This is a genomic window from Flavobacterium panici, from assembly GCF_903819335.1.
In the GTDB taxonomy this organism is placed as follows: domain Bacteria; phylum Bacteroidota; class Bacteroidia; order Flavobacteriales; family Flavobacteriaceae; genus Flavobacterium; species Flavobacterium panici.
Map to the genome: position 1 here is coordinate 1 of NZ_CAIJDE010000038.1, position 115343 is coordinate 115343.

A 115343-nucleotide genomic window follows, 5' to 3' on the forward strand; every position below is an offset into this window, starting at 1 on the left:
TTCTTCTACACAACGAAGTTTAAATTCACAATTGTACTTGACTTTTCTTTCCATAAAAATGCCCCCAAATAGTGTCTAACTTTTTGGGGGCAGTTCATTTCGAAGCACTTTTTCTACTAACTAAACTCAAACTTTATTCTCAATTTAAATCAAGACGTAATCCTAAAGAAACATTATTTTCTTTGGTTAAATTATCCTGAAATATGGGATTTAAATCGTATTTAAAATATAAGCTCAATTCTCTGTAACCAATGTAAGAACTCAAACCGTAAATAAAGTTGTTTACATTATAATCGCCTTTAATTGTGGTTTTATATTTTAAATCGTCTTCTTCAAATTTTAAAATTTGTTTTGATTTTACATTGATTCCAGCGTAACCTCCCACTCCAAAACGGAAACTTTTGTGGGTTTTAAAATATTTTTTTCCGTTGTTTTCTCCTGCTTTTGTAAAATCAAATTCTAAGTGAACCGGCGCTACTAAATACACATTTCTAAAACGAGATTCTGTCAAATGAACCGGGTTTTCCACCAAATTGGTTTGATCGCCGTTTACCACAAAACTTCTGTTATCTGTTGGGCGAATATTATTATACATTAAGGAAAGCCCGTATTTTGCATGAAGCAGATTATCATTTTTCATTAATCTTGAGTTATACGTAAAACCCCATTCGTAAAAATGCGAACCCATAAAACGGTAATTAGAATCCTGAAGTTTTCCGTCGATCATGGTGTTGTTTAATCCCATTGCAAATACAAACTGTGATGTTGTTCTTTTTTCGCCATGAATTGAATCTTTGTCATGTCTGTTAGATTTCCATCGAATCATGTAGACTTTAGAAGAATCTTCTTTGATTTTTCCGTCGACTTTTTGCTGAACCAAATCGTTAAGTTCGTTTTGTGCCAAAGTCACTTTTTCTTCTATAATTACGGCACGGGCTTCTGCTAATTCTCTTTTGCGTTTATCAGCTTGTTCCTGTGTAATTTTCCCTTCAGATAATTGCACATTTACTGCTTCAATTTCTTGTTTTAGGGTTTCTTTTTCTTCTTTGGTAATCTTTTCGATTTTATTAGCAATTTGCTTTGCTCTTGATTCAAAGGTTTCCTGTCCCAGTACTTTGCTTACGAATAAGAAAACCAGGATTACGAGGTAAATGGTAAAATTTTTCATGATTGATTGATTGATGATGATTATTAATTGTTGATTGTTAATGATTAATGATTTGATTTTTATTCTCCATCGGGTTGAAACCCGACGCTACAATATGAATCGTTCCTCCGGAACTGAAAATCTTTATTCTTGCTTCTTTATTCTATACTCTTTATTCTTTCTCCTGCTGATTTCTATTTGCTAAAGCCACTTTTACGGTTTGGTAGTTTTTATTGACTTTTGTAATTACTTTTTCTCTAAACGAAAGCTCTAATTCGCCATCGACTTGATTCAGTAAATCAGAAGCATTGATTTTTACTTTTGATTTTTTTACTGAACTTTGAGCCAAAACTTTTTTTTCGGCCGTTTCTAGTAATTGATCTGTATTCTCTTTTTTAGGGTTTTCGGTAACTACGACTGGATTTGTATTTGATTGTTTTTCTTGATTATTTTTGATGATGACTGAAGACTCCGCTATTTGATTTGATTCATTTTTAATGGTTTTATTTGGTGTTTGATTAAAGTTATTTTCTTGTTTATTTGCTTTTTGTGTTAGAGTTTCTGTTGGAGATTTTTCGGCAATTACAGTTTTTGTTTGAACTGATTCAACTTCATTTATAGTTGGTTTAGCAACAGAATCTTTTTTAATATTCTCTTCGATTACAACAGTTTTAGGGGTTTCAATTGTGTCTTTCTTTTGATTGAAAAAGAAAGTCCCAACCAGCAAAAACCCAACAATACTGGCAGCGATATACAACCATTTTCTATATTTCTTTGGTTTTTTAGTTTCTTCTGCAACACTCAACATGGCATCTAATCGGTCCCAGGCTTTTTCGCTTGGCTCAATTTTGCGTTGATTTAGTTTTTCACGGAAATCCTTTTCAAAATTATTCGGTTCCATTATCTTGTTTTTTTAGAATAGTAATTTGTGTTTGCAGCATTTTTCTAGCGTGCGATAATTGCGATTTTGATGTTCCTTCATTAATTCCTAACATCTTAGCAATCTCATTATGTTTATATCCTTCGATGGCATATAAATTGAAAATCATTTTATAACCATCCGGCAGTGCATCAATTAAAAACTGAATTTGATCAACTGTAAACTGACTGTCGATTTCGTTGAAACTTTCTTCGACAAAAAATTCATCTTCGGCAAATTTTACTTTTTTCTGAACTCTTAAATAAGAAATACATTCGTTAACCATAATTCGGCGAATCCAGCCTTCAAAACTTCCTTTATGTTCAAAGTTTTTTAGATTCGTAAATACTTTCATGAAAGCTGTTATCATTACATCTTCTGCCAGCTGAATATCTTTTATATATTGTCGGCAGACACTTAACATTTTCGAAGAAAACTTACTGTAAATCTGCTGCTGTGCTTGTCGATTATTTTCGACAGCAAGCTTTATGATTTTAGTTTCTTCTTGATGTAAATGAATAATTTTCATTAATAAGCTTTCGGTTTTTGGTTTTAGAAACAGACTTCTATTAGCATAGACGATTAACAATTTAAAATGGTTGCATGGGAGGTAAAAAAAAAATCAAAATTTAAATTCCAAATTCCAAATTCCAAAACTATATCAGATTCTTGGTTTAAGAAGCATCTTGACTGAAAATAAAAATATATAAATTATATTTGATCAATAGTTTTATAGAAATGGGAAGAACAACAGAGTTTTTTAAATTGAATGCTGAAAAAGCAAAAAACAATTTAATTTTAGATTTACATTCTAAAACTAAATTTAAAAAGTCTTTTGAAGATTTTATTAGTGAAAGAAAAGCTGAATTTGGAGATCGTTATGTTGTAACATTTAACAATGTAATTCAAAAAGTTAGTTCTAATATTAATACTATTCTTCCAAAGGAATTATGGGAACTAACTTACTGGCTTGGCGAAATTGAGTATGAGAGAATATATCAACAAGGGGAAAATTATGAGAAAGTACATAACGAATTATACATTAATAATGGCATAGAATCTCTTTATGAAGTACAAAGCACAAACGCATATGGCTTTATGTTTCAATATGGAAATTTTACTGATTATTTTGAAACAGACGAAACAGATGAACCATATGATGGAGGTAGAAATATAGATACCATAAAATTTATACGTTTTTTAGATTACATGATTCTTTTAATGAAAAAGATTTTAGACGCTGATTTAACTTGGTACAAATATGACTTTTCTAAGGAAGAAATTGAAGAAACATCAAAAATTGAAAATCTAAACCAGGAGAATAAATTATTATTTGAAGTTATAGAATCCGAATCTATTTCACTAAAAGAAAACTTCTTCGTTGAAAAAGAAAAAGAAAATCTGGAAGAAAACTACAGATCCAGAAATGGTGATTATTATACTGTTTTTTGTGCTGATAACTTTTTTGAAAATTGTCTTAGAATGAAAAAAGAAATCGAAGAAATTAATACAAATATTATAATCGTAGATTCAATCTAAAAATTATTTCTTTCTCTCAATAACGTAGTTTACCATTAAGGTAAGTGCCGCTTTGAATTCAGAATCCGGGTAATTGTCTAAAAGGGAAAGTGCTTCCTGCTGAAATTGCACCATTTTGTTTTCGGCGTAAGCCAAACCATTATTATCTTTCACGAAGGCAATAACTTCTTTTACGCGTTTTTTGTCTTTGTTATGGTTTTTGATGGAGTTTATCAACCACTTTTTTTCTTGCGGAGTACAAGTATTTAAAACATGAATTAAAGGCAAAGTCATTTTTTGCTCTTTAATATCGATTCCGGTTGGTTTTCCGATGGCTTCTTCGCTGTAATCAAATAAGTCGTCTTTAATTTGAAATGCCATTCCGATCAATTCGCCAAACTTTCGCATATTCTCCACCTGAATATCATCTTCAATTACCGATTTCGCACCAAGTGCACAACAAGCTGCAATAAGTGTTGCAGTCTTTTTTCGGATAATTTCGTAATAAACATCTTCGGTAATATCGAGTCTTCGTGCTTTTTCTATTTGAAGTAATTCACCTTCGCTCATTTCGCGAACGGCTACAGAAATGATTCGGAGTAAATCAAAGTCACCGTTATCGATAGAAAGTAGTAAGCCTTTTGAAAGTAAATAATCTCCAACTAAAACCGCAATCTTATTTTTCCAAAGTGCATTTATAGAGAAAAATCCGCGGCGACGATTACTGTCGTCCACCACATCATCATGAACCAAAGTTGCCGTATGAATTAATTCAATAACCGAAGCGCCTCGATACGTTCTTTCGTTTACGATTCCGCCGGAAACCATTTTTGCTGTTAAGAAAACAAACATCGGACGCATTTGTTTTCCTTTTCGGTTTACAATATAATAGGTGATTCTGTTTAGCAACGCAACCTTTGAAGTCATCGATTCGTGAAACTTTTTTTCAAAAAGTTCCATCTCAGTAATAATAGGCTGTTTTATTTGTGAAGTAATATTCATTTCGATTTCAAATATACTATTTTAAATAAAAAAACGTTGTCTATTTTATGTTAGTATATCTATAAATATGCACTAATTTAAAAAAAACAATCCAAAAACACCTCAATCTAATAACTAATTTGAATTCATTGATTAAAAGTAAAACCAAAAAACTATTTATTATGAAAACAAAATTTTTATTAATTGGAACCTGTATCGCTTTATCATTATTTACAAGTTGTAATTCTGATGAAAACACAAATGACGGAACTAGCAAGGCTATTACTAACGACGAGATAATTGCAAATTCTAAAATAGACGCCTCTATTGAAGATGTTACGAATATTGCTGAAGATCAGTTTATTTCCCAGGTAAACATCAATAGCAAACCTTCTGGAAACATAAAACATTTTTTACCTGAATGCGCTGTTATTACAACAGTTTTAACGAATAATACTTTTACAAAAACAATAGATTTTGGAGTTGACGGCTGTACGCTTGATAACGGAAATACGGTAAAAGGAAAAATGGTGGTTTCATTTTCTAATGATTTTTCGGCTTCTACTCAAACAATCAGTTATACGTTTGAAGGATTTTATCACAATGGTAAACTACTTCAGGGAAGTAAAAGCATTATTAGAACCGTAAAATCGACTGATTTACTGGCAGAAGCGCATCCGGTTTTAACAGCCGCAATTGATTTAACTATTACTTTTGATGACGGAAAGGTTTATATCAGAAAAGGTTCGTTAGTAAAAGAAATGACTGCCGGTTATAACACTTGGTTCAATTGGGAAGATAATGTTTTTGTCGTGACCGGAAGCGGTACCACAACTTTACCAAACGGAGATACTTTCTCTGCAGAAATTACGACTCCTCTGGAATTTAAAGCTTCATGCAGAAAATCATTTGCAGTAAAAGGAGTTGTTGAAATAACTAAAAATGGAGCTTCGGCTACTATTGATTATGGCAATGGAGATTGCGATACTCTGGCTTCTGTAACCAAAGACGGCGTTACAGAAGAAATTGATTTGAAAAAATAAGATCCTTTTTGCCCACAAAAAAAGCATTAAAAACAAGATTCACCCTCGTTTTTAATGCTTTTTTTATTACCTATCAAATGTTCCTCTGGAACATCATTATATTGTCATTATTTTTTTTCTACCGATGAGATATTCCTAACGGAATATTAATCTTGGAGTGATATATTGTCAGCTACCGATCTGTAACTCCTAACGGAGTATATGTTTACCTGTCTATTGTAATATCTCGGAGAGATTATATATCGGTAGGCATCATTTACGCGATATCGCTTTTGTCCCGTAGGGACTATACCGCATCTGCTTCTTTATTTGCTAATTGTCCGCAGGCTGCATCAATATCTTTTCCGCGGCTGCGACGCACTTTTACAACAACTCCAATATTCTCTAATGCTTTTATATACGCTAAAATAGACTCTTCTGAAGCTTGTTGAAATTCTCCGTCGTCAATTGGATTGTATTCAATTAAATTGACTTTACACGGTACATATTTACAGAATTTTACCAAGGCATCAATCGAAGCTTTGTCATCATTGATTCCTTTCCAAACTACATATTCGTATGAAATCTTGCTTTTGGTTTTTCTGTACCAATATTCTAATGCTTCTCGTAAATCTTTCAAAGGAAAGTTTTTGCTGAAAGGCATAATCTTCGCACGTATTTCATCAATTGCCGAATGCAGGGAAACTGCCAGTTTGAATTTCACATCATCATCGGCCATTTTCTTGATCATCTTCGGAATTCCTGATGTCGAAAGCATAATACGCTTTGGCGACATTCCTAATCCTTCTGGCGATGTAACCATATCGATCGCTTTAATGACATTATTATAATTCATTAAAGGTTCGCCCATTCCCATAAAAACAATATTCGAAAGCGGATGATTGTGATACAAACGGCTTTCTTTATCAATTGCTAAAATCTGATCGTAGATTTCTCCCGGCTCCAGATTTCGCATTCTTTTTAAACGTGCAGTTGCGCAGAAATTACAATCTAAACTACACCCAACCTGACTTGAAACACAAGCTGTTGTTCTGGTTTCTGTAGGAATTAAAACAGATTCTACTACTAATCCGTCGTGAAGGCGGACCGCATTTTTTACTGTTCCGTCGCTGCTTCTCTGCATGGTATCAACCTTAATATGATTGATAACAAAATTTTCTTCGAGCATAGAACGTGTTGTTTTGGCAACATTCGTCATATCCTCAAAACTGTGTGCTCCTTTGCTCCAAAGCCATTCATACACTTGATTTCCACGGAAAGCTTTGTCATTATTTGCGACAAAAAAATCTCGTAACTGATCTTTTGATAAGGCTCTTATGTCTTTTTTCTCGATTTGCATGCTGCAAAGTTAATCACTTTTGTTCTTTTTTTCGATTTTTAGATGCATTCTTCGTTTATCCTTTCTTGAATTTTATGCAAAATCCCAACTCAATTTAGCTGTTAAACCCTTACTATAATGATTTAATTAAAGTTTGGGCATGATTTTTATCATTTAATTTCGATTGTCTGCTTGATAATTTTGATCTAAGAAATAAGGTCAGTTCACAACCACTTACAGAAACTTTCCTGATTAAAATTAACAAATACCTATCAAGATGAAAACAATTAAATCAATCCTATTAACAGCCATTTTCACAACAATATCAATACAACTAAACGCGCAAAGAACTTATACGGTTATAGATACTAAATCAACTTTTGAAGTTGCCGGAACTTCTACAGTTCACGATTGGACCATGAGATCTACACAAGGAACTGGTATTGCCAACTTAACGGTAAAAGATTCTAAACTTACAGCGATAAACAGCCTAACTATTACCTTATTAGCAGAAAGTTTAAAAAGCAGTAAAACAAGCATGGATCAGGTGGCTTATGAAGCCTTAGATACTGAAACACATAAAACTATTGAATACGCTTTAAAATCTGCTGAAAAAATAAATGAATCAACCTGGATTCTAACCGGGACTTATACTATTGCCGGTGTCAGCAAAGAATACAAAACTCAGGTAAAAATAACGGCTGGTAATGAAACTTTTATTCTACAGGGTTCTAACCAAGTTACTTTTGGAGATTTTGAAATGACGCCTCCAAAAGCGGCTCTTGGTGTTGTTAAAGCAGGTAAAGATTTAACTGTAATTTTCAATATCATGTTAAATCAGATAAATCAGATTTCTGACCTGTAAACGACAATTACATTCTTGAAATTTAATTTTTGATAAAACCCCGAATCACATTTTTGGGTTATAAATATGCTTTGCAAAAAAATGAAAACGTTGTAGTTTTTAAATACCATTTTAATAAAATTTTAACAATGATTTTTATCATGTATCTCGGTAAAATATAGGCAGATCTTTGATACAAGTTAAAACAGCATTCTTAGTACTAAAAGAAAATCGGACGATTTGTTAACTTATTTTTCACAATAAAAACATGACAAAAATGAAAACCAATAAAATAAAATTATTCGCATTTGTAATTGCTCTTTTCGGAATTACTTCAATTGCTACAGCACAAAAATCATATTCTTTAGATGACAAAGCTGCATTTTCAGTTGCAGGAACTTCAACATTGCACGATTGGGAAATGAAGTCGGCTTCAGGAACTGGAACAGCAAACTTTTCAATAGCAAATTCAAAACTTACTGAAATAGAATCCCTATCGGTTACTCTATTGGCAGAAAGTGTGAAAAGCGAGAAAAAAAGCATGGATAAAGTGGCTTACGAAGCTTTAAAAACAGATAAAAACAAAAACATCAAATATGTTTTAAAATCTGCCGAAAAAGTAAATGAAACCACTTGGGAATTGACAGGAACTTACACCATAGCAGGAGTCAGTAAAGTTTATAAAACGACTGTAAAAACAACTGTTACAAAAGATGGTTTAAATATGCAGGGGTCTAACAAAATCACTTTTGCGGAGTTTGGAATGAAAGCGCCAACTGCCATGCTTGGAACTATTAGAACAGGACAGGATTTAACCATAAAATTCAATTTAAACTTTAATTTATAAACGCCATGAAAAAAATTTATATCCTATGTATAACATTAGTCAGCACGTTTGCTGTTAATGCTCAGGTAAGTTTTGGCCACATTCAAAACCAGATTCCACGAAGCCAAAAAGGTATTAATCAATTTGATGTAAAAAAAGATACTGTTGCTTATAAAGGATTAAGTGTCGATATGGGAGCCGCTTTTGCACTTCAATTTCAAGCTTTAAACTCGTTTAACGATCAAAAAAACTTAGCCACGGCGCCAGGTTACAGATTAAATAATTTAGAGAATAATTTCAATTTACCAAATGCAAATTTCACGATTGGAGCTCAATTATATGATGGTGTACGTGTAAACTTAGATGTATATCTGGCTTCCAGACACCACAACGAGACTTGGGTAAAAGGTGGTTATTTACAAATTGACAAACTTGATTTCATTAAAAAAGATTTCCTTGCCGATTTCATGCAGTATACAACGATCAAAATTGGTCAAATGGAGAACAACTATGGTGATGCCCACTTTAGAAGATCTGATAACGGAAATGCGTTTATGAATCCGTTTGTTGGGAATAATATAATGGATGCATTCATTACAGAAATGGGAGCTGAAGTTTATTATAACAGATCAGGCTTTGTAAGCATGATTGGAATAACAAATTCTAAATTAAATCAAAATGTTCAGGAAGTTGTAGCGGCAAATCCTACTGCAGCAAAACCAGATAATAATACAACCATAAGCCCTTCTATTCTTGCAAAATTAGGCTGGGATAAACAAATCAACAACGATTTGAGAATTAGATTAACAGGTTCTTATTATCATACAGCAAATTCTAGCGGAAATTTATATTCTTCTGATAGAGCAGGAAGCCGTTTTTATGGCGTAATGAGTCATTCTGAATATAATATTATCGATCCGGCTACCGGAACACCAATTAGTACTGTAGCAAACAATTTCGATCCAACTGCTAATAAAGACACTGGAAGGTTTAATCCGGGATACGGAAACTGGGCAACATCATATATGATAAACCCATTTATCAAATATAGAGGTCTTGAATTTTTTGGAACGTTAGAATTTACTTCTGGAGGAGATTACAAAGGAACAGATGACACTCGTAAAGTAAATCAATATGTTGGTGATTTAATTTATCGTTTCGGAGAAAATGAAAGATTTTATGTGGGTGGAAAATACAATTTAGTTGACGGAAAATTAGCTAACGCAAATGCTAAAGCAATTCAAATAAACAGGTTTGAGGCTGCCGCAGGATGGTTTATGACTAGAAACGTTTTGGCAAAATTAGAATATGTAGATCAAAATTATAAAAACTTCGCTCAATTTAACGGAGCAACTCCAAACGATCTTTTCGGCGGAAGCTTTAAAGGACTTATGTTCGAAGCAGTAATTTCATTTTGATAAAATGTACAAAAGATTTATTTTTTTAATTATGGGTTTAGCGGCTTTCTTTTTATCAGGAAGTGCTAAACCCACTTTTTTAACAGAAGAGACAACCTTAGTAATAAACAAAATTAAAATAGAAATTACAGGAGCATCAACTGTTGGTAAATACAATTGTTCTAATACTTTTTCAATAAAAGATACGGTTTATATAAATTCAGCTAAAAAAGAAGCTTTTAATACCGAAATCAAAATGTCAAACTTTGACTGCGGTAATAAAATAATGACGAAAGATTTACAGGGAACTGTAAAAGTAAAACAATTTCCAAATAGTACGGTTTGTATTACAGATGTAAAACCAAATGGTAAAAATTACAAATGCAGATTAACCTTTTACATCACCGATAAAACTTTAAAATACAAAGATTTTATTCTGTATAATTCTGATGATAAAATTCAGGGAACACTAAATTTAAAATTTTCTGATATTGACTTAGAACCGCCCGTAAAAATGGCCGGATTAATAAAAGTAAAAGATGATATTGTGATAAATTTCAGCCTTTACAAAAACTAAAACTTACTTTTAAAAAGCTTCAGCAAAAAAATTTCTTCAACTTTTCAAAACTGCAAAAATTTGGCACAAGAATTGTCTTGCACTCAAAAGAAAAGTAATCTTACAAAGCGCGCCATAATTTTAAAATTTGTATTTTTATTATTCCACTTTATAACCTTTTAAATTTTATAACCTAAAAAGACAATTTATTATGAAAAAACATTTTTTAAGTTTAGCTGTTGTTGCATTATTAGCTTTGGGATTACAATCTTGCGAAAAGAAAGAACCTAAACCTGCAGATGAAGAATTAACTCTTGGAAACAAAGTTGACTCCTTAACAACAGATATTGAAGAAGTGAAAGACAGCGCTGTAAGCAAAACAGAAGAGGCTGCTGCAAAAGCTAAAGATGCTACTGAAAATGCTGTACAAGATGTAAAAGATGGAGCTAAAAAAGCAGCATCTGATGTTGAAAGTGCAGCTAAGAAAACAGCAACTGATGTAAAAGACGCTACGAAAAAAGGAGCTGAAAAAGTTGAAAATGCTGCAAAAGCTGCAAAAGACGGAACTGTGAAAACAGCTAAAGATGTAAATGAAGCTTTGAAAAAATAATTTTCAAATTAAAACTAAAAACAGAAAGCCATTCGCCTAAACGAATGGTTTTTTTTATGCAAAATAGTCAGCGGATATTTTTTGTATTTTTGCATTCAATTACAACAACTACAAGATGCATTTTATATCACAAGAATTAGAAGATTATATCGAGCAGCATTCTGAAAACGAACCAGAATTATTAGCGAAACTTAATAAAGAAACCTACCAAAAAATACTTTTACCGAGAATGTTAAGCGGTCATTTTCAAGGCCGTGTTTTAAGTATGCTTTCTAAATTAATTCGTCCCGTAAATATTCTTGAAATTGGGACTTATACGGGTTATGCTGCGCTTTGTTTATGCGAAGGAATGCAGGAAAACGGACAATTGCATACTATTGATATTAAAGAAGAATTAGTCGATTTTCAGAGAAAGTATTTTGATGCCTCACCTTGGGGAAATCAAATTTTTCAGCATTTAGGCGAAGCCATAGATATTATCCCAACTCTAGACGTAAAATTTGATTTGGTATTTATTGATGCTGATAAGGAAAATTACCTCAATTATTGGGAAATGATTGTTCCAAAGATGAATAAAGGAGGTATTATTTTATCTGATAATGTTTTGTGGAGCGGAAAAATCCTAGAACCGGTTCACCCAAATGACGTAAGCACAAAAGTACTTTTAGAATATAATCTACATTTAAAAAATGATCCAAGAGTGGAAACGGTTTTATTGCCAATTCGCGATGGATTGACCGTTTCAAGAGTATTATAAAAAATCAATAGCCTCCAGCTTTAGCTGGAGAAACCTATTTAAGAAAAGTCAAGGGCTTTAGCCAAATTAAACACTAGTAGATAATTTGGCTAAAGCCCTTTCTTCAATTCTATTTTACCTCCAGCTAAAGCTGGAGGCAATTCAACAAGCATTTAATCATGAATTACAGCACCGAAATAAACTCTGAAGGTTTTACAATTATAAAGAATGTTTATACTGAAAATGAAATTGAAAAACTGATTTCATTAATCGAAAATGTAACCGAAAATGATTCTGAAAATGCTACTTTTAGAAAATCTCAGGATTTATTTGCGATCAGGCAATTTCATAAAGAAGTACCTGAAACCTTAGATTTTATTTTCAATCAAAATTTAAAAGATATTATCGAATCTAATTTTGGAAAAGGATATTTCATTACCAAATCAATTTACTTTGATAAACCTGAAAAATCAAATTGGTTTGTAGCTTATCATCAGGATTTAACTATTTCTGTAGATAAAAAAATTGAAGCCGAAAATTTTGAAAACTGGACTGTAAAACAAAATCAGTTTGCGGTTCAGCCGCCAAAAGAAATTTTAGAAGATAATTTTACGATTAGAATTCATATCGACAAAACCACAAAAGACAACGGTGCTTTAAAAGTTATCAATAATTCCCATTCAAAAGGAATTTTAAGAATCGAAAATCTGGATTTTGAAAACGAAACAGAAACAATCTGCGAAGTTGAAAAAGGCGGAATCATGATTATGAAACCTTTATTATTTCACGCTTCAAACAAAACCACAAATAACGAAAGAAGAAGAGTTATTCATATCGAATTCAGCAAACAAGAACTTCCTGACGGATTAGATTGGAGTGAAAGAAAAATTCTTGAAAATAATTAAAACGATTTCATAAGTATTGTAAAATAAAAAATTCAATAGCCTCCAGCTTTAGCTGGAGATAATAAAACCTAAAAAAGAAAAAGGCTTTAGCCAATACCTAGTGTATTTTGGCTAAAGCCTTCTTAATTTTATCTATAGAATCTCCAGCTAAAGCTGGAGGCAATTTATTTAATTTTTATACAAACTTAGTATCTTAGAAACTCAGAACCTTAGATTATCCTGGAAAATATTGCGGTTTCAACCTTCTGTAAGCTAAAAAGATTAAAAATCCGAAAAGAGCTCCAAAGAAATATCCTGTTAGAATATCACCCGGATAATGTAATCCCAAATAAATTCGGCTATAAGCAAAAATTAAAGGCCATAAGAATAACAAACCAAAATATTTGAAATGGCGTTTTAAAACCAAATATAAAAAGGTTGCAACAGCCATTGTGTTTGCAGCGTGTCCTGAGAAAAAGCTGAAAGATTTTCTAACCTGAACCACTCTGATAATTGTATTAATATCAGGATCATTACAAGGACGCAAACGCTGAAAAGTATGTTTAAACAGATTACAGGTCTGATCTGTAAAAGCGATTAAAATTGCTACAAAAAGTAATATATACAAGGTTTGCTTTCCTCCTACTTTTTTATAAATAAGATAAAACAACAGCAAAAAGAATGGTGTCCAATTCAACTGTTCAGTAATAATCAGCCAGAATTTATCATATTTTTCAGAACCTAAACCGTTTAGATATACCAATAAATTGACATCTAATTCTTTTATTTTTTCAAGCATATTATCTTTGGCGTTTTATAGGTCCTGAAAGTGATTCAATATCTTCTTTTACCTGGTCAATTTCTGTGGCAGTTTCACCTAACAGATTACTGGATAAATTAGTAGTATCGCCTAACAAATTAGATTTTGCATCATTAATCTGTGCGTTAATATTAGCTGTAATATCAGTCAAAGATTTCGTGTCAAGACCATTGGCCTCTGCACCTTTTTGAATTTCACTTTTTATATCGTTGGTTGCATTTTTTAGTTGCGCCATCGCTTTACCCATTGTACGGGCAATTTCCGGCACCTTATCAGAACCAAAAAGCATTAGTACTATAAACAGTATGAAAACTAATTCTCCTCCTCCTATACCAAACATATCTTTTATTTTTGTTGTGCCACAAAGATATTAAATTTTGAAGCGCACAGTTTTAAAATTTACTTAAAAAAAAAGACTCTTTTCAGAGTCTTTTTCGTTTGTTCTTAGTCAAATTTTGATTTTTGCTCAACCTTTGGCCATGAATTATTTGTTACATCGATATCTGCCGTAAGCAATTTTGGATCTATCTGAATGCTTTTTACAGGTTTTGTAGTCGCATAAACTTTTTTAGCGGTATCATTACTTTTTCTCCAGATTTGTGCCGGATATTGGTAATTATCTTTTGTACCATCTTCATAAGTAATTTCAACAAGAATTGGCATAATCATTCCGCCTGGTTTATTGAATTCAACTTCATAAAAATATTTAGGCGATTTGATACTTGCTTTTTCCTCTGCACTAAAAGTCTGGTTTACATAATCAGCCAATGGTTTTACATCTTCTAATTTCAAAGCTTTTTTGCTTGAAGCACTAACTTCTGGATTATCTCCCGAAACTAAGTAAACAAAAGGGCCTTTTTCAAATCCAAAACGACCTTTTCTCACTTTTACATCTTTGATATCAGCAGTTGGAGTTTCAGAAACATAATATTGTTTTACCTCTTTAATTCCGATATCTACAAAATCAGTTGAATAAAACCAGCCTCTAAAAAACCAATCTAAATCTACTGCAGATGCATCTTCGATTGTTCTAAAGAAATCCTCTGGAGTTGGATGTTTAAATTTCCATCTGTTTGCGTATGTTTTAAATGCATAATCAAACAATTCTTTCCCCATCACTACTTCTCTTAAAATGTTAAGACCTGTAGCCGGTTTTCCGTAAGCGTTATTTCCAAATTGGTGAATCGTTTCAGAATTAGACATAATTGGTTCTAAAAATTTCTGATCACCGCTCATATAAGGAACAATATTTTTTGCAGGTCCGCGTCGTGAAGGGAAAGTTGGATCTAATTCCTGTTCAGCTAAATATTCTAAAAATGAATTCAAACCTTCATCCATCCAAGTCCATTGACGTTCATCAGAGTTTACAATCATTGGGAAGAACGTGTGCCCAACTTCGTGAATAATAACCCCAATCATTCCGTTTTTAACCTCTTTAGTCGTAACACCGTTTTCATCAGGGCGACCAAAATTCCAGCAAATCATTGGATATTCCATTCCCTGATCTTCTGCAGAAACAGAAACCGCTTTAGGATAAGGATAATCAAAAGTATGAGATGAATAACTTTTTAAAGTATGTGCAACTGTAAGTGTTGAAGTTTCTCCCCAAAGCGGGTTTGCTTCTTTTGGATAAACAGATTCTGCCATAACAGTTTTGTTTCCAATTTTTACAGCCATTGCATCGTAAATGAATTTTCTTGAAGAAGCAATTCCGAAATCACGCACATTTTTAGCGCTGAATTTCCAGGTTTTTTTCTTATCAGAAAAACCTTTTTCAGCCGCTTCAGCTTCTGCCTGAGTTACAATAACAACAGGTTTATCAAATGATTTTTGAGCCTGTTCGTAACGTTTAACTTGTTCTGCTGTAAAAACTTCACTTCTGTTTGTTAATTCTCCTGTTGCATCAATAACGTGATCTGCAGGAACTGTAATATTTACATCAAAGTTTCCGAAAGGAAGAGCAAACTCTCCGCTTCCCCAGAACTGCATATTCTGCCATCCTTCAACATCGTTGTAAACTGCCATTCTAGGATAGAATTGTGCAATTACATATAATTTATTACCATCTTTTTCAAAAAATTCATAACCAGAACGTCCGCCTTCTTTTCTGTAATTGTTGATGTTATACCACCATTTTATAGAAAACGAAATTTTTTCTCCCGGTTTTAAAGGCGCAGCCAAATTGATACGCATCATTGTCTCGTTAATTGTATAAGACATTGGAGTTCCTTTTGCGTCTTTTACCTGCTCGATATTAAAACCGCGCTCTAAATCTTTTTTTAAATATTTAGATGAAAAACCATCAAGAGCTAAAACCTGATTGATTTTTTCTCCTTCTGCTAAAGAAGTCTGTCCATTTGCTCTCGCTTGATTTTGATCTAACTGAACCCATAAATACTCTAAAGTATCTGGTGAATTGTTAGAATATGTGATTGTTTCTGCACCGGTTAATTTTGAATTTTTATCATCTAATTCAACATCAATTTTATAATCTGCCTGCTGTTGGTAATAAGCAGGGCCTGGCGCTCCAGAAGCTGTACGAAACATGTTTGGTGTTGCCAGCAAATCATACATCTGGCTGAATTTATTTGTGTCGTAACTGCCTTGCTGCTTAGGTGTCGCAGCTTTTTCCTGAGCAACTAACATTGCAGGAAAAATTAATAATAATGAAAGCTTTTTCATAAAAGTCTAATGGTAATTTTTGTCAGGGTGTGAAAATAACAATTAAAATATTAATTTAACATATTAATTAATACTTTAACAATTCTTTCCTTGAAGATTCTGTAAAGAGGACACTTCTTTTAGTACCAAATGCTGAAATATGTGTAATATTCTGCTGTTCAGAACTCCAGTCTACAAGTAGAGTATTTGAAATTTCGATCGATTTAAATTTATCGATATCTTTTATTCGCGAATAACAAATTAAAACATCACCGCTTTCTACTTCTTTTGACAAAAAAGTAATTGGCTTTGATTGTCCGTTTATCTTAATAGTGAAATTTTCAGCAAGATATTTTTTAAATAAATCAAGATCTGCAGGAGTTTCCTTTTCTGTTCCTACGAAAGTTTTTTTATGGTACTTTTTCTCCAGTGCATTATTCAAATCATCCACAAAAATGCGGGATGTAATTTGAATCATTTTTTTCTCTGCCGCATATTCAACCTGAAAAACACCAACATAAAATTTATGAAATGCAAAGGAAGAAAGCGACAGAAACAATATCCCGATAAAAGGATAAATCAATATTCTTTTCATTATTGAGAGGCATTCACTTTTTTAAATTCAGCATTTTTGTTGATTAAAAAATCAATCAACTCAAATTTTTGATCTTCATTAAGATGTCTTTTTGATTCCGGATCATTAGAACAAAACATCAAAAACAAATCAACTTCGTCTTTTTTCAAACCTAAAGTTTTAGTAAAGAAATCAGGTTTAAAATTAGCTTTAGAATATTCTACAAAGGCAATATCAGTGATTTCTTCTTCTTTTACATCATTTTTAGAAAGAAGTTTTTTAACATCTTTAAAAATTCGAACAAAGTCCATTCCGTATTTAATCGTTTGATCAGAATACATTACCGTATTTTTTGCAGTCGACAGTTTATCGTCTTCAAACTGCATATCAACATATTTCTGCGAGTTCTTATCTAACGATTGTACTTTTAAATCTTTACGAACCACTACTTCTTTTAATTCATTGCTCACCAAATCTAAAGGCACAGAAAAAAGTATTTGCGCACAGTCTTTTTCAGTCAAAACAATTTTTTTAGACTGAAAAGCCAAACCGGTAAAAACTAAAGTGTCTTTTGGCTGGGCCAAAATATCAAACAATCCGCCCGGACCAATAAAAGTTCTGGATTTTGCATTAATATTCATAACATACCCACTTTCTATAGCAAGTGATTTGTTTGTAACCTGACCGTGCAGCGACCTTCTTAAGCCATTTTGCCCAAGCATTATTTGACAAAATAAGCAAACAACGAATACTCCTAGTTTATTTTTCATTTTCAAGAATTATTAGATATTTTCGAGCTAACTCTGTTATTAAAAACATACTCATTGTTTTATTCTTTGTATTCAAAGATACGGCAAATTCGGCATCATCCACACAATATAATTGAAATCCTTTGATATCATCGACCGGAATTTTTAATCTTTCGGTATAATAATTTTCATCAAAAAGATACTCAATTTTTCTGAAAAGCATCTCTTTTTTTTCCACATTTACCTCTTTTTTTAACATTGCGGTACGTCCGGAAATTTTATTAAGGATTTTATCTATAGAAGTTGAAGTTGCGGTATAGACTTTTCGCTCTGCAGGCGTATATGTTTTTTGACCGTGCGGAACAATTCCTAAATTTTCAGTCGTAATTCCATGATTGTCATTTACCTTGACTTCTTTCAACTCAATTTCTTTCGCTGTCATTTTAATCACGAGCAGACTTAAAGTTAAATCTTCAGCAGAAATTCGGCGTTTATAAGGTTCTAAATTTACTGCCGAAAAAACCAAAACATCGCCTTCTTTAACCGCAATAGAAAATCTCCCGTCGGCATCAGAAATAGTCGAAACTTGTGTCGTGTTATTAATAATATTTACTCCGTCAACCGAAGTAGTTTTTTCGAAAATTTGTCCTAAAATTTCTTTAGAAGCTGCATTTTGCCCAAAACCAATTTGAACAAAAAATAGAATTAAAATTATATGTAGGGTATTATTTAACTTCACTCGCAATTATTTCTTTATACTTTACCGCTAATTCGCCTAGCAAAAATTCGGTTGAAGTTTTATTTTTAGAGTTCAAAATATTTGTAAACTGTTTATTATCGACAGCGTAATATTCAAAACCTTTTACATATTCTGCCGGAATTTTTAAACGATCCACAAAATGCTCCAGCGTAAACATTTTCTCTAAAAGTCTCATAAAAAATTCTTTCTGCTCCACTTCCACTTCTTTTTTCAGCATTGCTGTTCGGCCTGAAAAAAAGTTAAAAAGAGGATCTGCAGAAATTGATCCGCCTACCATTCCTGTAGCACTTGCTGTAGCATCTAAAGCTGTCGCTGTATGTAATTTTCTTTCGGCTTCTGTATATGATTTTTGTCCCGCCAGAACAATTCCCAGAGAAACAGCGTTTATATTATCGTATCTTTTTACAATAACTTCCTGTAATTGATGCACTACTAAATTCATTCTTACGGTAAAATTCAAATCGGTAAAATTTTCGCATGCAAGAGAAACCCTGTTTTCTTTAAACTGAATTGAAGAAAAAATAAGCACATCATCTGGTTTTGCCAAAATAGAAAAGGCTCCGGATGCATCAGTAGTGGTCATAACCTCAGTTTGAGAATTGACAACATAAACCCCTTCCAAATCATTTGTATTTGCCGTAATTTTCCCGTTTATAATCGTACGTTCCTGATTTTGAGACCAGGAATTCTGACTTATAACGGCAACTAAAAAAAATACAATATTCTTTGTCAAAATGAAAATATTAGGGAATTATTAAAAAGGTAAAAATATCCTAATGTCTTCCAAATTTAGTATTAATGAGTTGGTAAAAATATGTTAATTAAACTCCAATATCTCAATTATATTAGACAGACTTTTTTTAATATCTTTATCAAATAGAATTTGAGTTTAGAATTATGAAAAGCATTATCATCGCCAGCACATCTACCCTGCACGGCGGCAGTTATTTAGATTATTTACTACCTGCGTTACAATTACATTTTAAAAACTGTACCACTATTTTATTTATCCCGTACGCACGCCCTGGCGGAATATCTCACGACGAATACACCAAAAAAGCAGCAGAAGTTTTTGCTTCTATAAATATTAAACTTCAGGGAATTCATGAATTTGAAAGTCCTGAAAAAGCCATCCAAAATGCTGAAGGCTTTTTTACGGGCGGCGGAAACACTTTTTTGCTTGTTTCACAGCTATATAAAAACAACATTATGCAATTGCTTGCCGAAAAAGTTAAAAGCGGAACTCCTTATTTAGGAACCAGTGCCGGAAGTAATATTTGTGGGTTGTCAATGCAGACAACGAATGATATGCCGATTATTTATCCGCCGAGTTTTCAAACTTTAGGATTGATCCCGTTTAATTTAAATCCGCATTATTTAGATCCTGATACAAACTCACAGCATATGGGCGAAACTCGCGAAACCAGAATTAAAGAATTTCATGCTTTTAATGCAATTCCGGTTTTAGGTTTAAGAGAAGGAAGCTGGCTGGAAGTAAAAGGAGATAAAATAACTTTGAAAGGTTCTTTAAAAGCAAGACTCTTCAAACAAAACCAAACTCCGGAAGAACTAGAACCAGAAAGCGATTTAAGCAGTTTAAAATAAAGTTTTTCACCATATAAGTGATATAAGTTCATTTAAAAAAAGCTTGACAAAAAACTTATAATAACTTATATCACTTATATGGTTTAAAAAAATAACAGAAACAAAAAAGCCTCAAACAATGTTTGAGGCTTTTGAAGAGCGAAAGACGAGGCTCGAACTCGCGACAACCAGCTTGGAAGGCTGGAGCTCTACCAACTGAGCTACTTTCGCATTGCTGGTGCAAATATAAAAATAAAGTTAAGTTCAAAACAAGCTTTTTGGCAAAAAAAATTAATTAAAATCAACATTTTCTTATAACCTATTTAAAATTAAAAAGTTATAAAATCAATTATTTTTAAAAAATCATGAATATTATTAAAGAAATCCCATCAAAAGAAACTTATATCGTTCGTCAGCCAGTACTAAGACAAGGCAAACCTATCGAAAGCTGCATCTTTGAGGGTGACGATTTAGACACTACACATCATTTCGGATTGTTTAATAATGAAGATTTAATAGGAATTATTTCGTTATTCAATAAAATCAATCCTATATTTGCCGAAAAAAGTCAAGCACAAATTCGAGGGATGGCAGTTTTAGAAACGCATCAGAAAAAAGGATTTGGAGAAGCCTTAGTTAAGCATTGTGAAACCTACTGCAATGACAACAAAGTGGATTTGATTTGGTTTAATGCTAGAACCGCCGCAGTTGGCTTTTACAGAAAAATGGGATACCAACCCCTAGGTAAACCATTTGATATTAAAGATGTTGGCGAACATTATTTAATGTTTAAAAATTTATAAAATGAGGAAACTTTACTTTCTTTTATTGGTATTAAGTTTAATTAGCTGTAAAAAAGAGGCTCCTAAACCAGCTCCGGTTACAGTAAAAAAAGCACCACCAATTATACTTACTGATGAACGAAAAGTAGAAGTTGATACGGCACTTTTAAGTACTTTTAAGAGTGAAACGCTGAAACAATTTTATACTTCATCTGAAAATAAAACCGTTTGGGGAAACCTAAAAAAGAGGCAATACGTATTATCTCAGTTAGAAAAATCAGAAGAATTAGGGCTTAATCCAGAAGATTATAAAGCTGCGCAGCTGGAAAAATTTGAAAAAAGAATCAGCAGTCTAAACGATGCCGACCTCGCAACGTATGATATTTTACTGACTTATAACTTTGAGAAGTATTTAGAACATTTATATAAAGGAAAACTTGATCCTAAAAAATTGTATACCGATTGGGATTTAGACGAAAAAACATTTGATATTAACAGTGTTTTAATTAATGCTTTTAATAAAAACAAATTAGACAGCATTGTTGAAAATGTTCAGCCTAAATCTATCGTATACAAACAATTACTAAAGTCACTTGAAATTATTAATTCGTTTCCTGATGAAGATATTGCTACTATTGAATCTTTAAAGAAAATTACTTTAAATGATACCAATAATGAGGTAATCAACATTAAAAAGAAACTTTTATTCTGGAAAGACATGACTGGAAAAGACAGTCTTACGGATAAATACGATCAAAAGACTTTCGAATCAATCAAAAAATTTCAGGCAAGACATGGTTTAGCCGATGATGGCGTTATTGGACCGGGAACTATCAGTGCTTTAAATTATTCTAAAGAAAAAAGAAAACAGCAGATTATTGCGAATCTAGAACGCTGGAGATGGTATCCGAATGAATTTGCCGAAAATTATTTTCTGATCAATATTCCGGATTACAGCTTAAATGTTGTCGAAAATCAGGACACGACTTTGGTGCGAAATATTGTAGTAGGAACCAGTAAAAGAAAAACACCTATTATTACATCTGTTTTAAAAACGGTTGTTTTTAACCCAACATGGACCGTTCCGCCAACTATTTTAAAAGAAGATGTTGTTCCGGCAATGAAACGCAACCGAAATTATTTAGCAAAGAAAAACATAACGATTTACGACACATCAGGAAATGTTGTCGATCCGCATGCGTGGAACGAAAACAAACCTAATAATTACAGATATGTTCAAAGTCCGGGTTACAACAACTCATTGGGATTAATGAAGATTTTGTTTCCAAATCACCACAGTGTTTATTTACATGATACTAATCACAGAAATTATTTTGAACGCAGTAACCGTTCATTAAGTTCTGGCTGCGTTCGTGTTGAAAATCCGCTGGAATTGGCTGAACATATTTTAGATGATCCTGAAAGGTTTTCAAAAGTAAAGATTGATACTATAATTGCATCTAAAAAAACCATGAGTTTTAAAATCACCAAAAAATATGCTTTATATCAATGGTATTGGACGGCTTGGAGCAAAAAAAATCAGCTCATTTTCAGAGCTGATATTTATAATCTTGATTCAGATTTGTATACTAAGTTAAGAAATTAACTTCTCTTCCATCGTAAAGCTTCTTGACGGATGGTAGATATACAAACATGATTTGTCTTTAATAGTTTGGATTATTTCGTCTGTCAATTCAACCGGAAGGGCTGGACAGCCTTGGCTTCTGCCTAATCTTTTGTGATCTCTGATGAAAGATTCAGAAACATAATCAGCTCCATGCATTACAACTCCTCTTTCGCGGGCGTTGTCGTTTAAACCTCTTTCAAGACCGTCTAAACGTAATGAAGCTCCGTGTTTTCCCTGGTAGATTTCACCTGTTGCATAAAAACCTAAACTACTTTTAAATGAAGAGTTTAAGTTAGAAAATGCCGAAGCAAATTCTTCTCCTGTATTTCTTCCGTGAGCCACTAAAGAGTTAAACAACACCGTATTTGTAGTCATATCAATTACCCAAAGACGTTTGGTGTTTGATGAAAGACTAAAATCAATTAAGGTTAGAATGTTTTTTTGAACAATTCCTCTTTCTTTCAATAGATAAAAACCTTTCACTGCTTCAGTAAAAGTTCTAAGTTCAGGAAGTTTACAATTGTTTGGATTTAATGTATTATAAACATTTTCAATTCTTGCTTCAACAGAAAGGTTTGTTTCAACTTTTGCAATACCTTTTGTTCTTACAGATTTCAATTCGGGAGTGTTTTTTGAATCTTTACCAAAAGATAATAGAAAAAACACCATCAGCGGATAAATTTTGTAAATCATTGAATTTCTTTAGGTTAATAATAAATTTGGGTAAGGCAAAAGTAGAAATTTTTGAAAATACACAAAATAAAACACTGTAAATCAGGCTTTTTTTGTTGAAAATTTAACATTATTAACATAAAAAGTATCTTTCTGTAAGATTTTTTCTCACGCAAAAAATCATAATATTTTGGGTGCTTTTCTTAAAAAAAGGTAAAAAAAGTGGAAATTTTGAAACTAAAACTGTAACAAGTGAAACAAAATGAAGTCTATTATTCTTAAATTAAAGTACTTTTACAATCATTTTTCGCTTAAAATTCCATGAACAAACTTGTTTTTCTAACGTTACTTTTATCTACTTTTTTGTGTTTCAGTCAAAAAAAGGCATTGCAGGCGAAGTCTATTTCGCAAAACATTTCTATTGACGGAAAACTAGAGGAAAGCGCATGGGAAAATGCCGGAATTGCTTCAGACTTTATAACATTAGAACCTGATAACGGAAAAGCTGCTCCGGAGAATAAAAAATCTACTGTCAAAGTTTTATATGATAATGACGCCATTTATATTGGCGCTATGATGTATGATGATGAACCTGATAAAATTTTAAAAGAGATTTCGCAGCGTGATAATTTTGGAACTGCAGATATTTTTGGTGTCTTTATAAATGGTTTTAATGACGGCCAACAGGATTTTATGTTTTACGTCTCGGCAGCTGATGTTCAGGCAGATTGTATTATGACCGATGCAAATGGTGAAGATTATTCCTGGGATGCTGTTTGGATCAGCAAAGCTTCGATTACCGAAAACGGATGGGTTGTTGAAATAAAAATCCCATATTCTGCCTTGCGTTTTTCGCAAGAAAACAAACAAACCTGGGGAATTAATTTTTTCAGGGAAGTTAAACGTACACGATACAAATACACATGGAACTTTGTCGATAAAAAAATCGGGACATTTACGCAGCAAGCCGGAACTTTAGAAGGAATTGAAAATATAAAACCTCCTACCCGATTGTTTTTTATGCCTTATGCATCTTATTATTTGAATGCCGGAGAAGGACAAAAAACATACGGAACTGTAAAAGGAGGAATGGACATAAAATACGGAATCACCGATGCTTTTACTGTTGATGCTATTTTAATTCCGGATTTTGGACAGACTAAATACGACGATCAGATTTTGAATTTAGGTCCGTTTGAACAGCAGTTCAATGAAAACCGAGCTTTTTTTACCGAAGGAACAGATTTATTCAATAAAGGAAATATGTTTTATTCGAGAAGAATTGGCGGTAAACCTTCTGTTGAACCAGATTTAAAAGACAATGAAGAAGTTATTGAAACCGTACAAAATGTCAATCTTATTAATGCTTTAAAACTTTCAGGACGAACTAAAAACGGTTTGGGAGTGGGAATTTTAAATGCGGTTACCGAAAAAACTTTTGCGACAATAAAAGATACAATTTCCGGCGAAACCAGACGTGAGGTTGTAGAACCGCTTACAAACTATAATGTTTTGGTTTTGGATCAGCGTTTTAGAAAAAATTCATCGGTTACTTTTATCAATACAAATGTGACCAGAAATGGTCATTATAAAGATGCCAATGTAACGGGTTTAGCATGGGATTTAAATACTAAAGCAAACACGTACAGTTTATTTGGAAATGTAAAATACAGTTCTATAAATGATAAAGAAGATACAAACGGTATTTTCTCAACTGTAGGATTTGCAGAAACAAGCGGTAAATATCGCTATAGTTTAGGTACTGATTTTGTTTCTAAAGATTTTGACCCAAATGATTTGGGAATTAATTTCTATACCAATTATTACAATTTTTACGGAAATGCGAATTACAGGATTCTAAACCCAACGAAGCTTTTTAATAGTTTTAGAATTGACTATGAAATGTATTCTGAATTCAATAAAGATTCAGGAAAAGTTCAGGCAAACCGAATTGAAGCGGAAGTCAATTTAAGTACCGTAAAAAACAATTATTATGGAGCTGGACTTTCTGTTTCACCATTAGAATCTCATGATTATTACGAACCAAGAGCAGACAACAGGTATGTTATAATTCCGAGAAAATTTGATTTTTGGGGAAGCATTTCGACAAATTACAATCACAAATTTGCTATCGATATTAATCCGTCATTATCTGTTGCTGATGAACCCGGAAGAGCCGCTTATGGCACCGACATTAGTCCGAGATATCGTTTTAATGATAAACTTTTACTGGTTTATACTTTTAGTTTTCTTAAAAGAAATAATAACAAAGGTTATATCGACGGTTATGATGACGACGATAATGAAAGCACTCCCGAAACTGTTGTTTTTGCTAATCGTGACGTTATCACATACGCCAATACCATATCAGGAAAATACGCCATTAACAGCACTATGACACTTAATTTAGCCGTTCGTCAATATTGGTCTTCGGCAGAAAATAAAGATATTTTAAAGCTTGAAGCAGATGGAACTCTGGATCCGTATCCGCAATATACCGAAAATAAAAACTCAAGTTTTTATTCCTGGAATGCCGATTTATCGTATTCATGGTGGTTTGCACCCGGAAGTCAGCTTTCGGCTTTATATAGAAATAATGCTTCTAATTTTGAACGTATTATCGATAAGGATTTCAAACACAACGTAACGAGCTTATTGACTAACGACGCCTTAAAACATATTTTTTCTGTTAGTGTAAAATATTTTATAGACTATAACGCTGTCAAAAATAAGGTTAGAAAAAGAGCTTAGCGTGAATTAATTTTAAAAAATAAAGAGTTCTATAATTAATTTAGTATTTTTTGTTACACTTCATTTTATTAAACATAAATGTCATTAAGCTTTCTCTCCAAATTTTAGAAATGGCTTATCTTTGTAAAAAACAAAAATGTAATGAACAAAAAAGTTATCCTTATGATTTTAGATGGTTGGGGAAAATCTCCTGACCCTAAAGTATCTGCAATAGACAATGCAAATGTTCCATTTATAAATAGTCTTTACAAAAATTACCCAAGCGCTCAATTGCGTACTGACGGATTAAACGTAGGTTTACCTGAAGGTCAAATGGGAAATAGTGAAGTTGGGCACATGAACCTTGGTGCCGGAAGGATTGTATATCAGGATTTAGCAAAAATTAATTTAGCCGTAGCGCACAAAACACTTGCCAAAGAACAAGTGTTAATCGATGCTTTTACTTACGCTAAAAACAACAATAAAAAAGTACACTTTTTAGGATTAGTTTCTGATGGAGGTGTTCACTCTCATACTTCTCACTTACGTGGATTAATCGACGCTTCGCAAGAGTATGGTTTAGATCAGGTCTATATTCACGCTTTTACAGACGGACGTGACGTTGACCCGAAATCCGGAGCAAAGTACATTCATGATTTAGATGAATATATTAAAGATACTCCGGTAAAAATTGCTTCTATCGTTGGTCGTTATTATGCAATGGACCGTGATAAACGTTGGGAACGTGTAAAACTAGCTTACGATTTAGTAGTAAACGGAGTTGGAATTCCATCTACAAACGCTGTAGCAAGTGTTCTTGACAGTTATGCACACGATGTTACTGACGAATTTATCGAGCCGGTTGTAATTGTAAATGAAGAACAAAAACCTTTGGCAACTATTATTGAAGGCGATGTTGTCATCTTCTTTAACTTTAGAACAGACAGAGGACGTGAACTTACTGAAGCACTTTCTCAACATGATTTCCACGAGCAAAACATGCACAAGTTAAACTTGTATTATGTAACGCTTACGAACTACGACGAAACGTATCAAAACGTAAAAGTCGTTTACAATAAAGATAATATCACGGAAACGCTTGGTGAAGTTTTAGAAAAAGCGGGCAAAAAACAAATTCGTATTGCTGAAACGGAGAAATATCCACACGTAACTTTCTTCTTTTCAGGCGGAAGAGAAACTCCTTTTGAAGGTGAATCAAGAATTTTGAGAAATTCTCCAAAAGTTGCAACTTACGATTTACAGCCAGAAATGAGTGCTTACGAACTTGCTGATGCTCTTGTTCCTGAATTGAACAAAGGCGAAGTTGATTTCGTTTGTTTAAACTTTGCAAACGGAGACATGGTTGGACACACAGGAATTATGAGTGCTGCAATTAAAGCTTGTGAAGCAGTTGACGCTTGCGCGAAAAAAGTAATCGATGCTGCTCTTGCAAACGACTACACGACAATCGTAATTGCTGATCACGGAAACTGCGAAACAATGATCAATCCTGACGGAAGCCCAAATACTGCACACACAACAAACCCAGTACCGATTATTTTAGTTGACAAACAATTGAAAAATATTCAGGATGGTGTTCTTGGCGACATCGCTCCTACTATTTTAGAATTAATGGGAGTCCAGCAGCCAAACGCAATGACTTGTCATTCGTTATTATAAAAACTAATTTTTTATATAAAAAAGGGACTAATTTTAAAATTAGTCCCTTTTGTTTTTAAGCATTTTTGTCATTTCGAGGAACGAGAAATCTCCGTAAGTAGCTCTACAAAGATTGACGACATTAGGAACGGAGCTTCTTGCGGAGATTTCTCGTTCCTCGAAATGACAAGATTGTGTATATTACATTATAAAATAATGATACAATTGTTCAACACCATAAATCACAAGTCCGATAATCCCTCCTACCAAAGTTCCGTTGATTCTGATGTATTGAAGATCTTTTCCTATTTCTAGTTCTAATTTTTCCGAAACTTCTTTTCCGTCCCAGCTTTTTACGGTTGATGAAATTAAATCTCCAATTACCTTTTTATTGTTTAGAAGAACAGATAGCAAATCATTTTTGATAAAATTATTGATTTTGTCAATCATAATGGTGTCTTCTTTAATACCATTTCCAAAAGTTTGAATTAAACCCGAAACACTATTTTTAATAGACGATTCATCGCCTTTATTTAAATCATTAGTTATTGAGAGTTTTATTTCGTCCCAAATTCCGTTGATATAATCCTGAACTTCTTTTTTTCCTGCAAAACTCAAAATCATATCGTTGATTTTAACTCGCATTTCTTCGGAATTTTTGACTTTCTCCAAAAAATTAAAAATATACTCATCAATCTTTTGGCGCACTGCGCTGTCCGGTTTTTTAGCTTCATTTAAAAAATCCTGTAAACCATTAAAAACACCTTCGGTAATACTTTTATCAGCCAGTCCGAAGCTTAAAAACGGAGTCGATGCTTTTACTTTTTGTCTGATTAAATCTTTATTATTAGTCAATTCGCTGCTCATTACTTCCAGAAGATTTGTCAGCATTTGATTTTTTAAATCCCCTTTTTGCAAAGGTTCTAAAGCAACTGCAACCCAGTCACCGAAGTTTATTCCTTCCAGTTTTTCTTTAAATTGAACCTGAATAAATCTTTTCACATCTTCATCTTTTATGGTTCTCAAAATTCCGGGAATAAGATTTACCGCAACAACATTCGCAATTTTATCTGCATTTTCTTCCTCTGAAAGCCATTCTGAAGCTTTTGTAGCAAAGTTGAATTCATCGAGTTTAATTTCCAGTTTTTCTCGATTTAGAAATTCTTCTGAAACAAAATTCCCGAGATTTTCTCCAATTTCATTTTTCTTCGTCGGAATAATAGCCGTATGCCAAATCGGAATCCCAAGCGGATGGCGAAATAAAGCTACAACCGCAAACCAATCGGCAATTCCACCAACCATTGCCGCTTCGCTAAAAGCCTGCAGTATTGGAATTTTAAAATAAATAGCAATTATAAAAAGAAGCACCGCAAAACCCAAAAGCGCCAAAGCACTTGCCTGCATTTTCCTTAAAGCTTTTATTTTAACTATATCTTGATCTGTAGCAGTTTCCATGATTATCACATTTTACTACTAATTTATGGCTTTTTTCTGAGATATTAAATTAAAAACCCAACTCATCGCAATGAAAGAGTTTGCCACGAATTACACAAATTTTCACGAATTACTTTGTCTTTAAAAATTATTCCAAATTTAGAATTCGTGCTAATTCGTGAAATTCGTGGCGAAAAAACCTAATTCGTGGCAAAAAAAATTACTCAAAAAATAATATTAAAAATTGTACTTTTGCGAACTGAAAATCTGAAAAATATGATTATCCAAAAAACGAGAGAGGAAATCGAATTAATGCGCGAAAGTGCTTTGATCGTATCGAAAACATTAGGAATGATTGCTTCTGAAATTAAAGAAGGAGTTACTACATTATATCTGGACAAATTAGCCGAAGAATTCATTCGTGATCACGGTGCAGTTCCTAGCTTTTTAGGATTGTACGGTTTCCCGAATTCACTTTGTATGAGTCCGAATTCTCAGGTTGTACACGGGATTCCGAATAATACACCTTTACAAAGTGGTGATGTAATTTCTGTAGACTGCGGTGCGTTCAAAAACGGATATCATGGAGATCACGCTTATAGTTTCGAAATTGGAGAAGTTGCGCCAGAAGTTAAAAAACTTTTGCAGATAACTAAAGAATCTCTTTACGTTGGGATTAGAGAATTTAAAGCCGGAAATCGCGTAGAAGATGTTGGGAATGCGATTCAAAAATATACAGAATCTCACGGTTACGGAGTTGTTCGTGAATTGGTTGGACATGGTTTAGGACAAAAAATGCACGAAGAACCTGAAATGCCAAACTACGGAAAACGCGGTCGCGGAAAACTTTTTGTTGAAGGAATGGTGGTTGCCATTGAACCTATGATTAACATGGGAACAAGAAACATCAAACAACATAAAGACGGCTGGACAATTACAACTGCAGACGGAAAAGCAAGCGCGCATTTCGAACATGATGTAGCGTTAATAGATGGTAAACCAGAATTATTATCGACTTTCCAATACATCTACAAAGCATTAGGAATCGAAAGCAACGAAGAAGACGAATTTAGAAAAGTGCCGTTAGTATTATAACACGGATTTCACGAATTTGCACGGATTAATACTGTGGTGAAATTTCACGGATTGAAAGATTGAATGAAGAATGAATGATGAGTGAATTATATTTAAGAGATGAATCCTATAAAATTATTGGGATTTGTATGGAGGTCCATAAAATTTTAGGAAAAGGACATAGTGAAAAGGTTTATGGAGATGCTTTAGAATATGAATTTCAACGAAATGAGATTCCTTATAATCGTGAATTAAGATATAATATCGCTTACAAAGACATTGTATTACCAAGTTACTATTTTGCAGACTTCGTTATTTTCGATGAAATTATTTTAGAGCTTAAAGCGATTGCAACATTAACAACAAGTGAAATCAAGCAGACATTAAATTATTTGGCTGCATCAAAAAATAAATTAGGCCTATTAGTCAATTTTGGAGAAGACAGCCTTAAATACAAAAGAATAATACTATAACCCAAATCAAAAGTTCGTGAAATTTCACCACAGTATTAATCCGTGTTAATTTGTGAAATTCGTGTTCAAACTTATTTAACTGTGAAAAAACTATTCAAACTAGTACTTAATACAATCCCGCGTCCTTTATTAATTCGTTTGAGTTATGTAGCGCGTCCTATTTTAGCTTTATCATTAAAAGGAAGTAAATTTACTGACCCTATTGATGGCAGAAGCTTTAAATCGTTTTTACCTTACGGGTACGGAAAACAGCGTAACAATGTGCTTTCGCCAAGTACACTTTCTTTAGAAAGACACCGTTTGCTTTGGTTATATTTAAACGATCAGACTGATTTTTTTACAGCACCAAAAAAAGTACTTCATTTTGCTCCGGAACAAGCTTTTTATAAAAGATTCCGCAAGCAGAAAAACCTGAATTACACGACAACCGATTTGTTTTCGCCTTTGGCAGATGTAAAAGCAGATATCTGTAATTTACCATTTAAAGACAACGAATATGATGTGATTTTATGTAATCACGTTTTAGAACATATTCCGGATGATACAAAAGCAATGCAGGAATTATTCCGCGTTTTAAAACCGGGCGGAATGGCGATTTTACAAATTCCACAGGATTTAAACCGTGAAGTTACTTTCGCAGACGATTCAATTACAGATCAAAAAGAGCGTGCTAAAATATTCGGACAATACGATCACGTTCGTATTTACGGACGCGATTATTTCGATAAATTAAGAAGCATTGGTTTTATTGTAATTGAAGAAGATTATACCAATAAAATTTCACCAGAATTAGTAGAAAAATACTGTTTGGCAAAAGGCGAGATTATTCCGCTTTGCTTTAAACAGGAAAACTAATTTTTTCACGATATAAGTGATATAAGTTCATTTTAAAAGAGTTTTCAAATTATTGATATTTTGAAAACTCTTTATTTTTTTGCCCAATAACTAATTTACAAGCCAACCAAATCCCTAAACCTTGGAACCTACAAAATCATTTCAGTTCTGTTTTGACATCAGTTTTGAAAAAAATCTGAATGTTTATATTCCAACATCCTACATCGTTGAGAATACCGATGAAATCAAATATCTGGACAAAAAAGCAACCGCCGGAATAATTCAAAGTTTCGGAATTGTTTTTGACGATTTAGATTCGAATACAAAAAAAATACTGACTGCCTGCGAGTCTTTAAAACCTGAATTCATATTCAAAAAATTCAGTGCCAAAATAAAATCGGCAAAAACCATTGCTGATTTACAAAAAGATTCAAAAATTGAGTTTGCAATCCGTCAGCATTTAAAATTAAATCTGTCTTCTTTTTACAGTTTAATTGTTGAAGGACAATTTCCGTTGTCGATAAACATTGGCCCTGAAAAAGATTTTTACCGTTCGAGAGTTGATATTAGTCCGCTTTATTTTGAACCTCAAATTCAATTTGACAAACACGCCGAAGGAATTACGTATACCCTTTCTTTAAAAGAAAATGAAACAGCTTTTTTACCAATGGAAAGCAATGTTGATATCCTTTTAGATGAACCGGGCTGGTTGATTATCAATAAAAAATTAGGTCAGTTAACAGCCCTTAATGCTAAAAAACTGATGCCTTTTTTAAAGAAAAAATCAATCGAAATACCTTCAAAATTAGTTGATGATTATTTTAAAAATTTTATTCCTGAAATAGCTAAAAAAATTGATATCGAAGCAACAGGTTTTGAAATTGAACAGCGTGATGAAATCACTTCCTGCACGATTCAGCCGATTTACGATTTCTTTAAAAACTGTTATTACCTCAACCTTTATTTTGATTATAACGGCTATTCATTTGACGGAAGTAAAACAAAGAAAACACATTCGTTTGTAGATTTCAGTGTTGCAAATGAACCTAAAATCATTCAGTTTAAACGAAATGCTGATGAAAATTTGTATGTCGATAAATTAACCGAAATTGGTTTAATAAAAATCAAAAACGAGTTATTTGGATTAAATTCTGAGGCTGAAACTTCAGATCCTTATATCAACATTCAATTGATAATTGACAATAAAGAAAAGCTGGAAAGTTTAGGTTTTAACATTCAAAATTTAAAGCTGGAAAGCAAAGAAATTGTTACTTCAAATCATACCGTTTCTGCGTCAAAAGATACAAATGGAGATTGGTTTGACATCAAAATTATCATTACAATTGGGTCGTATACAATTAATTTCAGCGAAATTATTCCGAATATAAAAAGCAAAGAAAGACTCTTTCCTCTTCCTGATGGAAACTATTTTTTGATTCCATTAGAATGGTTCAGCAAATACAGTTCGCTGGCAAAACTCGGAAAAATAGAAAGCGGAACTTTACTTTTACGCAAAAGTAATTTCACTGCCCTTGATGCTATTGCCGAAATCAAAGACGATGTAACTTATAAAGCTGAATATGTGGCTTCTGATTTATTAAAAGCAACTTTAAGACCGTATCAAATTGACGGTGTAAAATGGCTTTTAGGGCATTTTAATTCCAATTTGGGCGCTTGTCTGGCAGATGATATGGGACTTGGGAAGACGTTACAGACTTTAGCCGTTCTGGTTGCCGTTCAGGAACAATTAGGATTTACGACTAAAACTACCAATTTTGATTTATTTGCAAACGAAACTACTGTAGAAAGAGAACCGCTTAAAACTTTGATTGTTTTACCTTCTTCATTGGTTTTTAACTGGTACAACGAATCTGCAAAGTTCACTCCGCATTTTTCGAAAATGCAATATGTGGGGAATGACCGAAAACAATTAGTCGCAAGACTAGCAACAACTGATTTAATTTTTACCAGTTACAGCATCGTTCATCGTGATATTTCAATTTTAGAAAAATATGATTTTCGTTATTTGATTTTGGACGAAAGTCAATACATTAAAAATAAAAATTCTAAGATTTTTAAAGCCATAAACAAAATAAGTACGGGTCATAAAATTGCTTTAAGTGGTACGCCAATCGAAAATTCGCTTGACGATTTATGGTCGCAAATGCAGTTTATAAATCCGGATATTTTGGGAACTTATAATTTCTTTGCAGAAAATTTTAAAATTCCGATTGAGAAAAAGCAGAATGAAGATGTTTTATCTGAATTAAAAAATCTGGTTCAGCCTTATATTTTGCGACGAACCAAGGAACAGGTTTTAAAGGATTTACCTGAATTATCAGAGCAGATTTATTATTGTGAAATGGACCCTGAACAGGAAAAATTATATGAACAGGAAAAATCAAAAGCGCGTAACTTTTTATTAAAAATGGATGGCTCAAGTCCTGACAAAATCAGCATTATTAATACGCTGATGAAGTTAAGACAACTGAGTAACCACCCAAAAATGGTAGATCAGGAATCTGAAATTGATTCGGGAAAATATATTGCGGTTACTAATTATCTCGAAAATTTAGTCAAAGCAAAACAGAAAGTAATCATTTTCAGTTCGTTTGTTACCAACCTGCATTTCTATACAGATTGGTGCAAGGAAAACAAAATAACCTATTGTGAAATTACAGGCGAAACGCCAGCCAGCAAAAGAGAACAGCAGGTAAAACTGTTTCAGGAAAAAGAAGAACCTTTATTGTTTTTTATTTCGCTAAAAGCCGGAGGAGTTGGTTTGAATATTACCAAAGCTTCTTATGTTTTATTTTTAGATCCTTGGTGGAATCCTTTCGCAGAAAAACAAGGAGTTGGAAGGGCACACCGAATTGGGCAGCTGAATAAAGTAAACGTTGTTCGTTTTATTTCGAAAAATACAGTAGAAGAAAAAATCATCAAACTGCAGGAAAATAAAAAGCTTTTATCTGATTCACTTTTAGAAGAAAGCTACATAAATGATGAGATCGAAGCTAATTTAGAATACATTTTAAATTCTTAATAAATCGCTTCATCCAATAAATGGCATCTTATTACGTTTAATAAAATTCTTATATTTACAATCTTACAACGTAATAAGATGCCAAAATTTTTATATCAAAGTTTGCTTTTGTTTTTTGTTTTTACTTTCGCGAAAGCTCAGGAAATACAAACTGAAGTAGTTCCTCCATACAATATCAAAACCGTTACTTTTGTTCAGAATGGCAATAATGTTGTTCCCATATTTGAATTGAATTCTACATTTGAATTTCAGTTTGATGATTTATTTGGTAACGAAGCCAATTATTATTTTGAAATCACACATTGCGATTATAACTGGAAACCAACTGATATTCCGAAAACAGATTATTTAAGAGGTTTTGACGGTCAGAGAATTACAGATTATTCGAACTCATTTAATACGCTTCAGGTTTATTCACATTACCGACTGGCGTTTCCAAATCAATTTACAACGCAGTTAAGATTGTCCGGAAATTACATCCTGAAAATTTTAAATGAAGATAAAGAAGTTGTTTTCTCCCGAAAATTCATTTTATACGAAGATCATTGTACGGTGGCGGCACAGGTAAAAAGAACCCGAAACCTCAGCAATATTGACTACAAACAGAATTTGGATTTTTCGATTGTTTCAAATGATATTACATTTCAAACTCCAATTCAAAATGTAAAAGTTCTTTTATTACAAAACGGAAATTTCAACACTGCCATTAAAAATATTCCACCGCAATACACGATTGGGAATCAACTGGTTTATAAATACGATGGGGAAACGCAATTTTGGGGCGGCAATGAATTTTTATATTTTGAAAATAAAGACATTCGTGCTGCAAATAATAATGTTGGTAAAGTGGGCGCTAACAACGATATTTACAATGCTTATTTGTATACCAATGCTGCAAGAGGAAATCAAATTTATACCAATTATCAGGATGTAAACGGTAATTTTGTTGTGAAAAACATAAATGGTTCAGACAACAGTATTGAAGCTGATTATGCCTGGGTTTATTTCACGCTTTCGGCTCCGGCTTTCAGGCTTAACAAAGATATTTATGTTACAGGAATGTTCAATAATTACAGCTTATCACCAGAATATAAACTGGATTATAATACTGATAAAGCCGTTTTTGAAAAAGCAATAATGATCAAACAAGGTTTTACTAATTTTCAATACACTGTTGCAGATAAAAAAGGTAATATAGATAATGAAAATGCCGTTGATGGTAATTTTTATCAAACAGAAAATGAGTATACTATATTAGTTTATTACAAAGAAAGTACAGATCGTTATCAAAGAGTTATTGGAAAAGGCAATGCAAACTCCATAAACATAGTTAATTAAAACATTGTTAAGGTTTTAGGTTTCCTAGTTTTTTTTCGTAGCTTTGTGCCTATAACTCACACAGATTTACTAGGTTAATATGGTTTCTCAAATTACACGAGGCATAAAAATATCGGTTCTAACTAGTTTTGAAGGCACTTACTTCAAGAACTACAAGATTCACTTTGCTTTTAGTTACGTAGTTACAATCGAAAATCATAGTAAAGATTCTGTTCAGCTAACTTCTCGCCACTGGGAAATCCACGACTCATTAAATGATTTAGATATTGTTGATGGTGAAGGCGTTATAGGCAAAAAACCTGTTTTAAAACCAGGTGAAAATCACACTTACAGCTCTGGTTGTTTATTATCATCTCCTTACGGTGCTATGAAAGGTCATTTTAATATGATCAATTTCACTACAACTAAAACTTTCAAAGTTATTGTGCCTACTTTTAGAATGTGCGCTCCTTTTGCATTGAATTAATTCAGCGTTTTATTTCAATTACTTCTTCTTTTGTGATGGCATAAACTTGGTCATTTTCTTCGGGAATCAAATAAAAATTGCCTGTGAATTCTCCAAAAGAAGGAAAAATCAATTGATGCGGTTTTCTAAAAAAACAGGACAAACTTAAAAATTGTCTCCCTAATCCTTTTAGTTTTATTCCCGGATGAATGTGTCCGCAAAAATTAAAAAAGTTTTCTCTTGTTGTGGGATGGTGCGTTAATAGAAAATCATCGATTATCAATTCTTCGTAAATTTCGATATTTAAATCAGCGTAGTTTTTTTTTGAAATAATATCATGATTTCCTTCCACTAGAATAATCTGCTGAGAAACAGTTTTAGTCCAATCTGCAAAAAAATCCCATTCGTTATTGATTTTACTGTGGAATAAATCTCCAAGAAAAATAATCGTTTCAGAATCAAATAGATTCAACACTTCATTTAATCTTGCAAAATTTTCCAAAACCGCTTTCTCCGGAATTGCCATTCCGTGTTTTCTAAAATGTGCAATTTTTCCCAAATGCAAATCAGAGATTAAGAGCATCTTCTTTTCTTCCCAAAAAGCAGCTCCGGATTGATGCAAAACGAAATTTTGATTGTTGATACTGATCTTCATATTGTAATTATTTCATGTAACTCGCTGTCATTTTTTTAATTCTTTCCTGTAATGTTTCGCTGGATATTTTTTCACGTAAACGATCTGTAATTATAGGAAAACTAAATGGCGTTGGCTTTTTGCATTGTTTCCAGACAATATTCTGGTTATTTATTCTTTCCATAGCCTGAATTAAACGTCCTTCTTCTAACTGATGTTCAAAGGTTTCAATATAAGCCTGCTGTAATAATAAATTATCGGGTTCATAATCCCTAAAAACTTCAAAAAGCAATTGTGAACCACTTTGCAAATGTTTTGTTTTAACTGGTTTTCCGGGCATTCCGGTAAAAACTAAACCCGCGATTACGGCAATATCACGAAATTTTCGACGCGCCATTTCGGTTGCGTTTAAGCTTTTCTGCAAGTCATGATGAACATATTCTGTAGTAAACAAATTATTATCAAAAACAGACTGCATATCAATTTCCTGATCAGAAAGAAGTTCAAATCCGTAATCATTATACGCCAGCGAAAAAGTAATTGGCGACAATAAACTTATTCTATAGGAAATTAAACTAGCCATTGCTTCGTGAACATAACGTCCTTCAAAAGGATAAAAAATCGCATGAAAACCTTCGCGTGTTTTAAAAGTTTCTATTAAAAATTCGTCATTATTAGGTACAATACTTTCTTTTCTTTGTCTGTTGAAAATAGGTTTCAAAGCTTTTAATTCGGGCGTTAAATTTTCTGTATTTGCCGCATACAATTCTTCCCGAAGCAATTCACTCATTTGTGCCGATAAAGTCATTCTTCCTCCCATCCAGCTTACAACCCGCGCTGTTTTTTTAGGATCTGCTTTTCGAACTAAAACCTGCATATTTTTAATTTGAAATAATTCGAGTCGTCTTCCGGCAAAAGTAAAAACATCACCTCGCTGTAATTTTGAGGCAAACCATTCTTCGACAGTTCCAATAAATCCTCCGCTTAAAAATTTCACATTTAAAACTGCATCGCCCACAATTGTTCCCATTTGCATTCTGTGATGCATGGCAATAAAACGGCTGTTAATTTTATAACGTCCGTCTTCTTCAATTTCTACTTTTTTAAATTCGTCGTAAGCTTGTAAACTCTGGCTTCCGTTTGTGATGAAATTTAAAATCCAGTTCCAGTTTTCTTTCGTTATGTTTTGATAACAGAAAGTTGTTTTGACTTCTTCATAAATTTCATCTGGAAAAAATCCGTCAGAAACGGCGAGAGTATTAAGATATTGAACCAAAACATCCCAGCTGTTTAAATACGGCATCCGGTCTTCGACAACCGTTTTGGCAACTGCTTTTTTTAATGCCGAAGCTTCAATTAATTCCATCGCATGTGTGGCGAGAAAGTAAATCACACTTTCCTTTCCCGGCTGATGTCCGCTTCTTCCTGCTCTTTGCAGAAATCTGGCAACTCCTTTTGGTCCGCCAACCTGAATTATGGTTTCAACAGGTGCAAAATCGACACCAAGATCTAAACTCGAAGTACAAACCACGACTTTTAATTCTTCGTTTCTAATTGCGTCTTCAACCCACAAACGAGTTTCTCTGCTGATACTGCCGTGATGCATCGCCATTTCACCTGCAAACTCCGGATATCTTTCTAAAATAGCCTGAAACCAAATTTCGCAGGCAGAACGTACGTTGGTAAAAATTAAAGTTGTTTTACTCTTTCGGATGATTTTTGCAACCTCATCAATTAAATGCAAACCCATGTGCCCACGCCACGGATAGGTTTCCATTTTTTCAGGCAGAATCGATTCTATCTTTATTTTTTTATTGATATGTGCTTTTATCAAAACGGAGTTTTTATAGGCTTCCGTATCATGACCTAACAAAACTTCTTGCGCTAATTCGAGATTTCCAATTGTTGCCGAAATTCCCCAAATTCGCATTTTTGGCGCAATTGTTTTTAATCTCGAAAGCGCTAATTCCATTTGCACGCCTCGTTTGGTTCCCATTAATTCGTGCCATTCATCAACCACGATTGCACCGCAATTGGCAAACGTTTTTTCATATTGTTTTGATGCTAAAAGAAGCTGCAAACTTTCAGGCGTTGTAATTAAAAGATCGGGCATTTTGTTTTTCTGCTTTGCTCTTTCGCTTTGCGAAGTATCTCCAGACCGAATCCCCACAGTTAACGGCAGATCTAAATCGGTAATAATTCGTTCTGCAGCTTGTTTTATTTCTACAGAAAGTGCTCGTAAAGGTGTAATCCAGATTGCTTTTAATCCGGCTTTGTGTTTAGTTTTATAATCGGGATTTTTTTTGATGTAATCGAGAACTACAGGAAACCATAAGGCATAGGTTTTCCCGCTTCCCGTAGGTGCGTTTAATAAACCGTTTTTTCCCTGCAAAAAAGCAGTCCAGGTTTGCGTCTGGAATGGAAAAGATTTCCAACCCTGACTTTTAAACCAGTTTTCGGCTAATACATATAATTCGTCCCTATTCATTTATTATATTTTGAATATTAGAATAATGCCACAGATTTTAATGATTAAAAATGATTTTTTTGCCACGAATTTCACGAATTTTCACAAATCATTGTGTGAAAATTAATTCGTGGAAATCCGTGAAATTCGTGGCGACAAAACTGTTGTAAATTTTAACACATAGAAACATAGTTTCTGAAACCACATAAAGACGTTTCACTTGCATTAACAAACATAGCTATGTGTGAAAATCTAGATTTTTTTTAAACTCTTTTTTTAGCATTAAAATCTATGTTTCTATGTGTTTAAAAATTGTCAACGTATTACGAAATCATATTTTTTAAATCTTCAACAGAATTGGCTTCTTCTATTTTTTTGTCTTGTCGCCATCTCAAAATTCTTGGAAATCTTGTTGCGATACCGCTTTTATGTCTTTTGGAAAGAGAAATTCCTTCGAAACCAATTTCAAAAACCAACTTTGGTGTTACGCTTCTAACGGGGCCAAAACGTTCTAAAGTATTCTTTTTTATAAAATCATCCACTTTTCTGAATTCGGCATCGGTTAAACCGGAATATGCTTTTGCGAAAGTGACGAGTTCTTTTTCTCCGTTTTCATTGTTTTGCCAAAGCGCAAAAGTATAATCGGTAAATAAATTAGATCTTCGTCCGTGTCCCCGCATGGCGTAAGTTAGAACGGCATCAATTACTAAAGGCTCTATTTTCCATTTCCACCAATCACCTTTTTTTCTTCCAACTTGGTACGGCGAAGTATTTCGTTTTAACATTAAACCTTCGCTTTTCATTTCGCGTGCGCGTTCTCTTTCTTTTGCTACATCTTCCCAGGAAGTTAACGAAACCCTTTCTGAAAGCCGAAAAGAACGGGTTTGGTCTTTTATGTCATCATATAAATCTTCCAGTAATTTTCTTCTTTCTATATATGGTAAATTTCGAATATCTTTTCCTTCCCATTCTAAAATATCATACGCTTTAAGAATTACGGGCACTTTTTCCAGCAGATTTGCCGATATGGTTTTACGCCCGATTCTGGCTTGTAAATCATTAAAAGTTCCGATTTCATTTTCGGGAAAAGCCAAGATTTCAGCATCAATTACAGTTCCGTTTGGAATAATGCCTACAAAAGATTTAAACTCCGGATATTTATCTGTAACCAGCTCCTCACCTCTTGACCAAACATAAATTTCATCATCACGAATAATGGTTTGCGAACGTATTCCGTCCCATTTATGTTCGATGGACCAATCTTCAGGATTTCCTAAATCTTCGACATCACCTTCAATTGGATACGCCAGATAAAACGGATAAGGTTTTGATAAATAATCGGAGCTCTTTTCATCCAGAATCAATTCCTGAAACGTAATTGTATTTGGGCTCCAGTTTCCCATTAATTTATAAGCCAGTGCATCTTCATCTACTTCTTCTGCTTTTGATAAAGCACGTGTCATTAATTTTTGGCTTACGCCGATTCTGAAGCTTCCGGTAATTAATTTGGTAAAAACGAAACGTTCATAATAATTTAAAGCCATCCAGTTTTCGTGCAGATATTCTTTTTTCTCTGAATCAGTTTTCTTTTTTAAGGCGATGATTTCCTGTAGAAACTCGGTTAAACTTTTATCGGAATGTTCTTTTGTAGTTGGAATTATCAAAGCAATAGTTTCGGCCAAATCTCCAACAATATGGTAACTTTCTTCAAAAAGCCATAGCGGAATATTCGCCAGTTCATTTGCCCAAAGTCGCAATAAAGTCGTATTAACCGGTCTTGCCGGACGACGATGCGAAAGAATCGCAATAGTCCATACTTTATCTTCCGGCGATGCATTTTTAAAATACGTCGTCAGGGCATCTACTTTTACGTTCGTCTTGTTTGAACTGTCCAGCGTTTTTATAAGTTGGGCGAAATTTTTCATTTTTCGTTATACTATTTTAAACTCGTTGCGTATAATTTTTAAACACATAGAAACATAGGTTTAAAATTGAAAAAGAAGATGGTTTTAAAAAATCTAGATTTTCACACATAGCTATGTTTGTTTGAACAAATGAAATGCCTTTAATCACAAAGAAAAACTATGTTACTATGTGTTAAGTTTTTTCCATAATTAATTTTCAGAAATAACCGGAGTTTCATTTTGATCTATTTCGGTTTCTTTTTCTTCTTTTTCCATTTCTGCTGCTTCACCTTCATATTGTGTTTTTTCGGTTCTGGCATCGTAACCTAATTCCCTTAAATATTTGGCAAAAATATCAGTATAACCATGCGTACAAATTACTCTTTCTGCACCCGTTGCTTTGACGCTTTCTAATAAAGAATGCCAGTCGCAGTGATCGCTTAAAACGAAACCCTTATCAATCGCACGTCTGCGTCTTGCACCTCTAAATGCCATCCATCCGCTTGCTGAACCGGTTACAAAAGGTGTCATTTTTCTAATCCAGATACTTCCGTGTGCGCTTGGCGGAGCAAGAACAATGTTTCCTAAAAGGGCTTCTCTTTTGGTTTCTCTGGTTATTAATTCAGTTGGTGGAAAATAAACCATCGGGCGTAAAACATTTGTCATGTTTTCGATGGCGCCGTGCGTATATATTTTTCCAATATCAGTATCTAAATATTTTAAAAGGCGTTGTGCTTTCCCTAAAGAATATCCAAACAGAATTGAAGTTCTGCCTTCTGCTTTATTTTCTGCCCACCAATTATTGATTTCTGTAATAACTTCGGCTTGCGGCGTCCAATTGAAAGCTGGAAGTCCGAAAGTACATTCGGTTATAAAAGTGTCGCATTTTACAACTTCATACGGAGTTGAAATTCCGTCATCTTCCGTTTTATAATCTCCGGTAAAAACCCAGACTTCACCTTTGTGTTCCACTCGAATCTGAGAACTTCCAATAATATGTCCGGCAGGATGAAGGGAAAATTTTACATTATTGATTACAAAGGTTTCTCCCCATTCTTTTCCGGTAACATTTATTTCTCCCAAACGATGTCGGATTATGGGAATATTGGTATGATGTGTAATATAATTTTGATGTCCCCAGCGTGAGTGATCGGCATGTCCATGTGTGATTATGGCGTTTTTTACAGGACGCCACGGATCAAGGTAAACATCTGCCTGCTGGCAGTAAATACCTTTGTCATTAAAAGCTAAAAGGGGGATTTTCATAGTAATATATTTAAAAACATCTTTTCAGAAGTATCTCAAATTTAAACGTTTATAGAAAACTTCGTTTTACAACTTCACCTGATTAGTTTATTAAATTACAACTTTTTAATATTGTATTGTGATATAATCAAATTATCATTTGTACTTTTGTATAAAATTAAACAATTCGTAAATTTTAAAACAATTTATCCCATGTTAAAAGGATTCTTTCATGTACCAAAAGCGGTAAACGAACCTGTAAAAGGTTACGCACCGAACTCACCAGAAAAAGCAGCTGTTCAGGCAGCTTACACTACAATGTGGAACTCTCAAATTGATGTTCCTTTATATATTGGAAGTGAAGAAATCAAAACTGGAAACACAAGAAATATTACAGCTCCTCATGATCACAAACACGTAGTTGGAAAATATCATTTAGCTGAAAAACAACATATCGAAAAAGCGATTGCAAATGCTCTTGAATCAAGAAAAGCGTGGGCAAACATGGCATGGGAACAACGTGCTGCTATTTTCTTAAAAGCTGCTGAATTAATCGCTGGTCCTTACAGAGCGCGTATTAATGCTGCAACTATGATTGGTCAATCTAAAAATATTCATCAGGCAGAAATTGATGCTTCTTGTGAGTTAATTGACTTTTTACGTTACAATGTTGAGTTTATGACTCAAATCTACAACGATCAGCCAAAATCTGATTCTACTGTTTGGAACCGTTTAGAATACAGACCTCTTGAAGGTTTTGTTTACGCTATTACTCCTTTTAACTTTACTGCTATTGCTGCAAACTTGCCTGCAAGTGCTGCAATGATGGGTAACGTTGTGGTTTGGAAACCAAGTGACAGCCAGGTATTTTCTGCAAAAGTTATTATTGATGTTTTCAAAGAAGCTGGAGTTCCAGACGGTGTTATCAACGTTGTTTTTGGAGATGCTTTAATGATTACAGATACAGTTTTAGCTAGCCGCGATTTTGCTGGTGTTCACTTTACTGGTTCAACTCATGTATTTAAAGATATCTGGGCTAAAATTGGAGCAAACATTCACCATTATAAAACATACCCAAGAATCGTTGGTGAAACTGGTGGTAAAGATTTTATCATTGCACACCCAAGCGCAAACGTAAAACAAGTTGTTACGGGTATTACTCGTGGAGCTTTTGAATTTCAAGGTCAAAAATGTTCTGCAGCTTCAAGAGCTTATATTCCGCAAAGTTTATGGCCAGCTGTAAAAGAACAATTAATTACTGATGTAAAATCTATGAAAATGGGTTCTCCAGAAGATTTTGGAAACTTTATTACTGCGGTTATTCACGAAGGTTCTTTTGACAAATTAGCTAGTTATATTGACCAAGCTAAAAAAGATGCTGATGCTGAAATCATCATTGGTGGAAATTACGATAAATCAGTTGGATACTTTATTGAGCCAACAGTTATTGTAACTACAAACCCAAAATATACTACAATGGAAACCGAATTATTCGGACCAGTAATCACTATTTATGTTTACGAAGATGCTAAATGGGAAGAAGCTTTAGAATTAGTTGATACTACTTCTGAATATGCTTTAACCGGAGCAGTTTTCAGCCAGGATCGTTATGCTATTGAAGTAGCTACAACGAAATTGCAAAATGCTGCCGGTAACTTCTACATTAATGATAAACCAACCGGAGCAGTTGTTGGAATGCAGCCATTTGGTGGTGCAAGAGCTTCTGGAACTAACGATAAAGCAGGTTCTGCATTGAACTTATTACGTTGGGCTTCTCCAAGAACTATTAAAGAAACTTTTGTAACTCCGGAAGATTACAGATATCCTTTCTTAGGTTAATTTTTTGTTTCAAGTTTCAGGTTTCAAGTTTGAGACCTATTCATATAAAAAGCCGAATCTTGAAAGATTCGGCTTTTGCTGTTTTAGATACTTCTGATAATAATAAAGTATTATTAAACGTGTATGAGTCTTATATACAAGACAATTTTAAAAATTGTAGTACTTTTCTTATATATCTAATTATCAACAACATACGCTGTGAAAAAAACATATTTTGATATTTTAAAAACTTCTTGTTCCATTCTAAAAAGACACATCACTCTAAATTTGTCCCTGTAAAAAATTACAAGTTATACAAGATAAACAACTAAAAAATATGAGAAATTTAAACAATGTTCCACAGGTAATTTCAGAAGCAAAAAGTATTGGACATCCTATTAATTTTAAATGGACAAAAAAGAAAATAGATCAGCTATTAGATCCTATTGAAGGCAATGATGCATTAGAGTGTGTATTAATGCAAATTAACCATAAAGCGTCTGTAGGTTTAACAGCTGCTTTATTAGAATGGGTTTATTGGCGTTTTACAGGTTATACACAATTTACGCAAGACACACAAAAACGTATTGAAGCACTTTGGTGCTCCATTAACGATCGTGAGCAAACAAATCCTTTATTATTTGACTGCGATCTTGATATACCTGCTAATGGTTTAGTAAACGGGGCTTTATGGATCGCTCTAATGAATGTGAGAATGGTCGATGTAAAATACAGAAAAGGTTCTTACCTGCTTCAAAGCGAACTTGTAGGTCTGACCTTATTAGCCCGACACGTAACTCCAAAAAAGAAAACATTTGATAAATGGTTCGAGAAAACAATTGCCGAACTAATTCGTTTATATCCTTGTCAATACAGCTATGATAATCTTGATGAATCAGATGAAGCGATTTACGATTCTTCAAACGAACCGGTTTTATGCAGAGAATTGTTCTTTGATACTGAGTTTAAATACTCTGTAGAAGCATCAGAAAATGCCATTCATAACTTTATTGATAATTTAGACATAAAAGCAAATCCTTTTCTGGATTTTTCCAGGAAAGCATCTTAGTAGTAGAAACTATTAATTCAAAAAATAACCCGAAAAGAAATTCTTTACGGGTTATTTACTTTAAGTATAACTTAAGGCTTAAACTTTAAAGGAAGATGAACCACTTTTTTAGTTTCAAAAAATTCATCATCAAATATTGCTGCTAAATCATACAAAGTTGCACTTGGAAAATCTTTTAATTCTTCGGCCAGGTCACCGCCCTTTAAATATAAAATTCCATTTTTTAAAGTATGCTTATGCTGTTTTTTAATTTTATCATGAATCCATGAAACAAAATCCGGCATATTGGTTACGGCACGGCTTACGATAAAATCGAAATCGCCTTTTACCAATTCAGCACGTTTTTGTTCTGCTTTTACGTTCTTTAATTCTAATGCATCAACAACACCCTGAACTACTTTTATTTTTTTTGCAATAACATCAATTAAATAAAAACGGGTTTCCGGAAAAAGAATCGCTAACGGAATTCCGGGAAAACCGCCGCCGGTTCCAACATCCAGAACTGTAGCTCCGGGTTCGAACTTCATGATTTTAGCAATTCCTAAAGAATGTAAAATGTGTTTTGTATATAAGGAATCAATGTCTTTACGCGAAATCACATTGATTTTTTCATTCCAATCGTGGTATAAAAAGTCTAATTTTTGAAATTGTTCTATTTGAAGATCGGTCAAATCAGGAAAATATTTCAATATCTCATCCATTGCAGTAAATTTTTAACAAAAGTACTACTTTACGATTGAAATATTTAACTCAATTTTGCAAATTGAGAATTTATAATAATTACCTTTGAAAACTATTTAAAACAATTATGAATAACACTGCTCCAACTTTTGCTAGGCAAGACAATCTGAAGTTTTTCAGAACACTTAACTCACGGGTAAACAATTACTTTAAGGAGAATAACATTCAGAAAACAGGAAACTGGAAGTTACACTTAAAAGCCGTTATTCTATTCGCCGTTTTTTTAACTCCTTATTTTTTAATTCTTACCTTAAATATGCCTTTTTGGGTAATGCTGCTTTTATCAATCGTCATTGGCGTAGGGATGGCAGGCGTTGGAATGAACGTAATGCACGATGGCAATCACGGTTCATACTCTAACAAAAGCTGGATTAATAAATTCATGGGCGGAACTATTTATGTTCTTGCCGGAAACGTTTACAACTGGCAGGTTCAGCACAATGTGCTTCACCATACTTATACTAATATTCCCGGACACGATGAAGATCTGGATGCGGGAAGAATTATCCGTTTTACAGAACATGCAGAATGGCATAGTTTTCACCGTTTTCAACATTATTACTCTGTTTTCTTGTATGGTTTGTTGACTTTCAATTGGGCTATTACTACCGATTTTAAGCAAATGAGAAATTATCTTAAAAGAAAATTATCTTATGGTGAACCAAAAAGCCCAAAAATTCTTTGGACAACTTTAATTATTACAAAAGTAATCTACATCTCAATCTGGATTGTTTTGCCAATACTTATTGGAATTACATGGTGGAAAGTGCTTCTAGGATTTTTCGTAATGCACTACACAGCCGGATTAATCTTAAGTGTTGTATTTCAATTAGCACACGTTGTTGATCACACCACAAATCCATCTCCAAATGAATTGGGAGAAATGGACAATACATGGGCAGTTCACCAATTGTATACCACAACTAATTTTGCGCCAAAAAATGCAATTGTAAACTGGTACACTGGCGGATTAAACCACCAAATCGAACATCATATTTTTCCAAATATCAGTCACATTCACTATGGCAAAATTGCAAAAATCGTAAAGGAAACTGCAAAAGAATGTAATTTACCATATTACGAATACAAAACAATGAGAAGTGCTATTGCAGCTCACTTCAAACATTTGCGTGACTTAGGAATGAAACCTGAATTATCTGTTTAAACTAAAAAAATCTATTAATAATTAACCATCCTTAAATAGCGCAACAATTAAGGACATTCAAAATTTTTATAATGAACCATATTCTTTCGGACAGAATCAACAATCTTGCGACTTCGCAGACATTGGCAATGGCAGCTTTAGCTCGCGAATTAAAAGCACAAGGAAAAGACATTATCAGTTTAAGTTTAGGTGAACCAGATTTCAATACACCAGACTTTATTAAAGAAGCTGCAAAAAAAGCAATCGATGATAATTACAGTACATATTCTCCTGTTGATGGATATCAGGATTTAAAAGAAGCTATCTGCAGAAAATTTAAAAGAGACAATGATTTAGAGTATAAACCATCTCAAATCGTAGTTTCTACAGGAGCAAAACAATCTTTATACAACATTGCACAAGTAATGTTAAACGATGGTGACGAAGTTATTTTACCAGCACCATACTGGGTTTCTTATTTCGAAATCGTAAAACTTTCTGGCGGAGTTCCGGTTGAAGTTCCTACTTCTGTAGAAACAGATTTCAAAATTACTCCAGAGCAATTAGAAGCTGCAATCACGCCAAAAACAAAAATGATGTGGTTCTCTTCTCCATGTAATCCTTCTGGATCTGTTTACAGCAGAGAAGAATTAACAGCGCTTGCAAAAGTTTTAGAAAAACACCCAAATATTTACGTAGTTGCCGATGAGATTTATGAGCACATCAATTTCTCAGGAACTTTCTGCAGTATCGGTTCAATTCCGGGAATGTTAGAAAAAACAATTACTGTAAACGGAGTTGCAAAAGCATTTGCAATGACAGGATACAGAATTGGATATATTGGAGCTCCGGAATTTATCGCAAAAGCGTGTACAAAAATTCAGGGACAAGTAACATCTGGAGCAAACTCTGTGGCACAACGCGCTACAATTACAGCTGTAGATGCTGACCCAAGCGTATTAAACGAAATGGTTCAGGCTTTCCACGGTCGTAGAGATTTAGTTGTTGGATTATTAAAAGAAATCCCGGGAGTAAAAATCAACGTTCCAGAAGGTGCATTTTATGTATTCCCAGACGTTTCTTCTTTCTTCGGCAAAACATTAAAAGGAACTGAAATCAAAGATGCAAACGACGTTTCAATGTATCTTTTGGCAGAAGCAAACGTTGCAACAGTAACTGGAGACGCTTTCGGAAATCCAAACTGTATTCGTTTCTCTTATGCAACAAGCAACGATATTTTAAAAGAAGCATTACGCAGAATCAAAGAAGCTTTGACTGTATAATTAGCTATAATATAAAGTAAAAAGGGTGTTTTAAAAACACCCTTTTTTTGTTTAATCAATTAAAAGGGCAGCAATATCTTTTGTAATTGAAGTTGGAGAATTACATTCGCAATTACTCAAACCAACCACATAAACCTGTTCTGTTGGCTCATAAACTCCCATAGATTTAAAACCGAAAATACTTCCGCCATGTTCACGGATTATTTTGTTTTTCACCTTTTCTAAATGCCAGCCGTATCCATAATCTATATTCGTCCCGTTATTTAGTTTATAATTCGTAAAAGCTTTTTCTGTATAAACTGGATTTAATAATATATTGGTATTTATTGCATTTTGCCATTTCAGCAAATCATCAACATTGGACATTATCGATCCCGAAGCATACGGAATAGAAAAACTAATATAATTTGCATTTATATAACCATTCTTGTCACGATAACCAGATACCCTGTTTTTAATAATTTTATCATGACTTGCATAATAACTGTTTTCCATTCCTGCTTTCTTAAAAATATTTTGAGTTATGAATTCCTCATAAGTCTTTCCTGATACGATTTCAATTATATAACCCAAAAGCACATATCCAGAATTGCAATATTTATATTGTTCGCCGGGTTTAAAATCAATAGGTTCATTCTTAAAAAAATCTACTAATTCTTTAGGCGACAAATCCTGTCTGGCAATATCTTTAATCGATTTCATACTCGTAAAATCTTTAATTTCTGAAGTATGTGTAAGCAAATGATGCAGTGTAATCACATTTCCATTCGTTGGATAATCTGGAATAAACTTCGTAATTTCATCATCAAGCTTCAGTTTTCCCTGTTCAGCAAGCATTAAAACAGAAACAGCCGTAAATTGTTTGGTCATCGAACCAATTTCAAAAACAAATTCAGGTTTCATTTTAATATTCATTTCTAAATCAGCCATTCCAAAAGCTTTTCTGTACACTACTTTTCCTTTCTTAACTGCCAGAAAAACAGCTCCCGGATTTTCAGGTTTAAACTTTGAAGTAATTAAGCTATCAATTTTAGTTTCTAAATTCTGAGCCGACAAACCCGAACAAGTCATTATAAACAGAACAATAAACGATTTTAAGATTGATTTCATTTTATGATTATTTAGTTTGATTGATAAAGCTTTGACGGCATCAATCGCCTAAAGGTTACAAAAAGTAAGTTTATACATTTTATGGGCGTGTCCCTCCGGGTCGGGCTATCCGTTACAAGTCCTCGTCTCGTCAAAAGACGAGACTGCGGGCTTCCCACTTCTATCCCTCACGCAAAACGGAAACGACACAATTCATTTTCAAAAGAAAAAATCAGCTGAATCTGCTAAATCTGCGAGAACAAAAAAATAAACTTTCAAAATTCCCATTCCACAATATTGTAAAACACCACATATAATCCTGTAAAACATAACACTTTATAAATCGCCAACTTTGTAATGTATTAATTTAAAAACTATTAGTCATGATACATACAGATGAAACCACAAAAGAAACAGTGAAAACTTTAGAAGGATTAATTTCAATTCTTGAAGATGGAAAACTAGGATATACAAACGCAGCAGAACATGTAGAGAATTTAGCCATCAAAGCTGATTTTTTGGAATATGCCCGTGAAAGAGCTTTATTTATTGTAGAATTACAAGACGAAATCAATAAACTTGGAAAATCAACAGATACATCAGGCGGCGGACCACTAGGAGCTTTACACAGAACTTGGATTGATATCAAATCATCTTTCACAGGTGGTGATACCGAAGCTATTATAAACGCTTGTATTACCGGAGAAGAAGCTGCTATCGAAAAATATAAAAAAGCGCTCGAAGAAAATGAATTAGAACACAGTCAGGTTTTTATTGTTTCAAAACAATTAAACAGTATTCAAAATACTTTATCGCAAATTAAAATGAAAGCAAGCTAATCGATTGGTTCATGCTTTTTTTGAAAACTACTTGGTTTTAGGACTGGGTAGTTTTTTTGTTTTGTCAAAATTGATAAAAAATCTTACTTTCGTCGCAGCCAAAATAATAAATCAAAAAACATGACCTTAACTTTACGCAGCATATTTATTTGTTTCATTTTTATTTCCTTTTTCCCTTATGCGACCAAGGCACAAAACACAGGTAAATTTATCTACGCCTCAATTGGCCTTGGATTGACTACGTCATATTACAAAGAAAAAAATCCAGAAATAATTGATGGTTCGGGTTTTTATGCTCAGGGAGAATATGTAGTTGGTTTAACTTCATGGTTTAGCTTGCGACCTTATGCAGGAATTATAATTACATCAACTAATGAAAATTTAGAAAAAAACCCAGAAAATTATAAAGTGACAACTAAAGCTTTTTCTTTGGGAGGAAAAGTTCGTATTTGTGCACCAATTCCTTGGGTTGCACCTTTTGTTGAGGGTGGAATTGGTACTTCAATAGGTTCTTTTGAAACTTATATTCCAGATGTTAATATCAAAAAAAACGGGATGGTATTTGACATTCCTTTCTCTTTTGGTTTGGCACTCGGTCCTAAAAACAATATAGATGTTGCATTTACTTATCTATTTCATCCAGCTGCTGATCAATTCTCTGGAGCAGTAGCCGCAGGATTTTCTTTTCCATTAGATTAAAAATCCATTTATCATCATTCCATATTAAGTTAACAATTTCAAAAAAATCCCTTCATCATTAGCAAACTCAAATAATTTATAAGACCTTTGCACACTTTTTTTCGGGAATACCACAAAAGTCTAAAGTTTTAGAAATGAAGAAGAAAATCGAAATATTAGCTCCTGCTAAAGATTTAATTGGAGGAATGGCAGCCATAAACAGTGGTGCTGATGCAGTATATATTGGTGCGCCTCAATTTGGTGCACGATCTAACGCTAACAACTCTATTGAAGATGTTGCTGCTTTAGTACAATATGCGCATTTATTTAATGCTCAGGTTTTTGTCGTTATGAATACCATTTTATACGACAACGAATTAGAGACTTGCCGCCAAATGATTTGGGAATTATACGAGATTGGTGTCGACGCCCTGATTATTCAGGATATGGCGATTATGGAAATGGAGCTTCCTCCTATCGTACTTCACGCAAGTACACAAGCCAATAATCGTGATGCCGATAAAATTAAATTCCTTAAAGATGCCGGGATTAAACGTGTGGTTTTAGCACGTGAATTAAACCTGCATCAAATTAAAACGATTTACGATCACGCTGATGTTGAATTAGAATTTTTCGTAACCGGAGCTTTATGCGTTTCTTTTAGCGGAAACTGTTATATGAGTGTAGCAAACGGAGAACGCAGCGCCAATCGTGGTTCTTGTGCACAAAACTGCCGTTTACCTTATAACTTAATCGACGGAAACGGAGAAACTTTAATCAAAAACAGCCACTTACTTTCTATAAAAGATTTAGATATTTCAGATCAAATTCCGAATTTAATTGAAGCCGGAATCGTTTCTTTTAAAATTGAAGGACGATTGAAAGATGTGGTTTACGTAAAAAACAACGTGTCTTATTTACGTCAAAAATTAGACAGCTTTTTAGAAGGCGAAGGAAGCGAAAAATATAGAAAAGCTTCTTCCGGAACTTGTACTTATACTTTTGACTCTTCTTTAAGCAGAACCTTTAATCGTGGTTATACAGACTATTTCGTAAACGAAAGACACAGCTCTATTGGTTCTTGGGAAAGCCCAAAATCAAAAGGACAATATATTGGTAAATTAATCAGAACGGTTGGAAACGCTTACGAAATCGAAAACGGTGAATTATTAAATAACGGTGACGGACTTTGCTTCATCAACGAAAATAACGAAGCCGACGGAATCTACGTAAACAAAGCCGAAAACGGTAAAATTTACCCGAACGTTCTAAAAGAAGTAAAAGACGGAACTTTCATCTATAGAAATAACGACGCTGCTTTCATCAAAATTGTTGAAAGAGAAGATAGTGCTGTTCGTAAATTAAGCACAACTTTATTACTGACTGAAACTGAAAATGGTTTCGAATTAATCGCAACCGACGAAGACGGAAACGTAAGTATCGTTAATTTAGAACATGCAAAAGAGCAGACAAAAACTGGCGAATCAATAGAAGAAAACATTAAAATACAATTGGCAAAAACAGGTTTCACACCTTATACTGCTGATGAAATCAACATTATGTTTTCTCAAAACTGGTTCCTTCCTATTTCAAAAATCAACGAAATGCGAAGAACTGTATACGATCAGTTAACCGAAATTCGTTTGGCAAATTACAAACGTGAGGAACACCAAATGGTAAAAACGTCACATCCGTATCCTGAAACTAAATTGGATTTCATGTACAATGTTTCGAACAAAACAGCTCGTAAATTCTACGAACGTCACGGTGTAACCGAAATCGAAAAAGCATTTGAATTACAATGGGATCCAGGAAAATCTCGTGTAATGACAACGAAATATTGCATCAAATACGAATTAAAAAAATGTCCGATACACCAAAAAGATATAGTTGGTGTCAAGGTAAAAGAACCATTGGTATTGAAACAAGGTGAACTTGAATACAAACTGAAATTCAACTGCAAGCCCTGCGAAATGGAAATCTGGGAAAAAGATGCTGAATTCGAAATTGAAGAAGATCATTTTCATTGATTTTACCGCAAAGATTCACAAAGAAATACACAAAGGTTCGCAAAGATTAATCTAAAATCTTTGCGAACCTTTTTCTTTTTTTATCCTGCTATTTGCCTCAATCTTGTCATTTCGAGGAACGAGAAATCTTCGCAAGTAGCTCCGTTCCAATAAGTCAATCTTTGTCGAGCTTCTCACGAAGATTTCTCCTTCGTCGAAATGACAAACTGTATGGTTACTTAATTTAAAAATTAAATTCCAGTCAAATTAAATCTTCCGAATCTCCAAAATCTGCGTGAGAATAAATTCCATTTTATTTATCTTTACTCTCCAAACTAAATTTAAATGGAATCAAAAAATAATATTCAAAAACACGCAATTATTGCTGGGATTTTTGTGACCGCTTTTTTTCCATTATTAATATTTTCGGATAGTTATTTTATCGATTTATGTATTCAAATATGTGATTTCGGTATTTTTTGGAATCCAATTTTCTGGGGAATTTTATTTCCAATATTTATCATTTTTCTTTTTTGGAATACAGCTAAAAAAATAAGTTATTCATTAAATCAAATCACTTATTTTCAAGCTTGTTCTCAATTTTCTTTTGGAGTAAGTTCAAAATTAATATTAGCTCTTTTCACACTTTATATAGTCGGATTATTTTTTAACGGAATATCTGTTGCATTGAGAGTACAACTTTATGACAAAATTCTATTTTCAATACTAATGATTTTATTCCTATCATTTATATTAATGATTTTAATTTTTATAAGCAGTTTAATTATTGTAAAAGCAAGCCAAAATACCCAAACTTTAAATCAAATAAAATGAAAATACTACTCCTAGGTTCAGGCGAATTAGGCAAAGAATTTGTCATTGCCGCCCAACGAATCGGACAAACCATAATCGCAGTTGATAGTTACGAAAATGCACCGGCAATGCAAGTCGCCCACAGTTTTGAAGTCATTAATATGTTAGACGGCGAAGCTCTAGACAGAATCGTAGCTAAACACAAACCCGATTTTATAGTTCCAGAAATAGAAGCCATTCGAACCGAACGTTTTTACGATTACGAAAAACAAGGCATCACTGTTGTTCCTTCAGCGAAAGCGGCAAACTTTACTATGAACCGTAAAGCAATTCGTGATTTAGCAGCAAAAGAATTAGGATTAAAAACAGCAAAATATCAATACGCCACTTCAGCAGAAGAACTGCAAAAAGCGGTTCAGGAAGTTGGAATTCCGTGCGTAGTAAAACCTTTAATGTCTTCATCAGGAAAAGGACAATCAACAATCAAAACAGAAAGCGATATCGAAAAAGCTTGGCAATATGCCGTTGCAGGTTCGCGTGGTGATGTTATCGAAGTTATTGTAGAAGCCTTTGTCAATTTTGATTCGGAAATTACGCTTTTGACAATTACACAAAATAATAACCCAACTTTGTTTTGCGCTCCAATTGGCCACAGACAAGAACGCGGTGATTATCAGGAAAGCTGGCAGCCGGCACAGGTTTCTGAAGCTGATTTATACGAAGCTCAGGATATGGCCGAAAAAATTACGGAAGCACTTGGAGGAGCCGGACTTTTTGGTGTTGAATTTTTCTTAACTAAAGAAGGCGTTTATTTCTCTGAACTTTCTCCTCGTCCGCACGATACCGGAATGGTAACTTTGGCAGGAACGCAGAATTTTAACGAATTTGAATTGCACTTAAGAGCGATTTTAAGTCTTCCTATTTTCGAAATTACATTAGAAAAAGCCGGAGCAAGTGCCGTAATTTTAGCATCCAAAGATTCTACCAATCCCACTTTTGCCGGAATCGAAAAAGTAGCTGCTTTACCAAAAACTGATTTCAGGATTTTCGGAAAACCAACTTCAAGACCGTATCGCCGAATGGGAGTTGTTTTAGCTCAGGATTCTTTATCAACTCCAATCGAAAAAGTAACCGAACGCGCCAAAGAAACGGCAAAATTAATAACTGTAAATTCTTAAAAAATGAAAAAACTTATATTCGTACTTTTCCTGTTTGTTGGAATTGCAACTCAGGCTCAATCTAAAAAAGTAATCGATAAACCAACCATTGTAGAAGCTTCTTGTGGAGAATGTCAATTTGGGATGAAAGGTAAAAGCTGTGATTTAGCGGTCCGTATTGACGGAAAAACCTATTTCGTTGACGGAACTACTATTCACGATCACGGCGATGCACATTCAGAAAAAGGTTTTTGCAATGCAATCAGCAAAGCTTTAGTTACTGGAGAAATCGTAAACAATCGTTTTAAAGCGACTTCATTCACTTTAGTAAACGAAAAATAATGGCATTAATTCTTGAAAATATTGCCAAACATGTTTCTTTGACACCAGAGGAACAAACACTTTTTTTATCTAAACTAGAAACGAATACTTATAAAGCCAAAACGATTTTATTAAACGCCGGCGAAGTCTGCAAACATTCTTATTTTGTAAACTCAGGAATTTTAAGAAGTTTCAATATCAACGATAATATTGTAGAGCATGTTTTATCATTTGCCTGCGAAGGCTGGTGGATGAGCGATATGTACAGTTATTTTTCGCAAAAACCGGGACAGCTTTTTATTGAAGTTCTGGAAGAAGCCGAAGTAGTTTCTTTATCGAAACAAAATCAGGATCAATTGTTTATTGAGATTCCAAAACTGGAACGCTTTTTCCGAATTTTAATTGAAAACTCATTAGTCGCCAATCAACAGCGATTAATGGACAATTTAAGTTTACCTGCCGAAGAACGTTTTGAAAAATTCACTAAAAAATACGGAACATTGGTTCACAAAGTCCCTCAAAAACAAATCGCTTCTTTCATTGGAGTAACACCAGAATTCTTCAGCAAAATGAAAGCAAGGCTTTTAAAGAAATAGTTTTTTTGCCACAGATTAAAAGGATTAGAATGATTTAAAAAAAGTAGCCACGAATTACACGAATTTCCACGAATTAATTGATTTAAAAATTAAAATAAAATTCGTGGAAATTCGTGTAATTCGTGGCTAAAAAAAATCACTTTAATCTGTGAAATCTGTGGCAAAAAAAATAAAGCCAGTTCATTGAACTGGCTTTTCTTTTGAACTAAAATTGCTCAACCTCAGTAGAATGTTTCATTGCTGTTATTGAGGATCTTCCTATCATAACCGTATTTTGAACTGCGTCGAAATAAGAAGTCCCTACAAAAGCCTGATGTTTTACGGCTCTGAATCCGTTTTTCTGTAACGCAAATTCACGTTCCTGTAATTCAGAATATCCTGCCATTCCGCGTTCTTTATACGCTTTCGATAATTCAAACATACTCGTGTTTAAAGCATGGAATCCTGCCAAAGTAATGAACTGGAATTTATATCCCATTGCAGCTAAATCTTCTCTAAATGTTTCCATTTCGGCAACCGTTAATTTCGCAGCCCAATTAAAAGACGGAGAACAATTGTATGCCAGCATTTTATCCGGGAATCCTTTTTTCATAGCCGTTGCAAACTTTCTCGCAAACTCTAAATCCGGATTACTGGTTTCCATCCAGATTAAATCAGCATAAGGTGCGTAGCTCAAACCTCTTGCAATTCCCTGCTCGATTCCGTTATTTACGTAGAAGAAACCTTCGGCAGTTTTTTCACCAGTTAAAAATTTTCTGTCTCGCGGATCTGCATCACTCGTTAATAAATTTGCAGCATCGGCATCTGTTCTGGCAACAATTAAAGTCGAAACCCCCATAACATCTGCAGCCAAGCGCGCCGCAATTAATTTATTGATTGCTTCCTGAGTTGGAACCAAAACTTTTCCACCCAAATGGCCACACTTTTTAGCAGAACTTAATTGATCTTCAAAATGAACTCCAGAAGCTCCTGCTTCAATCATTGATTTCATTAATTCGAAAGCATTTAAGTTTCCTCCAAAGCCCGCTTCAGCATCAGCTACAATAGGAACTAAATAATCTTTTTTATCTTCAATTTTATTTACAGTCTGAATCTGATCAGCACGCAATAAAGCATTGTTAATCTTTTTTACCACCATCGGAACGCTGTTTACCGGATAAAGCGATTGGTCAGGGTACATTTCTCCCGCCAGGTTTGCATCAGCAGCAACTTGCCATCCACTTAAATAAATTGCTTCTAAACCCGCATCGACTTCCTGAATCGCCTGATTTCCAGTCAACGCTCCCAAACCAGCTACATAATCCTGACTTTTTAACTTTTTCCATAATTTTTGCGCTCCCATTTTCGCAATAGAATGCTCAATATGATATGAACCTTGAAGTTCAACCACTTCACTAGCAGTGTAAGGGCGTTCAACACCTTTCCATCTTGGGTTCGTTATCCAATCGTTAATCAATTCCTGAATTCTGTCTTCTGTTGTTTTCATAAGTATAGTTTAAGTGGTTAGTAAAGTTTTCAGTCTCAGTTATCAGTAATCAGTTTTAACTGGACTTATTTTTTTAACACATAGAAACATAGTTATACTTTGTGGTTAAAGGCGTTTCACTTGTTTCAATACATCCCGATAGCTATCGGGACTATGTGTGAAAAACTAGTTTTTTCTTTTCCCTTTTTAAAGAAAAATTAAAATCTATGTTTCTATGTGTTTAAATAATTTAATACTGAATTTTATCTGCCTGATCCGCTAAATCTGCGTGAAAAAATTATTCGCTCGCAGATTTGGCAGATTGAGCTGATTTTATTTATATATTCTGTGTCTAAAAAATCACAAGTATTTGTAACATGGAATCGTCAAGAAGTCAACAAAATCAGTATTTACTACTAATCTTTCCAATACTTTTTCAGCCAATGGAAATTGTTGTTTTTCATGATTTTCTTCTCCTAATTCCTCTTTGATTTTCCTGAATTCATCTAAAGCTAGTTCATGATAATAAGCCAAATCTAATTTTCGTCCATTATCTAAAACCACTTTATTCTGAAGCCATTGCCACAATTGCGATCTCGAAATTTCGGCTGTTGCAGCGTCTTCCATCAAATTATGCAATGCCGCGGCACCTTGTCCGTTCAGCCATGAAGCCAGATACAAAACTCCAACATTGATATTTTTTCGAACGCCATTTTCAGTAATGATCCCAATTGGTGGTTCAATTAAATCAGCTTCTGTAATTTTTCGGTGCTCTCTTTTTATATGAATTTGATTTGGAGTCGGCATTCCTTTATCAAAAATTTCTTTTGCCAGCGCAACCAAATCCGGATGCGCCACCCAGGTTCCGTCATGTCCATTTTTAACTTCACGCTCTTTATCGGTTTTTACTTTTGCGAAAGCAATCGCATTGGCTTCTTCATTATTTCTAATTGGAATCTGCGCTGCCATTCCGCCAATCGCATGAATTCCGCGTTTATGACATCTTTGAATAACCAAATTTGAATACGCATTCATAAAAGGCGTAGTCATATTAACCTGATCGCGATCCGGAACGATGAATTTTGGATTTTTTCTAAACTTTTTGATGTAGGAGAAAATATAATCCCAGCGCCCGCAGTTCAAGCCAACAATATGTTCTTTTAATTCGTAAATGATTTCATCTAACTGAAAACTTGCCGTTATCGTTTCAATTAAAACCGTCACTTTTATCGTTCCTCTTTTCAGTTTCAAATAATCCTCGGTAAAATCAATTACATTATTCCACCAGCGAGCTTCCAGATAATGTTCCAATTTCGGAATGTAGAAATACGGCCCTGAATTGTTTTCTAAAAGTCGTTTATGATTATGAAAAACATACAATCCAAAATCTACCAAAGAACCCGAAACCTCATTTCCTTCAATTAAAAGATGCTTTTCCGGCAAATGCAAACCTCTTGGACGAACAATTAGTGTTGCAATTTTTTCATTTAAATGATAGGACTTTTGCTTTACCAAATCGGTATAGGTAATTGTTTTGTTGACTGCATCGATCAGATTCACTTGCCCGTCCATCAAATTTTGCCAGGTTGGCGAAGTGCTGTCTTCAAAATCGGCCATAAAAGTTTTCGCTCCAGAGTTCAATGCATTGATAATCATTTTACGATCAACCGGACCTGTAATCTCTACTCTTCTGTCTAATAAATCTTTTGGAGTTTCGGCAGCTGTCCAATTACCTTCTCTGATATTCTTCGTTTCCGGAATAAAAGTCGGGATGATTCCCTGATCAAAAGTGACTTGTTTTTGCTCGCGCTGTAAAAGCAATAGTTTTCGCTGTGATTCGAATTTTCTATGCAATTCAATTATAAAAAAAATCGCTTCTTCTGTCCAGATTTTTGGGTAACGAACCTTCTTTTCGGCTAAAAATTCCATTGCCGTTTCGGTAATTTCAATTTGGTTTTTCATAGCTGTGGTTTTAATTTTCATTAGTAACAATTGAATCGTTTATATGTTTTTTCAAAACACAAAACCATAACAAACTGATAACTAATAATTTCTACACCACAATATTAGAAAAAAGTTTTTTACAAAACAAGCGAACGTTCGCTAAATATTAAAAATAATTTTTTGGCGATTATTTTTAAAACAACTATATTTGATTCATGGATATCGAAAAAGACTATATAAAGCTGATCTTCGGACTAAAATTGAAGCAAGTTCGGACGCAAAAAAATCTGTCACTTTTTGGCTTGGCTAAACTGACAAATCTTTCAAAATCGTATTTAAACGAGATTGAAAAGGGAAAAAAATATCCAAAAACAGATAAAATTTTACTTTTATGCGAACATTTGGATGTGACTTACGACCAAATGGTATCTTTAAAACTCGATAATAACCTCGCTCCGATTGGCGAAATCTTAAAATCAGGTATTTTAAAAGAGATTCCGCTAGAGCTTTTCGGAATTCAGGAAGCTGATTTAATTGATATTATTGCCAACGCTCCTGCAAAAGTCAATGCGTTTATTAGTACGATTATCGAAATTGCACAACATTACAATTTAAGCCGCGAAAGTTTCTTTTTGGCCGCTTTGCGTTCGTATCAGGAAGCACACAGTAATTATTTTGAAGATTTAGAAGAAAAAGTAATTGCGTTTTCGAAGTCATTTCAAATTAATCTTGATTCTAAAATCAGCACTGAAGAATTAGAAGATATTCTAAAAGAAGAATACGAATACAATATAAAAGAAATTGCTTTTACAGATCAGGAAGCTTTAGACGATTTACGTTCCATTTATGTTCCAAAAAGTAAAACATTATTACTTTCTACAGAACTCGATGCTCCGCAGAAAGCTTTTATTTTAGCCAAAGAAATTGCTTATAATTATTTAAAGATTTCAGATCGATTATTAACTTTTAGCTGGATTAAGTTTGAAAATTTCGATCAGGTTTTACATAACTTTTATGCTTCTTATTTTGCCGGTGCTTTATTATTACCGAGAAAATTAGTGGTTGACAAAATCAATTCTTTTTTGGAAAATGAAAATCCAAAACCAGAAGAATTTGTTCAATTAATTGAAAGTTTTGAAGTTTCGCCAGAATCTTTTTACCAGCGATTAACCAATTTATTACCGAAAGATTTTCAGTTGAAAAACTTATTCTTTTTAAGATTATCTCACCGAATTGGTTCGGATGTTTACCAAATCAATAAGGAATTACATATTACACATCAACAGGAACCACACGCCAACGAAACCAACGAGCATTATTGCAGAAGATGGGTTTCGGTTAAAACAATAGATGAAGCCATCAAACAAAATAAATCTCATTTTTTTGATGCACAAATATCCAGTTACGCCAATAGCGGAAACGAATATTTAGTTTTTTCATCGGCGACAAAAGATCCTTTTGCAGAAAATTATATTCGAAGTATTTCTGTCGGCATCTTAATTAATCCAACGATGAAAAAGAAATTCAAATTCATTGAAGGAAAACCTTTAGTGAAACGAATTGTTGGTGTAACTTGTGAAACTTGTGCTGTAAAAGATTGCCTGGAAAGAGCTGCGCCGCCAATTGTTTTAGAAAGAAAAAAACGCCATGAGAATACAGATGCTGTTGTACAGCAGTTTATTAATCAATTTAGTTAGAATCCTATGAAATATTTCGCTTTAATAATAATATTCCTTTCTATTAACTTCAATCAGAAAACAGATAAACTTAACGGTCGCTATAATTATTTAATTGAAGAAAACGATTCGTATATTCAAAAAGATAAAATTACTTTTAATGATAGTGTTTTCAAATTTGACAACAAGTATTTACCGAAAGGAACAATTTCTTATGGCAACAAAATACTATTGGATAATTTTATTAATACGGATTTAATTATAAGTATCTCAAAAGATCAAATTACAAAAGACACTATTCTATTTAGTATGCATGATAAGCAAAGTTCGTCTGCAAATTATCTTGATGAAGTGGTTGGAAAAGGAAAATTGATTAGGATTAGAGAATAAAACTTTTGTAATAATCTCGAAAAGACGCTAAGTCGCAAAGTTTTATTTTCCATCACAATATTCAGTTTAAGCATAATCTTATCAAAAAGATAAAAATCTTCATAAAATATTTCTAATTTGATTTCGTTTTAAAAAGAAAGAAAATATTTACAATAAAAAACAGTGCCATGTTAAATGAACGTGAAAAATATCTAGCTTCACTCACTCCACTAATGTCCGCAGTTCTAAACAGCGATATAAAAAAAGTTAAAGAATTATTAGAATTGGGTGCTGACGTTTTAGCTGTAAATGATTATTATTTTGGGACTGGCATATTATACTATGCTGCACGACAAAATAATTTAGAAATAATAAAAATGCTTTTAGACACAGGTGTTGATATAAATCAAAAAGATAAGGACTCATATAAACAAAGTCCTATTTTTACAGCGCTCACACAATCAGGAATACCAGTACTTCGGACATTTCTTGAACGAGGAGCAAATCCAGACATACAGGATAAATACAAAATGACCACTTTACATTGGGCGGTGACACGTGAAGGACAAATGGAGGCAATAAAAACCCTTTTGAAGTTTGGAGCTAATGTAAATACTAAAAATCATAAAGGAATTACACCATTAATATCAGCAGCTATAACAGGAATTATGGAATATGTTCAAATACTTATCAAATCTGGAGCAGAAATTAATGTTCCCGCAAAAGATGGTTTCACAGAACTTATGTATGCTGCGTATTATGGTCATGAAGAAATTGTAAAATATCTTTTATCAATTGGGGCAGATAAAAATGCAATAGCAAAAAAAGGAGAAACGGCGCTTTCTATTGCTAAAAAGAAAAACTTCAATACTATTGTTGATATTCTCGAATCAAACTAACACTTTACACTCTATAATCTTGTCATCTCGACGAAGGAGAGATCTTCATAAGAAACTCTACAAAGATTGGCGATATGCTGTGCGAAGAATGGATTAAAATCCATCCCTACAATATTTATTGTTCCTTCGGAACTTTACCCATCTTTACAACTAACCAACTTCTGAAAATTAAATTTCTAGTATAGCCCTGATAGAAGCGGCATCCTTTTGTGGTCTCGTTTTTTTCTAACGAGACTACAAAAGATATAGCGAATAGCAGGACTAAAGGTCTTTTGAAAACCAAAATTTCTGCTCCAGAAAAAACCTTTGAACCTCTGCAACTCTGAACCTTTGAACCTCTCAGAAAAACTTCTTAATCTAGGTTAAGTGCGTTTCCTTGACCTTGGTGGTATCTTTGTACTATAAAATTACAAAACATACAAGATCATGGAAAATATAATATTACATAAAGCAGAAACAAGAGGAAACGCAAATCACGGATGGCTAAATGCATATCACAGTTTTAGTTTTGCAAGCTGGTACAACCCGGACAGAATTCAGTTTGGAGCGCTTCGTGTTTTAAACGATGATACAATTGCTGCTGGAATGGGATTTGGAACGCATCCTCATGATAATATGGAAATTATTACAATTCCTTTAGAAGGAGATTTGGCTCACAAAGATAGTATGGGAAATACTGAAATTATCAAAAATGGTGATATTCAGGTAATGAGTGCAGGAACCGGAGTGCAGCATAGTGAGTTTAACCCGAATGCAGATCAACAGACTAAATTGTTACAAATCTGGTTGTTTCCAAATAAAAGAAACGTTACGCCACGTTACCAGCAAATTACTTTAGATGTTGCGGACAGACATAATAAATTATCTCAGATTTTATCTCCAAATGCTGATGACGAGGGAGTTTGGATTCACCAAGACGCTTGGTTTAATATGGGAAATTTTGACTCAGGCGTAACTACTGAATATAAAATTAAAAAAGAAGGAAACGGAGTTTATGCTTTCGTTTTAAAAGGAAACGTAACCATCAACGGTCAGGAATTAAATACTCGTGATGCAGTTGGAATTTCAGGAACTGATATCTTAAATATAAAAGCAAATACAGATGCTGAATTTTTATTAATGGACGTTCCGATGAACTATTAATTCAACAGCAATTTTCAAACAATAAAAACAAAACAAACTGGGAATCAAATATTTATTTCGTCTTCATTTCTTAATCTAGGTTAAGTGCCAAACGAAGACAACCGAAGTAACTTTGTCCTATCAAAATGAAATAAATTAATATTTAAAAAATAAAATTATGGCAACTACAAAATGGTCAATTGACCCAACACATTCAGAAATTGGTTTTAAAGTTAAACACATGATGTTTACAAATGTTTCAGGCAAATTTGGAACTTACGACGCTACAATTACTACAGACGGAGACAACTTCGAAAATGCTCAAATTGAATTTTCTGCTGATATTGCTTCTGTTGATACTGCAAATGCAGACAGAGACGGACATTTAAGAAGCGGAGATTTCTTTGATGCTGAAAATCATCCAAAATTAACTTTCAAAGCTTCTTCTTTCAAAAAAATCAATGAAGGAAGCTATGAAATTACTGGAGATTTAAACATTAAAGGTGTTTCTAAAAGCGTAACTTTTCCTGTAGAATATAGCGGAATCCTAACTGATCCTTGGGGAAATACAAAAGTAGGTTTAAGCATTGAAGGAAAAATCAATCGTAAAGATTGGGGTTTAAACTGGAACTCAGCTCTTGAAACTGGAGGTGTTTTAGTTGGTGAAGAAGTAAAATTAAACATTGAGTTACAATTTGTAAAACAAGCTTAATACTTTATAATAGGTTTTAATTTGGTTGGTTACGAAGCCTGCACTTTTTCTCGGGAGTACAGGTTTTTTTTTGGTTGGTTACGAAGCCTGCACTTTTTCTCGGGAGTGCAGGTTTTTTTTTGGTTTGCCACGAATTACACTAATTTCCACGAATTTTTTTTTTCTCAAATGCTGATTTTTTTTTGCCACAGATTAAAAAGATTAAAAAAGATTTTTTTCTGTATTGTGAAAATAAATAATCTGTGAAAATCCTTTTAATCTGTGGCAAAAAAATAATTCGTGAAAATTAGTGTAATTCGTGGCAACAAAAATCAACGCACAGTGTTTCGAAATTCTGTTGGCGATAATCCTGTTTGTTTTTTGAAGAAGCGGGAGAAATAGGAATAATCTTCGTAGCCGACTTTAAAGGCAACTTCGTTTACGGCTAATTGTTTATCGATCAACATTCTTTTTATTTCTAGGATTACACGATCTGTGATAACTTCTGTGGCTGTTTTTTGCAGAATTTCATTGCAGATTCTGTTTAAATGCTTTAATGTAATATTTAATTTTTCTGCGTAGAAAGACGGCAATTTTTCAGTTCTGAAATATTCCTCTAAAAGCGATTCAAACTTATTGATTTTAATATTGTACGAATGGGTTTGATGCGAATACGTTTCGCCATATTTGCGTGCAATTTCGATATGAATTGAATCTAATAAATTCAGCATTTTATCCAGCTGATATTTATTATTTTGATTGTTTTCCTGAATCAGCAAATCAAAATAAGGCTGAATTTTCGGAATTTCTTTTTCTTCGAAAACCAACTCCGGTCGGTTATGAATGGAATGATAGAAATTATAATCGTTGATGTTTTTTTGTCCGAAATATAAATTATACAATTCCTGCGAAAAAATAATTACAAAGCCTTCAACATCTTTTGATAAACTCCAATGATGCATTTGCCCTGGCTGCAGTACAAATAAACTTCCTCTTTTTATTTCGAATTGGTCAAAATCAACTTCGTGCTGCCCGGAACCTTTTGTAAAAAATACCATTAAATAGGAATCATGGCGATGTGGTTCTTCTACAAAACTGTGGTTTTTTAAATGTTCTGTAAAAGTATTGACGTAAAAATCGCGATGAATATCATTGCAGCTAAAATTCTGAACGCTGTAAATGGGATATTTTTTCATAACAAATGTCTTTATTGTGCTAGAATAAGCGAAGATACTAAAAAGGCTTTTATCCTGCTCTGAATTACCTTTGTATAAATAAAAAACATCAAAGTCATGTCAAATTCATTAACTCATATTTTAAGCAACGAATGTCCTGTTTGTCATAAAGGAAAAGTATTTACAGACAGAAATATTTTTTTATCTTTCGGTCTTCCAAAAATGAACGAATACTGCAGTCATTGTAATTACAAGTTCCAAAAAGAGCCTGGTTATTTCTTTGGCGCTATGTATGTAAACTACGGATTAACAGTCGCTCAGGGAATTGCAACGTATTGTGTTGCTCAGTTTTTCTTTGAGACAAATTTCGATTTAAGAATTATTCCAATCATCGCTGTTGTCATTACTTTACTTACTTCTTTCAATCTTAGATTTTCAAGATTAGCATGGATTTACATGTTTAAGGATTATACGAAATAAAAAAATAGTACTTTTGCCTTCCAATTGAAACTAATTTTCAATTTTAAAAAAAGTAAAAATTAAATTAGACAAATGAAAGCATACGTATTTCCAGGTCAGGGCGCACAGTTTACAGGAATGGGCAAAGACCTATATGAAAACTCGGCTTTAGCCAAAGAATTATTCGAAAAAGCCAATGAAATTTTAGGTTTTAGAATTACAGATATCATGTTCGAAGGTACAGCCGAAGAACTAAAAGAAACTAAAGTTACACAGCCGGCAGTATTTTTACATTCTGTTATTTTAGCGAAAACTTTAGGCGAAGATTTTAAACCAGAAATGGTTGCAGGACATTCTTTAGGAGAATTCTCTGCATTGGTTGCTAACGGAACTTTATCTTTTGAAGATGGTCTTAAATTAGTTTCTCAACGTGCACTTGCTATGCAAAAAGCCTGCGAAATCACTCCATCTACAATGGCTGCCGTTTTAGGTTTAGCTGATAATATTGTTGAAGAAGTATGTGCGTCTATCGACGGTGTTGTAGTTGCAGCAAATTATAACTGCCCGGGACAATTAGTAATTTCAGGAGAAACTTCAGCAGTTGAAAAAGCTTGTGAAGCGATGAAAGCTGCGGGAGCAAAACGCGCTTTAATTTTACCTGTTGGTGGTGCATTCCACTCACCAATGATGGAACCAGCAAGAGAAGAATTAGCGGCAGCAATTGAAGCAACTACATTCTCTACTCCTATTTGTCCGGTTTACCAAAACGTAACTGCCAATGCGGTTTCTGACGCAAACGAAATTAAAAAGAACTTAATCATTCAATTGACTGCTCCTGTAAAATGGACACAATCTGTACAGCAAATGATCGCTGACGGTGCTACTTTATTTACTGAAGTTGGCCCAGGAAAAGTGTTAGCTGGTTTGATTAATAAAATTGATAAAGAAGCGGTTACTGCGAATGCATAATTAGTGTTCAGTCTCAGTGACAGTTTTCAGTTTTTAACTGTATAAAAAATCCTCATAGACTTATGTTTATGAGGATTTTGTTTTTATAACTCTTTTGCTTCTTCACTGTAATTATTTAGAATTCCAGTAATTAAATAATTTTGATTTCTTTTTTCAAAGAAAATATACCAAGTTGTTCTTGCATTTGATTTATAAAAAATATAATTCGAACCTAAATATTGAAGTGATTTTGGAGTTTTCTTGGGAGGAAAAGTAGAAGTACTCGAAATAATAAAATCAACTATTTTATCGATATAATTCTGAGCCGTTTCAAAGAAACCAAAATATTCCTCTTCAAAAAGTGCAAAAACTAAATTATCAAAATATTCAAGAACTGCTTTTTCAAAAATTATTTTTTCCAAGGATAAGCCTTTATTCTTTTAGACATTTCAGCTTTAAACTCCTCCGGTGTTAACCCTCTTGCAAACTCGGCATCAAAATCAAAAGTGTCAGGGTCTATGCCTTTAAATTTCGGTTTCTGAATCTCGTATTCAGTTGCAGGTTCTTCAACCTTATTCTTCTTTTTATTTTCTTCTTCCGAATTCATAATTCCTACATTTTTTATTCTTACAAATTTACAAAATAAACTGAATCAAAACTTATAAAGCTTTCTTTTCCTTCTTCTTATAATTGACAATAAAAACGCCAAGAATAATCAGCGCAGTAGCAATAATAAAATCAATTGTAATAACTTCGTCTAAAAGCAACCAACCCAGAAAAACTGCAATTATCGTATTTATATAAGCTAAAATAGAAACTTGAACTGCTGTAACATGTTTTAAAGCATAACTATAACTAAAAAAAGCAATTACTGATCCGAAAATCGACAAATACAAAGCCGCGAAAATACTTCTGGAATTCCACGAACTAAAATCAGGATTTGGCGAAAAAATTGAAGCCAAAACCAACTGAATACAAGACGCAGATGTAAATTGATAAAACAAATTAAGTACAATATTGTTTGATTTATTGGCGTGTGTTTTGGTGTAAATTGTTCCAATGGCCCAAGCTAAAATCGCAAATCCCATAAACATCATTCCAGTTCTATAATCAGCATCTAAAAACGACCCAAGTCCGTCTTTGAATATAAAAACAATTCCCGAAAACCCAATTAATACTCCAACAAAACCTTTAAAGCTCATTTTTTGCAAACCCACTAAAATGCTTCCAAGAAATATCAATATTGGAGATAACGCACTTATTACAGATGCCAATCCGCTTGGTAATGTCTTTTCTGCAATTGTGGTAAAACCATTTGCAATTACAATCATCAAAACCGAAGGAATAAGTTGTTGTTTAAAACTCTGCCAACCAATCCATTTTAATTCTTTTTTGAATAATAAAATAGTCATCATAATCAATCCAGCCAATCCTTGACGAATTGAAGTAACAAACCAAGGCGGAATAGTCTCAACCGCAACCCTGATTCCTAAAAATGTAGTACCCCAGATAATTCCAACAGCTGCCAGAGCAAAAATCAATTTATAATCTAAACTTTGTTTCATAATAATCAGCATCTAAAAAAAAATCCCAAACTATATTGCTATAATTTGGGATCTTAAAATTTTATAATTTTAATGTGGAGAATTATTTATTCCTCACTTTTTGTTCCCATTTCCAGGCGCTTGCCATAGCTTCGTCTAAACTTAATTCAGCTTTCCAACCCAAGACATTATTAGCCTTATCTGTGTTTGCATATGCTTCTGTAATATCACCTTCGCGACGTGGCTTAATTACGTATGGCAATTTTTTATCGCTTACTTTTTCAAAACTGTGAATCACTTCAAGCACAGAACTTCCTTTTCCAGTTCCTAAATTAAAAGTTTCAACTTTCGCTAAATTCTTTTTATTCAATAAACGCTGTAATGCAATTACGTGCGCTTTTGCTAAATCGACAACGTGAATATAATCGCGAACCGCAGTTCCGTCTGGTGTTGGATAATCATTTCCGAAAACAGATAATTCCTGACGCAAACCTACTCCTGTCTGTGTAATAAACGGAACTAAATTTTGAGGAACTCCTAATGGTAATTCTCCTATTTCAGTAGAAGAATGCGCACCAACCGGATTAAAATAACGCAATAAAATCGCGCTAATGTTAGTTACTTTTGCTGTATCTGCAATTATTTCTTCTCCAATTTGTTTCGTGTTTCCGTAAGGAGACATTGCTGTTTGAACCGGAGCATCTTCTGTAATTGGCATTTTTTCGGCTTGACCGTAAACCGTACAAGACGAACTAAAAATAAAACTTGCTTCAGGTTTTTGCTGTAATTCCTGCAAAAGATAAACTAAACTGCTAATGTTGTTTTCGTAATACAACAAAGGCTGCTCAACACTTTCACCAACTGCTTTTGAAGCGGCAAAATGAATTACCCCAGTAACATCATTATGTTTTTTAAAGAAATCCCGAACGGCACTTTTTTCTCTTAAATCAATTTTTTCGAATAAAGGCATTTTTCCCGTAATGGCTGTAATTCCTTTTAAAACATCTTCTGAAGAATTTGAAAGGTTATCAATTATCACAACTTCAAAGCCTTCATTTTGCAATTCGACTACCGTGTGAGAACCTATAAATCCTAATCCTCCTGTTACTAATACTTTCATTATTTGGTTGTTTATGTGGTTATTTTGGCTGTTAATTATTTATTCAAAAATTCTAAAACAGAATCTGTAATAAATTTGATTTGTTCGTCGTCAAGTTCTGTATGCATTGGTAAAGCAATTACTTCCTGTACTAATTGATTTGTAACCGGAAATTGCTCTTCTTTATAGCGAGGATCTAAATATGCTTTTTGAGAGTGTAACGGAATTGGGTAATAAATTGCACATGGAATTCCTTTATCTAATAAATGCTGCATTAAAGCATTTCTGTCGGCATCTAAGATTCTTAAAACATATTGATGAAAAACGTGATCGTTTTCATTTGCATCAAATTCTGGTGTAACAATATGCTTATTTCCAGCGAATGCCGCATTGTATTTTGTTGCCGCTAAACGACGTGCTTTATTATATTCATCTAACAAAGGAAGCTTTGCATTTAAAACTCCTGCCTGAATACTGTCTAAACGTGAATTTACTCCCACAACATCATGGTGGTAACGCTCGTACATTCCATGATTTACAATTCCTCGGATAACGTGTGCCAATTTATCATCATTTGTAAAAATTGCTCCACCATCTCCGTAGCAGCCTAAGTTTTTAGAAGGAAAAAATGAAGTTGCTGCAACGTGACCAATAACTCCAACTTTGCTTTTTGTTCCAGATTTTGAAATATAATCAGCTCCAATTGCTTGTGCATTATCTTCGATTACATATAAATTATGTTCTGCTGCAATTTCCATAATGGCGTCCATATTAGCAGCGCGTCCAAATAAATGTACCGGAACAATTGCTTTAGTTTTTGGCGTAATTGCTTTTTTTACCGCATCAATATCGATGTTCATATTATGCAAATCAACATCAACTAAAACCGGAGTTAATTGTAACAATGCAATAACCTCAACTGTTGCTGCAAAAGTAAAATCGGCAGTAATAACTTCGTCACCTGGTTTTAAATCCAGACCCATCATTGCAATTTGCAAAGCATCTGTTCCATTTGCACACGGAATTACGTGTTTTGCTCCTAAATAGTCTTCAAGATTTTTTTGAAACTGATGAACTAAAGGTCCGTTAATATAAGTATTTGTATCTAAAACCTCTTGAATTGAAGCGTCTACAGTTGTTTTTATTTTTTCATATTGACTTTTTAAGTCAACCATTTGTATTTTTTTCATTTTTGATATTTTATTTAAAAAAGCCTTTCTATTAAACCAGAATGTCAGAAAGAAGGAACAAAAATAGTTATTAATACCTTCAAACCAATGAAAATAAACGAAAGAAATGTAATTTAGCTGCAAAAATTACTACATGCTTTTTTTATACAATTTAGCTGTTTCTTTAGCAGCGTTTTTTCTTAAAATAGTCGCACTTTTTAGTCCGAAAATTAAGCTTTTTGTTGAAGGTCGGAAAAATGTATTCTCCATTTTAGAAGAAAAAATAAAGCCCGAAGACAAGACAATTTGGTTTCACGCTGCTTCGCTTGGCGAATATGAGCAAGGACTTCCTGTAATTGAAAAAATCAAAGAAAAATATCCTACGCATAAAATTATTTTAACTTTTTTTTCCCCTTCGGGATACGAAGTGCGTAAAAACAACACGGTTGCCGATGTCACCATTTACCTGCCTTTGGACACCAAAAGGAACGCTAAAAGATTTTTAAAATTAGTTCATCCTGAATTTGCTTTTTTCATCAAATATGAATTTTGGTTAAATTATTTAAAGGAATTAGAAAAAAGCAAAACACCAACTTATTTGATTTCCGGAATTTTCAGGGACAGTCAAATGTTTTTTAAATGGTATGGCGGTTTTTACAGAAAAGCATTAAAAGCCTTCAATTATTTCTTTGTGCAAAATGAAAGTTCTAAACAAAAAATTGAAGCTATAGGTTTTAAAAATGTAATTGTATCCGGCGATACGCGTTTTGACAGAGTTGCTGCGATTTTAGAAAGAGACAATACGCTTGATTACATCGAAAATTTCAAAAATAACCAGCAAACCATAGTTATTGGAAGTTCATGGCCAAAAGACGAAGTTTTAATTGCCGAATATATCAATCAGGCACCAGAAAATGTAAAATTTATTATTGCGCCACATAATATAAAAGCAGATCAAATTTCAAATCTTAAATCGCAAATTACAAAATCGACAGTTTTATTTTCTGAAAAAGACAATAAAGATTTATCCAATTATAATGTGTTTATAATTGACACCATCGGGATTTTAACAAAAATATATAGCTACGGAACGATCGCTTATGTTGGCGGCGGATTTGGGAACCCAGGAATTCATAATATTCTGGAACCGGCAACATTTGGAATTCCAATTGTAATTGGTCCTAATTATTCTAATTTTGCCGAGGCGGTTTCTTTAGTTGAGCTTGGCGGATGTATGCCAATTTCTAATATCTCTGAACTAAAAGAAATTTTAGACCGTCTTCTGACTGATCAAACATTTCTTAAAGAAAAAAGTCAAATTTGCGAATCTTTTATTCAGAATAACAAGGGAGCCACAAATGCAATTATGAGAGTTGTTTCGAAGTAAGTCACGATTCAAATTAAATTTTCTGAGCGATTATTTCAGAGAAACGAATTAAAAGCTGGTAATTTTCATTGTGTACACGAAAGCAATATTCCTTAAAAAGCAAGATAAAGTGCAATTAAGAGAAATGAAATAGCCAATTCGACCGTAGAATTTTCAACAAAAAATTATTTATACAAAATATTAAATAATTTAAGATAATTTTATATTTTTGGCATATTCTTTGATAAATAAGATAAACGTGAGCTAGGAAAATATTTTAAAAAAAAAGTGAAAAAATATTTTACATATTAAAAAATTTATATCTTTGCCACGAATTAATAATTAACCTTTTATAATAAAGTAAGATGAAAAAAGTATTTTTAAGTTTAGCTGTTGTTGCTGTTTTAACTGTTGTATCTTGTAAAAAAGCTGACGCTGCAGCTACTGAAACTGTAGATTCTACTGCTGTTGCTGTTGATTCTGCTGCTGCTGTAGTTGATTCTGCTGCTGCAACTGTTGACTCAGCTGCTACTAAAGTTGATTCTGCTGCTGCTAAAGTAGAAGAAGCTGCTAAAGAAGTAAAAAAATAATTAGAACCTAAATTCTAAAGATTTTAAAACCATCCTTGTGATGGTTTTTTTTTGCTCAAAAATCAACAAAACAAAATTCCAATATTTTAAAATTCCAAATTCCAATACACATAATGTATTGTTGGGATTTGGAATTTTAAAATATTGGAATTTCTTTTTATTTAATCTTCTACTTCCTCTTCAACAGAAACCTCTTCATCTCCAAAAATCGATTCACTCGACGAGAAATCCAAAATCTCTGCTTTTGAAGCATAAGTCACAATTTCTTTTATTCCTTTTTGCAAAAGCAATTCTGTGGTATATTTTCGGCTTGTTGCAAAGTGAACACCATCTAGCATCAATTTAAAAAAATACTTTCCTCCAGAGCCTTTAAATTTTAAAAATTTAGAAAGTTCAATTGTTCTTTTAAATCTTTCAATATCTTCTTCACATTCAAACCTCAATTCATAGCTTAAACTTGTAAAAATCACTTTCCCTTTTCGAGAAGTAAACACAAACTTGTATTCATCATTAAATCGCCTGCTAATTACAAAAGCACCCATATATTGAATTGTTGATTTTAGATTGTTGATTTTAGATTATTGATTGTTAATTCCCTCAGAATCTTAGAACCTCAGCACCTTAGCGCCTTTTAAAGAATTTACACAATAAAAAAAGCCTCTTCAAAAGAAGAGGCTTTAGTACTCAGAGCGGGACTTGAACCCGCACGAACATTGCTGTTCACTGGATTTTAAGTCCAGCGTGTCTACCAATTTCACCATCCGAGCATTATATGGTTTTGAGCGAAAAACGGGGCTCGAACCCGCGACCTCGACCTTGGCAAGGTCGCGCTCTACCAACTGAGCTATTTTCGCGTTTCAAATTCTAGTAAGAACTACAATACTTGACTTGTTTCGTATTGCGAGTGCAAATTTAGGACATTTATTCAATTACACAAGCCTTTTTTCAAAAAAATATTTACTTATTTTATAACTTTCTGATAACCTAAACTTTAAACTTGAAAATTTTTTTCGATTTATTTCTTAACCAGCATTCTTTTTATTTCATTCAGCTTCATCAATGCTTCAACGGGTGTAATCGCATTAATATCGAGGCTTAAGATCTCTTCTTTGATTTCTTCCAGTAAAGGATCATCAAGATTAAAGAAACTCATCTGCATTTCATCATTCGCAGATTTTACGCCGTTTAATGCATCGCTCGAATGATTTTTTTCTAATTTCTTTAAAAGTTTTTGTGCTTTCAAAATTACAATCTGAGGCATTCCGGCCATTTTTGCCACGTGAATTCCAAAACTATGCTCACTTCCGCCTTTTACAAGCTTTCTCACAAAAAGAACGGTATCTTTTAATTCCTTTACCGCAACATTATAATTTTGAATTCTGGAAAGTGATTCTGTCATTTCATTCAACTCATGATAATGCGTCGCAAATAATGTTTTTGGTTTTGAAGGATGCTCGTGTAAAAACTCGGCAATAGCCCACGCAATCGAAATTCCATCATATGTACTTGTTCCTCTTCCAATTTCATCCAGAAGTACTAAACTGCGATCTGAAATATTATTCAAAATCGAAGCCGTTTCATTCATCTCAACCATAAAAGTCGATTCTCCCATCGAGATGTTATCAGATGCACCTACCCTTGTAAAGATTTTATCTACAACCCCCATTCTTACACTGTCAGCCGGAACAAAACTTCCCATTTGTGCCAAAAGCACAATTAAAGCAGTTTGTCTTAAAATAGCCGACTTACCCGACATGTTAGGTCCGGTAATCATTATAATTTGCTGCGTTTCTCTATCCAGAAAAACATCGTTTGCTATATACGGAGTTCCAACCGGCAATTGTTTTTCAATTACAGGATGCCTTCCGTTTTTAATGTCTAATTCAAAAGTTTCATCAATTTCAGGACACACATATTGATTCTCAACTGCCATTTGCGTAAACGAACATAAACAGTCTAATTGTGCTACCAAATAAGCATTCATTTGAACGGGTTTGATATAAGTCGCAATCCATGCAACCAACTGCTCAAAAAGTTCTGATTCAATTTTATGAATTTTTTCTTCGGCGCCTAATATTTTGGTTTCGTATTCTTTTAATTCTTCCGTAATATAACGTTCTGCATTTACTAAAGTCTGTTTACGAATCCATTCTTCCGGAACTTTATCTTTATGTGTGTTTCGAACTTCAATATAATATCCAAAAACATTGTTGAATGAAATTTTTAAGGATGAAATTCCTGTACGCTCTGATTCTCTTTTTTCTATTCCTTCCAGGAATTCTTTTCCAGATGTCGAAATAGCTCTTAACTCATCTAATTCTTCATTAATTCCAGTTGCAATTGCATTTCCTTTTGAAATAGCAACCGGCGCATCCTGATTTAAAGTAGTTTTGATTTTTTCACGTAACAAATCACACGAATGCAAACTGTCTCCTATAACTTTTACCGCTTCCTGTGGACTTTCGAGCGCTAAGGTTTTTATTGGAATAATAGCATCCAGAGATTCTTTCAAATAAACAATTTCACGCGGAGAAACTTTTCCTGCTGCAATTTTAGAAATCAAACGCTCCAAATCTGAAATTTGTTTAATTTGATATTGAATATTTTGTAAAACATCCTGATTTGATTTCAAATACGCAACCACATCATGACGTCCTTTTATTTTATTACCGTCTTTTAGCGGAAGCGCCAGCCAGCGTTTTAACAAACGTCCGCCCATTGGCGAAAGCGTTTTATCGATTACATCTAAAAGTGTTACAGCATTTGGATTGTAGCTGTGATACAATTCTAAATTTCTAATCGTAAAACGATCCATCCACACATAAGCATCTTCAGCAATTCGCTGAATCGCTGTAATATGCTGCACTCTGTTATGCTGGGTTTCTGATAAATAATAAAGGATTGCTCCCGCAGAAATAATTCCTTCTTTTAATTCTTCAACACCAAAACCTTTTAAAGAGTTGGTTTGAAAATGTTTGGTCAGCTTTTCTAGAGCATAATCTTCTTTATAAATCCAGTCTTCCAGATAAAAACTATGAAAATCTTCTCCAAAAGCGGTTTTAAAATCACTTTTGCAATTCTTAGGAACAAGAACTTCACTTGGATTAAAATTCTGCAGTAATTTATCTATATATTCGGCATTTCCCTGAGCGGTAAGAAATTCTCCTGTCGAAACATCTAAAAATGAAATTCCGATATTTTTGTTAGCAAAATAAACAGATGCTAAAAAGTTGTTTGTTTTTGATTGTAAAACTTCATCGTTTAAAGAAACTCCCGGAGTTACCAATTCTGTAACACCTCGCTTTACAATCGTTTTTGTCATTTTAGGATCTTCAAGCTGATCGCAGATTGCAACACGAAGTCCGGCTTTTACTAATTTTGGTAAATATGTATTGATTGAATGGTGTGGAAAGCCTGCCAGAGCCGTCTCTGTATCAGACCCTGCGCCTCTTTTTGTTAAAGTAATCCCAAGAATCTTAGAAGCTCTGATGGCATCTTCTCCAAAAGTTTCATAAAAATCCCCTACTCTGAAAAGCAGACAGGCATCAGGATATTTTCTCTTGATCTCGTTATACTGTTTCATTAAAGGTGTTTCCTTCACCACTTTCTCTTTAGCTGCCAAAATTGATATGTTTTTAAATGAAAATTAAGACAGCGAATTTATAATTTTTTAGCGGCATAACAGTCACTTCAAAAATTAAAATATTTTAAGATTTTTTTATGTTCAGATATAAGAATTTTATATAGCTTTGTTCATCATTAAAAAAGACCCTTAAAAATGAAAAAAATAATTTTATTCGCTATGTTAGCTGTAGCTGGTATTACGGCTACTAACGCACAAACAACTAAAAAAGCTAAAGCTGCTAAAGTTGCTAAAGTTGAAGGAGCAGGAATGCTTTTTGAAACAGAAACTATCGATTACGGAACTATCGCTCACAATGCTGACGGTAAACGTGAATTCGTTTTTGTTAACAACGGAACAAAACCGTTAATCATTACTAACACTCAAGGTTCTTGTGGTTGTACAGTTCCTACAACACCAAAAGAGCCAATCGCTCCAGGTGCTAAAGGTATTATTGGTGTAAAATATGCTACTGACAGAGTTGGTGCTTTTACAAAAACTGTAACTGTTACTTCAAATGCTGAAGGACAACCAACAAAAGTACTTACAATTAAAGGTACAGTTTTACCAGATCCAGTAAAAAGCTAATCTGAGAAACAACAAAATAATTGAAAAAGCTTCCTTATCTTTGGAAGCTTTTTTTATGACCTGAATTTAAACCAATGAGAAAACTCGAAAATAGCGAACTAGACAGAAAATCAATCGAAGATTTTAAAAAATCAGACAAAACTCCTTTAATATTGGTTTTGGACGATATTCGAAGTTTGCACAATATTGGATCTGTTTTTAGAACTGCCGATGCTTTTTTAATCGAAAAAATAATTCTTTGCGGTATTACGGCAACTCCACCAAACAAGGAAATTCATAAAACTGCTCTTGGCGCTACTGAAACTGTTGCGTGGGAACATCACGAAAATGTATTGGAAGTTATTGAAAACCTAAAAAAAGAAAATGTCCTTACTCTTGCTATTGAACAAGTTGAAAGTGCCATTTTTCTTCAGGATTTTAAAGTGGAGAAAAACCAAAAATATGCTTTAGTTTTTGGAAATGAAGTTTATGGTGTATCTCAGGAAGCGGTTGCTATTTGCGATGGCTGTATTGAGATTCCGCAATTAGGAACAAAACATTCCTTAAACATTTCTGTAAGCGCCGGAATTGTAGTTTGGGATTTATTCCAGAAATTAAACTGGCCAAACTAAGAATTAAAGAATATTTTTACCAAAAAAATGTGATTTTTAAATTAGTTTCAGACTTTAAATGTTAGAAATATAAATATATTTTTTTATTATTAAGAAATTGATACTTTTATAAAATGAAAACTATCTATTTCCTTAAACCACAACATTTATTTTTCTTACTGCTTTTCCCTTTAACCGGATTTGCTCAATATACATCTATTCCTGATCCAAATTTTGAACAGGCTTTAATTGATTTAGGCATTGACAGCGGCGTTATTGATAGCCAGGTTCTGACTGCAAATGTTAAAGACGTAACGATATTATTCATTCAAGGTAGAAACATTGCCGATTTAACTGGTATTGAATCTTTTGTAAAACTGGAAAGATTAGCCTTGGGAATAGCGAATGATAATATATATCAAAGAAACGCTCTTACCACTTTAAACCTTACAAACAACATTTTCCTGAAGTCTTTATCGTGCGAGTATAATGAATTATCTACTATAGATCTTTCAAAAAACACGGCATTGGAAGTTTTATCTATAGACAATAATAAATTAAGCAGTCTGGATGTTTCAAAAAACACCTCCTTAAACACTCTTTTTTTTTCCAACAATAACCTAACAAGTATAGATATTACTAAAAATACTTCTTTAACAAGCTTATCTTGCTTCTTTAATAAGTTAACAGCTTTAGATCTTTCAAAAAACATTAATTTAATTGCTTTAAGGTGCGATAATAACAATTTATCAAATCTTGACCTTTCTAAAAACGCAGCATTGCAATTTTTAATCGCAAATAATAATCAAATAACTTCTCTAAATGTTTCCAATAATCCAGATTTAGGATTTTTCGATTGCGGTAAAAATCAAATAACTTCTCTGGATATTTCTAATAATTCAATTTTAGGACACTTAGATTGCAATAATAATCAATTATCTAGTTTAGATTTATCTAAAAATATTAATCTAACTACTCTTTTGTGTAATGATAATCTGTTAACAAATTTGAATTTAAAAAACGGGCAGAACGCAAAAATAAGCCATGGAAATTTCAAATCGAATTCAAGTCTAACCTGCATACAAGTTGATAATGAGATTTATTCAAATACAAACTGGACGGCCTACAAAGAAAGTACAGCAAAATACTCAAACGACTGTAGTAAACCTGCAACAACTGCCCCTATTGTTAAAGCAACCGGAGATCAGTTATACTGCCCACAAAATACTATAAAGATTGTAACTGATTTTACTATTACGCACGATCCAGCGGAAACAGCAACTGAAGGTGTTTATATTCAAATTTCGTCTGGTTATTCAAGTGGTTTAGATTTGCTTGCGCTTTCAAATGCGGCAGCACACCCTAACGTAATAACAAGCTGGGACGCAACAGCAGGAAAATTAAGCATAACAAGCCCAACAGGTGGCAATGTTTTATATTCTGACTTAGTTGATGCTGTAAAAGATGTGGTTTTCTCAAATTCTTCGGCTACAGCTTCCGGAACAAGAACTTTCTCTATAACAATTGGGAATGCCAATTATTTACCTTCAACACAGCACTTTTATTTATTTGTTCCGAGTATTGGTATTACCTGGACAAGTGCCAAAGCAGCTGCAGAAGCCAGTACTTATTACGGGCTTACAGGATATTTAGCTACCGTTTTATCTGCAGATGAAGCTCAATTAATAGGTGAACAAGCCTCAGGAACGGGATGGATTGGCGGAAGCGATGCTGAAACTGAAGGTCTATGGAAATGGGTTACAGGGCCCGAAGCCGGAACTATAATGAATTATACTTTCTGGAATTCCGGAGAACCAAATAATTTAGGTGAAGAAGATTATGCACATATTACACAACCGGGAATAGGAATTAGAGGTTCATGGAACGATCTTTCTAATACCGGTTCGTTAACGTCTGGCGACCCATATCAGCCAAAAGGTTATGTGGTGGAATATGGCGGAATGCCGGGAGAATCTCCGCTTGAAATTGCGGCAAGTACAAAAATTACAATTCCGGTTGCAACACCAGGAGCAAATCCAAATCCGGTTTGCGATTCTGGAACTTTTACTTTTACTGCAACAGCAACTTCGGGAGCAACAATTAGCTGGTATGATGCCGCTGTGGGGGGAAATTTATTAGGAACAGGAAACACGTATACTACTCCAACAATAAATACTACAACAACTTATTATGTAGATGCAGGCTGCGAATCAAACAGAAAATCGGTTACGGCTACGGTAAACATGACCCCAACAACTCCGGTTGCGGGTAAGCCTTCTTATTCAAATTGCGGGCCGGGATCTGTAACTATTAGTGCAAGTTCAAACATTGGAACTATTAACTGGTTTACAACTCAAACTGGAGGAACAAGTGTTTTTAACGGAAACAGTTTTACAACGCCAACAATTTCATCAAATACAACTTATTATGCTGAGGCTTCAAATTCTGGCTGTATCAACCCAACTCGTACGCCTGTAGAAATTCAAATATATACGCCGCCAGTTGTTCATGATGAAACCTTACCTCTGTGTCAATCTCAAACTATAATACTAGATGCGGGAGTTTCGGGAATGACTTATGCATGGTCAAATGGGGATACAACACAAACAACACCCGTTTCAAAAGGTGGGACTTATACTGTAATTGTAACAAGTCCTGCTCCTGAAAGCTGTTCAAGTACAAAAACAATAATAGTTGAAGAGCGTCCGGTTCCAGAAATAGACCGAATTGACGTAAGCGGAACAAGAGTGGTAATTTACATTAAAAAGCAAGCTCCGTATTTTGAGTTTTCTGTAGATGGAGTTAATTTTCAGGATTCGAATGTTTTTTATGATGTTCCGGGCGGACTACAAACGGCATATGTTCGCGAAAAAAGCGGCTGCGGCGGAGATACGCAAAACTTTGTTGTTCTTGTTTTTCCAGCATTTTTCACTCCAAATAACGATACTCATAATGATTTATGGGAAGTAACCGGAATGGAAAATTATCCACAGGCAGAAGTCACTATTTTTGACCGTTATGGCAAACTCATCGCGCAGTTAAACGCTTCTAATATGACTTGGGACGGAACTTTTGAGAGAACACCGCTTCCGGCTTCAGATTATTGGTATGCCTTAAAAATAGACAATACAAAACCTATTTTACGAGGACACTTTTCATTACTAAGATAGTTCTGAATTAGAGAATGTGTCAATTAGAAAATGAGATAATTAAAAAATATCTTAAATAAAATTATCTAATTGACACATTTTCTAATTATCTAATTAACCTAATTTCTTCTGGATTTCGCTTAAAACAAAAAGATAATCTTCCTGTTTTTTCACAAAATCACGATCAGACACATCGATAATTAAAACATTCAAATCGGTTTGGGATTTTATGTATTCCAAATAACCGTTGTTGATTTTATCCAAATAATCAGCCTGAATATTTTGCTCGTAGCTTCGGCCGCGTTTTTTTATGTTTTGAAGAAGACGTTCTGTATTTTGATACAAATAAATATACAAATCCGGTTTTGGCATTTCTTTGTAAATGATATCGAATAGATTTCGGTACAAACGATATTCATCTTCCTGCAAAGTAATTTTAGCAAAAATCAGCGATTTAAAAATATGATAATCGGCTACGATAAAATCTTTAAATAAATCAAACTGTGCCAAATCATCAGATAATTGCTGATAACGATCGGCCAAAAAAGACATTTCAAGGGGAAAAGCATATCGGTTTTGATCTTTATAAAACTTAGGCAGAAACGGATTATCTGCAAAACGTTCTAAAACGGTTTTCGCATTAAAATCATCTGCAAATTTGTGAACCAAAGTAGTTTTTCCGGCACCAATATTTCCTTCAAAAGCAATATAATTATATTTTTCTAACGGAATTTCACTCAGCGGGCATTTCAAATCCTGAACAACCTTACAAACACTGTCGTCTGGAGAAAGGGTAATTAATTCTGAAATAGATTTCTGAAAAACAGGATGTTTCCACTCTAACTTTAAATCCTGCATCGGTAATAAAACAAAATTTCGGTTCTGCATCAAAGGATGCGGAATATTAAGTTTTTCTGTTTCAATAATTTCATCATCAAAAACAATTACATCAACATCAATAATTCGGGATTGATAACCTTCCTGATTCAATCTGATTCTTCCTAACTGTTTTTCGACTTTTAAAACCTGATTTAATATTTTTTGTGCCGATGAAGTAGTGTGCAAAAGTAACGCGCAATTATAAAATGCATCGCTCTCAAAACCCCAGGCAGGCGTTTCATAAAGCTTAGAAACCTTAATTACAGTTCCCACTTCCTGATGTATCAAAGCGATACAACTTTCAATGTTTTCTAACCTGTTTCCCTGGTTGCTGCCTATAGATAAAACGACTTGGTGCTGTGATTTCATAATTAATGCAAATTAACTAAAACTATTTTAGAATTAACCAATATATTTGTGAAACGGCACATTGAAACCGATTAAAATTTATGTGCGAAATTTGTAACAAATAGCCCATTAACGCTACTTATTAAAAAAATATACTTATGAAGTTTTTAGGAAATGTAATTGCCACAGTTGTTGGTATTTTTGTATTTATCATGCTCTTCTTTTTTGGAGTAATCCTAATTGGGGCCATTTTTGGCGGAGATGACAAAGTTTCGGTTAAAAATGATTCTGTTATCGAATTAGATTTAAAGCAGATCAATAATGATTATGCCGGAAAATATAAAGATCCGTGGGTAACTGTTTTTTCAGATAAAAAAAGTGTTGGTTTAACGGATGTTATCAATGCAATTGAAGCCGCAGAAACAGACGATAATATTAAAGGAATTTCAATCTTAAACGACGAGTCTTCTCTTGGACTTGCGCAATATAAAGATTTGAGAAATGCTCTGGAAAGTTTTAAAAAATCAGGGAAATTTGTCTGGGCTTACGCCAATACATATTCGCAGAAAGAATATTATTTAAATTCTGTTGCTAACGTTGTGTATTTGAATCCGGCTGGAGATTTAGACTTTAAAGGACTTTCGTCTGAAGTGATGTTCTTTAAAGATTTTCAGGAAAAATCCGGAATCCACATGGAAGTGATTCGTCACGGAAAATACAAAAGTGCCGTTGAGCCATTTTTAGAAAACAAAATGAGCGACGCTAACAGAGAACAAGTTACAGCACTTTTAAATTCGATTTGGTCAACAGTTTGCAGCGATATTTCAAAAAGCCGAAATATTCCGGTTGATAAATTAAATGAAATTGCAAACGGTTTATTAGCCAGAACTCCACAAATGGCAAAAACACAGCATTTAGTTGATATTGTAGCTTATGAAGATGTGTATCACAATGCCATTAAAAAAGCGTTGAAAGTTAAAGACGACGAAGATTATAATAAAATTTCGATTTTAGATTATACTCAAAATAATGTAACAACGGCATTAACCAATGTTGCTACTGATCAAATTGCAATTATTTACGCTCAAGGCGAAATTGCCGGCGGCGAAGGCGACGTAAATGTTATTGGCGAAGGTTCAATGCGCCGTTCGCTGCAAGAAGCCAGAAAAAATGAAGATGTAAAAGCGATCGTTTTAAGAATTGACAGTCCGGGCGGAAGCGCACTGACTTCTGACTTAATCTGGAGAGAAATTGAAGTAACTAAAAAAGTAAAACCGGTAATTGTTTCAATGGGGAATTATGCCGCTTCCGGAGGTTATTATATCGCTTGTAATGCCAATAAAATTTTTGCAGAAAGCAATACGATTACAGGTTCTATCGGGGTTTTTGGAGTATTACCAAACTTTACTCCGCTTGCCAACAAATTAGGAATTAATACGGAGCAGGTAAAAACACACGAAAACTCAGCAAATTACAGTCCGTTTGTTCCGGTTGATGAAAAATTCAAAGCTTTTACACTTGAAGGCGTTGAACAGATTTATAAAACTTTTGTAACACATGTTGCCGAAGGAAGAAAAATGACTTTTGCACAAGTAGATTCTATTGCACAAGGAAGAGTTTGGTCTGGATCGGAAGCGTTGAAAATTGGATTAGTTGACAAAATTGGAGGTTTGAACGATGCTATTGCAGAGGCTGCAAAAATTGCAAAAATCAAAGATTACAGCACACAAAACTATCCTGAATACGAAAAAACATTTGGTGACTTAATGGGTAATCTGCCTTTTGCACAATCTAAGGAAGCTTTTATAAAAGAAGAAATTGGCGAAGAAAACTATATGCTTATCGAGCAGGTAAAAAGATTCCAGAGACAAAAAGGAGTTCAGGCGATGATGCCTTTCGGAATAAACATTAAATAATTCCACTTAAAGATGAAAAACATAATTCTGTTTTTAACCGTTTTGTTTCTGACATACGTAAATGCTCAAAGTCCGAAACAAGATACTTTTAAAGAAACACCCGCAGTTTTAAAAATCAATAATGATCAAATTTTTGGCACGCTTACCGTTCCCGACGGAGTAAAAAAATGTCCGGTTGCGTTGATAATTGCAGGTTCCGGCCCAACAGACCGAGACGGAAATAATTCGATGATGAAAAACAATTCCTTAAAAATGCTGGCAGAAGAACTGGCAAAAAACGGAATTGCATCTTTACGCTTTGATAAACGCGGCATTGGTGAAAGCAAAAAATCGGCAGTTGCAGAATCTAGTTTGGTTTTTGAAAATTATACCGAAGATGTAAAAAGCTGGATTAACTATTTGAAACAAGACAAACGTTTTACGCAATTAACGGTTATTGGTCATAGCGAAGGGTCTTTAATAGGAATGATTGCAAGTGCAAAAGCCAATAAATTTGTTTCGATTGCCGGAGCCGGAGAATCTGCTGATAAATTGATAAAGACGCAAATTGCTTCTAAATCAAACAAGCAAATTGAAGATATGACGTTTCCTATTATTGATAGTTTAAAAGCTGGTAATAAAGTAAACAAAGTCGATCCGCTTTTAAATTCTCTTTTCAGGGCAAGTATTCAACCGTATTTGATTTCGTGGTTTAAATACGATCCGCAGACAGAAATTAAAAAACTGACAATTCCTGTTTTAATCATTCAGGGAAATAATGATTTACAAGTTTCGGTTAAAGATGCCGAAAACTTATCGAAGGCTAAAGCTAATTCAGAATTGGTGATTGTAGATAAAATGAATCATATAATGAAAATAATCGACGGCGATCAAAAGGCGAATATGGAAAGTTATAATAATGAAACCCTTCCCATTTCTGAAACCTTAGTCCATAAGATTGTTTCCTTTATTAAAAAATAGTTACAACAATAAAAAACTAAATCCGTTTGAAAAGTATCAAGCGGATTTTTTTTATTCAATAATAACATAATTTTCTTACATTATTAAGAAAATTTTATCGCCATACTTCAATAAAAAAACTATTTTTGCAAGAGTCAATTTTCAAAAAATAAACCTCAAATCTATAAATATGTTAAAGAAAATTTTAAAAGTAACTGCCATTGTTCTAGTGGTTTTTGTGGCCGCTCTATTTGCCATTCCGTATTTCTTTAAAGACCAGATCAAAGCAAAAATTGCCGAAGCCATCAACGAAAGTGTTGATGCAAAAGTGAGTTTTGCCGATGCTGATTTAAGCTTATTTAAAAATTTCCCGAATGCTGCGGTTGGAATCGAAAAACTGGTGATTATCAACAAAGCACCTTTTGAAGGAGATACTTTGGTATCATTAGGACAATTAAACCTTAATATGAGCATTAAAGAGCTTTTTAAAGGAAAAGACGAACCTTTAAACATTCAGGGAATTACATCTGAAAACGGTTTAATCAATATTATCTTTAATAAAGATGGTGTTGGAAACTTTGATATTGCCTTAAAAGACAAAAAAGAAGACAAAACGGATGAAAAAAGCAGTCCGCTTTCTTTAAAAATCCAAAACTATAAAATCGAGAACTTTACCTTTAGATATATTGATCAGGGTTCAAAAATTAAAATGGTTATTGATAGTTTAAATCACGAAGGAACTGGAGATTTTACCAATTCAAAACTGGATTTAAATACAAAAACTACAGCAAACGTATCTTTAGATATGGATAAAGTTAATTATATGAAAAATATAAAACTGACTTTAGATGCGATTTTAGGAATTGATTTAGAGCAAAGTAAATATACTTTTAAAGAAAATAAAGCTTTAATTAACCAATTGCCGTTAGAGTTTGACGGATTTATTCAAATGGTTAAAGAAGGTCAGATTTATGACTTAAAATTTAAAACGCCAACTTCGTCGTTTACCAATTTCTTAGGATTAATTCCTTCTGCTTACGCATCAAGTCTTGACGGCGTAAAAACAACCGGAGACTTTACAGTTGTTGGTTTTGCAAAAGGAAAATTAACAGACACAACAGTTCCTGCATTTAACATTGCAATTGCTTCAAACAATGCATCGTTTCAATATCCGAACTTACCAAAATCAGTTCAGAATATTGTAATTGATACTAAAATTATCAATGAAACCGGAATTCTAAACGACACTTATGTAAACTTAGACAAACTATCTTTTAGAATAGATCAGGATGTTTTTAGCGCTAAAGCAAATGTTAGAAACATTACTGTTAATCCGCTTGTAAATGCGGCTTTAAAAGGAACTATCAATTTAGCGAATCTTTCAAAAGCGTACCCAATTAAAATGGATAAACTTTTGGCAGGTATTTTAAAAGCTGATGTTACTACCAATTTTGATATGGCATCTGTTGAGAAAAGCCAATATCAAAACATCAAAAATGCCGGAACTATGAGTTTATCAGGATTTAAATATACTGATGAAAACAATAAATCAATGAATATAAGCACGGCTTTGGTTGAATTTAATCCAAGCACAATCAACCTGAAACAATTTAATGCTACAACAGGAAAAAGTGATATTGCCATCAACGGAGTTTTAGAAAATTTCTACGGTTTTATGTTTAAGAAACAAGAACTTAAAGGAAACTTCAATATGAGCTCTAATCAACTGGCTGTTGATGATTTCATGACTTCTGGAGAACCTGCTAAAACAGAGGAAAAAACGCCTGCTAAACCAGCGGAAGCGATGAAAATCCCAGCTTTCCTAAACTGTACTTTAAATGCAAAAGCTACAACTGTTTTATATGACAATTTAAAACTGAAGGATGTTTCCGGAAAATTGATTATTAAAGATGAAAAAGCACTTTTAGAGAACTTTAAAACGTCCATTTTTGGCGGAACAATTGGTTTGACAGGATCAGTTTCGACAAAAGCAAAAGTGCCAACGTTTGATATGAATTTAGGTTTCAATCAGGTTGATATTGCGCAGACTTTTACGCAGTTAGACATGATGAAAAAAATTGCGCCAATTGCCGGAATTATCAATGGTAAATTAAATTCGACTATTAAATTAAACGGAAATTTAGATGATAAGGAATTAACTCCTGATTTAAAATCTATTTCTGGGGATTTAATTGGTCAATTACTTTCTACAACGATAAATGCTAAAAATTCTACGGTATTAAATTCATTGACTTCAAACATTAAATTCATTGATATGAATAAACTGAATTTGAATGATATTAAAGCTGCCTTAACTTTTGAAAACGGAAAAGTAAACGTAAAACCTTTCGATATTAAATATCAGGATATTAAAGTAACAGTTGGCGGAACTCACGGTTTTGACCAGACTATGAATTACAATTTAAAATTTGATGTTCCTGCTAAATATTTAGGAAGCGAAGCAAATGCTTTTCTTTCTAAATTGTCTCCGGCAGATGCGGCGAAACTGGAAAATATTCCGATCAATGCTGTTATTGGAGGAAACTTTTCAAATCCAAAAATTACTACAGATATGAAAAGTGCCGTTACTAGTTTAGCATCGCAAGTAGCAAATCAGCAAAAAGAAAAACTGACTCAAAAAGGCGCTTCTGCTTTAACTGATTTAATTAATAAAAACACAAAAGCGAAAGACACAACTCAGGCTGCAAAAACGGAGAAAGAACAAAAAACTCAGGAAACTACTAAAAAAGCAACGGACTTACTCAACGGGCTTTTCAAGAAGAAAAAATAAGTTTTAGTCAAAATAAAAAACTGCTCCCGAAAGTAATTTCGGGAGCAGTTTCTTTTTATAGCAATCTGATTTGAATTTATTGATTCAATATCTTATTTATGGCATTAATATAATCCGGAACTGTTAATTGGTTGGTATCAATTCCTACGCTGTTATTTCCGTATGGCTGATATTTTTTTAAACTTGAAATTGAAAATAAACCAGCAGTTGGAGCTTTTGAAGCACTTGACAAATGCATAATTCCACTATCTGCACCTATAAAAACATCTACATTTGCTAATACGGAACCTATTTCACGAATATCCTTACTGTAGAATGAAGGCGCCTGAAAATCAATTTGAGAAACATTTTCTACAGGCAAAACTTCGAAAATATTATAATCTGGATATTCGTTTTTTAAAGCAGCATAAAACTCTTCCCACCACGAAACACAATAACATTTTTCTCCTGTTGCAAACGTAAAAATTGCGATTGTTTTTTTCTGTTCATCAATAATGTTATTGAGAATTTCTTTTCCTTTTGCAATTTCTTCCTGAGTTAATTTTAAATCCAAAAGCGGTACTGGTTCTTTTTTATCTTCTATACCAAATTGACTTAAAAAATATCTTAAATTATAAACGGGATATTTTGCAATATGCTCATGATCATCATAATTGGACTGCACATTTTCAGGAAGGTCTCCAAAAAATTTATATTTAGCATTTGAGAATTGAACGGCTAAGCGGCCCGAAGAAGAATTTTGATCAACATTTATTACAAGATCGTAATTCTGTTTTTTTATTAAAGTCCAGACTTTAAAATATTTGACTAAGTCTTTGAAAGGTTTTTTAGGGAGATCGATTATTTTATCGACATTATCATACTTTTCAAAAACAATTGGGGCCAGTGTCCCTTTTACAAACAAATCGATTTTTACACCCGGAAACACGGCAGAGACTTCCTGAATAAGCGGTGTAACTAAAAGCATATTTCCAAGTCTGCCGTTTGGCCTGCAGATTAGTACTTTTTTAATTTTGCTTTTATCAATAGTTCCGCCTTTACTAATGTTTGCACTACCAATATTTTTGGTTAATATGCGCATTAGGTTACGCCTGACTTTGTTAATGCTAACTTTTTTTAAGCTACTCATTGTGGTATTTATTTCGAGATTATTTTTGGAAACAGCAAAAAACATTTTAGCTAAAAAATGAAGCATAAATTGTTTAAAACACCCTTTTTAAATGTTTCCAAATTTAGCCTCTTTTTTTGCTCAAAAATAAATTCTAATAATAAGCAATTATTACAAAATTGTAATAAAATCTATAATTATTCCCATTTTTGGACCTTCCAATGAAATAAAATTACAACAATTAACAAAACAAATGACAAACAATAGACCATTAGTCGTTAAGAATCGACAGAGAATAGAAAATACTAGACGTTAATATTTACAACATAACCTTCTGAACCACGTATGTTAAAAACTGTCCCATTTTCAAAAATTAAATACTGGCCTTTGATTCCCACAAGTTTTCCCTGAAAAGCTGGCGTTTTATCTAAATTCAAACTTGCTACTTTTGCCGGATAATTTAAAACCGGATAATTTAGTTCGTATAAATCATTTTTCTGACTGTAAAAGTATTCCTTAACTTCTGCCGGGATTAGGTTTTCGACTTTTGACTTCTCAAAAATTAAGTCGCATCCTTCTGCTGTACACTGCAGCATTTTTCGCCAGTTTGTTTTATCTGCATAATGATCTTTTAACGCTACCTCGGTAATTCCTGCTAAATAACGGTTGGGAACCTCAACAATTGCAATAGCCTGTGTCGCTCCCTGATCGATCCAGCGTGTTGGAACCTGACTTTTGCGCGTTACCCCTACTTTTATTTCGCTCGATAAAGCTAAGTAAACAACATGTGGCTGCAATTGCGCTTTTTGCTCGTATTCTAAATCACGATCTGCAATTCCTAAATGTGCAGTACTCAATTCAGGTCTCATAATCCAGTCACCTACAGCGGGGCTTGAGTAAAAACAGTCATAACAAAAACCTTGTCTAAAAATCTTTTTCTTCTTTTGACAATTCAAACATTGAAAACCTGCAAAACTAATTTCAATTTCTTTATCTAATAATTGATTCACATTCAAGAAACTATCTTCGAAAACTAAATAATATTGAATTGGGTTTCCAAATTCAGTCTGCATTTTTGTAAGTACGCCTTGATATGTCATTAGGATTAATTGTAGATTTTAGATATTAGATTTTAGACTGCTCTTATTTTTTGAGTTAATCTTTAGTTTATAAGTAGTGGTTTTTATTACAAAAAAACACTATTTTTGATACAATGACAAAGTTACTATTTGTTGCTTGATATTCAAATTTTAAGTTCCGATTTACATGAATCGTAAAACCTAAATTTAAAATCAGCAATCTAAAACCTAAAAAACACTCATGCCTTTATCCATAATAAATTCTTTCGCTTCCTGGGTCCTCAAACAAAGGATACATCAAATCGAACTTTTTTTAAAATACCCAAATGAAGTTCAGGAAGAACTTTTGCATAATTTATTATTGGCATCTGAAAATACCGTTATTGGAAAAAAATATGATTTTGAATCGATAAACTCTTATCAGACTTTTGCAGAGAGAGTTCCCATTGCGAGTTATGAAGAACTACAGCCTTTGATTGAACGTACACGTCAGGGCGAGCAGGGCGTTTTTTGGGAATCACCTATTAAATGGTTTGCCAAATCGAGCGGTACTACAAATGCTAAAAGTAAATTTATCCCGGTAAGTAACGAAGCTCTTGAAGATTGTCATTATAAAGGAAGCAAGGATTTACTTTGTTTGTATTTGAATAATAATGAGGATTCTGAATTGTTTTTGGGAAAGAGTTTACGCTTGGGCGGAAGTTCCCAGATTTACGAAAACAACAATACTTTTTTTGGCGATTTGTCGGCAATTTTAATTGAAAATATGCCAATTTGGGCCGAGTTCAGCAGTACGCCAAGCAGTAAAACTTCGTTAATGAGCGAATGGGAAACTAAAATCGCGGCGATTATTAATGAAACCAAAAATGAAAATGTAACCAGTTTTGCAGGAGTTCCTTCGTGGATGCTGGTTTTAATGAATAAAGTTCTGGAAAATACGGGCAAACAAAGTTTATTGGAACTTTGGCCAAACCTTGAAGTTTATTTTCACGGCGGTGTGAGTTTCTCTCCTTATAAAGAACAATACAAGAAAATTTTACCAAGCAAAGATTTTAAATACTACGAAATCTATAATGCTTCTGAAGGTTTTTTTGCGATTCAGGATTTAAACAATTCAAGTGATCTATTGCTGATGCTGGATTACGGAATTTTCTATGAATTTATTCCGATGGAAACTTTTGGAACTGCAGATCAAAAAGTGATTCGTTTGGCCGATGTTGAATTGAATAAAAACTACGCCATTGTTATTACGACAAATTCTGGTTTATGGCGTTATTTAATTGGCGATACGGTTCGTTTTACTTCATTGAATCCTTATCGAATTAGAGTTACGGGAAGAACCAAACATCATATTAATGTTTTTGGAGAAGAATTAATGGTCGAAAACACGGATCAGGCCATTGCGAAAGCCTGCGAAATTACTCAAACAGAAGTTATCGATTATACGGTTGCTCCTATTTTTATGCAGGACAAAGAAAAAGGTGCTCACGAATGGATGATCGAATTCAAACAAAAACCAGCCGACGTTGGTCTTTTCCAAAAAGTTCTGGACGAAACCCTGCAAACTTTAAATTCTGATTACGAAGCGAAACGTTACAACAATATGACTTTAAATCCTTTGGTGATTAATGTTGCCAGAGAAAATTTATTTTATGATTGGTTGAAAGAAAGAGATAAATTGGGTGGTCAGCATAAAATTCCTAGACTTTCGAATCAGAGAGATTATTTGGAGCAGTTGAAGGAGATGTAACTACATAAAAAACGGTATTATATAACAAACTAAAAAATATATGGGTAATAGAATTTTCACTACAATACTTGAAGAGAAAATTGATTTGTTTAAATATGCTTTTAAAGAATCATCAAAAAGCATATTTTATGATGAAACCTTAAAAAGACTTATACATCCAGGTGAATTTGGAACTCATAGGGAACAAATTTGTAAAGAATATCTGAGGTCTATAATACCTATGAGACTTGAATTAGGAAGTGGTTTCATAATTACTGATACAGGAGATGTAAGCACACAAATCGATATAATTATTTACGATCGAAATAGCACTCCTTTGATAGAGAATAGTGAAAAACAAAGATTTTATCCAGTCGAAACTGTTGTAGGAATAATAGAAGTTAAATCCGATTTATCAAAAACCGAATTAAAAACGGCATTGAATAAATTAGCAAATAACAAAAAGTTAAAAGAAAAAATGTCTTCACCTACAAGTATTAGACGAGAGGCTGTTGGAAAATTTGATCCTACATACCCATACGACAATATTTTTTCAGTTCTGATTTGTAACAAATTAAACTTTAACCTAGATAATTTGACAAATGAAATCGATACTTATTATAATCAAGATATATTACCAAGACACAAGCATAATTTGATATTAAGCGTTGAAGACGGTATATTATCCTACTTTGACAACATTGGAAAATCACTCATGTATCCTGTATTAGTAAACCAATTAAAGAATAGATTTACTAAACCTAATACAAATTTAAATACCCATTTTCATATTGCAAGTTCGTATATTTTTCTGGGAACATCATCAGCAAGTATTTATTATCCAGAAATTTCCAATTATATTAATTTTACCCAAGGCATTAACTTGGATCAAAATTAGTTTAAAACCTTCAAACATATAATTCCACTGAGTCGCATGAGGGATAGAAGTGGAAATCCTTTTGTGTCTCGTTTCTTTAACGAGACACAAAAGATTGTAATGTATAGCCCGACCCGGAGGGACATGCCCATAAAAAAACCTTAGTCTTTATTGAAGATCTAAGGTTTTTTATTTTTATTTCAATTGTCAGGCTGAGCGAAGTCGAAGCCCTTTTCGACATGAAAGCCCTTCGACTTCGCTCAGGGTGACAATAGTTATTACATCATATCGATATATCTGTCGTGATAACCTAAAAGATATAAAACACCATCAAGTCCTAAACTTGAAATTGAGGTTGAAGCACTTTCTTTTACTTTTGGTTTTGCGTGGAAAGCGATTCCTAAACCAGCTAAGTTTAGCATTGGTAAATCGTTTGCTCCGTCGCCAACTGCAATAGTCTGGTTAATGTGAATTCCTTCTTTTTCGGCGATTGCTTTTAGGTATTCGGCTTTCTTTTGTCCGTCTACGATATCGCCAAGATATTTTCCGGTTAATTTACCGTCTTTAATTTCTAATTGGTTCGCGTGAACATAATCGATACCCAATTCTTTTTGAAGATAATCTCCAAAATAAGTAAATCCTCCAGAAAGAATTGCGGTTTTATATCCGTAATATTTTAAGGCTTTCATTAAACGATGCGCTCCTTGTGTAATTGGCAAGTTTTTGGCAACATTTTGCAAAACGTCTTCGCTCAAACCTTCCAACAAAGCCATGCGTTGTTTGAAACTTTCGTTGAAATCAATTTCACCATTCATCGCCGATTCTGTAATGGCTCTTACCTGCGCGCCTACTCCATTTAGTTCTGCCAATTCGTCAATAACTTCGGTTTGGATTAAAGTAGAGTCCATATCGAAGCAAACCAAACGACGGTTTCTTCTGTAAATATTATCTTCCTGAAAAGAAATATCAACGTTTAAGGTTCTTGAAATTTCCATAAAACTTGCCGTCATGACAATTTTATTTACAATTTCGCCCGTTACAGATAACTGGATACATGAACGTGGATATTCCTCTTTTTCTACAATTGAAGTTCTTCCTGTTAAACGTATAATTGAATCGATATTTAAATTTTGATCTGACATTATTTTAGTAACTGCTGCTAATTGGGAAGCTGCTAGTTTTTCACCTAAAATATTGATTATGTATCGCTGCTTAGATTGTGATTTTACCCATTTTTCGTAATCTTCGATAGAAATTGGAATAAACTTTACCTTAATTTCTAATTCATAAGCTTTAAACAGCAAATCTTTTAAAACTGGTCCTGAAGATGAACCCGCTTCGATTTCAAACAAAATACCTAAAGATAATGTGTCATGAATGTCGGCCTGACCAATATCTAAAATATTAGCATCGTACGCCGCCAATACAGCTGTTAAACCTGCTGTCACCCCTATTTTATCGTGTCCTGAAACTTTTAATAAAATAATCTCTTTATCTTCTATTGCCATTTTATCTTTATTATTTAACGAGCGACAAAAATCGGCAATCTCTTGGTGATAAAAAAGAATAATCCTTGTTTTTTTTGCAAAGAAAAAGCGCATATTCATGCGCTTTCCTGAGTAATTTAACAATTATGCTCCGCTATTAGAATAACGTAACTTTTTAATTATTTGTTTTGCATATTTTCGTCAAAGTTTACCATCCAGTTTATACCGAATTTATCTTTGAACATTCCGAAATAAGCGCCCCAAAATGTTTTATTTAAAGGCATTTCGATTTTACCACCAGCCGAAAGTCCGTTAAAAATTCGGTCTGCTTCTTCTGTGCTATCTGTATTAATTGAAACTGAAAAATTTTCTCCAAAAGGCAAATCGCCAAATCTTGTAGAACTGTCGCTTCCCATTAAAATTGTATTTCCAATTGGCAGCGAAACATGCATAATTCTTTCTGCATCTTCTGCTGAAACTTCGTCACAGCCTTCTTCTTTTGGCATTTCTTTAAATTTTCCGATATAAGGAAATTCTCCGCCAAAAACAGATTTGTAAAATAGAAATGCTTCTTCGCAATTTCCGTTAAATAATAAATAAGGGTTTACTGTTGCCATGATATTTTTTTTAATTGTGAGTTGTTAATTATAAATTTTTAATGTCTTCTCTTTGTTTTTTGTTTGTTTCTATTCTCTTTCTTCTATAATCTTTCTTCTTTACTCTATAATCTTTTTTCTTTACTCTATAATCTTTCTTCTATTTCCCTTCTTCTGAAAGTTCTTTGACAACTTCTAAACCTCTAGGAAAAACATCTTTGAAATAATCGACATATTTTTCACCCGAATCGTTACGAGCAATCAAATCTGTAAATTCACCATCTGGAATTAATCGATAAGTTTCCATTGCGCCGCTCCATTTTTTTGTTTCTTCATTGAGAGGCTGTTCTTTAAAATCTTTTATTTCGCCTATATGCTTAAAAGCCATATACTCGTTTGGCGTTTTTGTTTCAATTATACTATACATTCCTTCTCCGGTTGGCGTCATGAAATGTATTTTATCTCCTTCGTTCCAAGTACTTATGGTATGAGATCCTTCGCAAAAAACACTTGTCCATTTTCTATAGGTTTCATCCTCCCATAAAACATCCCAAACTTTTTGAGCCGGGGCTTTAATTCTAATTTTAAATTCTAACGTTTCCATAATTAAGATAGTTTAGTAAAATCCATAAATAAAACATTCCAGCGATGTCCGTCTATATCGGCAAAACCAAAGCCGTACATCCATCCCTGACTTTCTGCTGGAGAAGAAAAAATAGTTCCTCCCGCATCCTGAACTTTTTGAGCCAGTTCATCAACTTCTTCTTTACTTTCGGCATCAATTGAAATCAAAATTTCAGAACTTGCTTTTGTATCGGTTATTTTGTTTTGCGAAAAACCTTCAAAAAGTGATTCTTCAAACAGCATTACTACAAAATGTGATTCACCTACAACCATGCAGGTTGAACTTGGTGTATCGTGCTGCTCATTAAAAGAGAAGCCTATTTTCCAGAAAAAATCTTTTGCTTTTGCCACGCTTTTTACAGGCAGATTTAACCATATTTGTTTCGTCATTCTTTGATATTTTCGTTAAACATTTTTTTAAAGTTGCTAAGGTTCTGAGTTTCTAAGATGCTAAGATTTTTTACTTTGAGCCTTTGCTGCTTTGAACCTTTGTACCTAATAAAGCATCAATTATTCTCTACATAATTTTTAAAGTTGTCCAAAATTGCCTGCCATCCTCCGCGCTGCATTTCTTCTGGATTTTGAGTTTCCGGGTCGAAACTTTCCGTTACTTCTACGCCATCTAAAGTTTCTTTGAAGGTAATTTCAACTTTTCTTCCGTCGACCATAACGTATTTTATGGTTTTGTTTGGTTCTACGAAAGTATATTCTCCTTCAAAATCAAAACTCATGCTTCCATCTTTTGCGGCCATTGTTGATTTGAATTTTCCGCCCTGCTTTACATCATTTTCGGCATAAGGCGTGTGCCAGTCCGGAGAAGCAAAACTCCATTTTGTAATATGTTCCGGTAATGTCCAAAAATCCCAAACTTTGTTTATTGATGCGTTAATTGTATTCTGTACTGTTATCATTATTTATATATTTAAAAATTATACTTATTCAACACTTTCAACGTATTTTTTAAAATTGTCAATTACGTTCTGACACCATTGCTTCTGCATACTTTCAGAATCTTCTTTGTTTGGTTCAAATACTTCTGTGATTTTTACCTTTTTGCCTTGTTCTTCAAAATGAATACTTCCGGTTCTGTTATCCAAAAGTTTATATGCTATTAATCGAAATTTTTCTATTTGGGTATATTCTCCTTCAAAATCAAAACCTGCGCTTTTATCTTTAGCAGCCATTTCATATTTAAATTTGCCATTTACCTGTAAATCATTTTCTGCATAAGGCGTATGCCATTCCTCAAAAGCATAATTCCATTTTTGAATATGTTTTGGAGAAATCCAGAAATCCCAGACTTTATCTATAGATGCATTAATTGTATTTTGAACTGTAATCATTTTGGTCAAATTTTAAATTAATTACATCTGATCCGGAATCTGACTTTCATCCATATAGAAAACTTCCCAATGATGTCCGTCTAAATCCAGAAAAGTTTTTTGGTACATCCATCCATAATCTTGTGCTTTTCTATAATCAGTCCCGCCAGCTTTAACTGCTTTTTCAATCATTTCATCAACTTCTTTTCTTGATCCTAAAGAAATAGAAATAAGCGCTTCGCTGGTTGTATGAGAATCGCAGATTTTCTTATCTGTAAAAGTCTGATAAAACTCTTCTGCCAAAATCATTAAATTAATATTTTCACCAATAATTATACAAGCTCCTTTTTCATTTGTAAATTTCGGATTCGTAGGAAAACCCAATTCATTAAAAAATTTTATCGCTTTATCCAGCTCTTTTACAGCCAGATTTAAATACATTTTCGTTTCCATAATATATAAAGTTACAATTTATTTAAAACAAATTTAGAATTTTAGAATATCCTTTGCGATACATTAAAAGTCAACTTTAGGGGCATTTAAGACAATTTTATTACTTTTGTTATAAAGCTAATCTTCCAAAAAACCACAAAATCATGAGCAAGAAAGTAGGTTTAATCGTTCCTCACGACTATAAATTATTAAGTATAGCCGCAATTTTAGAAGTTTTTGAAACGGCAAATAAATTAAGTCCGACAGCTGATAAACCATTTGAAATTATGGTTTTTCAATTGGCAGAACAAATCAATCAGGAACGTTTGTTTGGATATGAAGTTAATACGATCGAGAATTCTGATATCCTTTTAGAACTCATTTTGATTCCGGCTTTTACTACGGATAATATGAGTGAAATGATTGCGAAGAATAAAAAATTTATTCCGTGGCTGCAAAAGCAACATCAGGCAGGGGCTGAATTAGCAAGTTTTTGTACGGGAGCATTTTTGTTTGCTGCTTCGGGATTATTAAATGAAAAACTGGCAACAACTCATGTCGACGCTTGCAGTGCTTTTACAAAAGCTTTTCCAATGGTGAAATTAAAACCTGAAGAAACTCTAACAGCTGACGGAAGTTTGTATACGAGCGGCGGATCTACCTCAACGTTTCATTTATTGATTCTTTTGGTTCAAAAATATTGCGGAAATGAAATTGCAGTGCAAATTGCCAAGATTTTCTCGATTGATTTAAACCGATACAAACAAAGTTATTTCAGCACGTTTAGACCGAATCATTTGCATAATGATACTTTAGTTGCGATGTTACAGCAAAAAATTGAAAGCCAATATCATAGCATAGAAAAACTGGAAGAAATTACCAAAGATATTCCAACAAGTGCCAGAAACATGACACGCCGTTTTAAACAAGTTACAGGAATTCCGCCAATTGAATATCTGCAGAATATTAGAGTTGAAAGTTCAAAAAAATATTTGGAACAAACGCAGCTTTCGATTTCAGAAATTATTGAAAAAACAGGATATAACGATCCAAAAGCTTTTAGAAAAGTGTTTTATAAAATGGTGGGCATGAAACCTATTGAATATCGGGAGAAGTTTAGGGTTCAGTAGTTTTAGAAGCAGAAATTTCGTTTTTCATAAGAAACTTCAGTCCTGCTCTACACTATATCTTTTGCTGTCTCGTTAGAAAAAAACGAGACAGCAAAAGGATGCCGTTTCGATCAGGGCTATTTAAGACATTAATTTTCATTAGAAAAAAAATATTTTGAAGACTTACGATTTAATAATCCACATTAAAACTTTTTTATTTGTTTTTAAAAGTTCGTCGATTTCTTTCATGCTTTCGTTTGAAACTGCCGGGCAGCCCCAGCCTTCCGGTGTTCCTTCGGGATAAACTTCATTTTCCGGAACTGCTTCCCAGGAATGTAAAACTATGGCACGGTTTCTAGCATTTGAATTCGTTTTGTCTTTTCCCTGTAAAATATAATTGACTTTTATTCCCCATTGACTTATGCCTCGGTCTAAAATAACATATTTACCCAGCGAGGAACAATGCGAATCAAATTCATTGCTAATCTGCGGTTTTTCTTTAGTTACTGTTCCGCCCCATCTGTTGTCGCCGCAGCCATGACTTACCATAGATGATTTTACAACTAGATTTTTCTTAAAATCGTAAATAAAGAATCTCTTTAAACCAGAATGCAATCCCAGATCGATTAGAATAAATTTATCTTTATTCAGGTTATTTTGAAGACAGTATTGTTTTGCTTCTTTATAAAATTTACTGTAATCAACTTCAACACGAGGTTTTTCTTTTTCAATTACTTCTATTTTGTTTTCATTTTTAGAAACCAACATTTCATTTTTATCTTTTTGATTACAAGATAAAATCAAGGCTAAACCAATTACAAAAATCATATTTTTCATGCTTACAATTTACACAAAATCTAAAACGGAAATCTTACTTTAAAAGTATAAAAAAAACCTGCTCAAATAAATGAACAGGTTTAAAAGTGAAACTTTGTCAAAGTTTAAACTTTGACAAAGTGGTATGAAATTTACGAAGCAATTTCCATTCGCTTCAATAAGTTTTTACTTAAAGTATGTTCTGCATAATCTTTATCGATTACTAAAACTTTATCGTCAGAACTTGGCAGTTCGTACATTGCATCTGTCAAGATTGCTTCGCAAAGCGAACGTAATCCACGTGCTCCTAATTTGTACTCTAATGCTTTGTCTACAATAAAATCTAAAGCTTCATCTGTAATTGTAAACTCAACTTCATCCATTAAAAATAATTTCTGATATTGTTTTACCAATGCATTTTTAGGTTGTGTCAAAATAGCACGAAGTGTTTCTTTATCCAAAGGATCCATGTGCGTCAATACCGGTAAACGACCAATGATCTCCGGAATCAAACCAAAATCTTTAATGTCTTTTGGTATGATATATTGAAGAAGGTTATTTTTATCGATATTGTCTACATTTTTAGAAGTAGAATATCCAACTGCCTGACGGTTTAAACGTTTAGAAATAATACGTTCTACTCCATCAAAAGCTCCACCTGCAATAAACAGGATGTTTTGTGTATTTACCTCAACAAATTTTTGGTCCGGGTGTTTACGTCCTCCTTTTGGCGGTACGTTTACAACTGTTCCTTCTAAAAGTTTCAATAAAGCCTGTTGTACACCTTCACCAGAAACGTCACGTGTTATTGACGGATTATCGCTCTTACGGGCAATTTTATCAATTTCATCAATAAATACGATTCCTCTTTCTGCTTTGGTTACATCATAATCGGCAGCTTGTAAAAGACGCGTTAAAATACTTTCAACATCTTCTCCTACATAACCAGCTTCGGTTAATACTGTTGCATCAACAATAGCCAAAGGAACGTCTAACATTTTTGCGATTGTTTTAGCAACCAATGTTTTTCCTGTTCCGGTTTGACCCACCATAATGATGTTGCTTTTTTCAATCTCTACTTCATCGTCTAATTGCTGCTGCATTAAACGTTTGTAGTGATTGTAAACCGCAACCGACATTACTTTTTTTGTCTGGTCCTGACCAATAACATATTGATCAAGGAAGGCTCTGATTTCTTTTGGTTTCTTTAAAATTAAGTCGCCAACAAGTTTTGCGCTTCCGCTTGATTTTAATTCTTCTAGAACAATTCCGTGTGCCTGTTCAATACACTTATCGCAAATATGTGCATTAATACCAGCAATTAATAAATTAGTTTCTGGCTTTTTTCTTCCACAAAACGAACATTCTAATACTACTTTTGCCATTCTTTATTTAAGTTACTAAGCTGCAAAGATACTAAGTTTCTAAGCTTTTTTTATCTAAAACTTTAAAACTTAACGCCTTTACAGCTTAATATTTGATTTTTATTTTGATTTTAAATTACAAAGAACACTTAGATTCTCAGCGTCTTAGCAACTTAGAAGCTTAAAAAAATTAGCTTCTTCTTAATACTTCATCAATCATTCCGTATTCTTTTGCTTCTTCAGCGATCATCCAGTAATCACGCTCACTGTCTTTGTGAACTCTATCAAAGGTTTGTCCTGAATGCTGCGAAATGATGTGGTATAATTCGTCTTTTAATTTCAACATTTCACGTAAGTTGATTTCCATATCTGTTGCAACACCTTGTGCTCCTCCAGATGGCTGGTGAATCATTACTCGTGAATGTGGCAGAGCCGAACGTTTTCCTGCTGCTCCAGCACATAATAAAACTGCTCCCATAGAAGCTGCCATACCTGTACAAATTGTAGCTACGTCTGGTTTAATAAATTGCATTGTGTCATAAATTCCTAATCCTGCGTAAACGCTTCCTCCAGGAGAATTTAAATAAATCTGGATATCTTTTGATGCATCAGCACTTTCTAAAAATAATAACTGAGCCTGAACGATATTAGCGATTTGGTCGTCGATACCAGTTCCTAAAAAGATAATTCTGTCCATCATTAATCTTGAAAAAACGTCTAATTGAGAAATATTCAACTGACGTTCTTCGATGATATATGGAGTCATATTCGTTGGGTTCATCGCTGCTATGATTTTGTCATAGTACATAGCGTTTACTCCTTGGTGCTTTGTAGCAAATTTTTTGAATTCTTTACCGTAGTTCATATGTATCTGTTCTAAGTTTACTTTATTTAATATATATTCTCCATCAAAGGTTGTACCTATTTCTAAAGAATGTCAATTTGTCTTAGTTTTTGTTTCAGTTTTAATTTTGTTTCAGTTTTAAAGTTCTCGAACTTGAATAAACCTTAAACTTGAAACAAAAAAAAGAGCGTCGGCAGTTTTCTGCCGACGCTCAAATATAATTATTTTTCAGAAATTATTCTCCGTAAGAAGCTGCAATAAATTCTTCGTAAGTAACTTCTTTAGTTGTTGGATTTGCTTTCTCTTTGAATAAATCTAACAATTTAGCTGCTACAACTTGCTCAGAAAGTCTTTTCACTTCTTCCTGGTTAGATAAAACTCTAGCCACGATTCCCTGAACTTCTTCGTCAGTTGGGTTTGTTTGTCCAAATTGAGCCATTTGTTGTCTGATAGCGTTTGATGTAAACTCTTTCAAATCTTCAAATGTAATTTGGATATTACTTTGAGCCATTGCTTTTCCTTCGATTAATTGAAAACGTAAACCTTTTTCAGATCTTGCGTATTCAACTTCAGCTTCTTCTGCAGAGAGTTTTTTCTCTCCAACAGTTTGTAACCATTTTTTAAGGAATTCAGCCGGTAAATCAAATTTTGTATTTTCGATTAGGAAATCCTGAACGTCTAATAATAATTTTTGATCAGCTTGCTGTGCAAATTGAGCTTCAGCATCTTCTTTAATTTTAGCTTTTAAGTCTTCTAAAGAAGCTACTTTTCCTTCACCAAAAAGTTTATCAAATAATTCCTGGTTTAATTCTGCCAATTCAGCACCGTTGATTGCTTCGATTGTAAAGTTTACTTCGATATCTAAACCGTGAACGTCATCATGAGATACTTTTAAGTAATCCATTAATTGGTGATCGTCTTCAAATAAACCTTTTGTGCTTACTTTAACAACATCTCCAACTTTTTTACCGATAAATTTATCTCCGGCTTTTTTGTTGAATGTAGATACAGAAATTGTAGTTGTATTGCTGATACCTTTTTCTTCGTTTGTAAAAGTTCCTGTTAAATCTGAATCAGCTTCAACTTTATCCTGAGGAATTGGTTTTCCAAATTGTTTTTGGATACGCTCTACTTGTCCGTCGATTAATTTATCATCAGCAGTAACGATATATTTTACGATATTGTTTTTAGCTTCTAAATCAATTTCAAAGTTTGGCACTAAACCAATTTCGTATTCAAAAGTTAATTCTTCTGCATCCCAGTCAATGTTTTCGTTTTCTTTAGCAAGAGGAGTTCCTAAAAGATTTAATCTTTCAGATTGAATAAAACGCTCTAAAGCCAAATCAACTACTTTTTTAATTTCTTCTTGTTTAATACCCTTTCCGTATTGTTTTTCAACAAGATCTTTAGGAACTTGTCCTTTTCTAAATCCTTTTACTTGCGCTAAAGGCAATTTTTCGTTGATTCTTTTTGCCACTTGACCTTTATAATCCATATGAACAACGTTCAATACAATTGTCTCGTTTACAGCGTCTATTGCTACTCTTTTAATATCCATCTTCTTCTTTAATTTACATAATAAAATTGGGTTGCAAAATTATAAAATTTTTGCAACCCAACCAAGTTTTTAATTTATTGTATTTGAAGCAGTTTATGTGCTTTTAATTTTGATTTATTTATCGTCTCCTAATATTTTGTAAGTAATTGACTGAAGAATAGACAAAATAATACTGAAAAATAATGCTGTCCAGAATGATTCGACTGCAAAACCTCCCACAATATAAGTGCAGAGTATAATTATTATAGCATTGATGACCAGTAAAAATAGCCCCAGCGTAATAACTGTAACCGGAAAAGTTAATATTACCAAAATTGGTTTTATAAAAACATTTAACAATCCTAAAACCACTGCAACTATAACAGCCGTGGCAAAACTGGCAACATGAACCCCTGGTAAAAAATTCGCGATCAACAAGACTAAAGCTGCCGTGACAAGAAGTCTTAGTATTAATTTCATAGTTCTTAAGTTTAAAATTTATTTAAAAGTAATAAAATTTTTATCAAAAAGCAGTTACTCTTTTAAAAACGCTGTTGTCAGTTCAAAAAACATTTTCGGGTTTTCGGCATGAAGCCAATGTCCCGCATTTGGAATGGTTTCTAATTTAAAATTGGGGAATTGCTTTCTTATTTCATCCAAATCTGTATCTAATATATACCCAGATTCTCCTCCTCTAATAAACAAGGTTGGATTATTAAAAACTAAATTTTCCGCCAATGGTTTCCCGATAGCATCGAGATTATTATTGAAAACCTCCAAATTAAAACGGAAAGCAAGTTGTCCGGGTTCTTTCCAATATAAATTTTTCAATAAAAACTGGCGCGTTCCAAAATCAGAAACATATTGTGCTACGATTGCTTCAACATCATTTCGGCTTGGCTTTACAGAAAAATCAACTGCATTTAAACCTGCCAAAATATCCTGATGGTGCTGTTTGTAAAATTTCGGGCCAATATCTGCCACAATTAATTTATCTACAAGATCAGAATGTGTTGTCGCAAAAAGCATCGCCACTTTTCCACCCATCGAATGTCCAAGAATATCAATTCTTGTCAGATTATTTGCCTGACAATATTCATATACGTCCTGAACCATCGCTTCATAACTCCATTCGTCAGAATGAAAGCTGCGTCCGTGGTTTCTTAAATCTAAAATATGAACCTGAAATCCGGCCTCAACATATTGTCCTGCCAGCGTTTTCCAATTATCAGACATTCCAAGAAATCCATGCATGATGATAAATGGTTTTCCTTCGCCTTCTATTTTTGAGTAAAGCATTAAATTTTTCTTTTAAAATTCTACTACAAATGTAAAAAACTTATCTATTAAACTGTAACAGAATGTATTCTTCAAGATATTTTTTACAATTAATATTAATAGAAAAAAGTTTACATTTTTACGTGATCCCGTAAAGTTAATAAAATCAAATAAGCTATCTTGCGCCCCGAAATCAAAACCAAAAACTTGATTTAAATCCAAATTAATTAATACCACCTTTATGATTAAAAAATTCCTTTTATTATCATTAGTTGCTTCGCAGCTTATGGTTTCATGTTCAAGCGACGAAAGCAATGACGAAACTACTAAACCTGAAACAGAATTATCATTAGAAGAACAAATTGCTGCAATTGTTAAACAGCCTTATTCTAAATTAACTCCTGGTGAGCAAAAATTAAAATTAGAGGCTGAAGCTAATCAAATGCTTACTGAGCTGGACAAAACGAAAAGTTCTGGAGCTATTGAAGCATTAGAAAATTTATCAAGATTGTTAGGTGTTGATCAAATTGAGCTTTTTGATGGTAAAGATGATAATGGCATTGAAGACATTTTAACTGTTTCTGGTGTCTATGGTGTTTATACATGGAATAATACCAACGAAAAATGGGTAAAAACAGCTTCAACTACAGAGCTAAAATTTGTTTTCCCTGCTAAAGAATCTCAAACCGCAAACAATGCTGTTTTTACTTCTAAAAGTGTTTCATCTGACATAAAAGTAAAATTCGCCACTAATTATTATGACGATGAAGAAATAACTGACTATTTCTTTCTTCCACTTTCTGCTGATGCAGTTTTAACAATTGATAATGCTCAAGCGGCTGTATTTACACAAACTGCAAAATATGCAAACGGAAAAGAAATCCCTACTGATTTTGCATACAAAATGACTTTGAACGATGGTTACACTTGGGAAATGAGTGGTGTTAAAGCAGCGCAAAATACCTCAAAAGCATCTCTTACTTACAACGGAAAAACTCTAATTAACTTTAATGCAGGAAGTAACGCTGAAATTGACAAATTACTTGCTAATGAAGAACTTACTCAATATAGAGGTAAAGCAAATGGTTTATTCCAATTAATGGATAATTTCATAATTGTTGCCGATATGGATTTAGTTAGTGAAGCGGCTGATCAAGCAGCATTAGAAAAAAGCTTAGTATATCCTGCTTATCCTGACTATCAAAACCCTAAAACTGATTTTAAAGCTTATTATACAGCAAAAAATGTATATGAGAAAAAATATTCTGAAGGAAGTGCTGTCAATTTTAATAAAAATATAAAATTGGTTTTAGTTTCTAAAAAAGACGGAACTAAAATAGCAGATATTATACAACATTCTGCAGAGGATTACAGCTATTATGCTAACATACCTGTATGGACAGTTGACCAATGGAATCCTGATGGTTACTGGTCTTATAACGAAGAGTTTAAAGTACAATATTATGGTGAAGATTATTATTTAAAATTCAATGATAATACTGAAGTATCTATGAGTACTTACTTCTCTGAAGGATTTGATACTTTCCAAACTAAATTTGAAGACTTTATTAGTGCTTTTAATAAAGAAGAAAAATAGTTTTAAAAAAATGTAATTTAAAGCCGGTTTGAATATTTCAAATCGGCTTTATTTTTTTGGAGGTGTTTTAACAATTATAGTACTTTGTCCATATCCTGCCCAAATACCAATACCTCCTTTTATATTCGATTTTAAACTTGTGTTTGACGGGTAAATAGGATTTTTGCTGTTTACGATTTCGTTTTGCCAGCTGTTCCAAAAATCTAATGCTTCTTTGGTTTGAGTTCTTAGTTTTACATAAATAACGTCTCCATCGGCAAAATAAGGCGTGAATTTTGTTTTAGGGAACAACAAAACACCTCTGTTTATCTGCACAGAAACCGAAGAATTTTCGAAGTTTTTATCGTCTAAATTGCCATAAAACGAAGGCACAAAAATAGGTTCTTCACCGTCAATTTTTGTAGCGATTTGGTAATAGTTTTTTTCGGCCGGCGGATCATCAAATTTTACAAAAATATAACCTGTTGTATCTATTGCATTCTTCTTTATATATTCTGCACTTTTAAGCGGCACTGATTTTGGAATTGATGTTACAGCTTCAACAACACGATTTAGGTATTCAATTTTAATAGAATATTCTTTTCCGGCTTCTCCTTTTAATGTTGAACCGAAATACACAAATGGAGGAATTCTGTTTTTATCGTTTTTCACTCTTAAAACTTCTGAATTCTGGCCGTCAGAAATTGTGATTTTTGCAGATCGAATTACGTGATTTAAAACATTTGTAGAATCAATAACATCTGTAACCGGAATACTGCTTGACAGCAAAACATTGGCAAAATCACCTTCTTCAATCCAGCCTTCAACAACTATTTTTGATTCCAGGTTTTTTTGTTCACTAAAGTCGTCTTTTGAACAACTTGTTAGTACTAAAGCAAAAAGAAATAGTATATATTTTTTCATCTTTAAAATTTAAATCTCCAGCTAACAGAAGGAAGAATTCGGTATAAAACCTTTTTTTCCTGCTTTACCACAACTTTGCTTTTATCTTCGTTTACTTCTACATCTAAAACAACATAAACCGGGTTTGAGATATTGAATGCATTGTAAATAGAAAAGTTTAAAGCACTTTCTTTTTTCTGCGTTTTTATAAAATAATAATTGGCAGAAAGATCAGTCCTAATATAATCCGGCATTTGTGCATTATTATATCCTGAGTATTCTTTGACAGGATTATTGTTTATGAAGTACCAGGAAGTTGGCATTGTAAATCGATTTCCAGAACCGAATATTTGAGTAACCCCAAAATTCCATTTTGAGTTTAAATCATACATTCCAACAACAGAAAGATTATGGCGTCTGTCGTATTTAGCAAAATACGTTTTCCCGTTATTCAGTTCATCAAAATTTCGATCAGACCAGCTTAAGGTATAACTCAGCCAGCCCGTAAATTTTCCGTTGCTTTTTTTGAGCATCATTTCAAATCCGTACGCTTTTCCTTCACCTACATACAAATCATTTTTGAGCGTTGTGATTTCATTAAACTGCGTTATTCCATACGGATATTCCAGCAGGTTTTTCATCGAACGATAAAATCCGCCAAATGAAGAAGAAAAATTTCTGGTAATATTTTGATTGGAACCAATAGCAAATTCATTAGACGATTGCGGTTTTATTCCATCAGAACTCGCAATCCAAAAATCTGTTGGAATACCCACGCTTGAAGTTGTAATCAAACTCAAATATTGATATTGTCTATTATATGAAGCATAAAATGAATATTTTTCATTCGCATAATAATTCAGCACAGCGCGCGGTTGAAAATGCAAATACGAGTCTGATCCCGAAGTATAATAATTAATTCGAAGTCCTAAATCGGCCGTTACATTTTCAAATAACTTAGGTTTTGCGTTTACAAAAATCGCTGCTTCATTGGCATTAATTATTCTCTGCGAATAATTATCAAGCGTTGTCAGGTTTTCTACATTCACTTTTTGAGGCTGCAAATTATGATAAACATATTGCAATCCTGATTCAAATGGAATATTATGAATTGAAAATCTAACTGAATTTGTAAACCCAAAATCTTTCACAAAAGAAGAAACTCCAAATTGAATTGTTGCCTGTTCCATACTTAAATCATTAGAATAATGACTAAAATAAACGGAATTAGACATGCTTACTTTTGGAGAAAATGTTGTGGTTAAAGATGGGGAAACTGTAAAGTTGCTCCATTTTAATTTCGTTCGCAGTGCCAAATTCTCATCTTTTATTTTCAATTCGTCTCCACTAAAAAAAGCGTCTAATGAAAACAGATTCTTTTTAGATATTTGGGATAAAAAAGTAAAATTCGCATCAGAAAAACCATATTTCATATCCTGAACATCATTGCTATCCGAACCAGATTTTAATATTGGGCCTACAACTTCATCAATATAGGTTTTTCTTCCGGAAATATAAAATCCTGTTTTATCATTAAGAGGAACTGCCAATGTTACTTGCGAAGCCAAAATTCCGGCATTTCCCTGAATCGAAAACTCTGATGGTAATTTTTTATTGGTATTTAAAACTGTTGTCGAACTTAATCGTCCGCCATATTTTGCATTCGAACTTGATTTATCAAATTCTACATCCTTAATATGATCTGCGTTGTAAAAAGGAAAAATCCCTAATAAATGAGACATTCCATAAATGGGCGCTTCATTATATAAGATGGCATTATGGCCGGGATCACCACCGCGCACGTACAAATAACCGTTTGCATCTCCTGAATTTTGTACTCCCGGTGTCAATTGCAAAAGTTTTATAATATCTGTAGTTCCTAAAAGTGTTGGAACACCGTTTAATTCTTTTAAATTAAAAGAAAGTTTACCTCCGGATAAAGTTTTGATTCCGCTTTTCTTATCATTCGAAATAATCACTTCTTTTAAAAGCGAAATATCTTTTTCTAAAACAATAGAAAGTATGGTATCTTTTTGAAGATTGCAATAAATAGTTTTTGGTATAAAATCTAAATGGTTAATTTTTAGAACCAAATTACCTGAAGGAATACTTTCTGAAAAATTACCCAAAGTATCTGTAATAGTATGCAGCTGTTTTTTATTTATTTCGAAAGAAATATTGGCACCAATTAAATTTTGGTTTTCGGATGATTTTACATTTCCTGATATCCTAACATTTGACTGTGCAAAAAGATTAGAAAAGGAAAATAATAAAAAAAGGATAATAGATTTCGACACTTAATTTTAATAAGAAAAGTGCGAAAATAAACAATTATAACCCAATTACTCAGGTTATAATTGTTTTAATTTTAATCTTATTTCAATTTATTCAAATACATATTCACAACATTATCCAAACCAAGATAAAGTGCTTCTGAAATTAAAGCGTGACCAATAGAAACCTCTAATAATCCCGGAATATTTTGTTTGAAGAACTGAATATTGTCTAAACTCAAATCATGTCCGGCATTAATTCCTAGACCTAATTCGTTTGCTAATTCTGCAGCTTTCACATACGGATCGATTCCGTTTTTGTTTCCTAAATCATACTGATGTGCAAAAGCTTCTGTATATAATTCGATTCTGTCCGTTCCTGTTTTTTTAGCTCCTTCGATAATTTCTAAAACCGGATCAACAAAAATCGATGTTCTGATCCCGTTTCTTTGAAATTCCTGAATAACTTCGGTTAAATAATCTTGATTTTTAATGGTATCCCAGCCTGCAGAAGAAGTAATAGCACCAATTGCATCTGGAACTAAAGTAACCTGATCTGGTTTGCATTCTAAAACTAAATCAATAAAATTATGCTGCGGATTTCCTTCAATATTATATTCGGTAGTAACAATTGCTTTTAAATCGCGCGCATCCTGATAGCGAATATGACGCTCGTCCGGACGTGGATGAATAGTAATTCCCTGCCCTCCAAAACGCTGAATATCGACAGCAACTTTTAATAAATCAGGTACATTTCCGCCTCTTGCATTTCGTAACGTTGCAATTTTATTGATATTAACACTTAACTTTGTCATATAAATAGATAATTAATTCAAGTAACACTATATTTGTTACGACAAAAATACAAAGTAAAACGCAGCAGTTTTTGGTATTTTTTGATTATTTTGCATCAAATATCTTCGATTGATTTATGACAGAAATTACAAACTATATCACAAATGATTTCAGAGCGATTGATAGTCAGGAAACGATAGCCTCGATTCAGGACTTTTTTATCGATGTAAATTTTTCTCATTTCCCGATTTTAGAAGATGGGATTTTCATTGGAAGTATTTCTTCTGATGATGTAGAAACGTTTGATACCGATAAAAAAGCTATTGACTACAAATACACTTTAGAACGCTTTTTTGCCAGAAAATCAATGATCTGGCTGGATGTTCTGGAAGTCTTTGCAAAAAATCACACTAATATTATTCCAATTCTTGATGAGAATAATAGCTATATAGGCTACTATGAAATGGAAGATATTATGAAGTTTTTTCAGGAAACGCCATTTTTAAAGGAACAAGGAGGAATTATTATTGTTCAAAAAGGACTGCTGGATTATTCAATGAGCGAAGTAACGCAAATTGTAGAAAGTAATAACGGTAAAATTTTGGGCTGTTTTGTTTCTGAAGCCGATGTAGAAAATGTACAGATTACCATAAAAATAGGTTTGGGAGCGATGAACGAAATTATTCAGACGTATAGAAGATATGGTTATGAAATTATTTCAGAACATCAGGAAGACACCTATATTAATAGTTTAAAAGAACGTTCTGATTATTTAGACAAGTATCTTAATATTTAAATTAGAAAATGTTCTCAACTAATAAATTATCAAATTAACACATTTCCTCATTATCTAATTAAGAAGAATGAAAATAGCCATTTACGGACAATATTATCAAAACAGTACCGAACCTATTATAAAAGACATTTTCTCGTTTTTCAATTCTAATAATGTAGAAATGGTAATTGAGGAAAATTTTCTGGACATGCTTTACGATAAGCAGCTTGTAAAAAAGGAGTATAAAACTTTTTCTCCAAGTACTACTTTAGATAATAGTTTTGAAATGCTGATTAGTATTGGCGGCGATGGAACGATTTTGAGAGCGGCGGCTTTTGTTCGTAATTCAGGTATTCCTTTATTAGGTATAAATGCAGGAAGATTAGGGTTTCTTGCAAAAGTTCAAAAAGAAAACATTGACAGTTTACTGCAATATGTTATCGATCAAAACTACACAACTTCTGAAAGAACTTTACTGGGCATATCCTGCGAACCTAAAAATGATGCATTCGCAGAACTTAATTTTGCAATGAACGAGGTTACTGTCAGCAGAAAAGATACGACTTCGATGATTACTGTTGACACTTATCTAAACAATGAATATTTAAATTCTTACTGGGCAGATGGTTTGATTATTTCTACTCCAACAGGTTCTACAGGATATTCATTAAGCTGCGGAGGACCTATTTTAACTCCAGATGTAAAAAGTTTAGTAATTACGCCAATTGCTCCTCATAATTTAACCGCCAGACCACTTGTTATTCCTGACGATACAGAAATCACTTTACGCGTAACAGGAAGAGAAGACCAATATTTGGTTTCCTTAGATTCCAGAATTTCTTCGGTAAAAAACGAATCAGTTCTTAAGATCAAAAAAACAGATTATAAAATAAAAATGATTGAAATACCGGGCGAAACTTTCTTAAAAACCTTAAGAAACAAACTGCTTTGGGGAGAGGACAAGAGAAATTAATCTCTTTTCTCCTTCATCACTATACGATAATACCACATTTTCTCGTTCTGCATATTGCGAATCATCATTAAATTGCTCAAAATCATAATGTAAATTGAAAAAAAAGCACATTTATCTAAAGGAACTTTGATTCGTATTGATAATTATTATATTTGCACGCAATTTTGAATTAAATGAAGAAAATTTTTAATTTATTGTTATGTTTTTTCCCTTTTATTACACTTAATGCTCAAATCAATGAGCTTGGTGTGTTTGTTGGCGGAAGTAACTTTGTTGGTGACGTTGGAAGTACAACTTACATTAACCCAAATAAACCGGCTTTTGGTATTTTGTACAAATGGAACAAAAGTCCAAGACACTCCTATCGTTTCTCTTATACACAGTCTAATATTCTTGGAAATGATGCTGATTCAGACGAAACGAGCCGCAGCAACAGAGGATATCGTTTTGAAAACGAGGTAAAAGAATTTTCTGCTGGTTTAGAATTTAATTTTTTCGATTTTAATCTTCATGATTATCACACAAAAATTACTCCTTATATATATTCAGGTTTAAGCTTTTTTATTTATGATGGCTTATATCGAAATATCAACAGCATTAGTACAACGCAAAAGATCAATTCAAATTCATTTGCTATACCTATAACACTCGGAATTAAATCAAATGTAACTCCACATTTTGTTATAGGTGCCGAAGTTGGCGCACGATATACTTTTACCGACAATATTGACGGCAGTAATCCTGATACCAGCAATACAAACATTTTAAAATTCGGAAATTTAAATAATAATGACTGGTATGTCTTTTCAGGTATTACTTTAACTTATACCTTTGGACAAAAACCTTGCTACTGCGCAGAATAATAAAAATGAATTTACTAGACTCTATAGATCAATCAAACTTACCAAAACATCTGGCCATTATTATGGACGGAAACGGGCGCTGGGCTAAACAACAAGGCTTTTTAAGAGCTTTTGGACATGAAAACGGCACCAAATCTGTAAAAAAAACAATTACAACTTGTGCCAAACTAGGTATTGAGTACCTAACGCTGTATGCTTTTTCTACAGAAAACTGGAATCGTCCTAAACTGGAAGTTGAGGCATTAATGAAAATATTGATCAATTCCTTAAAAAAAGAGCTAGTTACACTTCAAGAAAACAATATCAGACTTAATGCTATTGGAAATCTTGATAAATTGCCAAAATCGGCACAAAAGGAACTTTTAGACGTAATTGAGAAGACCAAAAACAATACCAGACTAACGTTAACCCTTGCTTTAAGCTATGGTTCCAGAGAGGAATTGGTAAATGCTGTTAGAGTGATTAGTGATAAAGTTAAAAATAATATAATTTCAATAGACACTATTGACGATTCAATTATAAATGAGCATCTTTACACGCAAAATTTACCTGACGTAGATTTATTAATACGAACAAGTGGAGAACATAGAATAAGTAATTTTCTGTTGTGGCAGATTGCCTATGCTGAATTATATTTTACTAATGTCTTGTGGCCAGACTTTAAAGATCAAGATTTATATGAGGCTATTATTAGTTATCAAAAAAGAGAACGTAGATTTGGAAAAACCAGTGAACAAATTAAATAATTTTTTAGTGTTACAAAAAAGAATACCACAAATAATCTGTACCCTTTTACTATTGGGTAGTTTTTCACAAGTTAAAGCTCAAGATAGAGTTCCTTTTGACCAAGGAAAAAAATATATTCTGGCTAAAGTTTCTGTTGTTGGTAAAATAAGCTTCAATGAGCAGACTGTTGTTACTTTCTCAGGCCTTCAAGTGGGGCATGAAATAACAGTTCCGGGTGAAGAAATCACGGGCGCTATCAAAAAATTAGGTAAACTAGGTCTTTTCGACGAAATCTCTTTTTATATTAATAAGGTTCAAAACGACAGTATTTATTTAGATTTAAATATTGTTGAACTTCCAAAATTAAATGAAGTTAAAATCACCGGCGTTAAGAAAAGTAAAGTCGAAGGATTAATTAAGGACAACAATTTAACTAAAAATAAAATTGTAAACGAAAACTTAATTACAACTACTAAAAATTACATCGAAAACAAGTATAAAAAAGACGGCTTTTACAATACAAAAGTTACCATTACTACTACTCCCGACAGTACTGCCGGAAATCAGGTAAACATGCTAGTGAGGGTAGATAAAGGAGATAAAGTTAAAATAAGCAGTATTGATTTCATTGGAAACAAACAGCTTACCGATACAAAATTAAGAGCTGCGATGAAAGATACGAAACAAAAAAATCTGCTTCGTGTTTTTAAAGCGTCTAAATTTATCCCTGAAAAATATAAAACTGACTTAGAAAAAGTTATAGCTGCTTACAAAGAAAAAGGATATCGTGATGCACGTATTATTTATGACTCTGTTACTTATAACAAAGACAAAAATATGCTTGCTATAAAAATTAATGTAGAAGAAGGAAACAAATATTACTTCGGAAATATTAAGTTTTTAGGAAATACCGTTTATTCAGATCAGCAGTTAAACCGTTATTTAGGGATCAAAAAAGGAGAAACTTATAATGGTGTTTTATTAGAAAAAAGAATCGCTGATAACACAAAACCTGACGGGGAAGATATCACGAACTTATACCAAAACAACGGTTATTTATTCTCTAAAATTAATGCTGTAGAGGTAAAAACTGTAAATGATACAATTGATTTTGAGATTAGAATTACAGAAGGTCCTATCGCCTATTTCAATAAAATCTATGTTACTGGAAATGACAAAACAAATGACCACGTTATTTACCGTGAGTTAAGAACTAAGCCAGGAAACAAGTACAGCAAAGAAGAATTAGTTAGAACTATTCGTGAGATTGGTCAATTAGGATTCTTTGATCCGGAGGCTATTAAACCAGAATTTAGAAACGTTGATCCTGCTGCAGGAACAGTTGATATTGAATACCAATTAGTAGAAAAAGGATCCAGCCAGGTTGAACTTCAAGGAGGTTACGGCGGAGGAGGTTTTATTGGAACTTTAGGTTTATCTTTCAACAACTTCTCGGCTAGAAAATTATTTGATAAAGATGCTTACAAACCGCTTCCTATGGGAGACGGACAAAAAGTAGCACTTCGTTTACAAGGAAGTACTTATTTCCAAACGTACAGTTTATCATTCTCTGAACCATGGTTTGGAGGTAAAAAACCAGTACAGTTTAGTTCATCAATTTCATACAGTAAACAGTTCAATAACAATTATGTAACCAGAACTGTAGATAAAAGCCAAAGTTTTAATATTTTTACTGTTCAAGTTGGTTTAGCGAAACGTTTAACGGTGCCGGATGATTATTTCGTTCTTTCACAATCTGTAAGTTATCAGCATTATGACTTAAACAATTACTATACAGGATTGTTTACATTTGGTAACGGAGCATCTAGAAACCTTGCTTATACAATAGGAATCTCAAGAAGTAATAAAGGGGTTAACCCAATATTCCCAACTTATGGTTCTGAATTTAGCATCTCTGCAAAAGTTACGCCTCCATACTCATTATTTAATGGGGTTAATTACGGAGATTTAGGAAATCAAAAAGAATATAAAGCACAATACACAGGCGAAAACAAATCTGACGACTTTGGCCAGCCTCTTAACAAAGGAGATTATTACAAAACCGATAGTTCAGGAAAAATATCAAGCGTTGGATCAGATTATGCAAGCGCAGATACTGATGCTGCAAAGGTCGATCAAAAGAAATATAACTGGTTAGAATACTATAAAGTAAAATTTAAAGCAGACTGGTATACTAAAGTGTATGGAAAATTAGTTTTAAGAACATTAACAGAATTTGGTTTCTTAGGAGCTTATGATCAATCAAGAGGAGTTGTTCCGTTTGAGCGTTTCTATTTAGGAGGAGATGGAATGGCAAACTATTCAATGGACGGTAGAGAAACAATACAATTAAGAGGTTATCCGAACAACTCGCTGACACCTGTTAATTCATTGGGACAACAGATTGGAGCTACTGTGTATAACAAATTCTCGATGGAATTACGTTATCCTATTACACTAAAATCGTCTGCATCGATTTATGCATTGACGTTTTTAGAAGCAGGTTCATCATATCCATCGTTTAAAGATTACAATCCGTTTGATTTAAATCGTTCTGCTGGTGCTGGTTTACGTGTATTCATGCCTGCATTTGGATTATTAGGAATTGATTTCGGTTACGGTTTTGATGCTCTTCCAGGGTCTGTTACAAACAAGGCAAATGGATGGGAAACACATTTTATTATTGGTCAACAGTTTTAGTGCGGGTTTTAGTACAAATTTTAATACCTTTGGCTAAAAATTCAAAATAAAGTAATGTTATGAAACAACGGTTTTTATTTATATTTTTAGTCTTGATTGCAGTAAATACAATTCAGGGTCAAGGTAAAACGACTAGAATCGGTTACATTGATATGGAATATATTTTGGAAAATGTTTCTGATTACAAAGAAGCAAAATCACAATTAGAGCTAAAAGCTCAAAAGTGGAAGCAAGAAATAGAAGCCAAAAAATTAAACATCAATACGCTTAAAGAAAATCTTAAGGCGGAAAAAGCTTTATTGACTAAAGAATTAATTGATGAAAGAGAAACTGAAATAAAATTTCAGGAAAACGAAATGCTGGAGTATCAGCAA

The 115343-nt window shown here is 33.3% G+C and carries 105 protein-coding genes and 3 tRNA genes (1 of these 108 running past the window's edge); 56 read left to right on the top strand and 52 right to left on the bottom strand.

The features are described 5' to 3' along the window. Window positions 1-139 precede the first annotated feature (139 nt). From FLAPXU55_RS09275 to FLAPXU55_RS09285, 3 genes are all read right to left on the bottom strand, one after another. Window positions 140-1168 carry a hypothetical protein gene (locus FLAPXU55_RS09275; RefSeq protein WP_180857433.1) on the bottom strand — a complete coding sequence of 343 codons (1029 nt, stop codon included), beginning with the start codon at window positions 1166-1168 and terminating at the stop codon, window positions 140-142. Between the two features lie 151 nt (window positions 1169-1319). After that, a complete protein-coding gene (locus FLAPXU55_RS09280) occupies window positions 1320-2048 on the bottom strand; it encodes a hypothetical protein (protein ID WP_180857434.1) in 729 nt (242 codons plus the stop codon). After that, complete coding sequence (locus FLAPXU55_RS09285) at window positions 2035-2595, bottom strand: RNA polymerase sigma factor (protein ID WP_180857435.1); 561 nt, start codon at window positions 2593-2595, stop codon at window positions 2035-2037. Before FLAPXU55_RS09285 ends, FLAPXU55_RS09280 begins: the two co-directional genes overlap by 14 nt. Window positions 2596-2804: 209 nt before the next feature. Here FLAPXU55_RS09285 and FLAPXU55_RS09290 point away from each other — a divergent pair, with 209 nt between their 5' ends. Next, entirely contained in the window at window positions 2805-3605 is an 801-nt protein-coding gene (locus FLAPXU55_RS09290) for a hypothetical protein (protein ID WP_180857436.1), read from the top strand. A gap of 3 nt (window positions 3606-3608) precedes the next feature. On the opposite strand, the gene FLAPXU55_RS09295 is transcribed toward FLAPXU55_RS09290, so the two are convergent. Next, the gene (locus FLAPXU55_RS09295; RefSeq protein ID WP_180857437.1) at window positions 3609-4586 is read right to left on the bottom strand and encodes a polyprenyl synthetase family protein; all 978 of its coding nucleotides are present in this window, start codon (window positions 4584-4586) and stop codon (window positions 3609-3611) included. 161 nt (window positions 4587-4747) lie between these two features. Between FLAPXU55_RS09295 and FLAPXU55_RS09300 the strand changes: the two genes are divergently transcribed. Beyond that, window positions 4748-5608: a hypothetical protein gene (locus FLAPXU55_RS09300; protein ID WP_180857438.1), complete on the top strand. Its 861-nt coding sequence runs from the start codon at window positions 4748-4750 to the stop codon at window positions 5606-5608. Between the two features lie 286 nt (window positions 5609-5894). Here the strand turns inward: FLAPXU55_RS09300 and rlmN are convergent, their stop codons facing one another. Next, entirely contained in the window at window positions 5895-6947 is a 1053-nt protein-coding gene (gene rlmN, locus FLAPXU55_RS09305; protein WP_180857439.1) for a 23S rRNA (adenine(2503)-C(2))-methyltransferase RlmN, read from the bottom strand. Window positions 6948-7203: 256 nt separating this feature from the next. Between rlmN and FLAPXU55_RS09310 the strand changes: the two genes are divergently transcribed. From FLAPXU55_RS09310 to FLAPXU55_RS09340, 7 genes are all read left to right on the top strand, one after another. Next, complete coding sequence (locus FLAPXU55_RS09310; protein ID WP_180857440.1) at window positions 7204-7791, top strand: YceI family protein; 588 nt, start codon at window positions 7204-7206, stop codon at window positions 7789-7791. 256 nt (window positions 7792-8047) lie between these two features. Further along, window positions 8048-8617: a YceI family protein gene (locus FLAPXU55_RS09315; protein ID WP_235992017.1), complete on the top strand. Its 570-nt coding sequence runs from the start codon at window positions 8048-8050 to the stop codon at window positions 8615-8617. A 5-nt stretch (window positions 8618-8622) separates the two neighbouring features. Continuing rightward, a complete protein-coding gene (locus FLAPXU55_RS09320) occupies window positions 8623-10014 on the top strand; it encodes a hypothetical protein (RefSeq protein ID WP_180857442.1) in 1392 nt (463 codons plus the stop codon). 31 nt (window positions 10015-10045) lie between these two features. Beyond that, window positions 10046-10570: a YceI family protein gene (locus FLAPXU55_RS09325; protein ID WP_235992018.1), complete on the top strand. Its 525-nt coding sequence runs from the start codon at window positions 10046-10048 to the stop codon at window positions 10568-10570. A 190-nt stretch (window positions 10571-10760) separates the two neighbouring features. Next, the gene (locus FLAPXU55_RS09330) at window positions 10761-11159 is read left to right on the top strand and encodes a hypothetical protein (RefSeq protein WP_180857443.1); all 399 of its coding nucleotides are present in this window, start codon (window positions 10761-10763) and stop codon (window positions 11157-11159) included. A gap of 115 nt (window positions 11160-11274) precedes the next feature. Next, window positions 11275-11916: an O-methyltransferase gene (locus tag FLAPXU55_RS09335; RefSeq protein WP_180857444.1), complete on the top strand. Its 642-nt coding sequence runs from the start codon at window positions 11275-11277 to the stop codon at window positions 11914-11916. A gap of 158 nt (window positions 11917-12074) precedes the next feature. Next, a complete protein-coding gene (locus FLAPXU55_RS09340; RefSeq protein WP_180857445.1) occupies window positions 12075-12800 on the top strand; it encodes a phytanoyl-CoA dioxygenase family protein in 726 nt (241 codons plus the stop codon). Window positions 12801-13014: 214 nt separating this feature from the next. Here the strand turns inward: FLAPXU55_RS09340 and FLAPXU55_RS09345 are convergent, their stop codons facing one another. From FLAPXU55_RS09345 to FLAPXU55_RS09375, 7 genes are all read right to left on the bottom strand, one after another. Then, window positions 13015-13578, bottom strand: coding sequence for a phosphatase PAP2 family protein (locus FLAPXU55_RS09345; RefSeq protein WP_180857446.1), 564 nt, complete (start codon window positions 13576-13578; stop codon window positions 13015-13017). Between the two features lies 1 nt (window position 13579). Further along, on the bottom strand, window positions 13580-13939 hold the full coding sequence (locus FLAPXU55_RS09350; protein ID WP_180857447.1) for a Sec-independent protein translocase subunit TatA/TatB: 360 nt from the start codon (window positions 13937-13939) through the stop codon (window positions 13580-13582). Window positions 13940-14043: 104 nt separating this feature from the next. Next, window positions 14044-16281, bottom strand: a complete 2238-nt coding sequence (locus FLAPXU55_RS09355; RefSeq protein WP_180857448.1) for a M1 family metallopeptidase — start codon at window positions 16279-16281, stop codon at window positions 14044-14046. 67 nt (window positions 16282-16348) lie between these two features. Beyond that, on the bottom strand, window positions 16349-16855 hold the full coding sequence (locus tag FLAPXU55_RS09360) for a DUF6702 family protein (RefSeq protein WP_180857449.1): 507 nt from the start codon (window positions 16853-16855) through the stop codon (window positions 16349-16351). Further along, window positions 16855-17604: a hypothetical protein gene (locus FLAPXU55_RS09365; RefSeq protein ID WP_053472065.1), complete on the bottom strand. Its 750-nt coding sequence runs from the start codon at window positions 17602-17604 to the stop codon at window positions 16855-16857. Before FLAPXU55_RS09365 ends, FLAPXU55_RS09360 begins: the two co-directional genes overlap by 1 nt. Next, window positions 17594-18322 (bottom strand): carboxypeptidase-like regulatory domain-containing protein, encoded by a 729-nt coding sequence (locus FLAPXU55_RS09370; RefSeq protein ID WP_180857450.1) that lies wholly within the window; start codon window positions 18320-18322, stop codon window positions 17594-17596. The genes FLAPXU55_RS09365 and FLAPXU55_RS09370 overlap by 11 nt, the downstream gene beginning before the upstream one ends. Beyond that, the gene (locus tag FLAPXU55_RS09375; RefSeq protein ID WP_180857451.1) at window positions 18309-19076 is read right to left on the bottom strand and encodes a carboxypeptidase-like regulatory domain-containing protein; all 768 of its coding nucleotides are present in this window, start codon (window positions 19074-19076) and stop codon (window positions 18309-18311) included. Before FLAPXU55_RS09375 ends, FLAPXU55_RS09370 begins: the two co-directional genes overlap by 14 nt. A gap of 164 nt (window positions 19077-19240) precedes the next feature. On the opposite strand from FLAPXU55_RS09375, the gene pepE reads away from it, so the two are divergent. Then, window positions 19241-19948 carry a dipeptidase PepE gene (gene pepE / locus FLAPXU55_RS09380; RefSeq protein WP_180857452.1) on the top strand — a complete coding sequence of 236 codons (708 nt, stop codon included), beginning with the start codon at window positions 19241-19243 and terminating at the stop codon, window positions 19946-19948. Window positions 19949-20085: 137 nt separating this feature from the next. Here pepE and FLAPXU55_RS09385 read toward each other — a convergent pair. Then, a tRNA-Gly gene (locus FLAPXU55_RS09385) sits at window positions 20086-20158 on the bottom strand. Window positions 20159-20292: 134 nt separating this feature from the next. Between FLAPXU55_RS09385 and FLAPXU55_RS09390 the strand changes: the two genes are divergently transcribed. Further along, window positions 20293-20730, top strand: coding sequence for a GNAT family N-acetyltransferase (locus FLAPXU55_RS09390; protein WP_180857453.1), 438 nt, complete (start codon window positions 20293-20295; stop codon window positions 20728-20730). 1 nt (window position 20731) lies between these two features. After that, window positions 20732-22315, top strand: a complete 1584-nt coding sequence (locus FLAPXU55_RS09395) for a L,D-transpeptidase family protein (protein ID WP_180857454.1) — start codon at window positions 20732-20734, stop codon at window positions 22313-22315. On the opposite strand, the gene FLAPXU55_RS09400 is transcribed toward FLAPXU55_RS09395, so the two are convergent. Further along, window positions 22304-23029 carry a murein L,D-transpeptidase catalytic domain family protein gene (locus tag FLAPXU55_RS09400; RefSeq protein WP_053472059.1) on the bottom strand — a complete coding sequence of 242 codons (726 nt, stop codon included), beginning with the start codon at window positions 23027-23029 and terminating at the stop codon, window positions 22304-22306. The two genes, FLAPXU55_RS09395 and FLAPXU55_RS09400, sit on opposite strands and share 12 nt — an antisense overlap. Before the next feature lie 300 nt (window positions 23030-23329). Here FLAPXU55_RS09400 and FLAPXU55_RS09405 point away from each other — a divergent pair, with 300 nt between their 5' ends. Continuing rightward, the gene (locus FLAPXU55_RS09405) at window positions 23330-25759 is read left to right on the top strand and encodes a DUF5916 domain-containing protein (RefSeq protein WP_180857455.1); all 2430 of its coding nucleotides are present in this window, start codon (window positions 23330-23332) and stop codon (window positions 25757-25759) included. Window positions 25760-25900: 141 nt separating this feature from the next. Further along, on the top strand, window positions 25901-27418 hold the full coding sequence (gpmI, locus tag FLAPXU55_RS09410) for a 2,3-bisphosphoglycerate-independent phosphoglycerate mutase (RefSeq protein WP_053472057.1): 1518 nt from the start codon (window positions 25901-25903) through the stop codon (window positions 27416-27418). 180 nt (window positions 27419-27598) lie between these two features. Here gpmI and FLAPXU55_RS09415 read toward each other — a convergent pair whose 3' ends face one another. Next, on the bottom strand, window positions 27599-28852 hold the full coding sequence (locus FLAPXU55_RS09415) for a DUF445 domain-containing protein (RefSeq protein WP_180857456.1): 1254 nt from the start codon (window positions 28850-28852) through the stop codon (window positions 27599-27601). 255 nt (window positions 28853-29107) lie between these two features. On the opposite strand from FLAPXU55_RS09415, the gene map reads away from it, so the two are divergent. From map to apaG, 6 genes are all read left to right on the top strand, one after another. Further along, window positions 29108-29926 carry a type I methionyl aminopeptidase gene (gene map / locus FLAPXU55_RS09420; protein WP_053472055.1) on the top strand — a complete coding sequence of 273 codons (819 nt, stop codon included), beginning with the start codon at window positions 29108-29110 and terminating at the stop codon, window positions 29924-29926. Between the two features lie 77 nt (window positions 29927-30003). Next, on the top strand, window positions 30004-30378 hold the full coding sequence (locus tag FLAPXU55_RS09425; protein ID WP_056204702.1) for a GxxExxY protein: 375 nt from the start codon (window positions 30004-30006) through the stop codon (window positions 30376-30378). A gap of 81 nt (window positions 30379-30459) precedes the next feature. After that, on the top strand, window positions 30460-31233 hold the full coding sequence (locus FLAPXU55_RS09430) for a class I SAM-dependent methyltransferase (RefSeq protein WP_180857457.1): 774 nt from the start codon (window positions 30460-30462) through the stop codon (window positions 31231-31233). 121 nt (window positions 31234-31354) lie between these two features. Beyond that, window positions 31355-34255, top strand: coding sequence for a DEAD/DEAH box helicase (locus tag FLAPXU55_RS09435; protein WP_180857458.1), 2901 nt, complete (start codon window positions 31355-31357; stop codon window positions 34253-34255). Window positions 34256-34333: 78 nt separating this feature from the next. After that, the gene (locus FLAPXU55_RS09440) at window positions 34334-35593 is read left to right on the top strand and encodes a type IX secretion system plug protein (RefSeq protein WP_180857459.1); all 1260 of its coding nucleotides are present in this window, start codon (window positions 34334-34336) and stop codon (window positions 35591-35593) included. 79 nt (window positions 35594-35672) lie between these two features. Continuing rightward, window positions 35673-36059 (top strand): Co2+/Mg2+ efflux protein ApaG, encoded by a 387-nt coding sequence (gene apaG / locus FLAPXU55_RS09445; protein ID WP_073489142.1) that lies wholly within the window; start codon window positions 35673-35675, stop codon window positions 36057-36059. Between the two features lies 1 nt (window position 36060). Here the strand turns inward: apaG and pdeM are convergent, their stop codons facing one another. The 4 genes from pdeM to FLAPXU55_RS09465 all read right to left on the bottom strand — a co-directional run bounded on the left by pdeM (window position 36061) and on the right by FLAPXU55_RS09465 (window position 42309). Further along, on the bottom strand, window positions 36061-36693 hold the full coding sequence (pdeM, locus tag FLAPXU55_RS09450; protein WP_180857460.1) for a ligase-associated DNA damage response endonuclease PdeM: 633 nt from the start codon (window positions 36691-36693) through the stop codon (window positions 36061-36063). Window positions 36694-36700: 7 nt separating this feature from the next. Beyond that, the gene (locus FLAPXU55_RS09455) at window positions 36701-39160 is read right to left on the bottom strand and encodes a ligase-associated DNA damage response DEXH box helicase (RefSeq protein WP_180857461.1); all 2460 of its coding nucleotides are present in this window, start codon (window positions 39158-39160) and stop codon (window positions 36701-36703) included. Between the two features lie 302 nt (window positions 39161-39462). Continuing rightward, complete coding sequence (locus tag FLAPXU55_RS09460; RefSeq protein ID WP_180857462.1) at window positions 39463-41064, bottom strand: ATP-dependent DNA ligase; 1602 nt, start codon at window positions 41062-41064, stop codon at window positions 39463-39465. A 189-nt stretch (window positions 41065-41253) separates the two neighbouring features. Then, on the bottom strand, window positions 41254-42309 hold the full coding sequence (locus tag FLAPXU55_RS09465) for a ligase-associated DNA damage response exonuclease (RefSeq protein ID WP_180857463.1): 1056 nt from the start codon (window positions 42307-42309) through the stop codon (window positions 41254-41256). Between the two features lie 192 nt (window positions 42310-42501). Here FLAPXU55_RS09465 and pruA point away from each other — a divergent pair, with 192 nt between their 5' ends. Together pruA and FLAPXU55_RS09475 are read left to right on the top strand one after the other, a co-directional pair. Then, window positions 42502-44127, top strand: a complete 1626-nt coding sequence (pruA, locus tag FLAPXU55_RS09470) for an L-glutamate gamma-semialdehyde dehydrogenase (RefSeq protein ID WP_180857464.1) — start codon at window positions 42502-42504, stop codon at window positions 44125-44127. A gap of 316 nt (window positions 44128-44443) precedes the next feature. Then, window positions 44444-45175: a hypothetical protein gene (locus FLAPXU55_RS09475; RefSeq protein WP_180857465.1), complete on the top strand. Its 732-nt coding sequence runs from the start codon at window positions 44444-44446 to the stop codon at window positions 45173-45175. 71 nt (window positions 45176-45246) lie between these two features. Here FLAPXU55_RS09475 and rsmG read toward each other — a convergent pair whose 3' ends face one another. Then, window positions 45247-45876, bottom strand: a complete 630-nt coding sequence (rsmG, locus tag FLAPXU55_RS09480; protein ID WP_180857466.1) for a 16S rRNA (guanine(527)-N(7))-methyltransferase RsmG — start codon at window positions 45874-45876, stop codon at window positions 45247-45249. A 107-nt stretch (window positions 45877-45983) separates the two neighbouring features. On the opposite strand from rsmG, the gene FLAPXU55_RS09485 reads away from it, so the two are divergent. Next, on the top strand, window positions 45984-47081 hold the full coding sequence (locus tag FLAPXU55_RS09485) for a fatty acid desaturase family protein (protein ID WP_053472042.1): 1098 nt from the start codon (window positions 45984-45986) through the stop codon (window positions 47079-47081). Between the two features lie 71 nt (window positions 47082-47152). Further along, on the top strand, window positions 47153-48343 hold the full coding sequence (locus tag FLAPXU55_RS09490; protein WP_053472041.1) for a pyridoxal phosphate-dependent aminotransferase: 1191 nt from the start codon (window positions 47153-47155) through the stop codon (window positions 48341-48343). Window positions 48344-48394: 51 nt separating this feature from the next. Here the strand turns inward: FLAPXU55_RS09490 and FLAPXU55_RS09495 are convergent, their stop codons facing one another. Further along, on the bottom strand, window positions 48395-49453 hold the full coding sequence (locus FLAPXU55_RS09495) for a serine hydrolase domain-containing protein (RefSeq protein ID WP_180857467.1): 1059 nt from the start codon (window positions 49451-49453) through the stop codon (window positions 48395-48397). Window positions 49454-49815: 362 nt separating this feature from the next. On the opposite strand from FLAPXU55_RS09495, the gene FLAPXU55_RS09500 reads away from it, so the two are divergent. From FLAPXU55_RS09500 to FLAPXU55_RS09530, 7 genes are all read left to right on the top strand, one after another. Next, complete coding sequence (locus FLAPXU55_RS09500; RefSeq protein WP_053472040.1) at window positions 49816-50271, top strand: ferritin-like domain-containing protein; 456 nt, start codon at window positions 49816-49818, stop codon at window positions 50269-50271. Between the two features lie 120 nt (window positions 50272-50391). Then, complete coding sequence (locus FLAPXU55_RS09505; RefSeq protein ID WP_180857468.1) at window positions 50392-50970, top strand: outer membrane beta-barrel protein; 579 nt, start codon at window positions 50392-50394, stop codon at window positions 50968-50970. 134 nt (window positions 50971-51104) lie between these two features. Next, complete coding sequence (locus tag FLAPXU55_RS09510; protein WP_180857469.1) at window positions 51105-52979, top strand: peptidase U32 family protein; 1875 nt, start codon at window positions 51105-51107, stop codon at window positions 52977-52979. A 324-nt stretch (window positions 52980-53303) separates the two neighbouring features. After that, window positions 53304-53792: a hypothetical protein gene (locus FLAPXU55_RS09515; protein WP_053471576.1), complete on the top strand. Its 489-nt coding sequence runs from the start codon at window positions 53304-53306 to the stop codon at window positions 53790-53792. Continuing rightward, window positions 53789-54949 (top strand): formate-dependent phosphoribosylglycinamide formyltransferase, encoded by a 1161-nt coding sequence (purT, locus tag FLAPXU55_RS09520; RefSeq protein ID WP_180857470.1) that lies wholly within the window; start codon window positions 53789-53791, stop codon window positions 54947-54949. Before FLAPXU55_RS09515 ends, purT begins: the two co-directional genes overlap by 4 nt. A 3-nt stretch (window positions 54950-54952) precedes the next feature. Then, complete coding sequence (locus tag FLAPXU55_RS09525) at window positions 54953-55270, top strand: DUF6370 family protein (protein WP_180857471.1); 318 nt, start codon at window positions 54953-54955, stop codon at window positions 55268-55270. Further along, window positions 55270-55845 (top strand): Crp/Fnr family transcriptional regulator, encoded by a 576-nt coding sequence (locus FLAPXU55_RS09530; RefSeq protein WP_180857472.1) that lies wholly within the window; start codon window positions 55270-55272, stop codon window positions 55843-55845. Before FLAPXU55_RS09525 ends, FLAPXU55_RS09530 begins: the two co-directional genes overlap by 1 nt. 205 nt (window positions 55846-56050) lie before the next feature. Here FLAPXU55_RS09530 and aceA read toward each other — a convergent pair whose 3' ends face one another. Both aceA and aceB read right to left on the bottom strand, forming a co-directional pair. Further along, window positions 56051-57331: an isocitrate lyase gene (gene aceA / locus FLAPXU55_RS09535; RefSeq protein WP_180857473.1), complete on the bottom strand. Its 1281-nt coding sequence runs from the start codon at window positions 57329-57331 to the stop codon at window positions 56051-56053. A 339-nt stretch (window positions 57332-57670) separates the two neighbouring features. Further along, window positions 57671-59272 carry a malate synthase A gene (gene aceB, locus FLAPXU55_RS09540; RefSeq protein WP_180857474.1) on the bottom strand — a complete coding sequence of 534 codons (1602 nt, stop codon included), beginning with the start codon at window positions 59270-59272 and terminating at the stop codon, window positions 57671-57673. Between the two features lie 197 nt (window positions 59273-59469). Here aceB and FLAPXU55_RS09545 point away from each other — a divergent pair, with 197 nt between their 5' ends. From FLAPXU55_RS09545 to FLAPXU55_RS09565, 5 genes are all read left to right on the top strand, one after another. Next, window positions 59470-60951, top strand: coding sequence for a helix-turn-helix domain-containing protein (locus FLAPXU55_RS09545; RefSeq protein ID WP_180857475.1), 1482 nt, complete (start codon window positions 59470-59472; stop codon window positions 60949-60951). Between the two features lie 6 nt (window positions 60952-60957). Next, entirely contained in the window at window positions 60958-61320 is a 363-nt protein-coding gene (locus tag FLAPXU55_RS09550) for a hypothetical protein (RefSeq protein ID WP_180857476.1), read from the top strand. 167 nt (window positions 61321-61487) lie between these two features. Further along, window positions 61488-62198: an ankyrin repeat domain-containing protein gene (locus FLAPXU55_RS09555; protein ID WP_180857477.1), complete on the top strand. Its 711-nt coding sequence runs from the start codon at window positions 61488-61490 to the stop codon at window positions 62196-62198. 426 nt (window positions 62199-62624) lie between these two features. Beyond that, entirely contained in the window at window positions 62625-63341 is a 717-nt protein-coding gene (locus FLAPXU55_RS09560) for a pirin family protein (RefSeq protein ID WP_053471584.1), read from the top strand. A 157-nt stretch (window positions 63342-63498) separates the two neighbouring features. Further along, window positions 63499-64032: a YceI family protein gene (locus FLAPXU55_RS09565; RefSeq protein ID WP_180857478.1), complete on the top strand. Its 534-nt coding sequence runs from the start codon at window positions 63499-63501 to the stop codon at window positions 64030-64032. A gap of 311 nt (window positions 64033-64343) precedes the next feature. Here FLAPXU55_RS09565 and FLAPXU55_RS09570 read toward each other — a convergent pair whose 3' ends face one another. Beyond that, window positions 64344-65207: a helix-turn-helix domain-containing protein gene (locus tag FLAPXU55_RS09570; protein ID WP_180857479.1), complete on the bottom strand. Its 864-nt coding sequence runs from the start codon at window positions 65205-65207 to the stop codon at window positions 64344-64346. A gap of 96 nt (window positions 65208-65303) precedes the next feature. Between FLAPXU55_RS09570 and FLAPXU55_RS09575 the strand changes: the two genes are divergently transcribed. Both FLAPXU55_RS09575 and fabD read left to right on the top strand, forming a co-directional pair. Continuing rightward, on the top strand, window positions 65304-65666 hold the full coding sequence (locus FLAPXU55_RS09575) for a DUF983 domain-containing protein (protein ID WP_073489108.1): 363 nt from the start codon (window positions 65304-65306) through the stop codon (window positions 65664-65666). 72 nt (window positions 65667-65738) lie between these two features. After that, complete coding sequence (gene fabD, locus FLAPXU55_RS09580; protein WP_053471588.1) at window positions 65739-66614, top strand: ACP S-malonyltransferase; 876 nt, start codon at window positions 65739-65741, stop codon at window positions 66612-66614. An 83-nt stretch (window positions 66615-66697) separates the two neighbouring features. Here the strand turns inward: fabD and FLAPXU55_RS09585 are convergent, their stop codons facing one another. The 5 genes from FLAPXU55_RS09585 to FLAPXU55_RS09605 all read right to left on the bottom strand — a co-directional run bounded on the left by FLAPXU55_RS09585 (window position 66698) and on the right by FLAPXU55_RS09605 (window position 70426). Beyond that, window positions 66698-67015 (bottom strand): hypothetical protein, encoded by a 318-nt coding sequence (locus FLAPXU55_RS09585; RefSeq protein WP_180857480.1) that lies wholly within the window; start codon window positions 67013-67015, stop codon window positions 66698-66700. Next, window positions 67003-67200: a hypothetical protein gene (locus FLAPXU55_RS09590; RefSeq protein ID WP_053471590.1), complete on the bottom strand. Its 198-nt coding sequence runs from the start codon at window positions 67198-67200 to the stop codon at window positions 67003-67005. The genes FLAPXU55_RS09585 and FLAPXU55_RS09590 overlap by 13 nt, the downstream gene beginning before the upstream one ends. 52 nt (window positions 67201-67252) lie before the next feature. After that, complete coding sequence (locus FLAPXU55_RS09595) at window positions 67253-68158, bottom strand: DMT family transporter (protein WP_180857481.1); 906 nt, start codon at window positions 68156-68158, stop codon at window positions 67253-67255. Window positions 68159-68240: 82 nt separating this feature from the next. After that, window positions 68241-69257: a UDP-glucose 4-epimerase GalE gene (gene galE, locus FLAPXU55_RS09600; protein ID WP_180857482.1), complete on the bottom strand. Its 1017-nt coding sequence runs from the start codon at window positions 69255-69257 to the stop codon at window positions 68241-68243. Window positions 69258-69292: 35 nt separating this feature from the next. Further along, complete coding sequence (locus FLAPXU55_RS09605; RefSeq protein ID WP_073489101.1) at window positions 69293-70426, bottom strand: DegT/DnrJ/EryC1/StrS family aminotransferase; 1134 nt, start codon at window positions 70424-70426, stop codon at window positions 69293-69295. A 133-nt stretch (window positions 70427-70559) separates the two neighbouring features. Here FLAPXU55_RS09605 and FLAPXU55_RS09610 point away from each other — a divergent pair, with 133 nt between their 5' ends. Together FLAPXU55_RS09610 and FLAPXU55_RS09615 are read left to right on the top strand one after the other, a co-directional pair. Further along, entirely contained in the window at window positions 70560-71792 is a 1233-nt protein-coding gene (locus FLAPXU55_RS09610) for a 3-deoxy-D-manno-octulosonic acid transferase (RefSeq protein WP_180857483.1), read from the top strand. A 344-nt stretch (window positions 71793-72136) separates the two neighbouring features. Beyond that, window positions 72137-72361, top strand: a complete 225-nt coding sequence (locus FLAPXU55_RS09615; protein WP_053471595.1) for a PG1828 family lipoprotein — start codon at window positions 72137-72139, stop codon at window positions 72359-72361. A gap of 161 nt (window positions 72362-72522) precedes the next feature. On the opposite strand, the gene FLAPXU55_RS09620 is transcribed toward FLAPXU55_RS09615, so the two are convergent. From FLAPXU55_RS09620 to mutS, 4 genes are all read right to left on the bottom strand, one after another. Next, the gene (locus FLAPXU55_RS09620; RefSeq protein WP_180857484.1) at window positions 72523-72903 is read right to left on the bottom strand and encodes a DUF1508 domain-containing protein; all 381 of its coding nucleotides are present in this window, start codon (window positions 72901-72903) and stop codon (window positions 72523-72525) included. Window positions 72904-73042: 139 nt separating this feature from the next. Further along, window positions 73043-73128: transfer RNA gene (locus tag FLAPXU55_RS09625), tRNA-Leu, on the bottom strand. Window positions 73129-73142: 14 nt separating this feature from the next. Then, a tRNA-Gly gene (locus FLAPXU55_RS09630) sits at window positions 73143-73215 on the bottom strand. Window positions 73216-73376: 161 nt separating this feature from the next. Beyond that, a complete protein-coding gene (mutS, locus tag FLAPXU55_RS09635; protein ID WP_180857485.1) occupies window positions 73377-75983 on the bottom strand; it encodes a DNA mismatch repair protein MutS in 2607 nt (868 codons plus the stop codon). 156 nt (window positions 75984-76139) lie between these two features. Between mutS and FLAPXU55_RS09640 the strand changes: the two genes are divergently transcribed. The 3 genes from FLAPXU55_RS09640 to FLAPXU55_RS09650 all read left to right on the top strand — a co-directional run bounded on the left by FLAPXU55_RS09640 (window position 76140) and on the right by FLAPXU55_RS09650 (window position 80331). Then, window positions 76140-76571 (top strand): DUF1573 domain-containing protein, encoded by a 432-nt coding sequence (locus FLAPXU55_RS09640; protein ID WP_053471598.1) that lies wholly within the window; start codon window positions 76140-76142, stop codon window positions 76569-76571. Between the two features lie 74 nt (window positions 76572-76645). Next, window positions 76646-77182: an RNA methyltransferase gene (locus tag FLAPXU55_RS09645; protein ID WP_053471599.1), complete on the top strand. Its 537-nt coding sequence runs from the start codon at window positions 76646-76648 to the stop codon at window positions 77180-77182. A gap of 113 nt (window positions 77183-77295) precedes the next feature. Next, window positions 77296-80331 (top strand): Ig-like domain-containing protein, encoded by a 3036-nt coding sequence (locus tag FLAPXU55_RS09650; protein ID WP_180857486.1) that lies wholly within the window; start codon window positions 77296-77298, stop codon window positions 80329-80331. Between the two features lie 93 nt (window positions 80332-80424). On the opposite strand, the gene folK is transcribed toward FLAPXU55_RS09650, so the two are convergent. Continuing rightward, window positions 80425-81558, bottom strand: coding sequence for a 2-amino-4-hydroxy-6-hydroxymethyldihydropteridine diphosphokinase (gene folK / locus FLAPXU55_RS09655; protein WP_180857487.1), 1134 nt, complete (start codon window positions 81556-81558; stop codon window positions 80425-80427). A 137-nt stretch (window positions 81559-81695) separates the two neighbouring features. Here folK and sppA point away from each other — a divergent pair, with 137 nt between their 5' ends. The 3 genes from sppA (at window position 81696) to FLAPXU55_RS09670 (ending at window position 87183) form a co-directional block, all read left to right on the top strand. Next, a complete protein-coding gene (gene sppA / locus FLAPXU55_RS09660; protein ID WP_180857488.1) occupies window positions 81696-83453 on the top strand; it encodes a signal peptide peptidase SppA in 1758 nt (585 codons plus the stop codon). 12 nt (window positions 83454-83465) lie between these two features. Then, entirely contained in the window at window positions 83466-84413 is a 948-nt protein-coding gene (locus FLAPXU55_RS09665; RefSeq protein ID WP_180857489.1) for an alpha/beta hydrolase, read from the top strand. 169 nt (window positions 84414-84582) lie between these two features. Continuing rightward, window positions 84583-87183 carry an AsmA family protein gene (locus FLAPXU55_RS09670; RefSeq protein WP_180857490.1) on the top strand — a complete coding sequence of 867 codons (2601 nt, stop codon included), beginning with the start codon at window positions 84583-84585 and terminating at the stop codon, window positions 87181-87183. 76 nt (window positions 87184-87259) lie between these two features. Here the strand turns inward: FLAPXU55_RS09670 and FLAPXU55_RS09675 are convergent, their stop codons facing one another. Beyond that, entirely contained in the window at window positions 87260-88312 is a 1053-nt protein-coding gene (locus tag FLAPXU55_RS09675) for a glycosyltransferase family 9 protein (protein ID WP_180857491.1), read from the bottom strand. Between the two features lie 284 nt (window positions 88313-88596). After that, the gene (locus tag FLAPXU55_RS09680) at window positions 88597-89391 is read right to left on the bottom strand and encodes a DUF2797 domain-containing protein (protein WP_180857492.1); all 795 of its coding nucleotides are present in this window, start codon (window positions 89389-89391) and stop codon (window positions 88597-88599) included. 220 nt (window positions 89392-89611) lie between these two features. Between FLAPXU55_RS09680 and FLAPXU55_RS09685 the strand changes: the two genes are divergently transcribed. Together FLAPXU55_RS09685 and FLAPXU55_RS09690 are read left to right on the top strand one after the other, a co-directional pair. Beyond that, window positions 89612-91120: a GH3 auxin-responsive promoter family protein gene (locus FLAPXU55_RS09685; RefSeq protein WP_180857493.1), complete on the top strand. Its 1509-nt coding sequence runs from the start codon at window positions 89612-89614 to the stop codon at window positions 91118-91120. Between the two features lie 40 nt (window positions 91121-91160). Further along, a complete protein-coding gene (locus FLAPXU55_RS09690) occupies window positions 91161-91997 on the top strand; it encodes a DUF6602 domain-containing protein (protein ID WP_180857494.1) in 837 nt (278 codons plus the stop codon). Window positions 91998-92254: 257 nt separating this feature from the next. Here the strand turns inward: FLAPXU55_RS09690 and serB are convergent, their stop codons facing one another. The 7 genes from serB to FLAPXU55_RS09725 all read right to left on the bottom strand — a co-directional run bounded on the left by serB (window position 92255) and on the right by FLAPXU55_RS09725 (window position 96458). After that, window positions 92255-93484: a phosphoserine phosphatase SerB gene (gene serB, locus FLAPXU55_RS09695; RefSeq protein WP_053471675.1), complete on the bottom strand. Its 1230-nt coding sequence runs from the start codon at window positions 93482-93484 to the stop codon at window positions 92255-92257. 158 nt (window positions 93485-93642) lie between these two features. Further along, a complete protein-coding gene (locus tag FLAPXU55_RS09700) occupies window positions 93643-94080 on the bottom strand; it encodes a VOC family protein (RefSeq protein WP_180857495.1) in 438 nt (145 codons plus the stop codon). Window positions 94081-94219: 139 nt separating this feature from the next. After that, a complete protein-coding gene (locus FLAPXU55_RS09705; protein ID WP_180857496.1) occupies window positions 94220-94663 on the bottom strand; it encodes an SRPBCC family protein in 444 nt (147 codons plus the stop codon). Window positions 94664-94665: 2 nt separating this feature from the next. Continuing rightward, window positions 94666-95073, bottom strand: a complete 408-nt coding sequence (locus FLAPXU55_RS09710; RefSeq protein ID WP_053471608.1) for a VOC family protein — start codon at window positions 95071-95073, stop codon at window positions 94666-94668. Between the two features lie 116 nt (window positions 95074-95189). Further along, the gene (locus FLAPXU55_RS09715; protein ID WP_180857497.1) at window positions 95190-95594 is read right to left on the bottom strand and encodes an SRPBCC family protein; all 405 of its coding nucleotides are present in this window, start codon (window positions 95592-95594) and stop codon (window positions 95190-95192) included. A 24-nt stretch (window positions 95595-95618) separates the two neighbouring features. Further along, complete coding sequence (locus FLAPXU55_RS09720) at window positions 95619-96026, bottom strand: SRPBCC domain-containing protein (protein WP_180857498.1); 408 nt, start codon at window positions 96024-96026, stop codon at window positions 95619-95621. Window positions 96027-96047: 21 nt separating this feature from the next. Beyond that, on the bottom strand, window positions 96048-96458 hold the full coding sequence (locus FLAPXU55_RS09725; protein WP_180857499.1) for a VOC family protein: 411 nt from the start codon (window positions 96456-96458) through the stop codon (window positions 96048-96050). Between the two features lie 143 nt (window positions 96459-96601). Here FLAPXU55_RS09725 and FLAPXU55_RS09730 point away from each other — a divergent pair, with 143 nt between their 5' ends. After that, a complete protein-coding gene (locus tag FLAPXU55_RS09730; RefSeq protein WP_180857500.1) occupies window positions 96602-97567 on the top strand; it encodes a GlxA family transcriptional regulator in 966 nt (321 codons plus the stop codon). 162 nt (window positions 97568-97729) lie between these two features. Here the strand turns inward: FLAPXU55_RS09730 and FLAPXU55_RS09735 are convergent, their stop codons facing one another. The 6 genes from FLAPXU55_RS09735 to FLAPXU55_RS09760 all read right to left on the bottom strand — a co-directional run bounded on the left by FLAPXU55_RS09735 (window position 97730) and on the right by FLAPXU55_RS09760 (window position 103406). Then, on the bottom strand, window positions 97730-98383 hold the full coding sequence (locus tag FLAPXU55_RS09735; protein WP_180857501.1) for a murein L,D-transpeptidase catalytic domain-containing protein: 654 nt from the start codon (window positions 98381-98383) through the stop codon (window positions 97730-97732). Window positions 98384-98514: 131 nt separating this feature from the next. Then, window positions 98515-99747 (bottom strand): ATP-dependent Clp protease ATP-binding subunit ClpX, encoded by a 1233-nt coding sequence (gene clpX / locus FLAPXU55_RS09740; protein WP_053471614.1) that lies wholly within the window; start codon window positions 99745-99747, stop codon window positions 98515-98517. A 169-nt stretch (window positions 99748-99916) separates the two neighbouring features. Next, entirely contained in the window at window positions 99917-100591 is a 675-nt protein-coding gene (gene clpP / locus FLAPXU55_RS09745; protein ID WP_053471615.1) for an ATP-dependent Clp endopeptidase proteolytic subunit ClpP, read from the bottom strand. 214 nt (window positions 100592-100805) lie between these two features. Next, complete coding sequence (locus FLAPXU55_RS09750; RefSeq protein ID WP_180857502.1) at window positions 100806-102128, bottom strand: trigger factor; 1323 nt, start codon at window positions 102126-102128, stop codon at window positions 100806-100808. 114 nt (window positions 102129-102242) lie between these two features. After that, window positions 102243-102587 carry a phage holin family protein gene (locus tag FLAPXU55_RS09755; RefSeq protein WP_053471617.1) on the bottom strand — a complete coding sequence of 115 codons (345 nt, stop codon included), beginning with the start codon at window positions 102585-102587 and terminating at the stop codon, window positions 102243-102245. A gap of 54 nt (window positions 102588-102641) precedes the next feature. Then, a complete protein-coding gene (locus FLAPXU55_RS09760; RefSeq protein ID WP_180857503.1) occupies window positions 102642-103406 on the bottom strand; it encodes an alpha/beta fold hydrolase in 765 nt (254 codons plus the stop codon). 220 nt (window positions 103407-103626) lie between these two features. Here FLAPXU55_RS09760 and FLAPXU55_RS09765 point away from each other — a divergent pair, with 220 nt between their 5' ends. Continuing rightward, window positions 103627-104982, top strand: coding sequence for a hypothetical protein (locus tag FLAPXU55_RS09765; RefSeq protein ID WP_180857504.1), 1356 nt, complete (start codon window positions 103627-103629; stop codon window positions 104980-104982). A gap of 48 nt (window positions 104983-105030) precedes the next feature. Here FLAPXU55_RS09765 and FLAPXU55_RS09770 read toward each other — a convergent pair whose 3' ends face one another. From FLAPXU55_RS09770 to FLAPXU55_RS09780, 3 genes are all read right to left on the bottom strand, one after another. Then, window positions 105031-105885 (bottom strand): DUF4249 domain-containing protein, encoded by an 855-nt coding sequence (locus FLAPXU55_RS09770; RefSeq protein ID WP_180857505.1) that lies wholly within the window; start codon window positions 105883-105885, stop codon window positions 105031-105033. A 2-nt stretch (window positions 105886-105887) separates the two neighbouring features. Further along, window positions 105888-108161: a TonB-dependent receptor gene (locus FLAPXU55_RS09775; RefSeq protein ID WP_180857506.1), complete on the bottom strand. Its 2274-nt coding sequence runs from the start codon at window positions 108159-108161 to the stop codon at window positions 105888-105890. A gap of 77 nt (window positions 108162-108238) precedes the next feature. Further along, on the bottom strand, window positions 108239-108952 hold the full coding sequence (locus tag FLAPXU55_RS09780) for a pyridoxine 5'-phosphate synthase (RefSeq protein WP_053471624.1): 714 nt from the start codon (window positions 108950-108952) through the stop codon (window positions 108239-108241). Between the two features lie 116 nt (window positions 108953-109068). Between FLAPXU55_RS09780 and FLAPXU55_RS09785 the strand changes: the two genes are divergently transcribed. The 6 genes from FLAPXU55_RS09785 to FLAPXU55_RS09810 form a co-directional block, all read left to right on the top strand. Then, window positions 109069-109728 carry a CBS domain-containing protein gene (locus FLAPXU55_RS09785; RefSeq protein WP_053471625.1) on the top strand — a complete coding sequence of 220 codons (660 nt, stop codon included), beginning with the start codon at window positions 109069-109071 and terminating at the stop codon, window positions 109726-109728. A 67-nt stretch (window positions 109729-109795) separates the two neighbouring features. Further along, entirely contained in the window at window positions 109796-110680 is an 885-nt protein-coding gene (locus FLAPXU55_RS09790) for an NAD kinase (RefSeq protein ID WP_053471626.1), read from the top strand. A gap of 173 nt (window positions 110681-110853) precedes the next feature. Next, window positions 110854-111543 carry a type IX secretion system protein PorG gene (gene porG, locus FLAPXU55_RS09795; RefSeq protein WP_053471627.1) on the top strand — a complete coding sequence of 230 codons (690 nt, stop codon included), beginning with the start codon at window positions 110854-110856 and terminating at the stop codon, window positions 111541-111543. Window positions 111544-111548: 5 nt separating this feature from the next. Continuing rightward, window positions 111549-112289: an isoprenyl transferase gene (locus tag FLAPXU55_RS09800; protein WP_053471628.1), complete on the top strand. Its 741-nt coding sequence runs from the start codon at window positions 111549-111551 to the stop codon at window positions 112287-112289. Continuing rightward, window positions 112222-114969 (top strand): outer membrane protein assembly factor BamA, encoded by a 2748-nt coding sequence (gene bamA, locus FLAPXU55_RS09805; protein WP_053471629.1) that lies wholly within the window; start codon window positions 112222-112224, stop codon window positions 114967-114969. The genes FLAPXU55_RS09800 and bamA overlap by 68 nt, the downstream gene beginning before the upstream one ends. A 59-nt stretch (window positions 114970-115028) precedes the next feature. Further along, window positions 115029-115343, top strand: partial view of an OmpH family outer membrane protein gene (locus FLAPXU55_RS09810; protein WP_180857507.1) — the 5' end (the start) only. Its footprint extends 729 nt past the window's final position; 315 of the gene's 1044 nt are visible here — the first part of the coding sequence; the start codon lies at window positions 115029-115031; the stop codon falls past the right edge of the window.

What these genes read in the sequence shown, in the direction of transcription:
- FLAPXU55_RS09275 (WP_180857433.1), bottom strand. Translation starts at nt 1,168, where the DNA reads ATGAAAAATTTTACCATTTACCTCGTAATCCTGGTTTTCTTATTCGTA.
- FLAPXU55_RS09280 (WP_180857434.1), bottom strand. Translation starts at nt 2,048, where the DNA reads ATGGAACCGAATAATTTTGAAAAGGATTTCCGTGAAAAACTAAATCAA.
- FLAPXU55_RS09285 (WP_180857435.1), bottom strand. Translation starts at nt 2,595, where the DNA reads ATGAAAATTATTCATTTACATCAAGAAGAAACTAAAATCATAAAGCTT.
- FLAPXU55_RS09290 (WP_180857436.1), top strand. Translation starts at nt 2,805, where the DNA reads ATGGGAAGAACAACAGAGTTTTTTAAATTGAATGCTGAAAAAGCAAAA.
- FLAPXU55_RS09295 (WP_180857437.1), bottom strand. Translation starts at nt 4,586, where the DNA reads ATGAATATTACTTCACAAATAAAACAGCCTATTATTACTGAGATGGAA.
- FLAPXU55_RS09300 (WP_180857438.1), top strand. Translation starts at nt 4,748, where the DNA reads ATGAAAACAAAATTTTTATTAATTGGAACCTGTATCGCTTTATCATTA.
- rlmN (WP_180857439.1), bottom strand. Translation starts at nt 6,947, where the DNA reads ATGCAAATCGAGAAAAAAGACATAAGAGCCTTATCAAAAGATCAGTTA.
- FLAPXU55_RS09310 (WP_180857440.1), top strand. Translation starts at nt 7,204, where the DNA reads ATGAAAACAATTAAATCAATCCTATTAACAGCCATTTTCACAACAATA.
- FLAPXU55_RS09315 (WP_235992017.1), top strand. Translation starts at nt 8,048, where the DNA reads ATGAAAACCAATAAAATAAAATTATTCGCATTTGTAATTGCTCTTTTC.
- FLAPXU55_RS09320 (WP_180857442.1), top strand. Translation starts at nt 8,623, where the DNA reads ATGAAAAAAATTTATATCCTATGTATAACATTAGTCAGCACGTTTGCT.
- FLAPXU55_RS09325 (WP_235992018.1), top strand. Translation starts at nt 10,046, where the DNA reads ATGGGTTTAGCGGCTTTCTTTTTATCAGGAAGTGCTAAACCCACTTTT.
- FLAPXU55_RS09330 (WP_180857443.1), top strand. Translation starts at nt 10,761, where the DNA reads ATGAAAAAACATTTTTTAAGTTTAGCTGTTGTTGCATTATTAGCTTTG.
- FLAPXU55_RS09335 (WP_180857444.1), top strand. Translation starts at nt 11,275, where the DNA reads ATGCATTTTATATCACAAGAATTAGAAGATTATATCGAGCAGCATTCT.
- FLAPXU55_RS09340 (WP_180857445.1), top strand. Translation starts at nt 12,075, where the DNA reads ATGAATTACAGCACCGAAATAAACTCTGAAGGTTTTACAATTATAAAG.
- FLAPXU55_RS09345 (WP_180857446.1), bottom strand. Translation starts at nt 13,578, where the DNA reads ATGCTTGAAAAAATAAAAGAATTAGATGTCAATTTATTGGTATATCTA.
- FLAPXU55_RS09350 (WP_180857447.1), bottom strand. Translation starts at nt 13,939, where the DNA reads ATGTTTGGTATAGGAGGAGGAGAATTAGTTTTCATACTGTTTATAGTA.
- FLAPXU55_RS09355 (WP_180857448.1), bottom strand. Translation starts at nt 16,281, where the DNA reads ATGAAAAAGCTTTCATTATTATTAATTTTTCCTGCAATGTTAGTTGCT.
- FLAPXU55_RS09360 (WP_180857449.1), bottom strand. Translation starts at nt 16,855, where the DNA reads ATGAAAAGAATATTGATTTATCCTTTTATCGGGATATTGTTTCTGTCG.
- FLAPXU55_RS09365 (WP_053472065.1), bottom strand. Translation starts at nt 17,604, where the DNA reads ATGAAAAATAAACTAGGAGTATTCGTTGTTTGCTTATTTTGTCAAATA.
- pepE (WP_180857452.1), top strand. Translation starts at nt 19,241, where the DNA reads ATGAAAAGCATTATCATCGCCAGCACATCTACCCTGCACGGCGGCAGT.
- FLAPXU55_RS09390 (WP_180857453.1), top strand. Translation starts at nt 20,293, where the DNA reads ATGAATATTATTAAAGAAATCCCATCAAAAGAAACTTATATCGTTCGT.
- FLAPXU55_RS09395 (WP_180857454.1), top strand. Translation starts at nt 20,732, where the DNA reads ATGAGGAAACTTTACTTTCTTTTATTGGTATTAAGTTTAATTAGCTGT.
- FLAPXU55_RS09400 (WP_053472059.1), bottom strand. Translation starts at nt 23,029, where the DNA reads ATGATTTACAAAATTTATCCGCTGATGGTGTTTTTTCTATTATCTTTT.
- FLAPXU55_RS09405 (WP_180857455.1), top strand. Translation starts at nt 23,330, where the DNA reads ATGAACAAACTTGTTTTTCTAACGTTACTTTTATCTACTTTTTTGTGT.
- gpmI (WP_053472057.1), top strand. Translation starts at nt 25,901, where the DNA reads ATGAACAAAAAAGTTATCCTTATGATTTTAGATGGTTGGGGAAAATCT.
- FLAPXU55_RS09415 (WP_180857456.1), bottom strand. Translation starts at nt 28,852, where the DNA reads ATGGAAACTGCTACAGATCAAGATATAGTTAAAATAAAAGCTTTAAGG.
- map (WP_053472055.1), top strand. Translation starts at nt 29,108, where the DNA reads ATGATTATCCAAAAAACGAGAGAGGAAATCGAATTAATGCGCGAAAGT.
- FLAPXU55_RS09425 (WP_056204702.1), top strand. Translation starts at nt 30,004, where the DNA reads ATGAGTGAATTATATTTAAGAGATGAATCCTATAAAATTATTGGGATT.
- FLAPXU55_RS09440 (WP_180857459.1), top strand. Translation starts at nt 34,334, where the DNA reads ATGCCAAAATTTTTATATCAAAGTTTGCTTTTGTTTTTTGTTTTTACT.
- apaG (WP_073489142.1), top strand. Translation starts at nt 35,673, where the DNA reads ATGGTTTCTCAAATTACACGAGGCATAAAAATATCGGTTCTAACTAGT.
- pdeM (WP_180857460.1), bottom strand. Translation starts at nt 36,693, where the DNA reads ATGAAGATCAGTATCAACAATCAAAATTTCGTTTTGCATCAATCCGGA.
- FLAPXU55_RS09455 (WP_180857461.1), bottom strand. Translation starts at nt 39,160, where the DNA reads ATGAATAGGGACGAATTATATGTATTAGCCGAAAACTGGTTTAAAAGT.
- FLAPXU55_RS09460 (WP_180857462.1), bottom strand. Translation starts at nt 41,064, where the DNA reads ATGAAAAATTTCGCCCAACTTATAAAAACGCTGGACAGTTCAAACAAG.
- FLAPXU55_RS09465 (WP_180857463.1), bottom strand. Translation starts at nt 42,309, where the DNA reads ATGAAAATCCCCCTTTTAGCTTTTAATGACAAAGGTATTTACTGCCAG.
- pruA (WP_180857464.1), top strand. Translation starts at nt 42,502, where the DNA reads ATGTTAAAAGGATTCTTTCATGTACCAAAAGCGGTAAACGAACCTGTA.
- FLAPXU55_RS09475 (WP_180857465.1), top strand. Translation starts at nt 44,444, where the DNA reads ATGAGAAATTTAAACAATGTTCCACAGGTAATTTCAGAAGCAAAAAGT.
- rsmG (WP_180857466.1), bottom strand. Translation starts at nt 45,876, where the DNA reads ATGGATGAGATATTGAAATATTTTCCTGATTTGACCGATCTTCAAATA.
- FLAPXU55_RS09485 (WP_053472042.1), top strand. Translation starts at nt 45,984, where the DNA reads ATGAATAACACTGCTCCAACTTTTGCTAGGCAAGACAATCTGAAGTTT.
- FLAPXU55_RS09490 (WP_053472041.1), top strand. Translation starts at nt 47,153, where the DNA reads ATGAACCATATTCTTTCGGACAGAATCAACAATCTTGCGACTTCGCAG.
- FLAPXU55_RS09495 (WP_180857467.1), bottom strand. Translation starts at nt 49,453, where the DNA reads ATGAAATCAATCTTAAAATCGTTTATTGTTCTGTTTATAATGACTTGT.
- FLAPXU55_RS09500 (WP_053472040.1), top strand. Translation starts at nt 49,816, where the DNA reads ATGATACATACAGATGAAACCACAAAAGAAACAGTGAAAACTTTAGAA.
- FLAPXU55_RS09505 (WP_180857468.1), top strand. Translation starts at nt 50,392, where the DNA reads ATGACCTTAACTTTACGCAGCATATTTATTTGTTTCATTTTTATTTCC.
- FLAPXU55_RS09510 (WP_180857469.1), top strand. Translation starts at nt 51,105, where the DNA reads ATGAAGAAGAAAATCGAAATATTAGCTCCTGCTAAAGATTTAATTGGA.
- FLAPXU55_RS09515 (WP_053471576.1), top strand. Translation starts at nt 53,304, where the DNA reads ATGGAATCAAAAAATAATATTCAAAAACACGCAATTATTGCTGGGATT.
- purT (WP_180857470.1), top strand. Translation starts at nt 53,789, where the DNA reads ATGAAAATACTACTCCTAGGTTCAGGCGAATTAGGCAAAGAATTTGTC.
- FLAPXU55_RS09525 (WP_180857471.1), top strand. Translation starts at nt 54,953, where the DNA reads ATGAAAAAACTTATATTCGTACTTTTCCTGTTTGTTGGAATTGCAACT.
- FLAPXU55_RS09530 (WP_180857472.1), top strand. Translation starts at nt 55,270, where the DNA reads ATGGCATTAATTCTTGAAAATATTGCCAAACATGTTTCTTTGACACCA.
- aceA (WP_180857473.1), bottom strand. Translation starts at nt 57,331, where the DNA reads ATGAAAACAACAGAAGACAGAATTCAGGAATTGATTAACGATTGGATA.
- aceB (WP_180857474.1), bottom strand. Translation starts at nt 59,272, where the DNA reads ATGAAAAACCAAATTGAAATTACCGAAACGGCAATGGAATTTTTAGCC.
- FLAPXU55_RS09545 (WP_180857475.1), top strand. Translation starts at nt 59,470, where the DNA reads ATGGATATCGAAAAAGACTATATAAAGCTGATCTTCGGACTAAAATTG.
- FLAPXU55_RS09550 (WP_180857476.1), top strand. Translation starts at nt 60,958, where the DNA reads ATGAAATATTTCGCTTTAATAATAATATTCCTTTCTATTAACTTCAAT.
- FLAPXU55_RS09555 (WP_180857477.1), top strand. Translation starts at nt 61,488, where the DNA reads ATGTTAAATGAACGTGAAAAATATCTAGCTTCACTCACTCCACTAATG.
- FLAPXU55_RS09560 (WP_053471584.1), top strand. Translation starts at nt 62,625, where the DNA reads ATGGAAAATATAATATTACATAAAGCAGAAACAAGAGGAAACGCAAAT.
- FLAPXU55_RS09565 (WP_180857478.1), top strand. Translation starts at nt 63,499, where the DNA reads ATGGCAACTACAAAATGGTCAATTGACCCAACACATTCAGAAATTGGT.
- FLAPXU55_RS09570 (WP_180857479.1), bottom strand. Translation starts at nt 65,207, where the DNA reads ATGAAAAAATATCCCATTTACAGCGTTCAGAATTTTAGCTGCAATGAT.
- FLAPXU55_RS09575 (WP_073489108.1), top strand. Translation starts at nt 65,304, where the DNA reads ATGTCAAATTCATTAACTCATATTTTAAGCAACGAATGTCCTGTTTGT.
- fabD (WP_053471588.1), top strand. Translation starts at nt 65,739, where the DNA reads ATGAAAGCATACGTATTTCCAGGTCAGGGCGCACAGTTTACAGGAATG.
- FLAPXU55_RS09590 (WP_053471590.1), bottom strand. Translation starts at nt 67,200, where the DNA reads ATGAATTCGGAAGAAGAAAATAAAAAGAAGAATAAGGTTGAAGAACCT.
- FLAPXU55_RS09595 (WP_180857481.1), bottom strand. Translation starts at nt 68,158, where the DNA reads ATGAAACAAAGTTTAGATTATAAATTGATTTTTGCTCTGGCAGCTGTT.
- galE (WP_180857482.1), bottom strand. Translation starts at nt 69,257, where the DNA reads ATGAAAGTATTAGTAACAGGAGGATTAGGATTTATAGGTTCTCACACG.
- FLAPXU55_RS09605 (WP_073489101.1), bottom strand. Translation starts at nt 70,426, where the DNA reads ATGAAAAAAATACAAATGGTTGACTTAAAAAGTCAATATGAAAAAATA.
- FLAPXU55_RS09610 (WP_180857483.1), top strand. Translation starts at nt 70,560, where the DNA reads ATGCTTTTTTTATACAATTTAGCTGTTTCTTTAGCAGCGTTTTTTCTT.
- FLAPXU55_RS09615 (WP_053471595.1), top strand. Translation starts at nt 72,137, where the DNA reads ATGAAAAAAGTATTTTTAAGTTTAGCTGTTGTTGCTGTTTTAACTGTT.
- FLAPXU55_RS09620 (WP_180857484.1), bottom strand. Translation starts at nt 72,903, where the DNA reads ATGGGTGCTTTTGTAATTAGCAGGCGATTTAATGATGAATACAAGTTT.
- FLAPXU55_RS09640 (WP_053471598.1), top strand. Translation starts at nt 76,140, where the DNA reads ATGAAAAAAATAATTTTATTCGCTATGTTAGCTGTAGCTGGTATTACG.
- FLAPXU55_RS09645 (WP_053471599.1), top strand. Translation starts at nt 76,646, where the DNA reads ATGAGAAAACTCGAAAATAGCGAACTAGACAGAAAATCAATCGAAGAT.
- FLAPXU55_RS09650 (WP_180857486.1), top strand. Translation starts at nt 77,296, where the DNA reads ATGAAAACTATCTATTTCCTTAAACCACAACATTTATTTTTCTTACTG.
- folK (WP_180857487.1), bottom strand. Translation starts at nt 81,558, where the DNA reads ATGAAATCACAGCACCAAGTCGTTTTATCTATAGGCAGCAACCAGGGA.
- sppA (WP_180857488.1), top strand. Translation starts at nt 81,696, where the DNA reads ATGAAGTTTTTAGGAAATGTAATTGCCACAGTTGTTGGTATTTTTGTA.
- FLAPXU55_RS09665 (WP_180857489.1), top strand. Translation starts at nt 83,466, where the DNA reads ATGAAAAACATAATTCTGTTTTTAACCGTTTTGTTTCTGACATACGTA.
- FLAPXU55_RS09670 (WP_180857490.1), top strand. Translation starts at nt 84,583, where the DNA reads ATGTTAAAGAAAATTTTAAAAGTAACTGCCATTGTTCTAGTGGTTTTT.
- FLAPXU55_RS09675 (WP_180857491.1), bottom strand. Translation starts at nt 88,312, where the DNA reads ATGAGTAGCTTAAAAAAAGTTAGCATTAACAAAGTCAGGCGTAACCTA.
- FLAPXU55_RS09680 (WP_180857492.1), bottom strand. Translation starts at nt 89,391, where the DNA reads ATGACATATCAAGGCGTACTTACAAAAATGCAGACTGAATTTGGAAAC.
- FLAPXU55_RS09685 (WP_180857493.1), top strand. Translation starts at nt 89,612, where the DNA reads ATGCCTTTATCCATAATAAATTCTTTCGCTTCCTGGGTCCTCAAACAA.
- FLAPXU55_RS09690 (WP_180857494.1), top strand. Translation starts at nt 91,161, where the DNA reads ATGGGTAATAGAATTTTCACTACAATACTTGAAGAGAAAATTGATTTG.
- serB (WP_053471675.1), bottom strand. Translation starts at nt 93,484, where the DNA reads ATGGCAATAGAAGATAAAGAGATTATTTTATTAAAAGTTTCAGGACAC.
- FLAPXU55_RS09700 (WP_180857495.1), bottom strand. Translation starts at nt 94,080, where the DNA reads ATGGCAACAGTAAACCCTTATTTATTATTTAACGGAAATTGCGAAGAA.
- FLAPXU55_RS09705 (WP_180857496.1), bottom strand. Translation starts at nt 94,663, where the DNA reads ATGGAAACGTTAGAATTTAAAATTAGAATTAAAGCCCCGGCTCAAAAA.
- FLAPXU55_RS09710 (WP_053471608.1), bottom strand. Translation starts at nt 95,073, where the DNA reads ATGACGAAACAAATATGGTTAAATCTGCCTGTAAAAAGCGTGGCAAAA.
- FLAPXU55_RS09715 (WP_180857497.1), bottom strand. Translation starts at nt 95,594, where the DNA reads ATGATAACAGTACAGAATACAATTAACGCATCAATAAACAAAGTTTGG.
- FLAPXU55_RS09720 (WP_180857498.1), bottom strand. Translation starts at nt 96,026, where the DNA reads ATGATTACAGTTCAAAATACAATTAATGCATCTATAGATAAAGTCTGG.
- FLAPXU55_RS09725 (WP_180857499.1), bottom strand. Translation starts at nt 96,458, where the DNA reads ATGGAAACGAAAATGTATTTAAATCTGGCTGTAAAAGAGCTGGATAAA.
- FLAPXU55_RS09730 (WP_180857500.1), top strand. Translation starts at nt 96,602, where the DNA reads ATGAGCAAGAAAGTAGGTTTAATCGTTCCTCACGACTATAAATTATTA.
- FLAPXU55_RS09735 (WP_180857501.1), bottom strand. Translation starts at nt 98,383, where the DNA reads ATGAAAAATATGATTTTTGTAATTGGTTTAGCCTTGATTTTATCTTGT.
- clpX (WP_053471614.1), bottom strand. Translation starts at nt 99,747, where the DNA reads ATGGCAAAAGTAGTATTAGAATGTTCGTTTTGTGGAAGAAAAAAGCCA.
- clpP (WP_053471615.1), bottom strand. Translation starts at nt 100,591, where the DNA reads ATGAACTACGGTAAAGAATTCAAAAAATTTGCTACAAAGCACCAAGGA.
- FLAPXU55_RS09750 (WP_180857502.1), bottom strand. Translation starts at nt 102,128, where the DNA reads ATGGATATTAAAAGAGTAGCAATAGACGCTGTAAACGAGACAATTGTA.
- FLAPXU55_RS09755 (WP_053471617.1), bottom strand. Translation starts at nt 102,587, where the DNA reads ATGAAATTAATACTAAGACTTCTTGTCACGGCAGCTTTAGTCTTGTTG.
- FLAPXU55_RS09760 (WP_180857503.1), bottom strand. Translation starts at nt 103,406, where the DNA reads ATGCTTTACTCAAAAATAGAAGGCGAAGGAAAACCATTTATCATCATG.
- FLAPXU55_RS09765 (WP_180857504.1), top strand. Translation starts at nt 103,627, where the DNA reads ATGATTAAAAAATTCCTTTTATTATCATTAGTTGCTTCGCAGCTTATG.
- FLAPXU55_RS09770 (WP_180857505.1), bottom strand. Translation starts at nt 105,885, where the DNA reads ATGAAAAAATATATACTATTTCTTTTTGCTTTAGTACTAACAAGTTGT.
- FLAPXU55_RS09780 (WP_053471624.1), bottom strand. Translation starts at nt 108,952, where the DNA reads ATGACAAAGTTAAGTGTTAATATCAATAAAATTGCAACGTTACGAAAT.
- FLAPXU55_RS09785 (WP_053471625.1), top strand. Translation starts at nt 109,069, where the DNA reads ATGACAGAAATTACAAACTATATCACAAATGATTTCAGAGCGATTGAT.
- FLAPXU55_RS09790 (WP_053471626.1), top strand. Translation starts at nt 109,796, where the DNA reads ATGAAAATAGCCATTTACGGACAATATTATCAAAACAGTACCGAACCT.
- porG (WP_053471627.1), top strand. Translation starts at nt 110,854, where the DNA reads ATGAAGAAAATTTTTAATTTATTGTTATGTTTTTTCCCTTTTATTACA.
- FLAPXU55_RS09800 (WP_053471628.1), top strand. Translation starts at nt 111,549, where the DNA reads ATGAATTTACTAGACTCTATAGATCAATCAAACTTACCAAAACATCTG.
- bamA (WP_053471629.1), top strand. Translation starts at nt 112,222, where the DNA reads ATGAGGCTATTATTAGTTATCAAAAAAGAGAACGTAGATTTGGAAAAA.